The 96,030-nt window shown below is 55.9% G+C and carries 78 protein-coding genes (1 of these 78 running past the window's edge); 59 read left to right on the forward strand and 19 right to left on the reverse strand.

Features of this window, described 5'->3' with window-relative positions; translation table 11 throughout:
- A protein-coding gene (locus DFP98_RS19250; RefSeq protein WP_116062227.1) for a polysaccharide deacetylase family protein crosses the window boundary here: on the forward strand, positions 1-147 show its 3' portion. It extends 630 nt beyond the left edge of the window; only the last 147 of its 777 coding nucleotides appear in the window; its start codon lies off the left edge, out of view; it ends in the stop codon at positions 145-147.
- Between the two features lie 65 nt (positions 148-212).
- On the opposite strand, the gene DFP98_RS19255 is transcribed toward DFP98_RS19250, so the two are convergent.
- Positions 213-1,130, reverse strand: a complete 918-nt coding sequence (locus DFP98_RS19255) for a LysR family transcriptional regulator (protein ID WP_116062228.1) — start codon at positions 1,128-1,130, stop codon at positions 213-215.
- A 182-nt stretch (positions 1,131-1,312) separates the two neighbouring features.
- On the opposite strand from DFP98_RS19255, the gene DFP98_RS19260 reads away from it, so the two are divergent.
- From DFP98_RS19260 to sdhB, 3 genes are read left to right on the forward strand one after another with little or no spacing between them, the layout of a single operon-like run.
- Complete coding sequence (locus tag DFP98_RS19260; RefSeq protein WP_116062229.1) at positions 1,313-1,984, forward strand: succinate dehydrogenase cytochrome b558 subunit; 672 nt, start codon at positions 1,313-1,315, stop codon at positions 1,982-1,984.
- Positions 1,985-2,000: 16 nt separating this feature from the next.
- Entirely contained in the window at positions 2,001-3,758 is a 1,758-nt protein-coding gene (sdhA, locus tag DFP98_RS19265) for a succinate dehydrogenase flavoprotein subunit (RefSeq protein WP_116062230.1), read from the forward strand.
- Positions 3,759-3,761: 3 nt separating this feature from the next.
- The gene (gene sdhB / locus DFP98_RS19270) at positions 3,762-4,541 is read left to right on the forward strand and encodes a succinate dehydrogenase iron-sulfur subunit (RefSeq protein WP_116062231.1); all 780 of its coding nucleotides are present in this window, start codon (positions 3,762-3,764) and stop codon (positions 4,539-4,541) included.
- 65 nt (positions 4,542-4,606) lie between these two features.
- On the opposite strand, the gene DFP98_RS19275 is transcribed toward sdhB, so the two are convergent.
- Positions 4,607-5,542: a M15 family metallopeptidase gene (locus DFP98_RS19275; protein WP_220377134.1), complete on the reverse strand. Its 936-nt coding sequence runs from the start codon at positions 5,540-5,542 to the stop codon at positions 4,607-4,609.
- Between the two features lie 196 nt (positions 5,543-5,738).
- On the opposite strand from DFP98_RS19275, the gene DFP98_RS19280 reads away from it, so the two are divergent.
- Both DFP98_RS19280 and DFP98_RS19285 read left to right on the forward strand, forming a co-directional pair.
- On the forward strand, positions 5,739-7,727 hold the full coding sequence (locus DFP98_RS19280) for a methyl-accepting chemotaxis protein (protein ID WP_116062232.1): 1,989 nt from the start codon (positions 5,739-5,741) through the stop codon (positions 7,725-7,727).
- A 102-nt stretch (positions 7,728-7,829) separates the two neighbouring features.
- Positions 7,830-8,486, forward strand: coding sequence for a sensor domain-containing protein (locus tag DFP98_RS19285; RefSeq protein ID WP_181917795.1), 657 nt, complete (start codon positions 7,830-7,832; stop codon positions 8,484-8,486).
- 46 nt (positions 8,487-8,532) lie between these two features.
- Here DFP98_RS19285 and DFP98_RS19290 read toward each other — a convergent pair whose 3' ends face one another.
- From DFP98_RS19290 to DFP98_RS19300, 3 genes are all read right to left on the reverse strand, one after another.
- On the reverse strand, positions 8,533-8,841 hold the full coding sequence (locus DFP98_RS19290) for a winged helix-turn-helix transcriptional regulator (protein WP_116062234.1): 309 nt from the start codon (positions 8,839-8,841) through the stop codon (positions 8,533-8,535).
- A gap of 494 nt (positions 8,842-9,335) precedes the next feature.
- A complete protein-coding gene (locus DFP98_RS19295) occupies positions 9,336-10,148 on the reverse strand; it encodes a histidinol-phosphatase (RefSeq protein ID WP_116062235.1) in 813 nt (270 codons plus the stop codon).
- Positions 10,149-10,324: 176 nt separating this feature from the next.
- Positions 10,325-11,227 (reverse strand): LysR family transcriptional regulator, encoded by a 903-nt coding sequence (locus DFP98_RS19300; RefSeq protein ID WP_116062236.1) that lies wholly within the window; start codon positions 11,225-11,227, stop codon positions 10,325-10,327.
- Between the two features lie 192 nt (positions 11,228-11,419).
- Between DFP98_RS19300 and DFP98_RS19305 the strand changes: the two genes are divergently transcribed.
- The 3 genes from DFP98_RS19305 to DFP98_RS19315 all read left to right on the forward strand — a co-directional run bounded on the left by DFP98_RS19305 (position 11,420) and on the right by DFP98_RS19315 (position 14,866).
- Entirely contained in the window at positions 11,420-12,967 is a 1,548-nt protein-coding gene (locus tag DFP98_RS19305) for an MDR family MFS transporter (RefSeq protein ID WP_116062237.1), read from the forward strand.
- A 4-nt stretch (positions 12,968-12,971) separates the two neighbouring features.
- Positions 12,972-13,538: a PadR family transcriptional regulator gene (locus DFP98_RS19310; protein ID WP_116062238.1), complete on the forward strand. Its 567-nt coding sequence runs from the start codon at positions 12,972-12,974 to the stop codon at positions 13,536-13,538.
- Between the two features lie 77 nt (positions 13,539-13,615).
- Entirely contained in the window at positions 13,616-14,866 is a 1,251-nt protein-coding gene (locus DFP98_RS19315; RefSeq protein WP_116062239.1) for an MFS transporter, read from the forward strand.
- Positions 14,867-15,141: 275 nt separating this feature from the next.
- Here DFP98_RS19315 and DFP98_RS19320 read toward each other — a convergent pair whose 3' ends face one another.
- Positions 15,142-16,098, reverse strand: coding sequence for a zinc dependent phospholipase C family protein (locus DFP98_RS19320; protein ID WP_181917796.1), 957 nt, complete (start codon positions 16,096-16,098; stop codon positions 15,142-15,144).
- A 114-nt stretch (positions 16,099-16,212) separates the two neighbouring features.
- On the opposite strand from DFP98_RS19320, the gene DFP98_RS19325 reads away from it, so the two are divergent.
- The 3 genes from DFP98_RS19325 to DFP98_RS19335 all read left to right on the forward strand — a co-directional run bounded on the left by DFP98_RS19325 (position 16,213) and on the right by DFP98_RS19335 (position 19,114).
- Positions 16,213-16,671, forward strand: a complete 459-nt coding sequence (locus tag DFP98_RS19325) for a chemotaxis protein CheX (RefSeq protein WP_116062241.1) — start codon at positions 16,213-16,215, stop codon at positions 16,669-16,671.
- Positions 16,672-16,759: 88 nt separating this feature from the next.
- Complete coding sequence (locus DFP98_RS19330) at positions 16,760-17,536, forward strand: SDR family NAD(P)-dependent oxidoreductase (RefSeq protein ID WP_116062302.1); 777 nt, start codon at positions 16,760-16,762, stop codon at positions 17,534-17,536.
- A gap of 27 nt (positions 17,537-17,563) precedes the next feature.
- On the forward strand, positions 17,564-19,114 hold the full coding sequence (locus DFP98_RS19335; protein ID WP_116062242.1) for a DEAD/DEAH box helicase: 1,551 nt from the start codon (positions 17,564-17,566) through the stop codon (positions 19,112-19,114).
- A gap of 74 nt (positions 19,115-19,188) precedes the next feature.
- Here the strand turns inward: DFP98_RS19335 and pdaA are convergent, their stop codons facing one another.
- Positions 19,189-19,974, reverse strand: coding sequence for a delta-lactam-biosynthetic de-N-acetylase (gene pdaA, locus DFP98_RS19340; RefSeq protein WP_116062243.1), 786 nt, complete (start codon positions 19,972-19,974; stop codon positions 19,189-19,191).
- Between the two features lie 212 nt (positions 19,975-20,186).
- Here pdaA and DFP98_RS19345 point away from each other — a divergent pair, with 212 nt between their 5' ends.
- A complete protein-coding gene (locus tag DFP98_RS19345; RefSeq protein ID WP_246016593.1) occupies positions 20,187-21,386 on the forward strand; it encodes an S-layer homology domain-containing protein in 1,200 nt (399 codons plus the stop codon).
- Positions 21,387-21,558: 172 nt separating this feature from the next.
- On the opposite strand, the gene DFP98_RS19350 is transcribed toward DFP98_RS19345, so the two are convergent.
- Positions 21,559-21,771, reverse strand: coding sequence for a hypothetical protein (locus DFP98_RS19350; RefSeq protein WP_116062244.1), 213 nt, complete (start codon positions 21,769-21,771; stop codon positions 21,559-21,561).
- 105 nt (positions 21,772-21,876) lie between these two features.
- On the opposite strand from DFP98_RS19350, the gene DFP98_RS19355 reads away from it, so the two are divergent.
- The 5 genes from DFP98_RS19355 (at position 21,877) to DFP98_RS19375 (ending at position 27,713) form a co-directional block, all read left to right on the forward strand.
- Positions 21,877-22,980, forward strand: a complete 1,104-nt coding sequence (locus DFP98_RS19355; protein ID WP_116062245.1) for a GerAB/ArcD/ProY family transporter — start codon at positions 21,877-21,879, stop codon at positions 22,978-22,980.
- Complete coding sequence (locus tag DFP98_RS19360) at positions 22,977-24,416, forward strand: spore germination protein (RefSeq protein WP_181917797.1); 1,440 nt, start codon at positions 22,977-22,979, stop codon at positions 24,414-24,416. The genes DFP98_RS19355 and DFP98_RS19360 overlap by 4 nt, the downstream gene beginning before the upstream one ends.
- A complete protein-coding gene (locus DFP98_RS19365) occupies positions 24,413-25,555 on the forward strand; it encodes a Ger(x)C family spore germination protein (protein WP_116062247.1) in 1,143 nt (380 codons plus the stop codon). Before DFP98_RS19360 ends, DFP98_RS19365 begins: the two co-directional genes overlap by 4 nt.
- Positions 25,556-25,684: 129 nt before the next feature.
- Positions 25,685-26,431 (forward strand): ABC transporter ATP-binding protein, encoded by a 747-nt coding sequence (locus DFP98_RS19370; RefSeq protein ID WP_116062304.1) that lies wholly within the window; start codon positions 25,685-25,687, stop codon positions 26,429-26,431.
- Positions 26,424-27,713, forward strand: a complete 1,290-nt coding sequence (locus tag DFP98_RS19375) for an ABC transporter permease (protein WP_181917798.1) — start codon at positions 26,424-26,426, stop codon at positions 27,711-27,713. The genes DFP98_RS19370 and DFP98_RS19375 overlap by 8 nt, the downstream gene beginning before the upstream one ends.
- A gap of 102 nt (positions 27,714-27,815) precedes the next feature.
- Here the strand turns inward: DFP98_RS19375 and DFP98_RS19380 are convergent, their stop codons facing one another.
- Positions 27,816-29,117 carry an aminotransferase class I/II-fold pyridoxal phosphate-dependent enzyme gene (locus DFP98_RS19380; protein WP_116062249.1) on the reverse strand — a complete coding sequence of 434 codons (1,302 nt, stop codon included), beginning with the start codon at positions 29,115-29,117 and terminating at the stop codon, positions 27,816-27,818.
- A 322-nt stretch (positions 29,118-29,439) separates the two neighbouring features.
- On the opposite strand from DFP98_RS19380, the gene pdxR reads away from it, so the two are divergent.
- Entirely contained in the window at positions 29,440-30,999 is a 1,560-nt protein-coding gene (gene pdxR, locus DFP98_RS19385) for a MocR-like pyridoxine biosynthesis transcription factor PdxR (protein WP_181917799.1), read from the forward strand.
- The gene (locus tag DFP98_RS19390; protein ID WP_116062251.1) at positions 30,992-31,777 is read left to right on the forward strand and encodes a helix-turn-helix domain-containing protein; all 786 of its coding nucleotides are present in this window, start codon (positions 30,992-30,994) and stop codon (positions 31,775-31,777) included. The genes pdxR and DFP98_RS19390 overlap by 8 nt, the downstream gene beginning before the upstream one ends.
- Before the next feature lie 217 nt (positions 31,778-31,994).
- On the opposite strand, the gene asd is transcribed toward DFP98_RS19390, so the two are convergent.
- On the reverse strand, positions 31,995-32,786 hold the full coding sequence (gene asd, locus DFP98_RS19395; RefSeq protein ID WP_116062252.1) for an archaetidylserine decarboxylase: 792 nt from the start codon (positions 32,784-32,786) through the stop codon (positions 31,995-31,997).
- A 264-nt stretch (positions 32,787-33,050) separates the two neighbouring features.
- Here asd and DFP98_RS19400 point away from each other — a divergent pair, with 264 nt between their 5' ends.
- Complete coding sequence (locus tag DFP98_RS19400) at positions 33,051-34,199, forward strand: glycosyltransferase family 4 protein (RefSeq protein ID WP_116062253.1); 1,149 nt, start codon at positions 33,051-33,053, stop codon at positions 34,197-34,199.
- 59 nt (positions 34,200-34,258) lie between these two features.
- On the opposite strand, the gene DFP98_RS19405 is transcribed toward DFP98_RS19400, so the two are convergent.
- Positions 34,259-34,624 carry an ArsR/SmtB family transcription factor gene (locus DFP98_RS19405; RefSeq protein WP_116062254.1) on the reverse strand — a complete coding sequence of 122 codons (366 nt, stop codon included), beginning with the start codon at positions 34,622-34,624 and terminating at the stop codon, positions 34,259-34,261.
- Between the two features lie 221 nt (positions 34,625-34,845).
- Here DFP98_RS19405 and DFP98_RS19410 point away from each other — a divergent pair, with 221 nt between their 5' ends.
- From DFP98_RS19410 to DFP98_RS19515, 22 genes are all read left to right on the forward strand, one after another.
- A complete protein-coding gene (locus DFP98_RS19410; RefSeq protein WP_116062255.1) occupies positions 34,846-44,559 on the forward strand; it encodes a WIAG-tail domain in 9,714 nt (3,237 codons plus the stop codon).
- Positions 44,560-44,794: 235 nt separating this feature from the next.
- Entirely contained in the window at positions 44,795-45,661 is an 867-nt protein-coding gene (locus DFP98_RS19415; protein ID WP_391574653.1) for a glycosyltransferase family 2 protein, read from the forward strand.
- 133 nt (positions 45,662-45,794) lie between these two features.
- Positions 45,795-46,769, forward strand: a complete 975-nt coding sequence (locus DFP98_RS19420) for a hypothetical protein (RefSeq protein WP_116062257.1) — start codon at positions 45,795-45,797, stop codon at positions 46,767-46,769.
- Complete coding sequence (locus DFP98_RS19425) at positions 46,766-47,503, forward strand: glycosyltransferase family 2 protein (protein WP_116062258.1); 738 nt, start codon at positions 46,766-46,768, stop codon at positions 47,501-47,503. The genes DFP98_RS19420 and DFP98_RS19425 overlap by 4 nt, the downstream gene beginning before the upstream one ends.
- A gap of 44 nt (positions 47,504-47,547) precedes the next feature.
- Positions 47,548-48,273 carry a sugar phosphate nucleotidyltransferase gene (locus DFP98_RS19430; protein ID WP_116062259.1) on the forward strand — a complete coding sequence of 242 codons (726 nt, stop codon included), beginning with the start codon at positions 47,548-47,550 and terminating at the stop codon, positions 48,271-48,273.
- Positions 48,270-49,373: a high mobility group family protein gene (locus tag DFP98_RS19435; protein ID WP_116062260.1), complete on the forward strand. Its 1,104-nt coding sequence runs from the start codon at positions 48,270-48,272 to the stop codon at positions 49,371-49,373. The genes DFP98_RS19430 and DFP98_RS19435 overlap by 4 nt, the downstream gene beginning before the upstream one ends.
- 18 nt (positions 49,374-49,391) lie before the next feature.
- Positions 49,392-50,774 carry a glycosyltransferase family 2 protein gene (locus tag DFP98_RS19440; protein WP_116062261.1) on the forward strand — a complete coding sequence of 461 codons (1,383 nt, stop codon included), beginning with the start codon at positions 49,392-49,394 and terminating at the stop codon, positions 50,772-50,774.
- A 235-nt stretch (positions 50,775-51,009) separates the two neighbouring features.
- On the forward strand, positions 51,010-51,300 hold the full coding sequence (locus DFP98_RS19445; protein WP_116062262.1) for a nucleoside-diphosphate sugar epimerase: 291 nt from the start codon (positions 51,010-51,012) through the stop codon (positions 51,298-51,300).
- Between the two features lie 29 nt (positions 51,301-51,329).
- Positions 51,330-51,665 carry an alpha-helical endospore appendage domain-containing protein gene (locus DFP98_RS19450; protein ID WP_116062263.1) on the forward strand — a complete coding sequence of 112 codons (336 nt, stop codon included), beginning with the start codon at positions 51,330-51,332 and terminating at the stop codon, positions 51,663-51,665.
- The gene (locus DFP98_RS19455; RefSeq protein WP_116062264.1) at positions 51,662-51,964 is read left to right on the forward strand and encodes a hypothetical protein; all 303 of its coding nucleotides are present in this window, start codon (positions 51,662-51,664) and stop codon (positions 51,962-51,964) included. The genes DFP98_RS19450 and DFP98_RS19455 overlap by 4 nt, the downstream gene beginning before the upstream one ends.
- Positions 51,961-52,281, forward strand: a complete 321-nt coding sequence (locus DFP98_RS19460; RefSeq protein WP_116062265.1) for a FliH/SctL family protein — start codon at positions 51,961-51,963, stop codon at positions 52,279-52,281. Before DFP98_RS19455 ends, DFP98_RS19460 begins: the two co-directional genes overlap by 4 nt.
- Before the next feature lie 201 nt (positions 52,282-52,482).
- Positions 52,483-53,208 (forward strand): S-layer homology domain-containing protein, encoded by a 726-nt coding sequence (locus DFP98_RS19465; protein ID WP_116062266.1) that lies wholly within the window; start codon positions 52,483-52,485, stop codon positions 53,206-53,208.
- Positions 53,205-54,320: an S-layer homology domain-containing protein gene (locus DFP98_RS19470; RefSeq protein WP_116062267.1), complete on the forward strand. Its 1,116-nt coding sequence runs from the start codon at positions 53,205-53,207 to the stop codon at positions 54,318-54,320. The genes DFP98_RS19465 and DFP98_RS19470 overlap by 4 nt, the downstream gene beginning before the upstream one ends.
- A gap of 851 nt (positions 54,321-55,171) precedes the next feature.
- The gene (locus DFP98_RS19475; RefSeq protein WP_147310240.1) at positions 55,172-60,802 is read left to right on the forward strand and encodes a PKD domain-containing protein; all 5,631 of its coding nucleotides are present in this window, start codon (positions 55,172-55,174) and stop codon (positions 60,800-60,802) included.
- A 148-nt stretch (positions 60,803-60,950) separates the two neighbouring features.
- A complete protein-coding gene (locus tag DFP98_RS19480) occupies positions 60,951-62,051 on the forward strand; it encodes a CgeB family protein (RefSeq protein ID WP_246016595.1) in 1,101 nt (366 codons plus the stop codon).
- A gap of 52 nt (positions 62,052-62,103) precedes the next feature.
- Entirely contained in the window at positions 62,104-63,219 is a 1,116-nt protein-coding gene (locus tag DFP98_RS19485; protein ID WP_246016602.1) for a CgeB family protein, read from the forward strand.
- A 176-nt stretch (positions 63,220-63,395) separates the two neighbouring features.
- Positions 63,396-64,913: a glycosyltransferase family 4 protein gene (locus tag DFP98_RS19490; RefSeq protein ID WP_116062269.1), complete on the forward strand. Its 1,518-nt coding sequence runs from the start codon at positions 63,396-63,398 to the stop codon at positions 64,911-64,913.
- A 4-nt stretch (positions 64,914-64,917) separates the two neighbouring features.
- Entirely contained in the window at positions 64,918-66,009 is a 1,092-nt protein-coding gene (wecB, locus tag DFP98_RS19495) for a non-hydrolyzing UDP-N-acetylglucosamine 2-epimerase (RefSeq protein ID WP_116062270.1), read from the forward strand.
- Positions 66,002-66,985, forward strand: coding sequence for a polysaccharide biosynthesis protein (locus DFP98_RS19500; protein WP_116062271.1), 984 nt, complete (start codon positions 66,002-66,004; stop codon positions 66,983-66,985). The genes wecB and DFP98_RS19500 overlap by 8 nt, the downstream gene beginning before the upstream one ends.
- Positions 66,982-67,842, forward strand: coding sequence for a dTDP-4-dehydrorhamnose reductase family protein (locus DFP98_RS19505; RefSeq protein WP_116062272.1), 861 nt, complete (start codon positions 66,982-66,984; stop codon positions 67,840-67,842). The genes DFP98_RS19500 and DFP98_RS19505 overlap by 4 nt, the downstream gene beginning before the upstream one ends.
- Positions 67,824-68,780 (forward strand): NAD-dependent epimerase/dehydratase family protein, encoded by a 957-nt coding sequence (locus tag DFP98_RS19510; RefSeq protein ID WP_246016596.1) that lies wholly within the window; start codon positions 67,824-67,826, stop codon positions 68,778-68,780. Before DFP98_RS19505 ends, DFP98_RS19510 begins: the two co-directional genes overlap by 19 nt.
- Before the next feature lie 14 nt (positions 68,781-68,794).
- Positions 68,795-69,505 carry a glycosyltransferase family 2 protein gene (locus DFP98_RS19515; protein WP_281275143.1) on the forward strand — a complete coding sequence of 237 codons (711 nt, stop codon included), beginning with the start codon at positions 68,795-68,797 and terminating at the stop codon, positions 69,503-69,505.
- A gap of 63 nt (positions 69,506-69,568) precedes the next feature.
- On the opposite strand, the gene DFP98_RS19520 is transcribed toward DFP98_RS19515, so the two are convergent.
- The 3 genes from DFP98_RS19520 to DFP98_RS19530 are packed head-to-tail and all read right to left on the reverse strand — an operon-like array spanning position 69,569 to position 72,814.
- Positions 69,569-70,954, reverse strand: coding sequence for a glycosyltransferase family 2 protein (locus tag DFP98_RS19520; RefSeq protein ID WP_116062273.1), 1,386 nt, complete (start codon positions 70,952-70,954; stop codon positions 69,569-69,571).
- On the reverse strand, positions 70,948-72,042 hold the full coding sequence (locus tag DFP98_RS19525; protein WP_116062274.1) for a glycosyltransferase family 4 protein: 1,095 nt from the start codon (positions 72,040-72,042) through the stop codon (positions 70,948-70,950). The genes DFP98_RS19520 and DFP98_RS19525 overlap by 7 nt, the downstream gene beginning before the upstream one ends.
- 49 nt (positions 72,043-72,091) lie before the next feature.
- Positions 72,092-72,814 carry a glycosyltransferase family 2 protein gene (locus DFP98_RS19530; protein WP_116062275.1) on the reverse strand — a complete coding sequence of 241 codons (723 nt, stop codon included), beginning with the start codon at positions 72,812-72,814 and terminating at the stop codon, positions 72,092-72,094.
- A gap of 173 nt (positions 72,815-72,987) precedes the next feature.
- Here DFP98_RS19530 and DFP98_RS19535 point away from each other — a divergent pair, with 173 nt between their 5' ends.
- Complete coding sequence (locus DFP98_RS19535; protein ID WP_116062276.1) at positions 72,988-73,899, forward strand: NAD-dependent epimerase/dehydratase family protein; 912 nt, start codon at positions 72,988-72,990, stop codon at positions 73,897-73,899.
- 24 nt (positions 73,900-73,923) lie between these two features.
- Here DFP98_RS19535 and DFP98_RS19540 read toward each other — a convergent pair whose 3' ends face one another.
- Entirely contained in the window at positions 73,924-74,892 is a 969-nt protein-coding gene (locus tag DFP98_RS19540; protein ID WP_116062277.1) for a ketoacyl-ACP synthase III, read from the reverse strand.
- Between the two features lie 185 nt (positions 74,893-75,077).
- Between DFP98_RS19540 and DFP98_RS19545 the strand changes: the two genes are divergently transcribed.
- From DFP98_RS19545 to DFP98_RS19585, 9 genes are all read left to right on the forward strand, one after another.
- The gene (locus tag DFP98_RS19545; RefSeq protein ID WP_116062278.1) at positions 75,078-75,704 is read left to right on the forward strand and encodes a YhcN/YlaJ family sporulation lipoprotein; all 627 of its coding nucleotides are present in this window, start codon (positions 75,078-75,080) and stop codon (positions 75,702-75,704) included.
- Positions 75,705-76,057: 353 nt separating this feature from the next.
- Complete coding sequence (locus DFP98_RS19550) at positions 76,058-77,692, forward strand: response regulator transcription factor (protein ID WP_116062279.1); 1,635 nt, start codon at positions 76,058-76,060, stop codon at positions 77,690-77,692.
- A gap of 32 nt (positions 77,693-77,724) precedes the next feature.
- Positions 77,725-79,452: a sensor histidine kinase gene (locus tag DFP98_RS19555; protein ID WP_147310241.1), complete on the forward strand. Its 1,728-nt coding sequence runs from the start codon at positions 77,725-77,727 to the stop codon at positions 79,450-79,452.
- A gap of 226 nt (positions 79,453-79,678) precedes the next feature.
- Complete coding sequence (locus DFP98_RS19560; RefSeq protein WP_246016597.1) at positions 79,679-80,611, forward strand: ABC transporter permease; 933 nt, start codon at positions 79,679-79,681, stop codon at positions 80,609-80,611.
- 22 nt (positions 80,612-80,633) lie between these two features.
- Positions 80,634-81,545 (forward strand): carbohydrate ABC transporter permease, encoded by a 912-nt coding sequence (locus tag DFP98_RS19565; protein WP_116062281.1) that lies wholly within the window; start codon positions 80,634-80,636, stop codon positions 81,543-81,545.
- 86 nt (positions 81,546-81,631) lie between these two features.
- The gene (locus tag DFP98_RS19570) at positions 81,632-83,233 is read left to right on the forward strand and encodes an ABC transporter substrate-binding protein (protein ID WP_116062282.1); all 1,602 of its coding nucleotides are present in this window, start codon (positions 81,632-81,634) and stop codon (positions 83,231-83,233) included.
- An 85-nt stretch (positions 83,234-83,318) separates the two neighbouring features.
- On the forward strand, positions 83,319-84,668 hold the full coding sequence (locus DFP98_RS19575) for a polysaccharide deacetylase family protein (protein ID WP_116062283.1): 1,350 nt from the start codon (positions 83,319-83,321) through the stop codon (positions 84,666-84,668).
- A gap of 16 nt (positions 84,669-84,684) precedes the next feature.
- Entirely contained in the window at positions 84,685-85,338 is a 654-nt protein-coding gene (locus DFP98_RS19580) for an SGNH/GDSL hydrolase family protein (protein WP_116062310.1), read from the forward strand.
- 287 nt (positions 85,339-85,625) lie between these two features.
- Positions 85,626-85,850 (forward strand): helix-turn-helix domain-containing protein, encoded by a 225-nt coding sequence (locus tag DFP98_RS19585; protein ID WP_019422432.1) that lies wholly within the window; start codon positions 85,626-85,628, stop codon positions 85,848-85,850.
- A 104-nt stretch (positions 85,851-85,954) separates the two neighbouring features.
- Here DFP98_RS19585 and DFP98_RS19590 read toward each other — a convergent pair whose 3' ends face one another.
- Genes DFP98_RS19590 through DFP98_RS19600 form a run of 3 tightly spaced genes read right to left on the reverse strand, consistent with a single transcriptional unit; the run spans position 85,955 to position 89,741 of the window.
- Positions 85,955-87,070, reverse strand: coding sequence for a Ger(x)C family spore germination protein (locus DFP98_RS19590; protein WP_246016598.1), 1,116 nt, complete (start codon positions 87,068-87,070; stop codon positions 85,955-85,957).
- Entirely contained in the window at positions 87,067-88,167 is a 1,101-nt protein-coding gene (locus DFP98_RS19595; protein ID WP_181917802.1) for a GerAB/ArcD/ProY family transporter, read from the reverse strand. Before DFP98_RS19595 ends, DFP98_RS19590 begins: the two co-directional genes overlap by 4 nt.
- Entirely contained in the window at positions 88,167-89,741 is a 1,575-nt protein-coding gene (locus DFP98_RS19600; RefSeq protein WP_116062285.1) for a spore germination protein, read from the reverse strand. The genes DFP98_RS19595 and DFP98_RS19600 overlap by 1 nt, the downstream gene beginning before the upstream one ends.
- 159 nt (positions 89,742-89,900) lie before the next feature.
- Between DFP98_RS19600 and DFP98_RS19605 the strand changes: the two genes are divergently transcribed.
- From DFP98_RS19605 to DFP98_RS19630, 6 genes are all read left to right on the forward strand, one after another.
- Positions 89,901-90,272, forward strand: a complete 372-nt coding sequence (locus DFP98_RS19605; RefSeq protein WP_116062286.1) for a hypothetical protein — start codon at positions 89,901-89,903, stop codon at positions 90,270-90,272.
- A 114-nt stretch (positions 90,273-90,386) separates the two neighbouring features.
- Complete coding sequence (locus DFP98_RS19610; protein WP_116062287.1) at positions 90,387-90,782, forward strand: cupredoxin domain-containing protein; 396 nt, start codon at positions 90,387-90,389, stop codon at positions 90,780-90,782.
- A gap of 203 nt (positions 90,783-90,985) precedes the next feature.
- Positions 90,986-91,147 (forward strand): cytochrome c oxidase subunit 2A, encoded by a 162-nt coding sequence (locus DFP98_RS19615; protein ID WP_116062288.1) that lies wholly within the window; start codon positions 90,986-90,988, stop codon positions 91,145-91,147.
- A gap of 19 nt (positions 91,148-91,166) precedes the next feature.
- Positions 91,167-91,637, forward strand: coding sequence for a cytochrome c oxidase subunit II (locus tag DFP98_RS19620; RefSeq protein ID WP_116062289.1), 471 nt, complete (start codon positions 91,167-91,169; stop codon positions 91,635-91,637).
- A 13-nt stretch (positions 91,638-91,650) separates the two neighbouring features.
- A complete protein-coding gene (locus DFP98_RS19625; RefSeq protein WP_116062290.1) occupies positions 91,651-93,303 on the forward strand; it encodes a b(o/a)3-type cytochrome-c oxidase subunit 1 in 1,653 nt (550 codons plus the stop codon).
- Between the two features lie 347 nt (positions 93,304-93,650).
- The gene (locus DFP98_RS19630) at positions 93,651-94,361 is read left to right on the forward strand and encodes a hypothetical protein (RefSeq protein ID WP_116062291.1); all 711 of its coding nucleotides are present in this window, start codon (positions 93,651-93,653) and stop codon (positions 94,359-94,361) included.
- A gap of 23 nt (positions 94,362-94,384) precedes the next feature.
- On the opposite strand, the gene DFP98_RS19635 is transcribed toward DFP98_RS19630, so the two are convergent.
- Entirely contained in the window at positions 94,385-95,743 is a 1,359-nt protein-coding gene (locus tag DFP98_RS19635) for a sensor histidine kinase (protein WP_181917803.1), read from the reverse strand.
- Positions 95,744-96,030: the final 287 nt, after the last annotated feature.

Below are 96,030 nucleotides of genomic sequence, written 5' to 3' on the forward strand. Positions count from 1 at the left end.
CTGATGCACGCAGGCGGAGGAAATGGACAGCGGCTGGCCGGCACGGTCGAAGCGCTCCCGAGAATTATCGACTGGCTGCGCGAGCACGATTACGAGCCGGTTGCGCTGACCGAGCTGCTTCGTCTGCCGGAGAAGCGGGGGCGTTAACGAAAATTCGGCGAGTAGGCTTCCTGTGATGCAGCGCAATCAAAGCCGTCCGTTCTAACCTCGCTTTAAGTGCTTTTGTAGCGCACGGATTCCCTTTGAAAGTACGCAGTCGTCTCTTCGATCAGAAAACGCGTCGAAGGAGCGAGCCAAGCCGGATCGCCGTGAATCAGAAACGTCGTCCGCCTGGTCTCCTCCAGCTCCTGAATCGGGGCAAGATACAAATCGTTGTCGACCAGTACCTGCTCCCTCAGATAAGATCGCGGAAGCAGCGAGCCGGCCCGACAAGCGGAGAGCAGCCGAATAATGGCCTCGAACGAATCGATTTCCATTCGCACGTCCGGCTTTAGGTTATATTTTTTCAGGAGCTCGTCGGTCATCGTCCGGTACCAGGTACCGGGAGAGAACAAAATCATCGGCAGGTTTTGCAGGTCGGCCATTTCGATGTGCGTTCTTTCTAATATAATGTGATTTCTCGGAAGCACCAGGATAAGATGGTCGTCAAATAAGGGCAGGCTGGTAATGGCGGGATCGTCGATAACCGAAGAGGCGACGATGCCGAAGTCGACTTTGCGCTCCTTGACCAGCTCCGCAATTTCGTGCGACTTGCCGGTGACGACCTTGATTTCCAGATTAGGATGCTTCTCGGTCATCGTCTTCACGAGATCGGGAAGCGTCGTCTGCAGCGTCGTCAGACTGGCGCCAATCGTGGCGTCGTGGGCCTCGGACGATTTGTAAGCGTTCAGTTTCTGTAAATAGCTGCCGTGAAAACGTCGCAGCTCCAGCGCGAATTCGTAGGTCACCTGACCGGCCGGGGTCAGCTCCAAACGCTTGCCGACCCGTCGGAATAAGTCGACCTCCAGCTCCGCTTCCAGCCGCGCCAGCCGCCGCGAAAGAGCGGGCTGGGACAGGTTTAATCTTTCCGCCGCTTTATTTAAGCTGGTCTGCTCCACGATCGTCGCGAACAACCGCATGTCTTCGAGCATGATGGGGCCCTCCTCTCATATGCAGAAAAGTTATAACTGATAATATAAAATAAGCAGTTCCATTATAAGCGAAAATAGAGTAACCTTAAAAGCGGTGACAAAATGGTGACGAATGCCAGCTGCGCAACAAGCATCGTCATCCGTTGTCGAAGCACGGATGCGAAAGGAGATTAAACTCACACATGAAAGGTAATTCTTATTTACCGCGCAAGCTTCATTCGCTGCTCGGCGTAATTCCGCTCGGCTTGTTCATCGTCGAGCATGCGCTGACGAACTACTCGGCTTTCGAGGGCGGCAAGGAGGGCTTTACGGACGCGATCGATCTGCTCAACAGCCTTCCGCTCATTTTCTTCATGGAAATGTTCATTATCTGGCTGCCGATTTTGTTCCACGGGGTGTACGGGTTGTACATCGCCTATCAGTCGGACATCAATACGGGACGGTTCAGCTACGGACGCAACTGGGCGTTCGCGTGGCAAAGAATTACGGGGGTCATCACCTTTATTTTTGTCGCGTGGCATTTCTACGATACCCGTATCCAGCTCGCGCTGGGGAATGTATCCCATGAGGAACTGGGTCAGCACATGAGCAACATTTTCAGCAACCCGCTGGCCGTAACGGCTTACGTCATCGGAGTCTTGGCAGCGACGTTCCACTTCGCGAACGGCCTGTGGGCTTTCCTCGTCAGCTGGGGCATTACGGTCGGACCTCGCGCTCAGAAGGTTTCTTCGCGAATTTGCATGGGCATCTTCGTCATCCTGGCGGCTCTGTTCTTGCTGTCCATTTTCGCTTTCCGCAGCGACGAGTTCGCTTCGGCGGCGACAGCGGCGCTAAGCGCAGTTTCGGTAGGTTAAGGGAGGAGTACAACATATGGCAACTCAAAAAGTCATCGTCGTCGGGGGCGGCCTTGCCGGTCTGATGGCGACGATCAAAGCGGCGGAAGCGGGCGTGCGCGTCGATCTGTTCTCGCTCGTTCCGGTCAAAAGATCTCACTCCGTATGCGCCCAGGGCGGCATCAACGGAGCGGTTAACACCAAGGGCGAAGGAGACTCCCCATGGGAGCACTTTGACGATACGATATACGGGGGCGACTTCCTGGCGAACCAGCCGCCGGTAAAAGCGATGTGCGAAGCCGCGCCGGGCATCATTCACCTGATGGACCGGATGGGCGTTATGTTCAGCCGGACTCCCGAGGGCTTGCTGGACTTCCGCCGCTTCGGCGGAACGCAGTATCACCGTACCGCATTTGCAGGCGCGACGACAGGTCAGCAATTGCTGTACGCGTTGGACGAGCAGGTTCGCCGCTGGGAAGCGGCCGGACTCGTACAGAAATACGAGCACTGGGAGTTCACCGGAGCGGTCATCGACGACGACGGCATTTGCCGCGGCATTTCCGCGCAGGATCTGCGCACGATGGAGTCGGTCACTTTCCGCGGAGATGCGGTCATTCTGGCTACGGGCGGACCGGGCATCATTTTCGGGAAGACGACGAACTCCGTCATCAATACCGGAACTGCGGCCAGCGCCGTGTACCAGCAAGGCGTCTATTACGCGAACGGTGAATTCATCCAAATTCACCCGACGGCGATTCCGGGCGACGACAAAAACCGGCTTATGAGCGAATCGGCTCGCGGAGAAGGCGGACGCATCTGGACTTACAAGGACGGCAAACCGTGGTACTTCCTTGAAGAAAAATATCCGGCGTACGGCAACCTCGTGCCGCGGGATATCGCGACTCGGGAAATTTTCGACGTGTGCGTCAACCAGAAGCTCGGCATTAACGGCGAGAACAGAGTATATCTCGATCTGTCTCACAAGGATCCGAAGGAGCTCGACGTCAAGCTCGGCGGCATCATCGAGATTTACGAGAAGTTTACCGGCGACGATCCGCGCAAAATTCCGATGCAGATTTTCCCGGCCGTTCACTATTCGATGGGCGGTCTGTGGGTCGACTACAATCAGATGACGAACATTCCGGGGCTGTTCGCTTGCGGAGAGTGCGATTACCAGTATCACGGCGCGAACCGTCTCGGCGCGAACTCGCTGCTGTCGGCGATTTTCGGCGGCATGGTAACCGGACCGAAAGCGATCGAGTACGTTAAGGGCTTGAAGAAATCCGCCGAGGATATCTCGGAGAGCGTGTTTGAGCGCGAGCGCAATAAGCAAGCGACCAAGTACGAATCGATCACCAAGATGGACGGCAAAGAGAACGCGTACGTGCTGGCCAAAGAGTTGGGCGAATGGATGACGAACAATATGACCGTCGTTCGCTACAACAAAAAGCTTGAAGAAACGGTCGGCAAGATCAAAGAGCTTAAACAGCGCTACAAAAATATCAATATTAACGATTCGGCGCAATGGAACAACTCGGGCGCGGCGTTTACGCGTCAGCTCTGGAACATGCTCGAACTGGCCGAGTCGATGACCGTGAGCGCGCTGCTGCGCAACGAAAGCCGCGGCGCGCACTATAAGCCTGAGTTTACGGAGCGCGACGACGACAACTTCCTCAAGACGACGAAGGCGAAGTGGACAGCGGAAGGTCCTGAGATTTCGTACGAAGAGGTCGACGTATCGCTGATCACACCGCGGAAGCGCGACTATTCCACCAACAAGAAGAAGGAGGGCTAATCCATGGCGGAAGCAACTGCAGCGCCGTCGACTGCGGCGGGACGCAAAGTCAAATTTATTATTACTCGTCGGGAGCGTCCGGATGCCTCCCCATTCACGGAGGAATTCGAGGTTCCGTATCGTCCGAATATGAACGTTATCAGCGCGCTGATGGAAATTCAGCGCAATCCGATTAACACCAAGGGCGAGAAAACCGTTCCGGTATGTTGGGAATCCAACTGTCTGGAGGAAGTCTGCGGCGCTTGCTCGATGGTGATCAACGGCAAGCCGCGCCAAGCGTGCAGCGCGCTCATCGATAAGCTCGAGCAGCCGATCCGGCTGGAGCCGATGGCGACGTTCCCGGTCGTGCGCGACCTCGTTATCAATCGCGAGCGGATGTTCAACGCGCTTAAGAAAGTTAAAGCCTGGATTCCGATCGACGGAACGTACGATCTCGGACCGGGGCCGCGGATGGCGGAATCGAAGCGCCAATGGGCGTACGAGCTGTCCAAGTGTATGACGTGCGGCGTCTGCCTCGAGGCGTGCCCGAACGTCAACGACCGCAATAGCTTCATCGGACCGGCTTCGATCTCGCAAGTGCGCCTGTTCAACGCTCACCCTACGGGCGAGATGAACGCGCACGAGCGTCTCGAAGCGCTGATGGAGGAGGGCGGCATCGAGGGCTGCGGCAACTCGCAAAACTGCGTGCGCTCTTGCCCGAAAGGCATTCCGCTGACGACTTCGATCGCGGCGATGAACAAAGATACGACCAAGCATCTGTTTAAGCAATGGCTCGGTCTGTAAAATAAACAAGGGTTGTTCCAAGGCCGCGAAGGCGACCGGGAACAACCCTTTGTTTATTCGACGAATCAGGCCTTGGGACGAATAACCTCTTCCGCCGCCTCGAAATACTGCTCCAGCGTCACTTCTTTCCTCGTGACGTCTTTGGCGACGATCTTTCCGACGTAGCGAACATGCCAAGGCTCGTAGGAATAGCCGGTGATGCCTTCCTTGCCCTTCGGATAACGGATAATAAATCCGTATTCCGAGGCGTACTTAGCCAGCCATTGGCCTTCTTTCGTATCGCCGAAACTTTCCTCCAGACCGTAAGACACGCTAGCGCTTGAAATATCCATGGCCAGTCCGGTTTGATGCTCGCTTTGGCCCGGGCGGGCGCTTGTCCGATTGGCGACCTTCTCTCCCTTGCGCTTGACGTTGCTCTCGAAGATCGATTTCTGCGTTGAATAGGAGCGATAGCCGGAGACGGCCTTCAGCTTGATGCCGTCCTCCGACGCGGCCTTAAACAGCTTTTCCAGCGCCGAGGCGGCTTCCTTGCGCATTTGCTTCTTCGGAGAGTTTCCCGAGAAGGAGAACGGAACGTCGGGCACGACAAGATCCTTCGGTTCGTAATCGGAGGGCAGATTCCGCTGCTTATTGACGAGAACGTACAGGCTGGACGTGTTTGTAACGATTGCAGCGCCTTTCTTATCCTGTTTTACGGTGAGGCTCGGCAGGCTATCCGCCAACAAGGCGAAAGCCGGTGAAACCTTGACGGGCGGTTTGACGAGCTCGATCGGAGTTTCGGTTGGCGATTCGGTTGGAGCCTTGGTTGGCGATTCGGTTTGCGGTTCAGTCGGAGTTTCAGTTGGCGGTTCGGTCGGAGTATCAGTCGGAAGCGAGGTCTCGCTATTGGACGGCCCGACGATCGGCGCCGACGAGTTTTTCGAAGAATGCGCATCTTGATACAGCAGTCCGCCGGCAATGGCAAACCCGAGTGCAACGACGACGACGGTTCTCTTTTTCATCTAGTAATCTCCTTGGTGAATTGTCGTAGTTTATAAGAATGATAGACTTATCGAGCGCAAATGTAAACCCGAAGTAGGTGGAAAGATCTATTTAACAAGCGCCATACGTCCATATATCCGTCGAAAGAAGGAGGAATATGGAAGTCCGTGTCAAATACATATTAGTTGGACCGCTTTAAATCGGGAGGATACGTGCATGGCTGAACGTAGGCGTTTTTGGAGCTATTTGCGAGTACAAGTGATTTTGCTGATGATTGTCGTTCTGATGCTGCCTTTAGGCGGAGTCGGCTGGTTTTATTACAAAACATTAAGCTCGGATCTGGGGGAGATTGAACGCGCGCACGCGTTGGAGGTCAGCGCATCCGCGCATCGGCTGTTCGTGCAATTGGGGGAGCAGCTGTCGGGTTCCGTCATTACGAACGCCAAATGGAAGGACTACGTCGATGCTATTAACGGCGAAGATCTCGGATGGATTGAGGAAAATATAAACGTATCGCCTGACATTGTGCCGAACGTCAGCTTTGTCGCAACGTTCGATTACGAAGGCAAGGTGTTGTCGCAGGCCGGAGATATTCCGGAATTTACCGGGCAGTTGGCGGATAGGTCAATCGTCGAGAAAGTGAAAGCGATTCCCGACGCGTACGGCATGATCCAAACGTCGGAAGGGCTGGCGGTGATCGCCGTGTCGCAAATTACCGACGAGCAGGGCGTGGCGAAGTCTCCGGCCGCGCTGCTGTTCGGTCGGCTGTTGGACGACGAAGCGGTAAAGGGAATCGGAGCGATTCTGAATGCGGGCATTTCCGTTCGATCGTCTACGGATCAGAGGCTGAGCAGCCTGCCCGATGCAGAGAGGGATCGCGCAGAAGCGGCGCTCCCAGGCGTCGACGAGCAACCGCGTTTCGCGACGACAGAGTCGGAGGGGAAGAGAAACAGCGTTGTCGTTTCCGGCTATCCCGGCATGTCGGGAGAGGCGATCGCCGAGTTGTCCGTCATTGTGCCCGCGGAAGCCAGCGGAACGGTACATAAGGAAATGGTGAGAATGAGCTTGATTGTTGCGGTGCTGGCCGGCTTGCTGATCGCGCTTATCGCTTATTTGCTGCGTTGGCGAATGATCCTTCCGCTCGTTGCCTTCGAAGCTTTCCTTAAGGAGGTGTCTTCAGGGCGGCTGTCCGTCTCCGTATCCGACAAAACGAGGAGACGGGAGGATGAGATCGGCTCGATCGGCCGCTCCTTGCAGGAGATGGCTGAGCATTTGAAGACGCTCGCTGCGGGTATCCGGTCGACGGCTTCCGCCACTTCATCGGCGGTGGGTCAACTTACAGGAGAGGCGGAGGGAGCTGCGGAAGGCGCGAACCGGATCGCCCAGGCCATGCGGGAAGTGGCGGCGGGAGCGGACTCCCAGATGCAAGGCATGAAGCGGGGGGCCGACGTGGCGCTGGAGATCGTCGCAGGAATGGGCACGATCGGGGAGCGTTCTTCCGCCGTTGCAGCGGTAGCCGAGGAGGCTTCCAGGCAGGCGGCGGAAGGAAGCGATACGGTCGTCGACGCTGTCGAGCAGATGGATAAAATATCGGCGACAGTGGAGTCTTCCGTTCGCGACGCCCGCGAGCTTCATTCCAAATCGGAGCGGATCGAACGGATGGCCGAAGCGATATCGGCGATCGCCTACCGCACGAACCTGCTAGCGCTTAACGCGAATATCGAAGCGAGCAGAGCGGGAGAGCATGGGCGAGGCTTTGCCGTCGTAGCGGGCGAAGTGAGGAAGCTGGCGCAGCAGGCGGATCAGACGGCCTCGGAGATTACAGCCATCATTGCCGAGGTGCAGGGAGGTATTTTGTCCGTCGTGCGCCATATCGAAGCGGGACAGACGGAGGTAAGCAGCGGCGCGGTCAAGGTGAGGGAAGCCGATCAGACGTTCCGGGGGATCGCCGTCGGCATTCGCGGCATGGAGGACGAATTGCAGGGCATCGCCGCGGCCGGACAGCAAATCGGAGCGCAGCTAGAGGAGTTGTCCGCGCTGATCGAACAGACGGAAGCGATATCGGCTTCAAGCGCGGAGCGCGCACAAGACGTCGCGGATATCGCCGAATCGCAGATGAATTCGGTACGCAAGGTCGCCGACGAGACGAATGCGCTGGCAAGCCGGATTCGCGAGCTGGAGCAGGCGGTTAACCGTTTTCGATAAACTGGACTAAAGTCGAGGGAGAGTCCAGTGCATCGGTCAAGGGAAATCGTTGGAAGGATACGGTAGAATGATCGTATCATGAGGAGAACAGGGAGAGTAGGTATGAAGATAAAAGGATTATCGCCGACGATCGCAGCATGGAAGTTGTTACTGAGCAGCTTTCCTCGCGGAGTCGTTGCATTCGTCATCGCGGTAGCGGGTTTAAGCGTCGGGTTGCCGCTTGCTCTATTCGTGATCGGTTTACCGATTCTGGTCGGAATGCTTGCCGCATGCGAAAAAATATTGGGCGTGGATCGGCGCATGGTGGCCGCTTGGGAGTCTTGCGGGGAATATCCGTCCGGATCTCCCCGAATCGGCCTGCCCGATAGCCGGGCCGAACTGGTTCAGGGGGGCTTGAAAAGTTGGGTCAGCTCGCTCGGAAACGTTCAGCGATATCGAAATTTGGCGTACGGAATCGGCCAATTCCCGGTTTCCATTCTGGCTTTCGTGCTGGCAATCGTCATTCCGGCGACGGCGTTGGCCTTATTGCTGTCGCCTGTCGCGGAACTTATTAGCTCGCGTATCTTCTCGTTTAACCTATTCGAGCAGGATTTGATCATGAAGTGGCTTTTCCCCGATTGGTCAAGCTTTCAACGGTCTTGGTTCAACACCGGCCTAGGCGTGATTCTATTAATGGCTACGCCATTTTTGTTTCGAAAGCTGGGTCAATGTTACGCGGCCTGGATTCGCTGGATTTCAGGAACGCCATCCCATACGTAAGAGAGCGGACCGGCGTCGGTCCGCTCTCTCTGCGTATGGCTCCGAGTTACATCCACGTCTCGCCCCAGTGCTGAATGGACTGAATGACTTCCTCCAACTGGTGGCCTTTCTCGGTCAGTTCGTATTCGATGCGAACCGGCATTTCCGGATAGACCGTTCGGGTTAGAATGCCCGCCGCTTCCAGTTCCTTCATGCGGTCCGTCAGCATTTTATCGCTCATTTCCGGAATTTGCTCTTTAATGTCCTTAAATCGTTTAGGACCTCCGAGAAGCACGCGGATGATCAGTCCGGTCCATTTTTTGCCCAGTAGCTCTGCAGCCGATTCGTACTTGGGGCACATTTTGGAATAATCCATACCGATTCCCCCTCTTTTTCTATTTTAGCACACTCACTTCAAAAAAGTAAGTGTCAGCTTATTGCCAGCCATTGCCGTAAAAGGGTTCGCAGTCTCGTCCGCTCCGGAGTACGGAACGGAACAACGATCATGTAGAGCTGTGTAGCCGCGCCTGGTTCTGAGTGTGCGCAAAGCACTGAAAGTAACGTTATACAAGAAAGCCTGCCGTTGATCGTTGATCGGCAGGCTTTCTTGTATATAGTGTAGCCCAAGGGGGCTACAATAGAGCGGAAAACCCGTGCTAATTTCGCCGGAAAGGGAAAAATCGCAGAAATAGAGCGGAAACTCCGTCTTAATTTCTCCAAAAGAGGAAAATTTCAGAAATAAAGCGGAAGATCCGCCCTAATTTCGCCAAAAGAGGCGAATCCGCGAGAATAGAGTGGAAAATCCGTTTTAAATTCAACAAGGTGTTTCCCGGGTAGAGCGGTACTTAAGCGCATAGAAGCACAAGCGACTTACAAAGGAACGGCGATTTTTTCCTTCTGGCGAAAGAACACCCAACGGGTAAAACCGATCTCGCGCAGGCGGGAGCGGACAGCCTCCCATTCGTCTCCGACGCGGGCCGGCAGATGGGCGTCCGAGCCGAAAGTGACGTCGGCGCCGAAGTGCAGCGCGCGTTCGAGAACGGCGTCCGACGGATACCAGCCGCCGCAATCCTTTGTTTTCCCGCTCGTATTGATTTCGATCGACAGATCGTTCGCGGCGACCGCCTTTAGCGCTTCGTCGATGTCGGCTTCCGCTCCGGCAATGTCGGCAAAACCCGGATAATAACCTTTCATCGCGTCAATGTGGCCAAGCACCTGGAATAGTCCGCTTTCCGCAGAGCGGCGGATCAGTTCGTAATAATACTTTTTCTCGTCCAGCTGCTGCGCCTCGTCCTTGTCCTTCCAACGGTTGCGGTTAAAGATGCTGACGCCTCTCGTCTGATGCACGGAACCGATAATGTAATCGAACGGGTAGGGGGCGTAAGCCGACCGGTACAGCTCAATCTGGTCGATATAGAAATCGGATTCGACGCCAAGCAGCACCTCGATCCGGTCCTTGTATTGTTCTTTGAGCCGGAGCACCTCCGCCACATAATTCGGAAATTCGCTGCGGGCCATCGCGATGCCAGGCTGAGGATGATCGTGCTCGTGGGCAAAATAAGGCGAATGGTCGGAGATGCCGATAACGTCCAAACCGGCGCCAATCGCCGCTTCGATGTAATCCCGAATGCTGTCCGATGCATGTCCGCATCTGATGTGGTGCGTGTGCAAATCGAATTTCATTTCGTTCACTCCTAGGGCGTGTCTGCATACTCCGAGGGCAGCAGATTTTGCCGAATTTTCGTTCCATGCAAGGAACTTTTGTGAAGGCGTACCGGGGGTACGTCAAGCAAAAGTGACGCAGCAGGGGAGGTGAAAGACGCCCCCGAGCGGGTTTGCAGACACGCCCTCGCGTATCGTTATTCGCTTCCGATGAATTGATCCTCGGGCATCCCCTTCAGATCGTTCAAAAACTGCCTCATCGCGCTGTTGACGTATCTCCCCGACTTGGTCATCACGCCGACGGGGTGGCTGACCTCCAGTTCGGTTACAGGGATCATTTTGAGCGTTCCGCGCCGGACCTCCTCGGCTATGGACAGCTTGGAGACGACCGCGGCTCCCAGATTCAGCTCTACCATCCGCTTGACTTCCTCGCTGCTTCCCAACTCCATGGCGATATTCGGCTCAATTCCGTGCTCGCGCAGCACCCGATCCGTGAACCGTCTGCCCAAGGTGTCCGGCGACAGCAAAATCAAAGGAACGTCCTTCAGCATATCGATCGTGACCCGCTTGGCTCCGGCGAGCGGATGCTGCGGAGCGACGACGAATTCGAACGTATCGTAGTAGAGGATGGACGTTTCCACTTGCAGGCTGCGGTCGGTCAAGTAGCCGATGCCGATATCGACGGCGCCGTTCTCGACGCTGGAAAGCACTTGGGTCGAAGACATGGAGAGGATGCTGGTCTTAATGAGCGGATACTGGTTCTGAAAATAGGACAGGACGCGGGGCAAAATCTGAATCGCGATGGAGGAGGTCGTTCCGAGCACGATATGGCCTTGGGGCACTTGGTTCAGATCGGTCAGCTTCTGCTTAAGCTGCTCCACGATGGTAAGTATTTGCTCGGCATGGTCGAGAAAGACTTGTCCTCTGTCCGTTAAGGCGACGGGGTGATTGCGGTCGACGAGAATCGCTTTGAACTCGTCTTCGAGACTTTTGATTTGCGCCGATACGGCGGGCTGCGTCAAGTTGAGCACTTCGCCGGCTTTGCGGAAGCTTAGCGTTTTGGATATCGTGACTAACGTCTCCAGTTGGCTGATGTTCACCTGTACGCCTCCTTATATATTGAATTAATTTATCAACAGTCCCGATGGATATAAACAGGATTTGTCATAACTCTATTATAGGGGAAATGTTTTTTCATCGCAAAGGGTTTACAAGTACTCAAAATTGAGTATAATTACGATGTTGTACTCAAATTTGAGTATTTTAATCCGTCTAGAGAGGAAGTTCACCGTATGGATGTTAATAAGAGCAACACCAAGCTCGTCGTGGCCGGTCTTTTGCTGGGCTTGTTTATGTCGGCGCTTGATCAGACGATCGTCTCCACGGCGATGACGACAATTATTAAGAAGCTGGGAGGACTCGAAAGCTTTATTTGGGTGTATTCCGCTTATATGATTGCGATGGTCGTCGCGACCCCGATTTTCGGCAAGCTGTCGGATATGTACGGACGCAAGCGGTTTTTCCTGATGGGCTTGATTCTGTTCCTGCTTGGCTCGATTTTGTGCGGCACGGCGCAGAACATGGATCAGCTGATCATCTACCGCGCGATTCAAGGCATTGGCGGCGGCGCTTTGATGCCGATCGTCTTTACGATTATTTTCGATCTGTTTCCGGGAGAGAAGCGGGGGAAAATGATGGGGCTGTTCGGCGCGGTATTCGGCGTGTCCAGCGTTTTCGGACCGATCTTGGGCGGGGCGATTACCGATTATATGAGCTGGCGCTGGATTTTTTACATTAACGTGCCGATCGGGCTGCTGTCCATCTACTTCATTGCAACGGCGTACCGCGAATCGAGAAATACCCGCAAGCAAGTGATCGACTGGGCCGGAGCGGTGCTGCTGACCGGCGCGATTCTGTGCTTGATGTTCGGGCTGGAGCTGGGCGGTTCCGAAGGCTGGGCTTGGGATTCCGTTAAAACAGTCTCCTTGTTCGCCGGTTCCGCGGTGCTGCTCGCGCTGTTCCTGTGGGCGGAGAGCGTCGCGAAGGACCCGATCATCAAGCTGTCGTTGTTCCGTACGCGTCTCTTCACGAGCAGCATGGCGATTAGCCTGCTCTACGGCGGCGTAATGATCGCCAGCGCGACTTATATTCCGATTTTTATTCAAGGCGTATTCCATAAAACGGCGACGGAAACGAGCACGGTGCTAACCCCGATGATGCTAGGCGTCGTGCTGAGCAGTCAAATCGGAGGCAGAGTCGCCAGCCGCTTCAGATACCGGGACGTGATGCTCGTGTCCGCGGTAACGCTGCTGATCGGCTCCTATTTGCTCGGATTTGTGATGAATACCGACACAAGCCGTCTCGTCATCACCCTGTTCATGATCGTGATCGGACTCGGCATGGGTGTATCCTTCTCGCTGCTGAACATCTCGACGCTCGGCTCCGTTCCTCCGCAATACAAAGGCTCGGCCTCGTCGCTGATCACCTTTTTCCGGACCATCGGTTCGGCGCTCGGCGTAACGGTGTTCGGAACGCTGCAGAAGCATCATTTTCAAGAGGGAATTCGGGAAGTGCCGAATATGAGTCCCGAAATGGCGGGACAGATCAAGGGCGGCCAAGCGCTGCTCGATCCGACCATTCAAGAGAAGATGGGACTGTCTCCCGACATCGTGAACGGTCTGCTCTCCAAGCTGGCCGGCTCGATCACTTACATTTTTCAGTGGTCGGTGCTATTGCCCGCCTTGGCGCTCGTGTTCGTGCTGCTGATGGGACGCGCCAGAATGGAGAAAACCGTTCCGGCGCCGCAGGGCAAGCCGGAGGTTTCCTACAACAGAGGTTAGCGCCATGTCGATCCGATTAATCATTCTTGGACTGTTGATGGAGAACAATCGGCATCCGTACGAGATTCGGCAGACGATCAAGAAGAGAAATTGGCATTTGACGTTCCGGATTCGAGACGGCTCGCTTTATTACGCGGTCGATCAGATGCGGGGCGAAGGGCTGATCGAGGTAGCGGAGACGATTGCAGTTCAGGGCGACAACCGTCCGGATAAAATCGTATACCGCATTACGGACAAAGGGAAAGAAGCGTTCACGCGGATGATCTACGAGGAGTTTGGCAAAGACTTCTATCCGCAGCACCCGATGTTTGCCCCGCTCGCTTTCTCGCGGCACGCCGATAACGAGGCAATGGAGGCGCTCATCGCCGAGCGGCTTGACGGCTGTCTGGAAAGAATTCGGAACGTACAAGACGTATTGGAGATTAAAGCAGGCTGGCTGCCGCATGGCGCCAAAAGGATGATCGAGGGCATACTGCGGTTCAGCGAGACGGAGCGCGACTGGCTCACGGAGATGCTGGAGGATGCGCAAAAAGGCTTGTTGAACTCGGCTGACCGGCAACCGGATCACTGACCGGAAAAGGAGATCGCCGAACGTTTGTCGAATTAGTCCGTCAAATCCGCGCGTAAAGCGAGAGAGGCGACATTCCGATGGACGACAAAAAACAGATTAACGCCTGGGTGATGTACGATTGGGCGAATTCGGCTTTCGCCACGACGATTATGGCAGCGGTCATGCCGATTTACTTTATCAGCGTCGCCGGCGGAACCGACGGAAGCTGGAGCTTCACGCAGACGGCCGCGGCGATCGTCGTGGCGCTGCTGTCGCCGCTGCTTGGCGCAATCGCCGACCATGCGGGACGGAAAAAAACGTTTCTCCGCGTCTTCACCGTGATCGGAGCGTCCGCCAGCGCGGCGATGGCCTTGATCGGCCCGGGCGATATGTGGCTTGCTTCCGTGCTTGTCGTTATCGGCATGGTCGGCTTCGGAGCCGGCAATACGTTCTACGACGCGCTGCTTGGCGATGTGACCTCCCCCGCGCAGCGGGAACGCGTCAGCGCCAGAGGCTACGCGATGGGCTATTTGGGCGGCGGGGTGCTGCTGGCCGTCAATCTCGGACTCATACTCGGCTGGGAGACAATCGGACTGCCGGACAGCACCGCCGCGTCGCAAATTTCGTTCGTGACGGTCGGAGTCTGGTGGTTCGTTTTCTCGCTGCCTTTGTTTCGTCGGGTTCAGGAAACGAGGCTGGCGACGGAAGGAACGGCGATGGCACACATCAGGACGGGAGCGCGGCGACTTAAGGAAACATTTAGCCGGATCAAGCGTTATCCCGAACTGATGAAGTTTATGCTGGCTTACTGGTTTTTCTTCGACGGCATCAATACGATCATCGTTATGGCCGCCAGCTACGGCACGACGATCGGCATCGAATCTACCCATCTGATCGCCGCCCTGCTCATTACGCAATTCGTCGGATTCCCGGCGTCGCTCCTGTTCGGCAAGCTGGCCGACAAGCTGGGCAGCAAGAAGATGCTGTACAGCTCGCTCGTCATCTATCTGATCATCGTCCTGTTGGGTTACTTCATGACCAGCGCATTGCATTTCTACTTGCTGGCCTGCATGGTCGGGCTTGTGCAAGGAGGCTCGCAGGCGACGTCGCGATCGATCTTCAGCAAAATGATTCCTCCCGGCCGGAACGCGGAGTTTTTCGGCTTCCTCAGCTTTACGAGCCGTTTCTTCTCGTTCGGCGGCCCGCTCGTATTCGGCATTGTTAAGCTGCTCAGCGATTCGAGTCGGTCCGCGCTGCTGGCCGTTGCCTTCTTCTTCGTCGCGGGCCTTATCCTGCTGACATTCGTCGATTTGGCGAAGGGAGAGAAGGAAGCCGGACAGACGATTTGAGCGCATGAGTACCGGAAGACCCGGCTGAATTCAAGGTTCGACGTCGAATCCGCCCCCTGAAACGCTTCGTGATCAAAAGCGGACTTTTTGACCTACCGCTCAAATGAAGGGTCAAAAAGTTCGCTTTTCAGCACCGAGAAAATTGGATGAAGACCGGTGATGAGGAACGGAGTGTAGGCAAACCTACATGAGTACCGGAAGACCCGGCTGAATTCAAGGTTCGACGTCGAATCCGCCCCCTGAAACGCTTCGTGATCAAAAGCGGACTTTTTGACCTACCGCTCCGGAATGACCGAGTCGGCGTAGACGATGTCCGCGCTTCCGCATGGCCGACCGGTTTCGTAGGAGACGTTGCCGAGCAGCTCGCCGAAACGCGCTCGCAGCGGCTCCGCTTCCGCATCTGCCGTCCCTGTCTCCAGCCAGCGCAGCGCCGCAGTCATCGTCTCCTGCGCGTCCTTCAGCGCCCGATCCCACAGCTCCAGCGCGCTGGAGCTGTGAACCGTCGTGCGATCGGTCGGATCGATCCACCTTTGGCGGGACTCGTTCAGCACGTCCCAATCCGGAGTCCGGCGCGGCGGGGAGAACGGCTGCAGCATGCCGAAGACGAGTCGGCCTTTCCAGCCGCTCGGATCGTAGAACAGCCGCTGCGCCTGCTGCATCTGCCGGACGGCGTTATCGAGCTCCTCGGGCGTCATGCGTTCCGCCGGAACCGGATAATGGAGCCGAGCGGCGCGGAGGAAGCCGGAGGCGAAGTCGCCGGGCAGGCGCCCGTTCGTGTCGATCTCCGGAGAAACCGGAGTTTGGCCAGTATGAATATCGGCGCGCCGCAACATAATCGCGGAATCCATCGCCGTTTCATAGCGTTGATGATGCCATTTTTTAAAGCCGGAACGGCTGAATACGAACGGATGAAGATGGCGATCCAACAGATGATGCAGCAGAAACCCGAGGCTGTAGGCGGTTGCCGGCTCGTCCGGAGAGCGGCCTTTTGCTTCTTCCAGCAGCGACAGCAGGAAGGGGCCGCAGCTTTGCGAGTGCATCAACGAACCTAGCCTGTTCAAGTCTGTGTCCCCGCTCTGCCACGGCAAATAACGGTCGTAAAATAAAAAGTCCGGCCCCTGGCAGCCGAGCTGGAAGGCGGTTTTCCACTGGGGAATCTCCATAGGTCTTTCGGCCCGAACGAGGGCTAAAACCTCTTTGCCGAATTGAATATGAGCCCAAACATTCGGCATCATTCTGCCTCCTTTGGCAAAAATCAGTGTACTTGTACCTATGATTTAAGTATAATAGGGGAAAGTGATTACGGCTAGCGGTTCAATCCAAACAGACAAGGGGCGCGTTCAGGCATGAAGGCTGAGTACATCAACCCGTTTTTGGAATCCGCGCGGATGGTCATCGAACAAATGGTGCAGATTCGTCCTAGCACGGGGCAACTGTCGATTCGAGACATCAAATTCGCGGAAAACCATGTATGGATTCAAATTGGACTGACAGGTCATCTAACCGGCGATATCGTATTCGGGTTGAGCGAATCGGTCGCGTTGAGAATCGTATCTGCCATGATGGGCGGATACGCGATTACCGAGATTGACGATATGAGCAAGAGCGCGATTTCCGAGCTGGGCAACATGATCAGCGGCAACGCCAGCACGATGCTTTATAATCAAGGCGTTCACGTTGACATTACTCCTCCGAAAATTATGGAGTCTCATTTCGCATCGGCGACCGGAGCCAGCAGAGCGCTGGCGGTACCTCTTATTATGGATGGAATCGGCGAGATGGAAATTCAGGTTCTCATTGCGTAATAGATAGGAACGAACGCCCCGTCAGGGGCTTTTTTCATGGGACCATTCGGCCGGATGTGTAATTTGGCGGGGAGGGGTTATGATGAGAGTGGAGCTGCGCGGCAAAGTCGTGCTGATTACCGGGGCGTCTAGCGGCATCGGAGCGAAAGTTGCCGTTCTGCTGGCGGAGCGGGGCGCGATTCCGATTCTGACGGCGCGGTCCGTGGACAAAATGGAGCGATTGGCCGCATCCATCTCCGGCGAGCACGCAGTGTACGCGATGGACGTCCGTTCGGACGAGCAGGTTCGGGAGACGGTGGCGCGGGTCGTCGAGCGTTACGGCAAAATCGACGTACTTCTGAACAATGCGGGTTACGGAGAGTTCATTCGTTTCGCCGATGCTTCGATCGCTCATTTTCAGGACATGCTGGACGTCAATTATATGGGCTCGGTTCGCTGCACCCATGCGGTTCTGCCCGATATGATGCGTGCAGGACAGGGTCACATCGTTAATGTCGCTTCGATGGCCGGGAAGATGGCAACCGCAAAGTCGACCGCTTATGCCGCAACCAAGCATGCTGTGCTGGGCTTTACGAACGCTTTGCGCCGGGAACTGCAAGGCTCTGGCATCGCCGTCTCGGCGGTTAATCCGGGGCCGATCGATACGCCGTTCTTTGATCGCGCCGATCCGGACGGCCAATATTTGCGGAACCTGGGCGGGTTCATCCTGTCGCCGGACAAGGTTGCAAGGGCGATCGTATCGGTTATCGAGAAGCGCAGGCCGGAGTTGGACATGCCATGGGCGGCATCGGCCGGGACGAAATTTATGCTGTTGTTTCCGCGGCTCGGCAACGCGCTGTTCGGGAAATTATTAAACCGGAAATAGGTTTTCACGAGAAATGGGGTTGGCATTATGGATTTTGTTACATTGGGATTAAACGAGACGCTGGTCGACAAGCTGGCGGCCTCCGGAATTACGCAGCCTTCGGAAGTGCAGCGGCAGGCTTTGCCGGAGCTGTTGAGCGGAAGAGACGGCATTCTCATCTCGCCGACGGGAACGGGCAAAACGCTGGCGTACTTGCTGCCTCTGCTGCAGCGGATCGACGGCTCTAGCAAGGAGGTACAGGCGCTTATTCTCGCGCCGACGCAGGAGCTGGCGATGCAAATTATGCGCGAGGCGGAGGCTTACGGGCAGCCGCTCGGCGTTAAAGCTGCGGCGCTGATCGGAGGCGCTTCGCTGGCGCGGCAGCTCGAACGGATGAAGAGCAAGCCCGCGCTGATCGTCGGCACGCCGGGACGCGTGCGCGAGGTGGCGAGTACGCGCAAGCTGTCGCTGCATAGGGTTGGCTTTGTCGTCGTGGACGAGACGGACCGGATTTTCTCCCTCGGCGGCAAAAACGACGTCGAGAATTTGCTGAAAATGTGCTCCCGCGAGCGCCAGACCGTCTTCGTATCGGCGACCCGCTCGCAGGCGATGCGCGAAGCGGAGGCGAAGTGGCAGAGCAATCCGTGGGTAACCGACGTGACGGAGCAGGAAAATGAGAACGGGCTGTCCTCGACGCTTAAGCACTGGTATTTCCTTGGCGATCGGCGCGACAAAATCGATCTCGTGCAGAAGCTTGTCCGTCATCTAAAGCCGAGCTCCGCGCTGCTGTTCGTGAACGATACCGACAAAATCGGCGAGCTGATCGCCAAGCTGCGCTACGAAGGGCTGTCGGTCGAGGCTTTATACGGAGACACGAGAGGGCAGGAGCGCGGCGAGGTGATGCAGCGCTTCCGCAAGGGCCGCACGAAGCTGCTGATCGCGACGGATGTTGCCGCCAGAGGATTGGACCTTCCGGGGCTGCCGCTCGTCATTCAATTGGAGCCGGCGCTGGATGCGGATCATTACGTGCACCGGTCGGGCCGCACGGCGAGAATGGGACGCGACGGAACCTCCATTACGCTGATCGCTCCGGAAGAGCGTTTTATTCTCGATAAATTGGAAAAGCAGCTTAGTATCGCTTTCGAGCCGCAGATGCTCTACGAAGGACGGGTCGTACCGTACGAGGAAGGCATGAAGCGCAAAGGTCCGGGAGCCGGTCGCAGATCGCCCGCTGCCGACGAGAGGGGCGACCGCCCGTTATGGAAGTCGAAGGCGGATTATCTGGCTTCGCTGGAGACTCGCAAGCAGGCCGAAAGCAAGGGAACGCCTAGCGGCGAAGCGAGGCGCGAGCGGCCTCAGGCAGCGGGAGCTGGCGGGATGTCTGCAGGCAAGATGGCCGAGAAGTCCGTTGGCAAGTCAACAGGCAAAACGTCGGTTGCGGGCAAGCCTCAGTCGACGGCTCAAGCAGCGCCATCGCCGGCTGCTAAGCCCAAGCCGGGCAAATCAAAATCGGAGCGCGCGAGAGAGCAGAAGAACAAGGGCGCTCCGAAGTGGTTAAAGGCGAAACGGGAAGCCGGTTCTCCGCCCAAGTCAGATTAAATTGAATAAGCCGTCTCCTGTCATGCGATCTTGGGATCGGGACGGGAGACGGCTTATTTTCAATTCCGCGTCGTTTAGCGGTACGTTTTCATTTGCAGCTCGTTTAAGCTTTTGAACTCGTACCCCTGCGAGCGCGCCGCGTCAATGATGCGTCCGAGCGCTTCGACGTTGTCGCGGGAGACGGAGTGGAGCAAAATGACGGCTCCCGGGTGCAGTTGGCTCATCACGCTGTCGTAGGCGTATTGGCCGCCTCGCTGACTGTTAACGTCCCAGTCTTTGTACGCGACCGACCAGAAGACGCCGGTGTAGCCCAGCTCGCGGCAGACGGAGAGCATCCGATCGCTGAAAATGCCCCGGGGCGGGCGCATAAACTTCATCTCTTGCCCTCCGGTAAGCTCGGCGACCGCTTGCCTCACCTTGTCCATTTCTCCGCGAATTCGCTCCGCTCCGACTTGGCTCAAGTCCGGGTGGCTCCAGGAATGGTTGCCGATCAGATGACCTTCCTTGGCCATTCTTTGCACCAGCTCCGCCTGGTCCTTCACGAAATGCCCGGTTACGAAAAAGACGGCCGGAACCTGCTTATCCCGCAAAATGTCGAGAATGCGCGGCGTAAAGCCGTTCTCGTAGCCGTTGTCGAAGGTCAGATACAGTTCCTTGCTGTTCGTGTTGCCGAGAAAGATGGCTTGCTGCCTTTGCAGAATGTTCATGAAGCCTTCTTCGGCGATGGACGGCAAGCTTCCCTGCTTGCTTTTCTTGAATCCGAAATGGAAGGGAGACTGGGAATTGGCCGCCGCGGTTGCGGCAAAAATCAGGCAGGCGGCGGCAATGCCCGCCAACATGGGGATCAATCGGTTGCGCATGAATGTCGGCACTCTCCTTACGGACATGGTTCTTAATACCATGGTGCGAAAGAAGCGGAATTATTCACAGCGGGTTCCCGAAGTCGTCCCGAGATTTCCTACCTGAGCCTTATTTCCGACTTTGGGCCTTGCCAGGGAGCGCCTTTTCCTTGGATGCTATTAATGCGGGAACTATCCCGTGAATACGATTGCTGCAGAGGAGAGACTTCAGGATGAAACAGATGCAACCGGTTCTTAAAAAGACGGCAGCGGCTACGATCGCTTTGACACTGCTTGCGGGCAGCGCAGCGGCAACGATGGCTTCGGCGAAATCCGACCATGGCTCGAAACACGGAAACGAAGGAAAACGCGGCGGTAAAAGCGGCATTCATCTGGATTATAAAGATTTGAACGGGAAAGAGTGGAAGTGGGCTTACGAGCCGATTATCAGGCTGGCCGCCCAAGGCGTATTCAACGGCTATGAGGACGGCAGCTTCAAGCCTCGCAACAACATCAGCCGAATCGAGGCGCTTGTCGCGGCGGTTCGGCTCCTGGGCCTCAAGGAAGAGGCTGAAAAGCCGGAGAATAAGAACGCCAACCTGAACTTCAAGGATTACGACCAGCTGCAGAAAAAATACGGTTGGGCGGTCGGCTACGTCGCCGTGGCGCTGGAGAACGACTTGTTCTCCGAGACGGACACCAAGATTCAGCCGGATAAGCCGGCATCCCGGCTCTGGGCGTCCGTTCTGCTCGTCAAAGCGATGAAGCTGGAAGCCGAAGCGAAGACCAAGATGGATACGGTGCTGCCGTTCCGCGACGCTAAGGAGATTCCCGCGGGCTCTGTCGGTTATATCGCAGTGGCGCTGGAGAAAAATCTGATCAAAGGCTACAACGACAACACGTTCCAGCCCAACCGTCCCGTTACCCGCGCGGAGCTGGCGTCGCTGCTGGACCGCGTCGATCAGCAGCTTCCCGAAGAAGGCAGAGCGCAAGCGATCGTCGGCAAAGTCGAGACCGTCGCCAACAATGCCTTGACAGTGAGAAAGTCGGACGGAACGGCAGTAACGGTACCGGTAGACGCCAACGTGTTTATTTTCCGCGACAATGTTAAAGCTTCGCTCTCCGCATTAAAATCCGGAGACGAGGCGCTCGTGCGCACGTATGAGGGCAAAGCGGTGTTTATCGAGGTGACCCAAACAGCCGAAGCGAACACGCAGTTCGTCGACAGCGGCATGCTGACCTCCTTCACGCTGAATCCGGACGGCAAGCTGACTACAGTCTCCCTGAATAAAACGCTAAACGGCGTCACTCATGTGATTATTTACAACGTCGACGCGAACGTCTCGATCAGCGGCGGCGGTCTGACCTCGAACGTGAACGTCGTCGTTCGCGGGACGAACAGCCTGGTGCAAACGATCGAAATTCAATCTTAACCCGTCATAGCGATGTTTCGAACAAAAGGCTGTCCCACAAGCCAACCCAGTTGCTCTGAAAGAGAATCGATGATAAAGGTTCAAGAGGTATGTACCTCCCTTTCTTTGTCTATCGATGATCTCAAGCAACTCTGGCTTATGGGACAGCCTCGTTTTTTTTGCGCAGCTCTCATTATCCGTTTCGCGTACTCTTCCGGGAAGCTCTCGCGCTCAGCTCCGCCAAGAACAGCGACAGAAGGACGGGCAGCATAGTCATCGCTTCGACGGTGAGAAATCCCCACGTTCCGACGGAGAGCGCCTTATACCAATGGTAATCCGACAACCAGACGCACACAAGAACGAGCCAGACGCCTGACGCCGAATAAGCCAGTCCGTAAGCTTTCATCCGAGACACCTCCGATTCTACCATTCCTCGCGATAAGCCTCCCTATTCCGAGTAAAAAGGGGATCTCTTGCGCATACTGAAACGGCGTCGAAAGGATGGTACGATATGGAACGCCGGGAAGTGATCAGCAATTTTCAATTGATGTCCCTTATCGTCATATCGACCATCGGGACGTCCAGCTTGTACGCTCCGGCCACATTAGTCCGTTACGCCGAACGGAATTCGTGGTTTTTGGTGCTTGCGGGCGGTCTGGCCGGCCTGTTGAATCTGGCTATTTTAATGGCTTTAAACCGGATGTATCCGGACAAAAACTTGATCCGCATCTGCAAGCATGTGCTAGGACCTTGGATCGGGGGCTTGCTTGCTTTTGCGGTTATATTTTACTTTATCGACGTTACCGCGTGGATTGTTCGAGAGTTTGCACAGTTTTTCATCGTCGCGCTGAGTCCGGTCGTTCCCCAGTCCTGGTACTTGGCTACGGGTATCATTATGGGAGCTTACGCGGTCTATCGAGGTCTCGAAGCCTTCAGCCGCGTGTCGGAGATCGTGCTTTTCGTCATCGTGTTTACTTTTCTGGGCATTTACACCGTACTGAGCTGGCAATACCATCCGGAATATTTGCTTCCCGTTCTTGAGAACGGATTGCTTGCGCCGCTTTCCGGCATCATTCCCGTCGCTTCTTGGCTAGGCGATCTGATGTTCATCTCGATGATGCTGAATCACGTGCGCCGCACGAAAAAAACAGCGGCATACGCCGTCGGGGCTGTGGCGGTTACGACGGTGCTGCTCATGTTATCCGTGCTTTCTTGTACGCTGTTGTTCGGGGCTAAAGCATCCGAGTCTTTCACCTACCCTAGTATCAGCCTGATTCAGAACATCCGCCTGTTTCGGCATATCGAGCGGTTCGATGCGGCCCTCGTCGCCGTATGGGTGATGAGCTGCTTTATCAAGCTAACCGTTTATTTATGGTCCGCTCAGCAGGGGTTGGCCGACTTGCTGAAGCTGAAGAAGCCGCGCATGTTTCTTATTCCGGTCGCCGCCGGAATCTATGTTTGCGCCAAGTTCAAAGTATGGGGACTCATTGAGCTTGGCAGGTTTTACGATCAGCAAGCCTGGTATTTCTGTTTGTTCCAGTATGCCGTTCCGGGATTCCTTCTGTTGGTCGCATGGCTGCGAGGGGACGGCGGCAAATCGAAGGTGGGCGCATGAACGATACACAAACGGAATTCTCGGAGGATTTGGCTGAAAATGTCCGACGGATACGGGAATGCATGCAGCATACCGACGATTTGATCTTCGTCGACCGGGAGCTTGCGACGGGAAAGCCGATCAAGATCGCCTATTTGCAGGGCTTGACGGATGACCGTAGGCTGGAATATTTGCTGGCCCATGCCAGAGAGTTTGGGAACGGGGACTTTGCTTTCGGCGACGATGGCTGGCGCAAGTCGATTCAGCAAGGGGCGGAAAGTCTTGCCGCCGGACAAGCGCTGCTGCTGTTCGCGGATCCGCCGGGCGCCGCAGCCATCGACCTGTTGGGCGTTCAGCTTAGAAACGTAGAAGAACCGTCGAGCGAATCGACCGTCAAAGGACCGAGAAGCGGTTTTACGGAGTCTCTTACCAATAACCTGGCGCTGGTGCGTTACTACTGTCCTTCTCACCAGCTTAAAATCGAAAGCTGCAAAATCGGAAGGCTGAGCCCGACCCCGCTGGCGGTCTTGTCTGTTGGCGGCATCACGAACCCGTCCATTCTGAAAGAGGTTCATCGCAGAATCGACGAGATCACCGCCGACTTCATAGTGGGAAGCAACGCGATCGAGGAGTGGATCGCCGATCACCGGGGAACGATGTTTCCGATGGTGGAATCGACCGAACGGCCGGACCGCGTCGTCGGCGCGCTGATGGACGGGCGAATCGCGATCATCGTTCAGGGCACTCCGTTCGTCATTTTGCTGCCCTTCGTTTTTTTGCAGGCCTTTCAGGTAGGGGAGGACTACTTTTGGAATTTCTATATCGGTTCTCTTCTCCGCATGCTCCGGATTTTTTGCGGTTTGGTCGGGTTGCTGCTGCCCGGGTTCTACGTCGCTACGGTTACTTACCATCACGAGCTCGTGCCGACCGCGCTTCTTCAGAGCATTGCCGCCGCGAAGGAGCCGGTGCCGTTCCCGGCCGTCGTGGAAAGCTTCGCGATGATGTTTGCGTTCGAAATTATGCGCGAAGCGGGCATTCGCATGCCGAAGCAAATCGGGCAGGCGGTCAGCATCGTCGGTGCGCTTATTCTCGGTCAAGCCGCAGTGGAAGCCGGGATCGTGTCGCCAATCATGGTCATCGTCGCGGCGCTGACGGGCATATGCACGTTTACGCTGCCTCCGAACGCTATGAATTACGCCATTCGTCTCCTCCAATTCGGAATGACGTTTCTAGCTTCCCTGCTCGGCTATGTCGGGCTTGTGGCCGGGATCATCGGTTTGCTGGTTTATTTGGCTTCCTTGCGCTCATTCGGGATTCCGTACTTGGGACCTGCGGCGCCCCTGAATGCGCAGGAATTGACGGATGTTATCGTGCGGCGTCCGATTCCTTGGGACTCCAAGCGTCCGACTTTGTTTCGGGCGCTTAACCCTTATCGTTTCAGAGGCGGGGACAAATGAGAGCGGCAGGGCGGATCGCGTGGGTATTAGCCGTGTTTGCTTTGGTTGGTACGGGCTGCAGAGGCAGCCTGGAGCTGAACGAAATCCATATTGTCCATTCCGTCGCCCTGGACGCGGGAAAGAACGGAGGCGTGAAGCTGTCCGCGGAAATCGCGAGGCTTTCGGCCGGACAACAACAGCCGAAAGGCATGCAGAACAAGACGTTCATGTTGACCGGGGAAGGGAGCAACATTTTCGAAGCTGCCAGGTTGATGCGGGCCAAGTCGGACCGTACGCTGCTGTGGGGACAGACAACGGCGATCGTGATTAGCAAAGACATCGCGCTTGAGAGCTTGGACAAGCAGATCGAGACGCTTCGCCGTTTCCGGCAATTTCGCAATACGACGCTCGTCTACATGATCGACGGACAGGCTTCGAGAGTATTGGAAGTAGAGATGCCGAACGCTTCGATCAGCGCGCAGGCCTTGAGAGGATTGGCAGAAGGAGGGGAAACCACCGGCTTGACTTCGAGGACGTCCCTGCTGGACATCTATATGGACCGGATTAACGGCTACAAGGAGGTTTGCATTCCGGCGATCCGGGTGCTGAAGAGCAAGGACGGTGAGATGGACCGTCTGATTAAAGCCGCCGGTTTTTTCGCGTTCCGGGGCGAACAACTGGCAGGCTTCATGCCGGCGCGGATAAGCAAGGGCTATCTCAGAGCGTCCAATCGCATGAGGAGTACGATCGAAAAGCTGGCTTGCGACGGGAACCCCGGGAATACGATCGCATTCGAGAACACGAGAAGCAGCAGCCGGGTTGCAGCGTCGCTCGATAAGACCGGAACGCCGAGCGTTCGGATCGAAGTCGACGCGGATTTGAATCTGGTCGGACAGCCTTGCGAGGACCAGACGGTAACTCCCGAATTGATCGCCGAGTGGGAGAAACAGTTGAATTCGGAAATCGAGGACCAAATCAATGGGTTTATCGCATTTTCTCAGCAGCACGCGACAGATTTGCTGGGCATCGGCGAGCGCATTCATCGGAAGCAACCGCAGCAGTGGAAGCGGATCAAAGACGAATGGAGAGAAATTTACCCGACTTGCCGGTTCACAGTGAACGTTAACACCCGAATCGACCATACCAACTTTACGATTTGAAGCCGACTTTTTGTAAGCGGGTCTCCCGCCCGTTATAATAAGGTGAACAAGGCCATTTGTGCCGCTTATCGGGGAGGCTGGAGATTGGTGGTATCCGGGCAGGAAAAAACGAGCGCGCCCGCGCTTGCGATGAAGGAGCTTACAGGAGGTTACAGCCGGCGGCGTCCGGTGCTTCACGGCGTCTCAATGACGCTGCATAGCGGCGAGCTGTTGGGCTTGATCGGGTTGAACGGGGCCGGGAAGAGCACGGCGATCAAACACATTTTGGGGCTGATGGTTGCACATAGCGGGGAAGTTCGCGTCGCCGGAGCGACGCTGGAGGAGAATCGGGAGCTGTATCGCTCTTCCATCGCTTACGTGCCTGAGCAGCCGTCGCTGTTTCCTAATTTGACGGTGAAGGAGCACTTGCATTGGACGGCGCTCGCTTACGGTCTGGATCGGGAGGCGGCGGAGAAACGGGCGGAAGAATTGGCGACGACGTTCCGGATGACCGAGGCGATGAAAGCTTTGCCCGACACGCTCTCCAAAGGGATGAAACAGAAGGTCATGCTGATGAACGCCTTGCTCGTTCGCCCGGCTCTGCTCATTATTGACGAGCCGTTTCTCGGACTCGATCCCCTGGCGATTCGCGGATTGGTGGCCGCACTGGACGAAGCGCGCGATGAAGGGACGGCGATTCTACTTAGCTCGCATATTTTGCCCGCGTTGGAGCGCAAGGCGAATCGGCTCGTCGTGCTCCACAAGGGCCGTCTGATTGCCGAGGGCACGCCGAAGGAAGTGAAGGCGGCAGCCGGCTGCACCGGACCGGAAGCGACGCTGGACGATGCGTTCGAGGCGTTGGTGGAAGCTGCGGAAGGGGGCCGCAAGGGTGAGTAGAATCGCGCATGACGAACAGCGCGCCTTCTTGCACTCCCTGCGGAGAGAGCGCACCGCCGCCTTCCGAAAGGAGATCGTGCCGTATTTCCGCTATGTGTTCCAGAGCGGCTTCGGCTTGTTTGCATCGGCGATCTTTTTTACCTTGCTGATCGGGTACATGGATTTGATCAAGGCGGTACCCGCCGATTGGCCGGCGAGGTGGGTCGGCGCCGTCGTTCTCTCGCTTTCGGCCCTTCGCGCTCCGCTCCGCACGTACTTTCGACCCGCCGACTCGGTATTTCTGCTGGCGATGGAAAACCGCATGCTGGAGCAGTACGTCGCCGTAGCGCTGCGCAAAGCGGTTATTACGGGCGTATTGCGGACGCTTGCCGTATTTGCGCTGTTTGCGCCGATCTATATTCGTTCGCCTCAGACTGCGGCTCTTGCCGATGTGCATCCGCCGATCGTTCTAGCTTTGCTGTTTGCTGCGCTGACTGGGATTAACGTCTATGGGGGCTGGCGCGAACGAAGAGCCGCGGCGCGAACGTGGCGTATCGGGCTGAAAGCCGTTCGAATAATGCTGACTGCGGTCGCCGTAACGGCGCTTCTGCTGAAGCCGCTGGCGGTGGCGATTCCGTTTGCGGCAGTCGCTGTTGCGGTTTTGGCGCTGCTGTGGAGGCTGCCCGCACAGCATGCGCTGCCGTGGGACAGGCTGATTGAAGAAGAAGCGGCTGCCAGGCGCAGATGGATGGGCTTCCTGAGCTGGTTCGTGGACGTGCCGACCGAAACCGCGAAGCCGACGTACAGGCGCTGGATCGCCTGGGTTGGCGAGCTTATTCCGTGGAGCAGACGCAAGGCCTGGCATTATTTGTACGTTAAAGTGTTTTTGCGCGGGGAGACGTTCGGGGCCCTGTGGAGATGGATCATCGTGACGTGCTTGGTCGTCGCCGTATCGGGAAGCGCACTAGTCGATGCGCTTGTCTTCGGCGCATCCGTCGTCGTGTGCGGGCTGCAGCTCAGCGAGTTGAAGCGGGTTCGCTTCGTGGAAACGGCCGATACGCTGCCGATCGCTCCGCAAGGCAAGCTTGTCGCAGCGGCGGCGGTCGCGCGCGGGGCGGGCTTGGCGGCGGTCGCTCTGATCGGAGCGGCCGTGCCGGCGACGGCAGGCTTGGGAGCCAATCCGGGAGATGCGGAGGTTTTTCGATTCGACTACTGGCTGGCCGCAGCCGGATTCGGACTGCTCTGGTGCGGATGGTGGATGCCGCGCAAAATCGCAAGATTTACGGACGAGGACGATTTGTGAGAGGCGGGCTTGGGCGGAATATGATTTCGAAATAGAAAAAGGCTTCTCGTCCGGCCTGCCAGCCGGCAACGAGAAGCCTCTTTTTTGCTTGTAGTTATAAAATTAAGCTTTTCCTGCTTTGACATCCAGCACTGCTTGATAGATTCGATCGAACAGGTCTTCCAGGTCGTTCTCCTCGATGCAGGAGAAGGCGACGCGCAGATCGGTTTCGCCCAGGGCGATCGTGCCCACGCCGTAATCGCTCAGCAGTCGCTGACGTACGGTTTCCGCGTCTACAGTCAGGTTAAGACACATAAAGTAGCCGGAGTTGAACGGGTAATACGTCCAGACGTCGCCGTACTTGCCGCTGTCGAGCAGAGCTTTAACTTTGTTGGCGCGTCCTTTCATAATAACGAACTTCTCTTCCTTCTGGGCTTGGAAGCGATCGGACTTAAGCGCGCGCAAGATAAACGTTTGCGACGGATGAGGCCCGCTGGAAATCGTGGAGCGGATGTTGCCGATCGTCTTTTGCTCAAGCGCAGACAGGCTCGCTTCGCTCAGTCCGCCGTAGGTGATAAAGCCTACCCGGAAGCCCCAGACGTACTCTTCTTTGGTCGCGCCGTCGACTTTAATGGCGAGAACGCGCTCATGCAGACCGCAAAGCTGTCCGAACAGCGATTCCTGCAAGGAATCCTCGAAGAACAGGCCGAAGTAGGCGTCGTCGGTGACGGCCACGACGTTGATGCCGGCTTCCGCGGCTTCGCGAACGGCGTCGACGATGGCGCGTCCTTCCTCGGCTCCCGGCGTGTATCCGGTCGGGTTGATTGGGAAGTTAAGCAGCACGATGGCTTTGCCCTTGTCCTTGCGGGAAAGCAGAGCGTCGCGAAGCCCCGCGGAATTGAAGCGGTTGTCCGCGTCGTACAACGGATAGTACACCATATCCGCGCCGCGGCGAACGTGGTAGGTCAGCTCGTAGTTTTCCCAATTTTTGTCCGGGACAATAACCGCGTCGCCTTCGTCGGCGAACAAGTCTCCAACGATGCTGAGGCCATGCGTCAGCGCGTTCGTGACTACCGGAAGACTGATCGCCTTGCCGGCGACGGACGGGTTCTCGGCCAGCATTTTCTCGCGCCAGATCGTACGCAGCTCCGGCTTGCCTCCTGGAGGGGCATATTCGTAAAGATCCTTCGGATCGTAGGCGGTCAGCGTTTCCTGAATAACCTCCAAATGCATCGGCTTGCCGTTCTCGGTGGCGATGCCGATCGTGGCGTTGTAGGCACCCGCTTTCTGCTTTGCTTCGGCGGATTGGCTCAGAATGCCGAGCTTAGGCAGGTACATCTTCTTGCCAAGATCGGATAGCATTTCGGCAACGTGCGGATTGTCGCGGGCAAGCGTCTCGTTCAATTGCTGGGCAAGGGGATTCATCACTTTCATCCTTCCAATCGTCATTAGGTGATATTATACACCATTGGTCGATTAGCGTCATGGTATGAGAGCGTTTTCTTGTAAAAAAAGGATACCGATTTATCACTTTTCACCAATTCGTTTCATAGGCGGATCGCCCTTGTGAGCGAGCGTTCGCAAATGTGAATTGAGCGGAAGAAGCAGGTTGCGGGGCAAGCTAAATTAAGGATTGGAAAAGGGAAGCTTGCGCTAGATTGCGAAATCGTGTACGCCGCACATTGACAACAGAAAAGATACATTTTAGAGTAAAATGACTAGTCCATTGATCAGGAAAGGGAAGCCGATGACATCACCGTTTGCGTATTCCGCCAAGCTGGCCGATTGCGGCAGCAAACATCTGGCGATGTATTTGGCCATCCGGGAGGCGATTATGGAAGGGACGCTGTCTCCGGGGGAGAAGCTGCCGTCCACAAGACAGCTGGCCGCACTGTACGGGCTGTCCCGGGGAAGCGTAAGCTTGGCCTACGAGATGCTGTCGGCGGAAGGCTTCGTGGTGACTGGCGTCGGACAGGGGACGTTCGTGGCGGGAGCGGACTGGGAGTCGGCGACAAAGTCAGCCGTCTCCCTAAATGGAGCGGCGTGCGGAATCGATGCGACGATGGAGGACGCCCAATTGACGAAATGGGGCCGCCGTTTGCTCGATCTCCCTCAAGCGGCGCATCCGCCCATTCCGACGCTTGAGCCCGAACGGGAAGAAGCAATCTCGTTCGTTCCGTCGGGGCTTGGCCCGGAGCGGTTTCCATGGCAGGAATGGAAGGCGGAGGTCGCCCAGCAGTGGAAGAGTCTCGGAGTGTCCGGCCACGCCGACGGTCACGCGACCGAAGGGAGCCTGGAACTGCGCAAGGCGATCGCGGGCAGATTGCGTCGGGAACGGGGCATTCCGTGCCGCGAGGACGATATCGTCATTACCTCCGGCTCCATGCAGGCGATCGCTCTGCTGGCGCAGCTGCTGCTGGAGGAAGGCAAGTCCGCAGTGATCGAAAATCCTTGCTACGCCGGAATTCGCAACGCGGTGATGACAACGGGAGCTTCCGTTATTGCAGAGCGGACGGACGGCGGGGGCATCGTGCCTCGGGATTGGGAGGCGTCGGTGCTGTTCGTCACGCCGACCCGACATTTCCCGACGGGCGTCGTGCTTAGCTACGAGCGCAGACAGGCGCTGCTCGCATGGGCGTCCAGGCGCGGCGCCTGGATCGTCGAGGACGATTACGACAGCGACTTTCGCTGGGGCGGACGTCCGATCGAGCCGCTCAAGTCGCTGGACAGGGAAGGCCGAGTCGTCTATGTCGGCACGTTCTCGCGCTCGATGAGCGCCAGCATGAGAATCGGCTTCGCGGTCGTTCCGAAGGAGCTGATGCAGCCGTTCCTGTTGGCGAAGAAGCTTTACGATCCGTATCCGACGGGGATTGCGGAGCAGCAGGCGCTGGCGAGCTGGATGTCCTCCGGCGGCTACGACCGGCATATGCGCAAGACGCGCCGCATTCTCGGCAAGCTCGAGCATAAGCTGCGCTCCAGTCTGACTGCGGATTTGCAGCAGCTGTTCACGGCTGTTCCGTCCGATGCCGGATTGCATGTGTATGCAAAGTGGGAAGGGGCGGAAGAGGATTACCGCCGATTGGTCGAGGAGTGCGCGCGGAGCGGGGCGATATGGAGGGACGGATCGGCTTACGATATTCCGTTCGGAGGGTTGCTCGAAGAGAAGGCGCCGCCTTCGGCGTTGTTCGGGTTCGCCCATCTGAGCGAAAGGGAGATTGAAGAAGGCGTTCGCCGCATCCGTCAGGCGGCTCTGGCGCTGAATGAGCTAAGAGCAAAGCCGGAACAAGGAGGTTTCGTTCATGATTAATCTAGCGCCTGAGTCGTTTGTTTTACATTCCGCCTTTGCGAAAATTTCGTGCGAGCCGGGGTGGAAATGGCAGAAGCGGGAGAAGCCGCTTGCCAATTACGATATTTTCTACGTATGGAGCGGCGAAGGGGAGCTGTCTCTTAACGGGAAGATGTACGAACTGGGCAAGGGCAGCTGCTTTCTTTTTCGGAAAGGGGATCATACGTGGGCGACGCACAACCCGCAGAAGCCGCTTGTGCTCACGTACATTCACTTCGATACGGCCGAGCCGGCCCAGGAAGTTCCGGTGCCGTACCGCGTATTGGAGGATACGTTCGACTTCGAGCATTTGCTGTCCAAATACGTACGCCTGTTTCTGGTGAAAACCTATGCGGCCGAGATCGAAGCGCAGCTGATTCTCAAGCAGCTGATCATCCATCTGCTGCGCTGCGACAGGCAGGAGCCCGTCGAGCGGAAAGTTAGCAATCAGCTAAGCGAGAGCATTCGGGAAGTCGCGAACTACATTTTGCAGCATCCCGGCCAAGCTCATCGCGTCGAGGATCTGGGCAAGCGCGCGGGGCTGTCTTCGCGATATTTTTCGATCAAGTTTAAGGAACTGATCGGCATGTCTGTGCAAACCTACATGATCCGAGCAAGAATCGAACGCGCGCAGCACCTGCTGCTCCATGCGGGCATGAACGTGACCGAGGTCGCCGACGCGTTAGGCTACAGGGACATTTTTTTCTTCAGCCGGCAGTTTAAGCAGTATACGGGCAAAAGCCCTTCGGAAATCCGCTAGGGCGTGTATGCATACTCCGAGGATAGTAGATTATGCCGAATTTTCGTTCCATGCAAGGAACTTTTGTGAAGGCGTACCGGGGGTACGTCAAAAAGTGACGAAGCAGGGGATGAAAGATACCTCTGAGCGGGTTTGCATACACGCCCTAGCAGACAAAAAAACCGTCCGCGGCCCGCAATTAACGGGATCGGACGGTTTTTTCATGCGTATGGCCGGTTTAAGACTTCGGGACCAGCGTTCCGAGCCGTTCGCCCATGCGAACCCTGGAGCCTAGCTTCAAATCCGGGCGTGGGTTTAAGGTGCCGTCTTCCGTAAGCAGCACGATGGTAGAACCGAATTCGAAGTAGGCCAGCTCGTCCCCTCGGCGAAGCCGGCGCGGCTTCGGCTCGACGTAACGAATGCTGCTGACGTTCATCGCGCCTACTTTGACGACGGCGACTTCTCCCTGCTCGTGGCGGATGTAGGAGACTAGCCGCTCGTTGCGGGAAAGCACGCGGCGCATAGAGGTAAGGCCGAATTCGTTGACGGGATATACTTTGCCTGCAATGTGCTCGCTCTCGACGATATCTCCGTCGCATGGGGAATGGATGCGATGATAATCCGTCGGACTCAGGTAGAGCACCCAGAAGTATCCGCGCCGATATTGAGCGATTCTCGGAGAGCCGTTAAGCAGCTCCTCGACCGTATAATCTTGTCCTTTGATCTGCAGCATCATGCCGTCTTCGATCACTCCGCAGCCGGTAATGAGCGCGTCCACCGGGCTGGTCAGCGCGTCTGCGGCGGCGTCGACGGGCCGTCGGCCGGGCTTGAGTCTGCGCGTAAAAAAGTCGTTGAGCGAACGGTATTCTCCGATCGCTTTCTCCGCTTCCTCGACCGGAATGTTGTATATCGCCGCAAAGCGAGGAATGAGACGCCGGCTAAAGGAAGATTTGGCGAAGCGCCCCGTCATGCGGGATATGAACTTGCGCGACGACAGTTCCGTCATCATGCGCAGCAGCCAACGAGTCATGTGGCCGAGCACTCCTTTATCGATAGATTCATTCCCGAGAATTGTGACATAACGCCGCGTAAAGTGCAATAGCCCCTTTGTTACGATTCAGCAAGATTAGGTTTCTCGCATCTCCTTGTCTGAATCGTCTATGCAAAGCTTCTCCGGCGCCCATGCCGTCGAAGCTGTTTTTGCTTGGGCTGCGGGCAGGCGCCGTAACTTTTTTGCTCTCCTCCGTATATGCTGAAGCGACGGCCTAGGAGGCTGACGAGGGAGGCGGGAACGATGCTGAGAGCCGCATTTATTACTCCGGGAGCTTTCCCGGTTCCTTCCGCGATGGGAGGCTCCGTCGAACGCGTGGTCGAGAAGGTCGTTCCCGAGCTGTTGCCCCACGTCGACGCTACCATCTACGGCAGAAAAGGCAAAAGGCTGCCTGCACGGGGGAGTCTTCGCGGCATAAAGGTAGAGCGATTCCCCGGAGCGAACAAGAGCGACTATTTTAACAGGGTATGCGCCAGGCTAGCCCGTTCGAAACCGGACGTCATTCAGGTGGAGAACCGTCCGCTATGGGTTCCCAGGCTAAAGCGGCTGTTTCCGCGGAGCCGGATCTGGCTTAACTTGCATTCCACTACTTTTATCAACGCTCCTTATTTGAACCCTGTCCAAAGAAGAAGATGCTTGCAGGCAGCCGACCGCATCCAGGTGAACAGCGAGTTTCTTCGCACGTACGTTAGAACGTACGTGCCGAATGTGTCCGATAAAATCCGCGTAAACCCTCTTGGGGTGGATATTTCGAGATTTTACGGCAGATCGACGTTGGAAGGGGCGGCCGTCCGCGAGGAAATGCGTTCCCGTTACGGATGGGGGAATCGTCCGATCGCCATTTATGTCGGACGTCTCGTTCCCCAGAAAGGCGTTAAATATTTGCTTGCCGCCGTTCCGTCGATATTGGCGGCCGTGCCCGATGCGCTGATCGTGATCGTCGGCAGCGCGAGATACGGCTCGCATCGCGAGACGGGACATGTGCGGCGACTTCATCGTATGGCCGCCCGTCTGAAAAATCATGTTCATTTTCAACCGTATGTTTCTCATCACGATATTCCCCGCTGGTTCGCGATGGCGGATACGGCCGTGGTGCCCTCCGTCGGAAAGGAAGCTTTCGGGCTGGTCAATCTCGAGGCCATGGCTGCGGAGCTCCCCGTCGTCGCTACCCGGGCGGGCGGAATGAAGGAAATCGTGGTGGACGGACATACCGGGTTTCTCGTTTCCACCGAGCGCGAGAAGATTTCGGCGGAGCTGGCGGGAAAAATCGGTTTTCTGTTGACAAACGGCGAAATGCGTCGGGAAATGGGCTTTCGGGGAAGGGAACGGGTGCTGAGGGATTTCCAATGGCGGCATACTGCGGAACGATGGCTCAAATTCCAGTCGGAATAAAAAAACGCCAAAAAGAGGCGCATGAATCTCCCTTGCGAGGAGAATTGTGCGCCTTTTTCTCATGCGTGCTCCAGATGTTGAAGCGTCTGCAAAAAAATTTGTTCGATGTGCGAATCGTCGAGCGAGTAGAAGACGGTTTTGCCGCTTTTGCGTCGTTTGACCATGCGCATGTTGCGCAGATATCTGAGTTGGTGGGACACGGCGGACTGGCCCATGTCCAGCAGGGCGGCGAGGTCGTGCACGCACAGCTCCCGATGAAGCAGGGCGCCGATCAGCTTGATTCGCGTCGGATCCCCAAGAGCCTTGAACAGCTCGGCCAAACGGTTGGCGGAGTCTTCGGTGATCATGAGCTTTTTGACTTCTTGCAGCGGAAGATCGGAATGTGCGCAGCCTTCTTCCGACCTTATCAGCGCGATTTTATCCATGTTAATCTCCCTTGCGGATGGTTGCGATAGTTCTTTCATTATAACGCAACAAGAGAGCGACGGAAATAAGGCGGCAGCTCCAAGCCGCAAAACGGAGGCGAGGGGCGTTGCGGGCGACGGAGGAATGAACGAAAAAAATGGACGGACGCCTATCCGCGTGACGCGCCCATGGGTGAATGCATATGATACTGAAGATTTCGATGAACAGGAAGGAGAGGGACATGAAAAAGAAACGAGCGGGCAAATCTCCGAAATCGCGCAAACCGCTATACTACGTCGACGATCCGAATAAACTCGAGCTGAAATGGCTGGATGACATACAAAAATCGAAGCCGATGGCCGTACACGGATCGGCCGTCGATGCGCCGGAGAGACCAGCGGGAAATCCAGCCCATAGCGACATGACGAAGTCGGGCGTCTCCGAGGCCCCGGCTCCAGCGTCAACCGGAAGCGACGTCGGGTCGGCATTAACGGAAACGGTATCGACTCCCGAGGAGACGGAGGAGCTCGTTGCGATCGCTACGGGGGCGTTTCCCGCAGCCGAATTGCCCCAGAAGCTCATGGAGCCCGATATTGTGGCCGTTGTCGAAGCCCTGCGTTCGGAAAGCATCCAGTCGACGGATCAGTTGGCTGCGATGATGACCGGCGACGTTGCGGCGGAAGTCGAAGATCCGAAAGGCAGAAGCTTGAGAAGCGGAAGCTTGAAAGGATCGGTAGTTGGAGGATTGAAAAAAGCAGGCTTGAAAGGCGAAGGTTCGGAAAGGCGAGTTTTGCAAGGCGAGGTTTCGAAGAGTGCGGGGCCGGAAGGCGGAAGTTCGAGTTTGCAGGACGAAGGCTTGAAGGACGGAGTTGCGAGAGAAGAAGTCCAGCAGGAGCAGGACGAGGAGGATGCTGCGGAGCGGGAGGCGCGGCATGCCAAGCTTAAGGAGAAAAGAATGCCGTCGCGCCAGACTCCCGTCGTCTATACCGACGATATTGCGGACGAGGCGATTACAGGCGAGAAGCTGGCTCCGTTCGCGGTTAAGGCGATGCATTTGGCAGCCGATTCCGTACACACCGATTCGCTGGCGGATTTCTCTGTAACGGCGATCAAGCTGGCCGACGGTTCGGTGACGACCTCCAAGCTGGCCTCGGAATCGATCGTCGGGGACCATCTGGCCAAAAACGCGATCTCCGGCCAGAAAATCCGCGACCGCTCTATTACGGGAGAGAAGCTTCGCGACGGAAGCGTCTCGTCGGAGAAGCTGGCGGACCGAACGATCAGCTCGGATAAAATCGCCGAAGGTTCGATTCAGTCCAAGCACTTGAACGTGTCCGTCATTACGTCGGAATTGCTGCAGGACCAGAGCATAACATCGGAGAAAATCCGCAGCGGAGCGATCAGAAGCGAGAATCTGTCCAATGAAATCGTCGACACTTCGAAGCTGGCTGAAGGATCGGTAACGACCTCCAAGCTTCGCGACGGCACGGTGACGAAAGAAAAAGTGGCAAGGGGAGCGATTGAGTCCCAGCACTTGACCGAAGGTCTCATCGTTGCCGATCATGTGGCGTTGGGCGCACTGCAGGGAAAGCACTTGGCTCCGCGGGCCGTCGCGGCGGAGCATCTCGGGGACGGGGCCGTAGGGACAAGGGAACTGGCGGATCGTTCGGTGGCGGGAAACAAGCTCGCACTGGGGTCCGTTCAGGCAGAACACCTTCGGCCGGGAACGGTAAAGGCCGATCATCTCGCGGACGAAGTCGTTAAAACGAGGCATTTGCAGGACGAATCGATCACGGCTTCGAAGCTGGCGGACCAGTCGGTCACGACGCTGAAGCTCGTCGATCATGCGATCACGTCAACGAAGGTGGCGGATCAAAGCATCGTTTCCGCTAAAATCGGAGACGAAGCCGTGCATTCGCGGCATATTGCCAAAGGCAGCGTTCTGTCCGACAAGCTGGCCGAAGGAGCGGTAGAAGTACGCCACCTCGCCGAGCATTCGGTAAGCAGCCGTCATTTGGCTGCGCGTTCGGTCGCACGCGAGCATCTCGCGGACAGCTCGGTCGGTTCGGGGCAATTAGCGCCGGGCTCCGTTCAACCGACGCATGTCTCGGAGGGAGCAATCGGTCCAATGCAGTTGGCCGAAGGCTCCGTAACCTCCGCCAAATTGTCGGAACGCTCCGTAGGCAGCGCGCATCTGTTGGCTGCCTCCGTCAAAACGGAGCATTTGGCCGGGGAAAGCGTCTCGTCGGAGCAGCTGGCGGCAGGAGCGTTGAGGCCGCATCATTTCGGTCACGAGTCTGTCGTTGGGGGCGCGTTGGCCGCGGATGCGGTCGGCGGTAAGCACATCCGCGCCGGAGCGATAGAAGCCGCCCATCTTGCGAACGGGGCGGTAAGCGCGTCTTCGCTGCAAATTGAAGCCGTGATGGAGAAGAACATCGCGCCGGGGGCTGTCGGAGAGCGGCAAATCGGCATTCGGGCGGTTTACTCCCATCATCTTACAGATCATTTGATTACATCGCTTAAGCTTTCTCCCGAATGCGTCTCAACGGATAAGCTCGCTGATTTGGCGGTAACTTCGGCTAAACTGGCGGACGACAGCGTAGGCTCCGATAAGCTGTCGGAGAATGCGGTGTTCGACAAAGCCTTGCAGAGCGGGGCCGTAACGGGACGCGCTCTGGCTGAAGGGTCCGTCTCTTCAAAGCATTTGAAGCCCAAATCCGTTAAGCAGCTTCACTTAAGCGAAGGAGTCGTATCGTCCGCAAGCTTGGAAGATGGCGCGGTAACGTCGGATAAACTTTCGCATGGCTCGATTAAATCGCCGCATTTGGCCATGGGCTCGGTGGAAAGCCGGCATCTGGCGGAGCAATCCGTTCTGAGCGTGCATATGGCCGAGAAAAGCATTCGCGAGTTTCATCTGAACGACGGAATCGTCGGTCCGGGCAAGCTTGCGGCCAATAGCGTGGACGGCGGCAAAATCGCGCCGGGATCAGTGAAGGAGCAGCATATTCAGGAACAGTCGATTTCATCTGCGCACTTGAAGCGGGACTCGATTGAGTCGGCGCATATCGGCGCAGGAGCGGTGGGCGAACGGCATTTGGCTGCAGGAAGCGTGCAAGAGGCCGCGATTCAGCCTTCCGCGATTACGGCGGATAAGCTTGCCGACGGCATCGTAACCTCCAAAAAACTGGCCCAGCTCAGTGTCGGCTCGGAGCATCTTCAGATCGAAAGCGTCAGCGGCAAGCATCTGAGATCGGAGGCGGTGCACGGCTTTCATCTTCGCAAAGGCACAGTGTCCATCTCGCATCTTGCGCCCGATTTGCTTGCGCTGGCCAAAAACGGCGAGCGGCGCATCGATGCGGAGAGGCTGGAGCCAAACGCGGTCAGCTCGGTCCACGTCAAAGATCGGACGATAACGGAAGAGAAGCTGGCGGACGGGTCCGTTACGAGCTTGAAGCTGGCCGACGAGGGCGTAACGGGCGATAAGCTGTCAGCGGGCAGCGTCTCGACCGGCAAGCTGGCAGATTCGGCAATTACGTCGGATAAGCTGGCGGACGGCGCCGTGACCACAGAGAAGCTTGCCGGCGGGAGCGTGGGCGTCGAGCAGCTTGCCGAAGACGCAGTGACGACAGAGGCTCTGGCCGACGGTGCGGTAACCGGCGCGAAGCTGAAGGTCGGTGCGGTGACCGCGGACAAAATTGCTCCAGGTACAATCGGGGCGGATCAACTGGCCGACGGTTCGATTACCGGCGTTAAACTCGCGGACGGCAGCGTCGGAACGGCTCAGCTTGCGCCAGGCTCCGTGCAGGCGGATCAACTGGCGGAGGGTGCGGTTGGAGCGAGGCAGCTTGCGGAAGGCGCGATCGTCGAGCGATTGCTGGCGGATGGCAGCGTATCGAACGACAAAGTTCGTGACGGGACAATTACGGGGGATAAGCTGGCGGAAAGCGCGGTCGGCACGAAGCAGCTTGCGCTCGGCGCCGCAACGGCGGCGATTTTGGCCGACGGCAGCGTGACGAAGGAGAAACTGCTTCGCGGAGCTGTAACGGCCGACAAGCTTGCGAACGGCAGCGTCGGAACGGAGCAGTTGGCGGAAGGCGCGGTCACGGAGGACATTTTGGCAAGCGAAAGCGTGACGGCGGATAAGCTGGCCGGAGGCGCGGTAACGGCGGATAAGCTTGCTTACGACAGCGTGGGCACTTCGCATTTGTCGACAGAAGCAGTGACGACGGATATTCTGGCCGACGACAGCGTAACGACCGATAAGCTGCTGGATGGCGCTGTGACTACGGAGAAGCTGGCCTATGGGAGCGTGGGCTCCTGGCAGGTGGCCGTAGGCGCAATCACATCGGATCTGCTGGCCGAAGGCAGCGTAACGGAACGGAAGCTGGCGGACGGCGCGGTGACGGCCGCTAAATTGGCTTACGGCAGCGTGAGCACTTCGCATTTGTCGGCAGGAGCGGTCGTCTCGGATATTCTGGCCGAAGATTCGGTGACCGGGGAGAAGCTGGCGGACAGCACGGTGACGGCGGAGAAATTGGCCTATGGCAGCGTGAGCTCGTGGCATTTGGCTCCGGGAGCGGTCGTCACAGAGTCTGTAGCGGATGGCAGCATTACGAGCGAGAAGCTTCAGGACGGAATCGTGACGACCGACAAGCTTGCGGGCAGCAGCGTGGGCACGAGTCAACTGGTACTCAACTCGGTAACCGAAGATATTTTAAGCCCTGGAAGCGTCGCGTCCGCCAAGCTTAAAGACGGCGCGGTGACGGCTGCGAAGCTGGCTCTGGGGAGCGTTGGAACGCCGCAGCTGGCAGCCGGGGCAGTGCAGGCGGAGTCGCTTGCGGAAGGGTCTGTTGAGAACGGCAAGCTTGCGGATGGGGCGGTAACGGCCGAGAAAGTGGCGGATGGCAGCATCGGAGCAGCGCAGCTGGCGGACGGTGCCGTGCGCGCGGAGTCGTTGGCGGAAGGGTCTGTTGAATCCGGCAAGCTTGCGAACGGAGCAGTAACGGCCGAGAAGCTGGCGCAGCGGAGCGTCGGAACGGAGCAGCTTGCGGAAGGGGCTGTACAGACTGAGTCGCTTGCGGAAGGCGCGGTCGCAACCGGCAAGCTTGCGGACGGTGCGGTCACGGCGCGGAAGCTGGCTCTTGGCAGCGTAGCGGCCGGACATCTGGAGATTGGCGCAATAACGGAGAGCCGCTTGGCGAATGACAGCGTCACGACGGAGAAGCTGATCGACGGAGGCGTCACGACCGACAAGCTCGCGGGAGGAAGCGTCGGCGCAAGCCAACTGATGGATGGAGCGGTAGCATCCGAAAAGCTGGGCAGAGGCGCAGTAATTTCCGAGAAGTTGGGCGAGGGCGCAGTAACGAGCAATAAATTGGCGCCGCGCAGTGTCGAAACAAGCAAGTTAGCGGAAGGTGCGGTTGTCTCGAGCATTTTGGCGGACGGCGCGGTTGAAACGGCAAAGCTTGCGGACGGAGCGGTGACGACTGAGAAGTTGGCAGACGGCAGCATCGGGACGGAGCAGCTGGCGGACGGTGCGATCACGACGTTGAAGCTGGGCCAGGGAGCTGTCGCGGTAGAAAATCTGTCCTCGCCTTTGTTCGAATATTTGCGACTTGCCGGAGAGGACATTGCGACAAATCGAATCGTAGCGGGAGCCGTCACTTCGGAGAAATTGGCGGCAGGCGCGGTAGGGACGGAACAACTTGCCGACGGGTCCGTGACGAGCGGAAAATTGCGGGATGGCGACATCGGAACGGAGCAGCTGGCGGTTGGCGCAGTAAACGGGGAAAAGCTTGCTGCAAGAAGCGTAAGCTCGTCGCACATCATTCCGCGCTCCATTCTGGGTTATCATCTGGGCGAGCAGACGATTACGACGAGCCACTTCAAGCCGCAGTCCGTGACCGATGCGCAATTGGCCGACGGCAGCGTCAACGAGTCGAAGCTTGCTCCGGAAGTTCGCGAATGGCTCCACCAACTGCAACAGATGCAAACAACGGCAGTTGCCTTGGCCGAGAACGCCCCTCGTGCGTTGGAAGCACACAGCGTAACAGGCGAGCACTTGGCGGACGGCAGCGTGAGCGGGACTAAGCTGGAAGCGAGTAGCGTAACGAGTGAGCATCTTGCTGATGGCAGCGTGAGTGGGGCGAAGCTGGAAGCAGGCAGCGTAACCAGTGAGCATCTGGCAGACGGCAGCGTGAGTGGAGCGAAGCTGGAAGCAGGCAGCGTAACCAGTGAGCATCTGGCGGATGGCAGCGTGAGTGGGGCTAAGCTGGAAGCGGGAAGCGTGACGAGTGAGTATCTCGCTGATGGTAGCGTGAGTGGGGCTAAGCTGGAAGCGAGTAGCGTAACGAGTGAGCATCTGGCGGATGGCAGCGTGAGCGGAGCGAAGCTGGAAGCAGGTAGCGTGACGAGTGAGCATCTGGCCGATGGTAGCGTGAGCGGAGCGAAGCTGGAAGCAGGTAGCGTAACGGGTGAGCACCTGGCGAATGGCAGCGTGAGCGGAGCGAAGCTGGAAGCGGGAAGCGTGACGAGTGAGCATCTGGCCGATGGTAGCGTGAGCGGAGCGAAGCTGGAAGCGGGTAGCGTAACGAGCGAACATCTGGTTGACGGTAGCGTGAGCGGAGCGAAGCTGGAAGCAGGTAGCGTGACAAGCGATCATCTGGCGGATGGCAGCGTGAGCGGAGCGAAGCTGGAAGCGGGAAGCGTAACGAGCGAACATCTGGTTGACGGTAGCGTGAGCGGAGCGAAGCTGGAAGCGGGAAGCGTAACAAGCGAGCATCTGGCTGATGGCAGCATAAGCGGAGAGAAGCTGGAACTCGGAAGCGTGACGAGTGATCACCTGGCTGATGGCAGCGTGAGCGGAGCGAAGCTTGAAGCAGGTAGCGTAACGAGTGAGCTTCTGGCGGATGGTAGCGTGAGCGGAGTGAAGCTAGAAGCGGGTAGCGTAACGAGTGAGCATCTGGCAGACGGCAGCGTGAGCGGAGCGAAACTGGAAGCGGGAAGCGTAACAAGCGAGCATCTGGCTGATGGCAGCATAAGCGGAGAGAAGCTGGAACTCGGAAGCGTGACGAGTGATCACCTGGCAGACGGCAGCGTAAGCGGAGCGAAACTGGAAGCAGGTAGCGTAACAAGCGAGCATCTGGCTGATGGCAGCGTGAGCGGAGCGAAGCTTGAAGCAGGTAGCGTAACGAGTGAGCTTCTGGCGGATGGTAGCGTGAGCGGAGTGAAGCTGGAAGCGGGTAGCGTAACGAGTGAGCATCTGATGGATGGCAGCGTGAGCGGAGCGAAGCTGGAAGCAGGTAGCGTAACGAGTGAGCATCTAGCTGACGGAAGCGTGAGTGGAGCGAAGCTGGAAGCAGGTAGCGTGACGATTGAGCATCTGGCAGACGGCAGCGTGAGCGGAGCGAAGCTAGAAGCGGGTAGCGTAACGAGTGAGCATCTGGCTGATGGCAGCGTGAGCGGAGCGAAGCTAGAAGCGGGTAGCGTGACAAGCGAACATCTGGCTGATGGCAGCATAAACGGAGAGAAGCTGGAACTCGGAAGCGTGACGAGTGATCACCTGGCAGACGGCAGCATAAGCGGACTGAAGCTTGAAGCTGGCAGCGTAATGAGCGATCATCTAGCAGACGGCAGCGTGAACGGATCGAAGCTGGAAGCAGGGAGCGTAACGAGTGAACATCTGGCAGACGGCAGCGTAAGCAGAGCGAAGCTTGAGCTGGCTAGCGTGACGGGCGAGCATCTTGCCGATGGTAGCGTGAGCGGAGCGAAGCTGGAACTCGGAAGCGTAACGAGCGAGCATCTAGCTGACGGAAGCTTGAGTGGAGCGAAGCTGGAAGCGGGCAGCGTGACGAGTGAGCATCTGGCTGATGGCAGCGTGAGCGGAGCGAAGCTGGAACTCGGAAGCGTGACGAGTGATCACCTGGCTGATGGCAGCGTGAGCGGAGCGAAGCTTGAAGCAGGTAGCGTAACGAGTGAGCTTCTGGCGGATGGTAGCGTGAGCGGAGTGAAGCTAGAAGCGGGTAGCGTAACGAGTGAGCATCTGGCAGACGGCAGCGTGAGCGGAGCGAAACTGGAAGCGGGAAGCGTAACAAGCGAGCATCTGGCTGATGGCAGCGTGAGCGGAGCGAAGCTGGAAGCGGGAAGCGTAACGAGCGAGCATCTGGTGGATGGCAGCGTGAGCGGAGCGAAGCTGGAAGCGGGCAGCGTAACGAGCGATCATCTGGCAGACGGAAGTGTGACGAGCGAACATCTGGTGGATGGCAGCGTAAGCGGAGCGAAGCTGGAGCTCGGCAGCGTGACGATTGAGCATCTAGCTGACGGAAGCGTGAGTGGAGCGAAGCTGGAAGCAGGTAGCGTGACGATTGAGCATCTGGCAGACGGCAGCGTGAGCGGAGCGAAGCTAGAAGCGGGTAGCGTAACGAGTGAGCATCTGGCTGATGGCAGCGTGAGCGGAGCGAAGCTAGAAGCGGGTAGCGTGACAAGCGAACATCTGGCTGATGGCAGCATAAACGGAGAGAAGCTGGAACTCGGAAGCGTAATGAGCGATCATCTAGCAGACGGCAGCGTGAACGGATCGAAGCTGGAAGCAGGGAGCGTAACGAGTGAACATCTGGCAGACGGCAGCGTAAGCAGAGCGAAGCTTGAGCTGGCTAGCGTGACGGGCGAGCATCTTGCCGATGGTAGCGTGAGCGGAGCGAAGCTGGAACTCGGAAGCGTAACGAGCGAGCATCTAGCTGACGGAAGCTTGAGTGGAGCGAAGCTGGAAGCGGGCAGCGTGACGAGTGAGCATCTGGCTGATGGCAGCGTGAGCGGAGCGAAGCTGGAAGCGGGCAGCGTAACGAGCGATCATCTGGCAGACGGAAGCGTAAGCGGAGCGAAGCTGGAGCTCGGAAGCGTGACGAGCGAACATCTGGTGGATGGCAGCGTAAGTGGAGCGAAGCTGGAAGCGGGCAGCGTAACGAGCGAACACCTAGCTGACGGAAGCGTGACGAGCGATCACCTGGCAGATGGCAGCGTAAGCGGAGCGAAGCTGGAACTCGGAAGCGTGACGAACGATCATCTGGTGGATGGCAGCGTGAGCGGAGCGAAGCTGGAAGCGGGTAGCGTAACGAGCGAGCATCTGGTGGATGGCAGCGTGAGCGGAGCGAAGCTGGAAGCAGGTAGCGTAACGAGTGAACATCTGGCAGACGGCAGCGTAAGCGGAGCGAAGCTGGAAGCGGGCAGCGTAACGAGCGAGCATCTGGTGGATGGCAGCGTGAGCGGAGCGAAGCTGGAAGCGGGCAGCGTAACGAGCGATCATCTGGCAGACGGAAGTGTGACGAGCGATCATCTGGTGGATGGTAGCGTGAGCGGAGCGAAGCTGGAAGCGGGCAGCGTAACGAGCGAGCACCTGGCTGACGGCAGTGTAAGCGGAGCGAAGCTGGAGCTCGGAAGCGTGACGAACGATCATCTAGCTGACGGCAGCATAAGCGGACTGAAGCTTGAAGCATTCAGCGTAACGAGCGAGCACCTAGCTGACGACAGCGTAAGCGGAGCGAAGCTGGAAGCAGGCAGCGTAACGAGCAAGCATCTGGCAGACGGCAGCGTGAACGGATCGAAGCTGAAAACAGGCAGCGTAACGAGCGAGCATCTGGCGGATGGCAGCGTAAGCGAAGAAAAGCTGGTTTTCCCTCCAGTGGCAAGTCCTTGGCCTGGAGTGGGCATACTGTTCGGCAACCAATCCTACTCATTTCAAGGCGGAAACGAATCGATGAGATTAATTGTATCGTTTCCGGGAGCTTTTGCCGACAATTCTTATACATTGGTAGCAATGTCGGATCATCCAGCTTGCAACTGCATTCTTGCCGAGAAACGTCCTCATGAAGCAGAGTTGATTGTGTTTAGAACGCGGCTGGGCCCTGATCCTCAGGGGGCCATTCAATGGATTGCGATCGGCAGTAAAGCAAATTCATAGTTTCGCGTGATGTCGAACGGCCATTTCCTCAGCTCATCGTTGCGGGGGAGGTGGTCGTTCTGACGTTTAAATTAGCTTTTTCGGTACGGTAAGAAGCAGTGGACATAAGTGTTTCAGATGCTCGGAGTGGTACATCGAGGACAACGGCAGTACATGTGCCGTTGCGCAGGGACACGTCACACATACAATGTCTTGTATACCTTTGCCCGAACCTGAGGGGGTGAATGGATTGGCGATCAGCAGCGGGAAAAGCCATTCTCGCATTCGCAAACCGAAATTCGCGGGTAAAGGACGTAAACGGCCGATTCGACGCCGGGTTTCCGTGCAGGAGCAATCCAGGAAAATTAATCGCCCGTCCGGAGATTCTTGGCAGTCGCCGCGCGTCTCCGTGATCGTGCCGGTCATGAATGAGAGGAGGACGCTGCGCAAGGTCATACGGGAAGCCTTTCGGGTTCATCCGCATACGGAAGTGATCGTCGTTGTCAACGGCTCGACCGACGGTTCTCTGGATATTGCCAGAAGAAGCGGGGCCAAGGTAATCGTCTATGATCGGCCGCTCGGTCACGATATCGGCAGATCGATCGGAGCAAGAGAAGCGGTAGGGGATATTCTATTGTTCATCGATGCGGATATGCTGATTCCTGCCCCAAAGCTCAAAGTCTTCGTCGACTCGGTAGAGCGGGGAATTGACGTAGCGCTTAACGATTATTCCGGCCCGGTTGATCTTCCTGTCGTACACGGCGTCGTTCTGGCCAAACATGCTTTGAACACGCTGCTTGGACGGCCGGATTTGGCCGGGGCTTCGATGACGGCCATTCCTCATGCGATCAGTCGTCGGGCTTTGACGACGATCGGCTGTTCGCCGCTATCCGTTCCGCCGCTGGCGCATGCGATGGCGATTAGGCAGGGATTAAACGTGGTGCGAGTCGCCCCGATTAATGTAGGAAAACTCAATCCGGTGAGGTTGAAAAGGGAACGCAAAAACTCTCTGGAGCCGCTGATCGTTGGCGACCACCTGGAGGCGATCCATTGGTGGCTCAGGCATACGGACTTCAGAGGCGGCTACGAAGACGGTTTTCGCCAAAGAGGGATGGTGAGATAGCGAGATGAAGAAGCAACTCAGCTTAACCAGACATGCCGCCCGGTCTCGCGTTCGGCGCAGGCCGATCCGCTCGTCTTCTCCCCACAGCAGGAAGCTTCCCCGAAAAGCCGGCGCCGCAAAACGAAAGAGACCAATGAAGCGCTCCGGACCCTATTCCGATTTTGTAGCAGGAGCAAGCGCCGGATCGGCATGGCGAGGAAGCCATTCTGGAACGCCAGACCTGCTACGAGAAGCGATTAGCGAGAGCTGGCAACGGAGATTTCGGGAAACCTGCGGTAAAGGCCAGGTGGAATGGCGGCAAACGCTGCAGCGGGGAAAACAGTATGCAGCAGGGTTTATGCAGGGAGCGGGAATGAGCGTCGCCCTATGTCCGATTCCCCTTCAGACGAAAGCGTCGGCTGTCGTGTGCGCGGGAGAGGACGAGAATGCTCTCGTTCAGACGTTATCTCAATTAGAGCTTCTGCCGCTGCACGAAATCGTAGTCGTTGCAGGGCAGCCGACAGAGCGTCTTTTCTCTCAGGCCAGAGGATTAGGCAATGCGATTGTCGTCAGTTTGCCGGATCGGGTAGATCCCGACATCGGACGGGCTCTGGGCGTTAAACTAACCGGAGCGGACACAGTGCTGTTCGTCGATGGAGCGAATGTCGTCGGAGCCGAGCAGCTCGCGCGATTCCTATGGGAATGCGACGGGAAGCTGGACGTCGTTCTGAACGATCTCGGCGCGAGGATGAGGACGTTTCGCCATCGCAAAGGGGTTGAGCGGCTGCAGGAGTTTCTGAATGCAAGCTTGAAGCGAGAGGATCTGAAGATCAATTCGTTATCTGTGCTTCCTTTCGCATTATCCCGGAATGCGTTGGATACACTTGGCGCCGGCGCGTTGTCCGTACCGGTAAAGGCGCATGCACAAGCGATACTGAAAGGTCTGAAATTCGGAACGGGAGGATTCGTCGGAGCCGGAGGGCTGCCTGGCTTTGCCGATTCCGGATGGAAGAAGGCTGCCGGAGACCATGCCGAGGCTTGGAGAGAGGCGCTCAGCGTTAGAGGGGATCGAATGCATTTCGCAGATACGATGCGCAACCGCGGTATATTGGGAGAGTGGGCGACATGACCATAGCTTCCATTATCATTCCGACTTACAACGGCCTTGATTTGCTGCAAAGGTGCGTGCAATCGATTCGCCGGTACACCGAGCAAGCGCATGAAATCATCGTCGTAGATAACGGCTCACGGGACGAAACGGCGGCCTGGTGCTTGAGAGAAAGGATAACGCTCGTTTCCCTGCCGCGTAACGAAGGGTTTCCCGTCGCCTGCAACAAAGGGATGCGTTTTGCTTCCGGGGATACGATCGTTCTGCTGAACAACGATACGGTCGTCACGTCGAATTGGCTTCACAACCTGTCCACGGCACTGCTCAGTTCCCCGGACGTCGGTCTTGTCGGCCCGGTGACAAACTATGCCAGCGGCTCGCAGCAGGTCCACTATCCGTTCGAGGATTTGGAGGAGTTTCAAAGAATCGCAGAAGCCGTAAATTTACCGGATCCGGCAAAATGGAAGCGAGTCGAACGGATCGTCGGCTTGTGCTTCGTTTTCCGCAGGGAGCTGATGGAGAAAATCGGCATGCTGGACGAAAGATTTTCGCCGGGACACTATGAGGATGATGATTATTGCTTAAGAGCAAGACTTCACGGATTCGGACTGCTGGTCTGCCACGACGCTTTGATCTATCACGAGGGAAGCGCCAGCTTTAAGAGAGAAGGCTCCCAGGAGCAGGCTCATCTTGTCGAAAGGAACTATCGATTGTTTATGGATAAATGGCAGCTTGATCCTCGGGCTTTTGTCTAGAAAAACGGGCTTTCCAGGCTCATTAACATGAGGAGGTATCGCTGTTGAAGGCTGTCATATTGGCGGGCGGCACGGGAACTCGTCTGAAGCCGCTCACCTATTGGACGAATAAGCATCTGCTCCCTATCGGAACGTACCCGATGATCTGCCACGGCGTTACTAAGCTCAGAGAGGCCGGTATTCGAGATATCGTGCTTGTGACCAATCGGGGCTCTCTCGGCAGCTTTGCGGACATTTTGGGTAGCGGGAAGGATTGGGGCGTATCGATCGTGTACAGGGTCCAGGAGGAGGCCGGAGGGATCGCGCAGGCTTTGGAGCTTGCCCGTCCGGTGATGAAGGGAAAGGATAAATTCGTCGTGCTGCTAGGAGACAATTTGTTTGAGGAAAGTCTGAAGCCTTATTGCGAGCAATATGCCAAACAATCCGAAGGAGCCATGGTGCTGCTGAAAAAAGTAGCCGATCCGCACAGATACGGAGTCCCGCTGCTGGATGAGAAGAGCGGACGGATTGTGACGATCGAGGAAAAGCCGGAGCAGCCGAAGTCGGATTATTGCGTGACCGGCCTTTATTTTTACGATACGCAAGTGTTCGAAATGATTGACGGAGTTAAGCCCTCCCGCAGGGGAGAACTGGAAATCACAGACGTCAACAATGCTTACGCCTTATCCGGCAAGTTGACCTATCGCGAATTGACCGGCTGGTGGACGGATGCGGGTACGTTCGAGTCTTTGGAAGAAGCGGGAAGGAGATTGAAGGGGGCGATCACATGATGCAGTCAAGCTTGCGCAAGCCGGCGGTCGCCTCTGCCGCTCCCAGAGTGGAGAAACCGCAATCTCCGGCCAAGACAAGCGCCAAGCCAAAGCCCGCTAAACCAGTCGCCAGAGCGAAGCAGGGGAAGCTCCCGCTGAAGAAAAAAGTGCGTAAGCTTGCCCTGGGGAAAGGGAAAGCCCACTCGCGCCGAAGACGGGTCGGCAGCAAACGCAGAACTCCCATCGTGTCCAAACCTCAGCTTGAGCAAGGGGACGAATCGTTCCGGGAGCGGCAGCGCAGCTACGAGCAAGGATATCAGGAAGGGTTGATCGAGGGCGGGGAGCGCATGCTGGAGGAGCACTTGCCGCCGGATATGATTATCCCGGATATCACGGCAAGGGAGGCCGTCTCCGCCGGAGTCGAATCGCTAAAAAAAAGAGGCATTCCTTTGCTGAACAGCGCTACGGTCTACGACGAATTGGCAGCGGCTCTTAACGAGAGGCGATCCTACGCCTTCATTCGTCTGGGAGACGGAGAATTGCTGACATTGGCCCAAGAGAAGGTACTTTCTCTTGAGGAGGTCCGGCGCGAAGGAGATTTTCTTCCCTATGCGGGCGTAACGATCCCGAACCTGGCGGCTCGCGATGAGCTGGCGGAATGCATTAAGGTGGCTACGTTAATCGGGGTGCCGATGTCTCGTCATCCCCATTTTCAGCCACTTCTGTTCGCCACTCTTCGCGCCCATGGCATCGATTATAGACAGCTTCGCTTTACGACATCCACGATGAACTATTTGATGGAGGAGCAGGGGCTGCTGCTCCGGTTGTTCCAAGGACGCAAACTATTGATCATCGGGAATGTGGCGCTGCAGCTCCGGGAGGCGCTGCTTGAGAAGGGAATGGAAGTGGTCGGGGCGGTTACTCCGGTTAACGGCTACGCGGACGTTCCCAGAGTTGTGGCTGAAGCGATGCAATACGACTACGACATCGCTCTGGTAGCCGCGGGAATAGCGGCGATTCCGATAACGGTTCATTTGGCCGGAATGGGGGGCAAGGTGACGTTCGATTTCGGTCATCTGGCCGATCGAATGGCCGGTCTTGCTCAGCCTGAAAGGCAATAGGAGCATGGAGGCGAGAAAATGGCTGCGACAAAGACAAGGGTCAAGCGGGCAAAACGGCGCAGGTTTTCCCGCACCGGATCAAGGGCGGTCGGCGGACGGCTCCGCCGGCAGCGCGAAGCCCGGCAAACCCGCTACCAAGAGGGATTCGGGGACGGCTACCGCGAGGGCGTACAGTCCGGCTTGCAAAGCTACCCGATTTTATTCGAAGGAACGAGCATCGTTATTCCCACCTATAATCAATTAAACATGATTAGAATGTGCATTGAGAGCATTTTCGACAATACGGATCTGCCTTATGAAATTATTGTCGTAGATAATGCGTCGACCGACGGGACGGCGGATTACTTGCGGAATTTGGGCGGGCAGGTTCGGTTCCGGGCGTTGGACAAAAATCTCGGTTTTGCCGGAGCGATCAACATCGGGATGATGATGGCGAAAGGCAGTACGATCGTGCTGCTGAATAACGATACGCTGGTAACGGAAAATTGGCTCGATAACTTAATGGCGTGCCTCAACAGCGATGAAACGATAGGGATGGTCGGCCCTATGACGAACTATATCAGCGGCCAGCAGAAGATCGACGTTCCTTATACGGATATAGCCGATATGCCCGCTTTCGCCAGAGAATACAACCGTTCGGATCCGTCCCGGTGGCTCAGAACCGATCGACTGACGGGGTTCTGTTTGCTGTTTAGGCGCGAGCTGTTCGAAGGGATCGGCTATTTCGACGAAGGCTTTGAGATCGGCAATTTCGAAGATGACGATTACAATATTCGCGTTCGATTGTCGGGAAAAAGTCTGGTCATGGCCCAGGACACGTTTATTCATCATTTCGGCAGCGTCAGCATGAAGGCGCTGGGAGACAGGTTCCAGGAAGTCAACGATCGCAATCAGCAATATTTCATGGATAAATGGCACGACCCTTACGAATGGATCCAGCAAGTTCGCAGACAGCCTGTTTGGACTCAGGGGGCCGCGCATCATTCGGGCGCTTTTTACCCCGAAAGAATTGTGGTGCAAGGCGTTGGCGCGAACTACTACTGGGTGGAAAAGGGGCAGAGACGGCTTGTGGAGGGCTCGATTACTTTTCCCGCCGTTAGACTGTCGCAGATCGATCTGAAGCGCTGGCCGCTGGGCGATCCGATCCCCGTTCAGGAAGTGGAAGCGCGATGGCGCGGTTTGGACGGAGCTTCCGGCTGGGAATCCGGCGTCGCGCAGTTGGAGGATGGAACGCTGTTTTATGCGGAGAACGGCAAAGCCCGGAAAATCGTCAGCGCTTCAGTGATGAGATACTGGCAACTGCATCTCAAACCGTCGCGAACGATCACATTGGTCCAATTGTCGGAAGCGGAGGAAGGGCTGCCGATTATTGCCCCTCCCATGCTTAAGCAAGTGCTGTAAGGGGGACGGACGAGAATGCCCGGTGCCCCGCACGATGCGAATCGGCCAGGCTTATTGTCTGCTGTCTTTATGGGCGGACGATGGGCCTTTTTGGCGTTTCGCGGGGCGCAGAGGCGCGCCAATGTAGGCTTTTGCTCCTGTGGCAAGCGCTGATTGGCGGCATATGCTGTAGAGAACTGGACGTATGCGGCTGGTTGCGCGAGAATGCATTTTGCCTAGGGAGGGTATGGCTGTCATGCAGGAATTGTTGACTGAAATCGTCGTCCACCTCTCCAGATCCCATCAGCAAATGGCCAGAATATTGGATGCCAAAAGGCACGTAGCCGTACGGATGGCCCATCTCGTCCAAGCGCTGCCGGATGAGCATCCTCAGTTGAACGGATTAAGCGGGTTGCTGGATAGCTCGTCCAACGTAACGAAGAACGTAATTTCTTATTTGAACAGTCTTGCGGATTTGCAGGAAGCCGTCGCCGATAGTCTGACCAACGTCGTAAAGGCGATGGGAGATTCCAACGACGAGGAATAGCAGCGCGCGGTGAAAGGAGGGGAGATGAAATGAATCGGGAGGAAGCTTATCATCTCACGCTCGACGCCATTGCGAAGATGCAGTGGAACGTAGCCATGATTTTGGAGGCGAAAGCCGCGGAGGCCGAAAAGGTTCGCAATTGGCTCTGCACTCATATTACTAACGATACCTACGAAGCTCATAACGACCAACTATCGACCTGTATCCAGTGGAACGAACAGAACATCGAGGTGCTGGACGGATTAACGAAGCTGTGCAACGGGTTGAGCCGCAATATGAAAGCGATCCTTAACCCGGATACGGAGGAGTCCGAAGGCATGAACTCCATGTTCGGAGGCTACGACATGGGAGAGCGCGAGAGATGAATCGGTCGGATCGGGAGTGGGAAATCAAGCTTCAGCTCATGGGCGCGATCTCTAGAAGCCAGGAAGCATTAGCGAGAATACTGGAAAATGCAGCGGATGTGACGGAGCATGTCGGCGTCTCTCCTTCGACTCTACAGGAGCATGTGCGAGTGCTGAATGGAATGCAGGGGGCGCTGCTTAGAACGGTAACCGGACAAAGCTGGCGCCCGCCCGTCGCCGGAACGCCAGCCGCTCCTTGGTTATCCGAAGCGGTGAGGTGCAAGCAAGCTAGCTCAGAGACCGGGGGTGTTCCGAATTGAAAGGCAAATCGCGTTCCGCCCGCATTGGCGGAAGGAAGAAAGCCGTTGCTGGCAGAAGCGGCAAAAGGCCCTTACGCAGAGGGAAGATCAGATCGGGCAAAAGCAAGCTTCGTTCCCGTAAGGTGGTCGGCAGGCGCAGCGTTCGAAGGAATCCAGCGGGGAGAAGGCGCGTCGGAAGGGCTCGGAATGCCGGTACAGCAGGAGGAGGCTCCTCGTATCAAGCAGGCTTTAATCAAGCGTATAACGAGGGGTACAACGTCGGTTTTGCTAAAGGCTTCGAGGACGGTCACCAGTTAGGGTATGAGCAACAGGTCTAATCGGAACAAGCGCTGCGGGACGAAAACTGATAATTTGGCAAATTTCGCCTTGACAATATTGTAGTTCATGTAATAAATTAACTAAAAACAGTATATTTTACGCGAGGAAGCACCACGCCGACTAGGGGAGACATCCCTTTGTTTGCTGGTGCTTTTTTATCGCCATTTGGACGAATTTTCAATGGATAAGGGGGATCGGTGATGAGGAAAATGGGGGCTTTGTTCGTTGGGTTGAGCGTCGCTGCGTGCGGGGTATCGGGATTAGTCGGGGCTACCGCTGCAACTGCGGAGCCGTTGTTCAAGGATATCTCCAAGCGTCATTGGGCGCGGAGTCAGATCGAACGAGCCATATCTCAGGGATATGTGGAAGGCTACCCGGACGGGACTTTTAATGCCAAAGCCTCCGTTACTCGTGCGGAGTTTACGAAAATGCTCGTGGATGCGCTTCGTCTGCCGCATTCTCAGGGAGGGCTTCCCTGGTATCAGGGCTACATATCGTCCGCATTAGAGTTTGGGGTGCTGGACGAGACGGACTCGACGGATTACGGCAAGCCGATTAAGCGGATTGAGATGATCCGGATGCTTTCTCGGGCGTTGGCGCTTGAGGCTCCCTATCGGGAGTATCTGGAGACCTTCGGGTCGTTCAGAAAAGACGATATGCCTTTTGCCGATCGGCTGCAGTTTCAGAATCGGGACGTGCCTAGCATCGCGCTGGCTTACGGCTCGGGCGTTGTGAACGGCTACCCGGATCAGACGATGCAGATCCACCGCACCGCTACTCGATCGGAGACGGTCGTTATGATCGAGAGCTTTTTGGAGGTTAGAACTCTTGATCCGCTAACGCGGGAGCGACTGTTAACGTTCAGTTCTAACGGCAAAACATTTGCTGCAACGAAAATCGAAGCTTTGGAGGAGGAACAGGAATGAAAAAATTGATTGTTCTCGTATCCTTATTCTTGATTACATCTATTGTTTCAGTAGCTGCAGAAGGAGAGAAATCGGCGGGATTCAAAGATTTGCCGAACACGCATTGGGCGGCGGCTTCCGTCTACAAGGTTGCGGGGAAGGGCATTATCAACGGCAAACCCGGCAATCTCTTCGACCCGAACGCGAATGTCACCCGCGCCGAATTTATCAAGATGGTTGCGCTGGCAGCTGAAATGGAGATTCCCCAGCAGAGCGGAGGCAAATGGTTCGATCCTTATGTTTCCGTCGTTGCGAAAGAGAAGATTTACAATTCTTCCGATTTCAAAAGCTGGACCGAGCCGTCGACCAGGCTCGATATGGCGCGATTCATCGTCCGGGCGCTCGATCCCGAACTCCGCAACGCCAGTGACAAAGAGCTGATGTATGAAGCGACGAAGCGCGGCATCATTCGCGGATTGGACAAGGGCGAGCTTGGCGCGAACGAGAAATCGACCCGCGCGCAGGCCGCGGTCATAATCGACCGGATGCTGTCGGTGAAGGAAGGTAAGACGTTGGAAGCCGATAAGCGCGCTGCTTCCTATGCCGAGGTTGAAATGAGCGGCACGAATCTCCAGACGATGTGGGGGATGAAGGCGGTCCCTTTGCCGTTTAAGATCAACGCGGGAAGTAAGTTGAACGTCGAGATCGATCAAATGCTTGTTGTGGACTTAGGGGATAAGGAGGGGGCTTATCGGGAGTGGTTTCCGAAGGTTATGAAAGAGGATAAGTCAACAGCTACAGCAGATGATTATTTGATAGCACTTCATCTCAATATTGAGAATTCAATTAAGCAGGCAAGTTCTTCATGGAGTTTGCCATTCAAAATCTCTGCTTCAAAACCATATATTTTTGCGGGAATCGATCCAGAAGTTAAGGATCAATCCCCAATTAAATTCGTACCCACTATCAATACGAACAAAGTTCAGAAAGTGGACGGTTGGTATATGATGACCATCAAGAAAGAAGATGTTGAAAAACGTTCTAAAGTCGAATTCGGAAAGTTTGGCGTCGCATTCTACAATTACGTTACTAAAAATAAAATCTTTCTATCGGAGAAGGTTGATTCCCGATGAAAAAGAAATGGATGAGGCCACTATCGTTGCTCCTTTCGGTGGCTGTCCTTATCGGGGCGGTCACCTTTCCCGCTGAGCAGTCTTATGCCGCACAAAGCAAGACTTTTCAAGTGGATTTTGGCGGGAGTGTCGTGAACGGGAAGTCGCATCGCTCCGTGAAGGAAATTATCGGGCAGCAAGTTGACCTAAATGTTCCAGGGATGAAGGTCCATTCATGGGAGGTACAGGTCAACGGCGGGACACCCAAGAAAGAGTGGGGAAAGCTCAAGAACGGCGTTCTTGAACTGCCTAAAATAGAAGGTATTAAGCAGGATGTTATGAACCTTAATGATTATAATCCGGGGCATATCATTTACCGCGATTCAATGGGGAAAAAATGGCGGACCGGAAATGCCGACGGGCGCTTTGAATACACGCCGGAAACTTCCGGGTGTACAGGGACGCCTTCGGCTTGTCCAGGCTTAATCCCAGCTACGGGTTATAACATGGATAAAGGAAAAACAGGGCCGATTCCGTTTACCTTGCGGGATTCTAGTGGTAGAGCAGTGACGGACAAGAAAGACGTCCCTTCTCCTACATCCTACTATTTATCTCAGTCAGATATGGACGACTACCGAAAAAAAATTTTGAAAGAAGATGTGGAACGGACATCGATTCGCATTTCAAAAACCAAATCAACGCCTGAAACTCCGGGAGTCGTTATCATTGCTGCGGGTAAGGGGGAAGAGTCTGGTCTAGGTTATTTACAAGTTGGTAAGTTATTAACAATTCAAAACAGCGCGGAAGGCTTCGATTATACACTAATGGATCCCAGCGGTATGACCGGACATGCAGAAGGACGTAATTACCACATGAGGGTTAATGCCTACTGGGAAGCCATCACCTACGAATACGACGTAACCGTAAAAGTAAGTTATCTCGATCCGGGCGGGCTGAACGCCGCGTTAACGGCCACGGCTACGCCGGGAGCCATTGACAAAGGGAAGACGGCTACGGTGACTGTGCGGGCCGATGCTAGCGGATCGGTGACGAGCGGAACGAAGATCGACAGCTATCGGTTCTGGCTCAGCAAGACGCCGTTTAATCCGGCAGACGAGGGCAAGGAGGGGACGACCGGGACCAGCACCGGCAGCGCATCGAATTATTCACAGGCATTTCCGAACACCGCGCCCGGCACAACTTTCTATGCGAAGGTGAAGATTTATGACAGCAGCTTGGGCGCCAGCGATTACGCCTATGCCGAGGTCAAAGTCGTGGAGTCGGTCGCAAATGCTTGCGTCATCACCGGCGATTTCGAAATTTTGCCGTCTCAAAACTTGAAGTATCGCGATACCTTCACCTTGAAGCCTCGAAACATTCAAGTTACGGGCGGTAAATACTTGTATCACGAATATCTGTTTGAGACCAATGGCGAGAGATGGGTGAGCCCCAAATATAATAGCCCGACAATCGAAACGTCTTTTCCGGTATCGAAATATCCGCCCGTCCTCAGTGTCGGCTCGAACAGCATTTCAATCCGGATTACGGCGGATTGCGGCAACTCCGGCTGGCAAGGCCCGAAAAACCTGGAATTGCAAAGCCCGACAGACAACCGTCCACCTATATTCTCCGTCGGATTTTTCAAAGAGTCCAATCGAACGGGAACGATACCGGATCACCAAGTCGTCATCAATCGTCCGGTCAACTTGAGAATTATCTACAATAATATGACAAATCCTCCGGAGCCTTACGATCCGGACGGAGATCCGATCACCTATACGTTCTTGTTCGGCAGCAGTTCGAGTTCCTGGATTCGAAGCTTACCCGATGAATATGGGTTATGGGAGCACGATGAGGCGCACTACATGCTGAAGGCGACGGAGCTGGGGTCGCATTCCATAACGGTTATCGCGCGAGATTCGTTCGGGGCCGAGTCAAGGCGAACCGCTTCGATTATGGTCATACCGGAAAATCCGATTCCAGTCATTACCGGGCCGACGAAGGTAAAAGAAATGCGCCCGCTGCCGTCACCGTTTAGTGGCGAGAAAAGCTACAGCCCGATAGGTCGCTCGATTGCCGAGTACATTTGGGAAAACAAGAAGGACGTCTATACGACCCCCGGAATAGAGACGATTCGCCTGGAAGTGGTGGATAGTGCGGGGTTGAGGTCGGAATACGCGGCTTCGCATCAACTGACGGTTGTGCCCGATGATCCTCCGATCGGGTTGTTAGAGGTGCCTCCGCTAGGGATTCGCCCAAGCGATTTCAATATTTTTAACAAGTCCCGTAGCCCGGATGGCGACAAGATTGTCAGCATTGAGTACCGCTACAAATACGATGCCAACAACGACGGCCTATTTAACGAACCGTGGCTGCCGATGCCGGGCGGGGATTTGACCAAAGTTGTTTTAAGGCCGCAGAAGGTCGGCAAATTTCTGCTTGATGCGAAGGTGTGCGAGGACTGGGGAAAATGCGCCTGGGCATCCGATACGCAGCCCGAAAACTTGCGGACCATAGACGTCGTGAATCTTGCTCCGAGCGTTTCCTTCCTGATGGAGGGAGAGAACGAGATTCCGAAGCCGCCCGAAGAAAACGGTATTCCGGTTTCGCAGATTTTGGAATGGGATCTCTATGACACGAACACGACTCAAAAAATCGTGAATAGCCCGTTCATGTGGCAGAAAGATGGGAAGTCGCTGCTGGCTGGATTGGGAAGAGGAATGGAAACGCAGTCCAGAACGTCCGGATCGGTCGGATTTGGCGGGGGGTGGGACGCGCAATCGGGATTTTCGGCGATTAGCGACAACGGTTTAGGTCCGAACGGGCTGTCCGCTTATCGTTCCATCGCAGCGCGAGACGGAAGGTCGCAACCTTTGCTCGTCCCAGTTAAAAGCAGCGGCTGGTCCTCAACGACTTATACGACAGGAGAAGACTACTCGTCGCTGTTGCCGGCAAATTTTGTTTCAAAAATCAGATCCAACAAAACTAACATTTACTTTGACTATAATCGTCATATTTTTGCACTAAACAAAAATAAAATCCCTTCCTATCGTAAGGATTATGTTATGACTTGCGGCGGCTCAACGGACATGAGTCAATGTGATGGTTATAACTGGGAGCAGAACATAATGCACTTTTGGGATGGCCCGAATCCGTATGAATTTATTCTGAATCTGGATAATCTGCCGGCAAATCGATACTCGGTTCCCTACTTTTCCGAGAGTGACAAACAGAGGGATAGCAGCTGGGGGACTAAGGCGCAAAACGGGGATTTTTCAGGCGCATCAGGTTCGGCCGTCAATACGGAAAAACCAATCTTTTATGAAATTACCGGAAGCAGAATCTATGTCGTCTATCTTCGGATGACCTATGCATACTACTACCGGAATGATGAAGGTTCTAGAACGGATTTCGGCGGCAACTGGGATTTGGACGTACATGTCTATGATGGCTTCACTGGGGAGTTTATCGGCAGCTCCTACGAGAAGGGCGAAAGAATACCGTCTAGATCGGGTTTTACCGGTATCGGTTATTCAGATATTCTTGGCGACGATTTGATCCTGACGGCTCAAACAGGTCGGGTGCTGAGATACAATCGGCAAGGTCGCAATATTATGGATAAAACGATTTTCTTACCGACGACAGTCGAGCGGATCGAGAGGAAAGGCCGGGCCTGGAACGGCGCAATCTACACCGAGGAAGCTGCCGACTTTACCTGTTCATGGAGCTATGGCGCAAACCAATTCAAGGATGATGAAGGCAATAAATATGCGTATGTCATGAATACGTGTAGTCGTACGGTAAACGGCTCTAATGTGATCATCGACCCAGAGTTAAATCCGGAATCATCTGCAGGCTATTATCTTGTACAAATGAAGCCAGATTTTACGTACGGCATCAAAGCCAGACTGAAGGGGACTTATTTTGCTAACGGTTGGCCCGGTCCTTACGAGCTCAACTTGGAGACGAGCGCGGTTTTAGCGATCAATAATGTCACCAAGCAAGCGATAACGAGGACGGCTTCGGCTGTACAAGGATCAATGGGCACCAATTATTTCACGCAGCTGGTTGACTTAACGACAGGGGAAGTAAGCCCTTGGACCAGGGGAATGCCTACATCGTCTCCGCAGCGGTTCACCAACCCTTTCCATATTGCCTATACTGGCGAGTATAAGAGCGGTTGGCTATCACAAACCGTTGATGGCGTCGAATCAAGACCAAGCAGTTGGGCAGGCTTCGAGTATTACAAGCGGGCGTATAATCCGATTGTCACCGTTAACGCCGCGAGATACATGAGATACGGGGAATATATGGGCGACGGAGTCTATCTCTCTATGTGGGACACCGATTATCAGATGAGTATGGCCGGCGGAGGGCCGGCAGCTTCCGCGCATATCTTTCTGGACGTGGGAACGCCAACCGCTACATCTCTGTATAAAGGATTCCGGCTAGGGCAGTTCGTGTCTCCGGATGCTTATGAAAATGCGGAATATTTATTCTCCATGAAGATGGACGTTCCGACAGAGGATCAATCGCTGGCCGGCTTCTCGTTCCGGATGACCAATCCGAAATATCGGTATGCACTTGAGACGGAGGGCACGAAGCTGCTTTTATCCAAGTACGTCAACGGTACGCGCACGGTGCTGGACAGCATTGCTTATCCCTTCCAGTCGAGAACGTCTTACAGTTTCAAAATTGTAACGCAGAATGACAAAATCGAAGTTTTCCTGGATGGCGTTCCGTATTTCGAGGTCACGGACGGCACGTATCAATCCGGTAAGTTCGGCCCGTTCTCGGACAAGTCCTATGTTACGTTCACCGGGATAGAACAGAAGGATCTCAGCAATCCGGACGTCGAATGGATGGCCAGCTACGCTATTTGGGATGAAGGAAAAGCTACCGCCACGGTTCGATACAGCAACATCACGTATACGGACCCGGAGGATGATCCGACAGCGCAGAATAATCTGTGGTCGATTACGCATACGCCAAAGTTTTTGAATAATCAGGGACTATCGGCTTTGGACGGCCAGACGCTGACAAGCCCGGCTCTCGAATTCGATAAGGTCGGCAACTACCGCGTAACGCTGAAAGCTCAGGACGATCCGCACCCGAAATATTTGTATCCGGATATGACGTTCGGAAGCTATCGGAAGTGGTCGAACGAGTTCTGGCAGATTATTACGGTGCATCGCAGGCCGGTAGCCAAGTTTACAGTGTCGGTCGATCCACACGATCACACCGTGAAATGGAACGATCAGAGCTACGATCCCGACCGATGGCTCAGCCCGATGAACTACAGCACGGAGAACACCGGCATTGACTACAAAGAAACGCGCGGGGTTCTGGAGTGGCGTTATTATTACATCACGCCAGATGACCACCTCGTCAATCAGAAGCTGGTTACGCCGCAAATGAAAGGCCGCTATCGCGTCGGGATGCAGGTCAAGGACGAATACAGCGCATGGAGCTACTGGGCGGAGCAAACGATCGACATCGATACGCCGGTACTGCCGGACGAACCGCCGATACCTGGATTTACGATAACGCCTTCTTCGCACTATGTGAACGAGCCGTTCTCGATTACATCGCAAGCTTGGGATAAGGAGGATGGTCCGGCTGTGAATCTGAAGCATGCTTACTATGTACGCAACGTAACCGATAACGGCATGGAGACAATTCGTTCGATCGATCGCGGGACTTGGACGACACAGTTCAATTCGCTGGGGGTCATCGAGATCCGACAGGTCGTCACCGACTCTAAGGGGCAGTCTGCACAAGCGATACAGCGGGTGACCGTCATCAACCGCAAACCGGTTGCGGATTTCGATTGGCTGCCGAAGCCGGCCTACGAAGGGGATACGATTGCGCTGCTGGACCGCTCCTCCGATCCCGACGGCGATGCGCTATCCTATGTGTGGAAAATCATCGCTCCAGACGGCTTTAGCCTGACAGGATTTATGAAAGAGATGACGATTCCCGCAGAGCTGACGAATAGCAGAACGGGCGTATATACGGTAACCCTTAATGTCACGGATAAACACGGAGCGAAGGATGCAATCACCAAGCAGATTCCGGTGCTGCCGCTGACGATTGCGGGACAAGTCGCGCATACGCCTGAATGGGAGCAGAACCGTTTGCTCTGGAATGCCAAATATCCTAGCAGATCAAGAGAGAGCCATGTGTTCTGGGCTGGAGAGGCTTTTGTCCTGTCCGCGACGGTGACCGATACCGGCAGCTCAGCTACGAAGGCGGTGTCCGTCATGGCGCAGGCGACGCCCGATTTGGCTAAAGGCTTGACGGAATCGCCGCCCGGCTCCGTCCGCTGGACGGCTCTGCTGCGCGAAGCCGATACGTCCATCCGGTTCGTGGACATTCCGGACGGCAGCTATTCGTTCGTCTTTACGGTCGTATACAGCAACGGAGTGGTCAAAACATCCGTCGTACCGATCGAAATCCGCGGCATCGTCGACCAGTACGTTCAAGTTCACCGCGTACAATAGCTTAAACCGGATTGCAAGACGGCAAAAGCCCGTTTTCTCGTTCATCGCGAGAGAACGGGCTTTTTTTGCCCGCCTATTTGTCCTATGGACGGGTAAGTATCCAAGATCAACCCAACGGGGGCGCATATATTGATTGCGGGTGATGAGGATGCGGAGTTCATCTCGAATAAAAAATTACAATCGCGGCCGAATGGACGGCTATGCGAAGGGCAAGCTCGACGGTTGGAGGCTGGGCGTCTGTAGAGGGATCGACGAAACTATACGGCACGAATCGCTCCCGCCCAGCCGTGCGCGCATCCTCTATGTTCCGCAGGGCTTTGAAGCGATCGATCACGGGGTGATTGCCGCATTGCAAAGCGAAGTCGCCGAGGTGACCGTCGTTTCCGCGACGGAGATGCGGCTGCAGGCGGAACGTTGTCGGCCGGATGCGGTGCTTGTCATGAACGGGCTGCATGTGTTTCCGCCCGACCATCTGGAGCAGATCGACGCGATTCGCGCCATGGGAATCAGAACGGCGATCTGGTTCGTGGACGATCCGTACGTAACCGACACGACGGTGAAGGTCGCGCCGCATTACGATTATGTATTTACGCACGAGAGATCCTGTCTGGCTTTATACCTTGCGCAAGGCTGCAATCAGGTACATCATCTTCCGCTCTCCGCTTATGCCGACTGGTTTAAGCCCATGGCGGTCCCCCCGGAATACCGGTCGGACATTTGCTTTATCGGAATGGCCTTCTGGAACCGCGTCGAGCTGTTCGATGCGATCGCTCCCTATTTGAAAGACAAGAAAGTGCTAATCGGCGGCAAGCTCTGGGAGCGAATGAACAGCTTCTCCCAGCTGTCTCAATTCGTCAAGGACGGTTGGATCGAAGTGCCGGAAACGGTCAAGTACTACAACGGCGCCAAAATCGTCATCAATCTTCACCGCACGACGGAGGCGGGCAAAGACAATTTGAACGGCATTAACTGGCCGGCGGAATCGATCAACCCCCGTACGTTTGAAATGGCCTCGTGCGGCGTTATGCAGCTTACCGACGTCAGACAAGAGCTGCCCGAGCATTTTGCCGTAGGCTCGGAAATCGGGATTTTCCGCGATGCGAATCATCTCGTTCAACAGCTGGAGCACTACTTGACGAATGAGGAAGAACGGCAATGGGTCGCTGCTAGAGGCTATAGACGAGTGAAAAAGGATCATACGTTCCGCGATCGGATCCGGAGGCTGATCGGGACGATCGGACTTGCGTAGGCCTGGATGGATTGCAATCGGAAAAGACAAGGAGGGATGAGACTTGGCTAAGGTGAAGAGACGTCCCGCTGACCGTCCCCGCGCTGCGGCGTACCACAGAGGCTGGGCGGACGGATTGGCTTCGGGCAAAGCCGACGGGCACTGGCAGGGGCTGTGCGAATACATCGTACGGACAGCGACGCCCGTTCCGGTAAAGCGTCCCATTCATGTGCTATACGTCACTTCCGGCAAAGGCTTTCCCTATTCTCCGCTTGACGACGGCATTATTGCGACATTAAAGGAGATTGCCGCCAAAGTAACCGTAGCCGTTCCGCATGAGGATATCGCGGCTATCGCCGCAAGAGAGCGGCCGGACCTGCTGCTTGTGCTGGACGGTATGCATCTGGGGCTGGAGAAGGTTTGTGCGGTTAACGGGCTGGGCGTTCGCACGGCGATCTGGTTTACGGACGATCCTTACTACACGGACATTACGAGCGGAATCGCCCCCAACTACTATCATGTTTTTACGCTTGAACGCAACTGCGTTCCCTTTTACACGGAAAGAGGCTGCCCTCGTGTCTCCTACTTGCCGCTTGGCGTGCATCACAGTGCATACCGTCCGCGGAACACCGATCGCGCGATGCGCGGAGAAGTGTGCTTTATCGGTACGGCGTATTGGAACCGGGTCGCGATGTTTAATCAGCTTATGCCGTTAATCGCGCATAGGCGCTTGTACATTTCCGGAATGTGGTGGGATCGGCTCGCCGATTACGGACGCTGGAAGCATTTCATCGATCTGGGCAACTGGATGGGACCGCAGCCGACCTCGGAAAGGTATAACGCTCATAAGATCGTCATCAATTCGCACAGAGCCCACGACGACGATACGTTTAACCAGAACAGCGCGATGATTACGGCGTTGTCGCCGAATCCGCGCACGTTCGAAATTTCGGCATCGGCGACGCTGCAGCTTACCGATTGCCGCGAGGATATCGCCCAGCATTACGTGCCCGGCGTAGAGATCGTAACCTACGATTCTCCGGAAGACTTGGCGGCCAAAGCCGAATATTATCTGGAGCACGAGGAAGAACGGAAGGAAATCGCCCTGAAAGGTCTCTATCGAACGCTTAAGGATCATACGTACGTCTCCCGGCTGAGTCAATTGATAGATTTGACGATGAATGGTTAAGCGCCGCGCCGCGAATGCCGTTCGCCCCATACATTGTACAACTCAACTAATGAAGGCTCTGAATTCGATGTCGAGTCTGCTTCCTGTTAGGCTTCGCGATCAAAAGCGGACTTTGTGAACTACCTTTAGAAGGAGGTGACGGACATACCCGTGAGCATGAACAGGTATGCGGAATCGTGAACGGAGCAAAGCCGAAGCTGATGATCTTCTCGCATATTTGCAGCCCGATTTTCGTCACGGGAGCGGAGAAGCTGCTGTTGCTGTTCACCCGCGAGATGGTCCGTCGTTTTCAGTGCGTGATGGTCGTTCCGCAAATTGGAGCGATTGCAGAGAAGGCCAGGGAGCTGGGCGTCAAAATCGTCGTTCAGGATATCCCTCTATGTATTTCTTTATATACTGCAGCTCCTACCATTCATGAAGAGATCGCTGCAATGCAGCGATCTCCGGCATGGGGGAGAATTCATGCCATGCTGGCGGAGGAACGCCCTGACTTTGTGCTGGTCAACACAAGCGTTCACCCGCTGCCTGCGCTTGCAGCCAAAGCGATGGGAATTCCGACGATCTGGGTGCTGATGGAAACAGTGATGGACCGGCCGTCCAAGCATATGTCCGTCGGGCTTATCGTGTCCAACAGCGATATCGTCGCAGGCATTTCCCATTCGACGCTTCAGCCGATTCGCGATTTGGCGCCGCAGGCGCGAACGTTTATGCTGCCGCCTTATCTCATTAGGGAGGAACTGCTTCCCGGAAGCTGGCCGTATCACCGGATGAGGCTTCGCCAGCAGCACGGCTGGGGCGAGCACCACCGCGTGGCGGGCTTTATGGCTGCGACGATCTATGCAAACAAAGGGCTGGAGCAGTTTGTGAACGCGATGCTGCCGATTGCAGCGTCGGACGGTTGGGCGAGATTTCTCATTTTGGGCAAATCCGCAGATGACGCCTACTACCGTCATTGCCAGAAGCTGGTCTGGGATTCCGGTTACTCGGACAGATTCCTGTTCCTGCCGTTCGCGGACCAGATTCAACATGCGTATCCCGTCATGGATGTCATCGTCGTGCCCAGCCTGATCGCCGAAGGCTTCGGAATGACCGCGCTGGAAGGACTGATGTTCGGCAAGGGCGTTGTCGCTTCCGCCTCCGGCGGTCTGACGGAAATCATGAACGCGACGGGAAACGAGGAATATCTTGTACCGCCCGGCGACGTAGGGAAGCTAACCGAGCGCGTGAATGGACTGCTAAGCAATGGAACGCTGCTGCGCGCCGTCGGAGAACGCAACATGCAAACGGCGCAGCAGGTGTTCGGAGTCGAAGCGTTCCGGGAGCGGCTGGCGGAGCTGGTCGCTCAGCTGCCGCAGACCCCGGTGCTTATTCGCGGTTCTTTATGGCGGGGGAGCGCGCCTACCGTTTTTCTCATCGAGAATGGCATGAAGCGGCCGTTCGCTTCCGAAGCGGCATTCCTGCAAAGAGGATTCCGGTTTGAGGATGTGACGGAGGTGCCGGACGAGGATTTGCAGAGGCTTCCCGCCGGACCGACGCTGTTCGAACAGAAACGGAGAGCTTCCGGCAGGAGAAAAGTACGCAGGGGCAAAGGGCGGGGAATGAGGCGGAGGCATAGACGTAGCTCGGGCAGGCGGAGCGTCCGTTCGGGCAGAAGGAAGCGGTCGGGCTCCAAAGCCCGCCGCAGAAGAAGGTGAACCGATGCGTATCGTGACCATATTGGGAACTCGTCCGGAAATTATTCGTCTTAGCGTGCTGATCGGCAAGCTGGACCGCTTGGCGGAGCGCCACGTGCTCGTTCATACGGGGCAAAATTTTACTTCCAGCTTAAGCGGAGTTTTTTTCGAGCAGATGGGACTGCGGGCGCCCGATCTGTTGCTAGATGCCCGGAAACAAACGGTTGGCGGGCAGTTGGCGTCGATGTTCGGCGCCGTAGAGGAGCTGCTTAGGAAGGAGCGTCCCGACCGGGTGCTCGTGCTCGGCGATACGAACAGCGCCTTGTGCGCGCTTGTCGCAGAGAGAATGGGCATCCCGGTCGTTCACATGGAGGCGGGCAATCGCTGCTTCGACCTGAACGTACCGGAGGAAAAAAACCGGAGGGTCATCGATGCAGTTTCCACCTACAACCTTCCCTACACCGAGAACAGCAAAACGAATTTACTGCGCGAAGGTTTTCCGATCAACCGTATTTTTCGCTCGGGCAATCCGATTTACGAAGTGCTGCGCCATTACGGCGAGCAGATTGACGCCAGTCCCATACTGGGACGGCTCGGACTGACCGCCGGGCAATATCTAATCGCGACCATCCATCGGGCGGAAAACGTGGATTCTCCGGAGGCGTTGCGCGGAATTATGCAGGGCTTGAGCTTGACGGCCGAGGATTACGGACTGCCTGTCGTATGCAGCCTGCATCCGCGAACGCAATCCAGATTGTCGGAGGAGCTGCGCAATTCCATTCATCCGCTCGTCACTTTTCATGAGCCGTTCGGTTTTTTCGATTTTGTTCATTTGGAGAAAAACGCGCTGCTCGCTCTTACGGACAGCGGGACCGTTCAAGAGGAATGCTGCATTTTCGGCGTACCGACCGTAACGGTTCGTCAGACAACCGAGCGTCCGGAGACGATCGATTGCGGCAGCAACGTCGTGGCTGGCCTGCAGCCCGACGCGATCCGCAATGCGGCTCGGGTGATGCTTCATCTGCGAGATTCCTGGCAATGTCCCGAAGGTTATTTGGATCCGAACGTCTCGGATAAAGTGGCGAAATTTGTGCTTGGAGGGAAAAGGGATGTTTAAAGATCGACGTATCCTGGTTACCGGGGGAACCGGTTCCTGGGGGTACGAATTGATAAGGCAACTGCTGCCGATGGACCCGGCGGAGGTGATCGTGTTCTCCCGCAACGAGTCGAGTCAGGTGGCGATGAGCCGGGCGTTCGAGGACCCGCGATTGACGTTTCGGATCGGCGACGTTCGCGACCGGGAGGCACTGTCGAAGGCATGCAAGGGCGTAGATATTTTGTTCCATCTTGCCGCTCTTAAGCATGTGCCGGTATGCGAGGATCAGCCGTACGAGGCGCTGAAAACGAACGTTATCGGCACGCAGAATGTAATTGAAGCGGCAATCGAGAACAAGATTGAGCGAGTCATCAATATTTCTACAGACAAGGCGGCCAATCCGTCGAACTTCTACGGAATGACGAAAGCGATCGGGGAGAAGCTGATCGTTTACGCCAATCTGCTGGACAGCGAGACGAAATTCGTCTGCGTCCGCGGCGGCAATGTGCTGGGCACGAACGGTAGCGTCGTTCACCTGTTTATGAATCAAATCAAGCATAAGCAGCAGATCGGCTTGACGGATCGCCAAATGACAAGGTTTTTCATGACGCTGGAGGATGCGATCCGGCTGCTGTTCAAGGCGACGGCGCAGAGCATCGGCGGGGAAATTTTCGTGATGACGATGCCGACATGCCGTATCGTCGATCTGGCGGAGGTGCTGATGGACGCCCTTGGCAGGAAGGTGGAGATGGTCGAAACCGGCATTCGGCCCGGCGAGAAAATCCATGAAATTTTGCTGACCGAATACGAGAGTTTGAATACGATCGTGTACGACGACCAGTATCTTGTTATTTTGCCGACGTTGGACATTCCCGGGCTGCGCGCGCATTACAAAGCGTACGATCCGGTCGATTTCGCAAGCTTCTCTTCCAGCCAGTCTCTGATGGATCGGCAGCAGATTCGGGCCATGCTGCAGCGAGGAGGTTTTCTTACGTGAAAATCCTGCTTCTGGGCGGATACGGAATGGCGGGTCATATGACCGCTTCCTATTTACGGACCAGGCCGGGCTGCGAGTTGACCGTTACGGTCAGGCCCGAGACGATCGCGAATCGAACCTTGAAGGCGCTGGAAGGCCTTCAGGTTCGGGAACTCGATGTCCGATCCTTCGAAGCGGTGCAGGAACTCGTCCATAAAATCGTCCCCGACGTGATCGTGAACGCCGTTGGCATTCTAAATCATCATGCCGAGGATCGGCCGCTCGACGCGTACAAGGTGAACGGGCTGCTGCCGCATTGGCTCCGTCATCTTGGCGACCGCTGCGGCGCAAGGTTGATCCATATCAGCTCGGATTGCGTCTTTTCGGGGGAGCGGGGCGGTTACGTAGAGACGGACGAACCGGACGGAACGACCGTCTACGCCAAAACCAAGGCGCTTGGGGAGATGCGCAGCGGCAAGCATGTCACCGTTCGCACCTCCATTATCGGACCGGACGATAAGCCTTCAGGCATCGGGCTAATGAAATGGTTTCTAGCATGCGAGGGAGAAGTAAGAGGTTATCGCAACGTGCTGTGGAACGGCGTCACTACGCTTGAGCTAGCCAAGGCGATCGAGTGGCTCATCAGGCGGCCGGAAATCGGCGGGCTTGTGCATTTGACCGCCCCGGAAACGGTGTCCAAGCATGAGTTGCTGCTGATGATGCAGGAGAAGTTCGACAAGCGGAACGTAACGGTCGTCCCCGTGGACGAACCGGTCATTGACCGTACGCTTACGGCGACAAGGGACGATTTCGATTACCGCCCGCCCCGCTACGCGGAAATGCTTGAGGAGCTACGCGGGTGGACGTCGTCGTTATGACGGCCCGCAGAATACTTATTACCGGGGCGGCGGGGTTTACGGGGCTTCATGCCTGCCGCAAGTTCGCTTCATCCGGCTGGGAGGTCGTCGCCGCGGTATCTCCCCGCGGGGCGCTTCCCGTCGTTCCGCAGGCCGCGTATACGGAGCGCTGCGAGCTGACGGACGGCGCTGCGGTAGCCGAGATGATGCGGAGACTGAAGCCGGATGCGGTGCTCCATTTGGCCGGACGCAACGCGGTCGATGTCTCTTGGAAGACGCCGTCGTCGTCGTTGGCCGCCAATCTGATGTCGACCGCTTATGTGCTGGACGGCGCGCGCGCGATTGACGGCTGTAGAGTGCTCGTGGCCGGGTCGATGCTGCAGGCGAGCGAAGCCGCCTTGTCCGAAGCCGCGCATCCTTACGGGTTTAGCAAAACGCTGCAAACGGCGGCCGCCAAGGCCTGGCATCGCTGGTACGGGCTGCCGGTCATGATCGTCGAGCCTTCCAATCTGATCGGACCCGGTAACAGCGGCGGTTTATGCGGCAAAATCGTCCGATGGGCGGTGGCCGCCGAACAGTCGGAGGGGGGCGCGCCTCCGTTTCGGCTGTCTTCGCTGGATGAGTCGAGGGATTTTATGGACGTCCGGGATGCGGTGGCCGCTTACGAACTGCTGCTCGGCGAAGGCGAGCCGGGAAGGAGCTATGCGATCGAGTCCGGACGCTTTCGAACGTTGGCCGAAGTCAAGAGCGTGTTTGATGAACTGGCGACGAAGAAGCTGCCATGGGAGCTTGGCGAAGGAGCTGCATTGCCGTCTCCTCGGCCGAGAGACTGTTCGGCGATCCGAGCGCTAGGTTGGAGCCCGAAGCGGACGTTCCGCCAATCGATCCTCGATGCTTTGGAGGGCGAACGGGAACGAAACCGCATGGAAAGGGGAGGGTCCCCATTTTCCGGTCCGTAAATCCGCTTGTATCTATCGTTGTCCCCTTTTATAACGATCCGTACATTCGAGAGGCTTTAGAGAGCGCACTTGCGCAAACCTATAAGCCTCTTGAGATTATCGTCGTGAACGATGGCTCCGAGCGGGAAACGGACGTACTGTACCGGCTCGAAGGGGCCGGACGCATCCAAGTCGTTCATCAACCGAACCGGGGTACGGCCAGCGCGCTGAACGCCGGCTTTCGTCTTGCCAAGGGGCAATACGCGGCGTGGCTGAGCTCGGATGATCGGTTCCGTCCCGACAAGATCGAGAAGCAGGTGCGCTTTATGCAGCAAAGCGGTTGTTCGATCAGCCATACGGCGTTCCGACGAATCAACGGCGAAGGTGTGGCCGAGATGCGCCCCGTCGTGCTGGCAGAGGGAACGATGCTGCAGTTTTATCGGTCGCTGCTGCTCAGCAACACAGTTAACGGCTGCACGGTCATGCTAACCCGGACGCTGTTTGACCGGATGGACGGCTTTAACGAGCGTCTTCCCTATACGCACGACTACGAGCTGTGGCTCAGAATCATTCTGGCGGGTTATCCGATCGGCTATTTGCGCGAGCCGTTGACGGATTACCGCGTGCATTCCGCAATGGGAACCATCAAGCACGGCGCGGCGATTGAACAGGAACTGGAAAATATTAGGAATAAGTATCATCCGCAGTTGCAAAGGTTAGTAACTGTTCTGGAAGGAAGGGCGTAAGTTGAGAGGGGTTATCTTTCCGGGCCGCCGCATGACGACGCCGAGAAGATAACCCCTCTTGATTTAGTGAATCGGAAACCCGATCGGAGAACGATGAAACAGCTCGGGAGCGATGAATACGGCCCGGTCCATGTTCCAGCCGAAGCGAGTCAGCGTTTCCTCCCAGACGAGCGGCCGCAGCCGTTGGCCTTCGCTGTAATACAGGCCGCCGTTCGGCCCCCGGTACAGAGCGTAGTCGTGCAGCTCGAAGTTCTCCCAAACGTCGCCCCGCATCGGCCAGCCATCCCCGTAGCTCCAGATCTGCTCGTAGCCGAGCGGGATCGCGTCCTCCGGCCGCAGGCCGATGGCGAGCATCGTCGCTTCGCTCTCGATCGGATAGCGAACGCCATGGCAGACGCTGTACATTCCTCCTGCCGGGTCCCGCGCGATAAACACGTCGGGATAACCGTGAGGGAAGTTCCCGGCGTCGATCGGATGACCGGTCGGCAGGCTGTTCAGCAACGCGGAGCCGCATCGGCCGACACGGTCGAAGCTGAGATTGAGTCGGCAGAATGTATCGTACGAGTGAATCGGCCGCTTATGTCCGCGTTCGATGCGGTAGACGCAGCCGTCCTCTCCCATGCCGTACCAGCCGCTTGGCAGCTCGGGCGTTTGCGGTGCATGATGGGGGTGGGGCGAGGCGTAGCGATCGGGCAAAAACGCGGGATCGTGCACCAGAATAAGCCGTTCCGGATTAAAGCCCCATTTGCGGATAAACAGGCGGCGATTGGTTGCGGCTACGCCGTACATGTCGATTGCATTGGCATTAAAGCTCCGGTTGCCTTCATGATAAATGAAGACGTCGCCGGCAAGTCGCAGAAATAATCCCTCCCGCAGCGCTCGGTAACCAAGATCGATATCCTCGTAGCCTCCGACGCCAAACGCTTCGTCGAAGCCTCCCAACCGCTGCCAAGTACTGCGTCTGAGCAGCATACAGAAGCCGCTGAGCGCGGCCAAGTCCTGCCATTGAGCCGGATTGTGCCGATTGAAGTTTTGCGAGAACAGATGGTACTGTCCTTCGCTGCTGACATCTACAGCGATTTTCTGCAAAGGGAGGACGAAGTTCGATTTCGGCCCGACAATGCCGACCCGCTCGTCTGCGTGCAGGCATTGCAGCATGACGGTCAGCCAGTTATGCGAGACGATCGTATCGTTGTTGAGCAGCAGGATATGGTCTCCGCCGGCTGCCGCCGCGCCTTGATTGCAGGCGGCGGCGAATCCGCGGTTCACGCCGTTCGCGATCAGCTTGACGTCGGGCTGCTGAGCGAGCCAAGCCGTCGTGCCGTCGATCGAACCGTTGTCGACGAAGATCAATTCGTAAGGGCTGTTCGTGAAGACGCGAATGCTGTGCAAGCAGCGCATCGTCTGGTCAAGATTGTTCAGCGTAAGAATTACAATGCTCGTCAGCATGGTCTCGCACCAAGGGTCAAGAGCATGCCGGAGAACCGAGCCGCATAGTTTTCCATCGAAAATTCACTCCGAACATGTTTTTTTCCCGTTTCAACGAGAGAATTTCTCAGCTTGCGCTCCGTCATTAGCCGCATTACCCGATCCGCCGCTCCGCTTATATCTCCGTGGGAGTAATAGAGCCCCGTCGTTCCGTCGAGGATCGCCGAACTTACCCCGTCCGAGTTGGAGGTGACGATCGGACAGCCTGAGCTAAGAGCTTCCAGCGCCACGTAGGGCGCTCCTTCGGATTTGGAGGTCATGCAGAGGACGCCTCCGGAAGAAGCGACCAAATCGTAGTAATAGGGCATTAACGAGTTGGCGACGTTATGGTGATGAAAAATGTAATGGCCAAGTCCGAGCCCTTGCGTCCATATCGCAAGCTGTTCGGCCTCTCCCGGTTCGGCCAAAGCCGGGTCGCTGAACATCCATAGCCGCACGCCGGGTTTGCGCTTGATCACTTCTGCTCCGATAAGCAGAAAGTCGCGCCAGTTTTTGTTATCCTCCAACCTGCCGATCCACACCAGCGGAGAGTAATCGAGAGGGGGGGCCGGGGGATAAGCGAACGAGCTTCTGTCGAAGGCGCGAGGATCGAATGGGTTGGCGAACGAAAATTTAGGATTAAAAGGATACAACTCCTCCAGCAAGGCGCCGATGACCGGGGTTCCGGGATATAGGATCGCATCGGCGTATTCGTTCACGAAAGGGATCGCCTCCGACAGATTGCGCCGGGCCTGTTCGGGAGAGCCGAAGCCCTGGATTTCATAGATGATCGGTTTCGCGAAGCCGAGTTGGCGAAATAGCGCCATTTGCAGAAAAAAAGACGTGACCACGATGCAATCGAATGAATAATAGTCGAGTATGTGCCGGACGGCAGGCGGCTCCGAGGCGTAGAATACCGGAATGCCCGGAGCGAAATCGGAGGAGCCGCTGCCTTCCCGAAAGTAAAGAAAATGGCTGTAGATCCCTGCGGGGAGCAAAGCTTGATGCCTTAGCCGATTCAAGGTATTTACCCCGCCGCTAGGCACGATAAATACGAACAGAACCTTCAAGTGGATCCCTCCCCGGTGGCCAAAAATAACGGCGCAAACAGGCCGGTTGTTACAACACGTTCAGCAGGGCGTTCAACTGGGGGGCATAGCTATCGCGGACAAGATTAAACTCGTAATCTACGGCGGCTTTTTTCTGTACGGACCCCATTCCGTCATGCCAGCGATACAGAGTCAGCACCTCGTTGATAAAATAAAAGTCTATTCTGTTCAGATGGACTCTGAGCCAGTATTCGTAGTCTTGCGTACAAGCAAGCGATTCGTTAAAGTAACCGATCCGTTCAGGGATGGAACGATTCATCATGACGGTGGAGCCATTGATCGGGCAGAAGGTGAACAGCGCTTCGATCAGCTTCCTGAGGCTAGGAAATTTGACGGCAAGCGCGCTCATCGTAATATCGTTGTTGGCGTTGATCAGATGGAAGTCGGTGCAACTGATCGGAGCTTGATGCTCTTCCATGAATGCGACTTGGCGGGCGACTTTGTGCGGGTACATCAGATCGTCCGAGCTTAACCAGGCCATATATTTGCCGTTAGCGACGCCCATGCCGTAGTTCAATGCGCTGCCCGTGCCTCCGTTGGCTTTGCCGAAATAGCGGATGCGGGAGCGAAACGGATCGAGCTTATGCTGATGCATCGTCGAGCCGTCGTCAACGACGATAACCTCGATATTCGGATACGTCTGATTCAGCACGCTGGCGACAGATTGATCGATATAGGGACAGTTGTAAAACGGAATAATGACGCTAACGAGCGGAAAATGATCTTTCGTCATGGCAGCCTCCAATCTTTCAGATAGACAAAGCCGATGCTCCATCGTATGTGGACAGGGCGTCAGCCGCCACGACGCTTGAACCGGGTTCGAGCGCCTATTTTCCTGCGGCTGTCCAAGCGGGGAACGGTTTGTCTCCATAAAATGGAGGAAAACGGCAAAGGACTGAAAAGCCAATGCGTGTCATCGTGACTGGGGGAGCGGGATTTATCGGTAGTCGTCTGGTCCGTGCGCTATTGGAACGGGGAGATGAAGTGATTGTCCTCGACGATCTGAGCACGGGGGATCCAAGAAGATTGCCCTCCGGCGTCGATATCCGCCTGCTGCGTGCGGAAGAAGCGGATACGGCGGATTTCATTGCGGCGATTAGGCCTCAAATCGTGTTTCATCTGGCCGCACAAGTCGGGATGGGAAGCTCCGTCAAAAATCCTGCCGACGACGGAAGGAGCAATATTATCGGTACGCTGCGGGTGCTGGAAGGCTGCAGGGAAGCGGGTAGCAAGCTGGTTTTTTCCTCTACGTCAGGGGTATACGGGGAGGCCGTCGGCAACCGGCCGTTCCGGGAATCGAGCCTCAAGAGACCTAGCGCGCCATATGGGCTATCCAAGTGGGTTGCGGAGCAATACATCGATTACGGAGGAAAATGGTGGGGTGTCGCTTACACGATACTACGATATGCCAATGTGTATGGCCCCGGTCAGGCGGCAAGGGGCGAGGGCGGCGTCGTAGCGTGTTTTATGGATAGAATCGGGAGCGGGCTTCCACTTATCATTCATGGCGACGGCGAGCAAAGTCGGGATTTCGTCCATGTGGACGATGTCGTACGGGCAAACCTTGCGGCGATCGCCAAGGGAAACGGAGAGGCGTTCAATATTGGAACGGGAATCGCCACGTCGATCAACCTGCTGGCGGATCGCTGCGAGCGGTTGGCCGCCGCTTCGTTCGGCCGGATCTATGAGCCGGAGAGAAGCGGCGACGCCAGATGCAGCAGGCTGTCGTCGGGTAAGGCCGCAACCGTTCTTGGCTGGAAGCCGGCCATATCGCTGGACGACGGTCTGTCGCAGCTATTTAAGGTAACTAACCGGTAGACGTTCAAGGTTAACGCTTGAGGATCAGATCGTCCATCTAAGCAGCATGCCCGATTGAGTCAGGCCGGAGCCAAAGCCGTATAGAGCGACGAGGTGTCCAGACTGAAGTCGACCTTCCCTGCAGGCCGCGTCCAGCGCGAGCGGGATCGTGGCCGCCGATGTATTGCCGTTAAGGACGACGCTTTGCAGAGCTTTTTCCACTGGCAGCCCCAGTCTTTCGCAGATCGCCTCGATCATGCGCAGATTGGCGCTGTGCGGCACGAACCAATCGAGATTCCCGACGCTTAGGCCGGCCTGATCAAGCAAACCGCGTACGCCGTCGGGAACGGTAGACAGCGCCCATTTGTATACTTCGCGGCCGTTTTGAACGAGTTTTCCGTTCGGATGGCAGTAGACCTGCATGCCGCCGGAGCCGTCCGTTACCGCATTTGCCGCCAACAGGGCGCCCTCGTCCCGGGCTTCGACCAGCACTGCGCCCGCGCCATCGCCAAACAGGATACAGGTGGAACGATCGGTGTAATCGGTTATTTTCGTTAACGTCTCGGCGCCGATGACAAGCACGGAACGGTAGGCTCCGCTTAGGATAAGCCCGTTCGCCATTTGCAGGGCGGTAACGAAGCCCGCGCACGCGGCGCTAACGTCAACCGCAAGACAGCGTTCTGCGCCGATTGCCTGTTGAATTATGGAGGCAACGGAGGGACAAGGCATATCCGGCGTCGTCGTGGCGACGATAATTCCGTCAATCCGCGAGGGGTCAACCGCAGTGAAGCGACGGAGCAGGTCTTGCACGGCCGCAATGGCGAGATCGCTGGTCGTCTGATCGGCCGCAGCTCGGTGGCGCAGCTCAATCCCCGTTCTTCTGACGATCCATTTGTTATCCGTTTCCACCCATTGTTCCAAGTCCGCGTTCGTTATTTTGCCGTCCGGTACATAACTTCCGATTGCCGTAAGCTGGGCTTTGGAGTGAAAGCCTTGTGCAACAGGGGCAGTCATTACGCATTCCTCCATTTTTTTAGTATTAAGTATTAGTACCAGATCCTAATAATGCCATCATACTTGCGATTCCCATCGCTGTCAAGAAAACAGCCGACTCCGATCGAATAAATGCGAACCTCCGGATGCATCCTATGATTTGGCGGGAACGCTGAGCATTCGACCAAAAAGGGGGTCATATCGTCGTGCGTAAAGGCATTATGATTTCAACGACCGTATTATTATCATCCGCAATCGCATTGTCGGGATGCATGAACAAAACCGGGGACTTAGGCAACAAAAACATTCGCAACAACGCCGTTCGCGACAACAACGCCGCTCGCGGTTATGCAGTCGACGAATTCGGCATGCGTCCTCAAGCGAAACGCTTTGCCAACGATGCGGCCAACGAGCAAAATCGCATCAACGGCCATCAGCGCATGAACAACAACGTTGTCGGCATGCACGGCAATACGCGCATGGAAGCCAGCGATCGAATCGCCAACAAAATCTCGGCTATGCCGGGCATCGATTCGGCCTATGTGATGATGACAGATCGCAACGCATACGTTGCGGTTAAGGAAGACGATCGTGCGAACACCGGACATATGGCGCTTAACGACGCTGTGAAGGACAAAATCGCCGATCAAGTGAAGTCGCTATCCCCTTCGGTGGAAAACGTATATGTATCCGCGAACCCCGATTTCATCGGCCGCATGGAGGGCTACGCGAACGATGTCAGAGCCGGGCATCCGATTCAAGGCTTCCTGACCGAGTTCAACGCTCTCGTCGAGCGGGTTTTCCCGGAGCGTTCCGGTACGAGGGAGCGCTGAAGATTCGTCCGCTGCAACCCAAACAGGAAGCCGAGCGCGTTCGCTCGGCTTCCTGTTTTTTCGAGTGCTCAATTTACCCGATCTCAAGCGGGAGCATTTTTAGCTGACGGATAGACCTGTCTGCACGGGTGCGGTGACCGCGTCGGATGTCTTGTCGGTCGTCGTGAAGTAAGGCCGATACGTTCACGCTGCCCGCGGTTAACGTCGGCATGCGCAAATTCGGGTAGCCTCTGTCAGAACGGCTTGAATTGCATCACGATCTTATCGCGTTAGATCATCGACAAGGTTCGGGGACCACCTTATAATGGTAAAAATGTCTAAGAAACGCGCGGTCGCTCCGCGGAGGTGTATCCATGTACAAAATATTGGTCGTCGACGACGAACCTAGAGTAAGCATCGGGATTCGCAACTTCTTGCAGTCCTCGGACTTGAACATCTCGACCGTAGAGACGGCTTTGAACGGGTTCGAAGCTGTCGATTATTTGCGCATGGAACATTACGATCTCGTGCTGACTGACATTCAGATGAGCCGGATGAGCGGAATCGAGCTGATGGAAACCATCTATCTGGAGCAGCCGAGCCTTCCCGTTATCGTTATCTCCGCGCACGAGAAGTTCGAATTCGCCGCGAAGTCGCTTCGGCTGGGCGCGCGCGATTATTTGGTCAAGCCCGTGAAGAGGGAGGAACTGCTGCGGGTCGTTCGCAGCGTGCTCGTCGAGAAGGAAGAGGCCGGCAAGCTGGCGCTCGAGAAGTCTATGCGGAAGCGTTCAAGCGGAGGAATCGGGCCTGGGCGGCGTAACGAGATTCTGATGGAACTGGTGACGGAGAGAGGACTGTCGAAGAAGGATCATGACGAGTTGATCGCCGAGCTGGGCGATCAAGTCAAAGGTCCGAATTTCGGCATCGTCTCTGTTCTTCTCGATCTGAGCCGCGGAGGCTTCAGCAACAGGGAGATGATGCTGCAGGACAGGAAGCTGCTGAAGTACGCGGCGCTGAACTTATTCGAGGAGAGCTTGTCCGAATGGGACGGCTTAACGTTCAGCGGGTTCGGCAACGAGTTGATCGGAATCGTTCAATTGAACGATTCCGACGCGACGGGACAGCGTTATTCGCTTCAATCGCAGATGCATTTCATCGGCCAATTCGTTTTTAAGAACTTTAAGCAATATTTAAACATAGACGCGACGATCGGCATGAGCGGCTTGCGCGCGGACGTCTCCTTATTGGTCAAACTCATGGAAGAAGCCAATAGCGCTGCGGAGTGGAAGAAGCTCCATCCCGAACAGAACGTATTTCATTACGAGGATATCGCTGCGCACGAAAGCTTGCATATGGTCGGATGGATGGCGAAGGTGGAACAGTGCGTGCAGCTGTTGAAGTCGGGCGGCGACTCGGAGACGATGGTTCTCGGCTTGGTCCGATCTTTGCAGGAACTCGGGCATGCGGCGGATCTGGTCCATAGCTACTTCGGCATGCTGGTCTACCGGATCTACGGCTTGCTGCTGGAATACGGCAGCGGCAACAGCGCGTCGCTTCGACGATTCGATCCGGACGCCTATTTCCGGGACTTGCCCGTTACCGGCAAGACCGATCGTCTTGTGGCGTACATCGAAGAGGCCGGCCGGTCGTTAAGTGAGCTGACTCGCGAGCGGGAGATGACGATCTTGTCTCGCGTCATGGGCTATATCCGGAAAAATTATCGCAATCCGGAGCTTAAGATTCAAGATATCGCGGTCGAGGCGCACTTCAGTCCCGCCTACTTCGGCTATTGGTTCAAGAGGGAGACGAAGAAGAACGTCTGGGACTTCGTGACCGAGCTGCGCATCGAAGAAGCGAAGCAGCTTCTGGTCGCGACGGACAAGAAGCGGTACGAGATCGCCTACGAAGTCGGCTACGAGTCCCCGGAGCACTTCAGCCGCATGTTCAAGCGTTACGCGGGCGTCAGCCCCGCCGACTATCGCAAAGAGGGTCAGGGGGGATCGGACTGAAACTCAAATTCAAGGTCACGATCGCGTTCTTGTTGTTCATTGTCGGCCCGTTCCTGGTCGTCGGGTGGATCTCGGCCGATAAGGCGGCGGAATCCATGCAGGATGAAGTCGGAAGGACGATGCTTCAACTGACGAAGCAGAATCATGCCACGATCGAGAAGACGATGTCGGCGGTCAACGACAAGACGATTACGTTCCTGGACAACCATCTGCTCGATCCGACGGGCCCGAACGAGTTCTGGTATAACATCGAGACGCTGGGCGATATCAATCAAGCCGACGAAATCTTGAATCGCTGGTCTTCGGACGGCACGGGCTATACTTTGTACATGATGAATCGGGAAGAGAAGCGAACGCTGTTCGATCTGTCGAACAAGGATACGGGATTCATCTACTTCGATCGCGGCGAGGAGCTCCCCGCTTGGACCGCGCAGGCGATCGGGAAGCGGGGAGCGGGCGCGTTCCGTCTCATTCGCTCGCGGGACGGCTTAGCTACGGTAAGCTTCGCGAGAAGCATTCTGAATACTCAAAATTACAACGAGGTGCTGGGGTTCCTGGTCGTCTCCCGGTTAGAGGTATTGTTGAAGAGAGACCTCCTGTCCGTAGAGCTTCCGGAGCATGCCGGTATTTTTTTATTTAACGACCAGAACGAATTGCTCATGCAGGCCGGTACGACCGACATGCCGGCGGAGAGCGTGCCCGAATCCGCGAGGCAGGACCGGCCGGGATACTTCTTCGCCGGCGAAGGGGGCGATCGGTGGCTCTATGCGCATTCTTACGAACCGCTATACCGCACCAACCTGGTGTATCGCGTCCCGCTGGACTCGATAACGGGAGGCCTGAAGTCGTTCCAATGGGTCATCATGGCCTTGTCCGCGGCTTATTTGGCGCTCGTGCTGCTGTTCGTCCTGTATTTGCTGCGAATGATCGTCAAGCCGCTGCATCGGCTCGTCTCGATTACGAAAATATACGAGCCGGGCGTCCCGATGGACATGGGCGGAGGCGCTCTGCTGCGATCGGACGAGTTCGGCATTCTATACGGCTCGTTCATGAAGATGACGCGGAGACTCGATCGTTCGATCGAAGACAATTACTTGATGAAGCTTCGTCAGCAGGAAACAGAGCTGGCGACGCTCCATTCCCAGATTACCCCGCACCTGCTGTACAACACGCTGGATTCCATCTACTGGTACGCGCTCGATAACGGCAATACGGAAGTCGGGGAGATGGTCATGGACTTGTCGATCCTGCTAAGAATCGGGTTGAGCAAAGGGAAGACTCTGATCCCGATCGGAGAAGAAGCGGAGCACGTGCAGGCTTACAGTCGACTTCAGATGAAGCGATATCCGGATACGTTCGAGGTGCACTGGGACATCGAGGACGCGACGCTCGCGTACACGACGCCGAAGGTGATCCTGCAGCCGCTCGTCGAAAACGCGATTTTCCACGGGGTTAGCGGCATGGATGGGGAAGGCGAGATCTGGATTCGCATCCTTCGGGTAAACGGCACGATCGAGATGACGGTCGCGGATAACGGCTTCCAGAAGGTGGACGCCGAGCGGCTGAACGAAATCGTGCGGGGAGAGATCGAAGACGCGGGCTACGGCGTCCGCAACGTGCATAAGCGCATTCAATTGCATTTCGGCGAAGACTATGGCTTGCGTTACGAGCCAAGGGAGGGCGGAGGGGTCAAAGCGGTCATCAACCTCCCGCTGCACGAGCATGTGCCGAACGATAAGGACCGTAGGTCATCTCGTTAGAATATGGAATTGCCGGAGAGACTTCGGTTATCCTTCGTATGCTCCTGCTATCTGAGGCTGTTCCTTCGTCATCTTGCGTGGCGATTTCGAGGAACGGTCTCTTTATTTCGCGTAAGGCCGACCGGCCAGACACACCGAGTTATACGTCACGCGGTTATAGGATTAAATCATCGTATTGCAGGGGGGGCTAGCCTATACTGAGATCAATCGAGAGGAGTGGACGCAAGTGAAAGAGAGAACGGGGATCGCAGTATTCATCCATTCTCTATGGAAATTCAGATTTCTGACGTTAATGCTCGTTCCGACGATGGCCGTGTTGATCGTGAACAATTACCTGCCGATGTTCGGAGTATTCATCGCCTTCAAGAATATCAACTATATCGACGGTATCCTCGGAAGTCCTTGGGTCGGCTTCGATAACTTCGCCTTTCTGTTCAATTCCGGATCGATCTGGCGAATTACGCGCAACACGGTGGGGTATAGCTTGGCCTTCATGGTCTTCAATACGGTGCTGTCCGTCGCCATCGCCGTGGCGATCAACGAACTGCGCGGCCGATTGGCGAAGACGTATCAGACGTTCCTGATCATGCCGTACTTCTTGTCCATGATCGTCGTCGGCTACTTGGCATACGCCTTCTTGAACGCGGACAAGGGATTCTTGAACTCGGCGTTCCTCGGATGGTTCGGCATCGACCCGATCTCCTGGTACTCGGAGAAGGAATACTGGCCCTATATCCTCATTCTGGTTAACGCCTGGAAGAACGTGGGCATCGGCGCGGTCATCTATATCGCCGCGATCGCGGGCATCGACCATGAATATTACGAAGCCGCGTTGATCGACGGAGCCTCCAAGGCGAAGCAGATCCTGCATATCACGTTGCCTCTCATTCAGCCCATCATCGTCATTATGACCATTCTATCGATGGGCAGCGTGTTCAATACCGACTTCGGTTTGTTCTATCAAGTGCCGATGGATTCGGGAGCGCTATATCCCGTTACGGATACGGTCGATACGTATGTCTATCGCGTGCTGATGGAGCTGAACGACATCGGGATGTCTTCGGCGGCGGCATTGGCGCAATCCGTGCTAGGCTTCATCCTCGTGCTGCTTACCAACTCGGCGGTGCGAAGAATCAATCCCGAGCAAGCGCTATTCTAAAAGACGATACGAGGTGAGCACAATGAACGTTACATCGATTCGGCGGGAGAACACCGTCTCGCCGATCGCCAATGCGCTGCTGAACGCGATGTTCCTATTGCTCGCGCTGGCATGCGTCCTGCCGGTCCTTCTCGTCGTCATCGTTTCTTTCACGCATAACGACGCTTTGGTGAACGACGGCTATCGCTTCTTCCCGACGAAGCTATCCTGGATCGCCTACGAAAGCTTGTTCAAGGATTATTCGACCCTCGCGAGGGCTTACGTCATCAGCATCGGCATTACCGTCGTCGGGACGGGGTTAAGCGTCATTCTGATGGCTTTGTACGCCTATCCGATCTCGCGTCAGGATTATCCGTTCCGAAAGTTCTTCACTTTCTTCCTCTTCTTCACGATGCTGTTCAACGGAGGCGTTGTGAGCAAGTATATCGTCTTCACGCAAGCGCTCGGTCTGTTGGATTCCTACTCGGCGCTGCTGTTGCCGCTGCTCATCATTCCGTTCAACGTCATTATTATGCGGACGTTCTTCCAGGCGACCATTCACCCGGCGCTGATCGAATCCGCAAGAATCGACGGAGCGGGCGAATTCCGCATCTTCTTCCGGATCGTGCTGCCCTTGTCGCTTCCGGTCTTGGCGACGATGGCGCTGCTCGGCACGATCGTGTTCTGGAACGATTGGTTCAACTCGCTTTTGTTCATTCGCACCGAGGAGAAGTACCCGTTGCAATATTTGATGCTGCGCGTGTTGAACGACGTACAGTATTTACGGTCTAACGTACAGTTGGCGGCGCAAAATCCGGAGCTGATGAGCAATCTGCCCGACGAATCGCTTCAGATGGCTTTCGCCGTCGTCTGCATGGGCCCGATCCTGCTCGTCTACCCGTTCTTCCAGAAATATTTCGTCAAAGGATTGACCGTGGGCGCCGTTAAAGGCTGACCCGGCTGCGGTAGACCCGGCGCGCGGAACCATGGCCGCAAGCCGATCTATAGATATTATCCATCATACGGGAGGGTTACGAACGAATGAGACAAAGAAGGCCAATCGCGGTTGTTATGGCCGTCCTGCTTGCGGCTATGCTGGTCCTGCAAGCCTGCTCGTCGAATAACAATAACCAAGCCAACGAATCCCCGGCGAGCGGCAGTCCGAGCGCCAACGCTTCCGAATCGGCGAAGCCGTCGGAAACGGCCCCGCCGGCGTCCCAGCTTAAGCCTTACGAGGTATCCATCGTATACTTCGGCACGCCGGAAGCGGACGTTGCCTTGGTCGAGGAGAAGCTGAACGAGTTTTTCAAGGAAAAAATCAACGCTACCGTCAAGCTTCAGCCGATCTCGGCCAGCGACTACCAGAACCGGACCGAGCTCATGATGAATACAGGCGAGAAGATGGACCTGGTATTCACCGCTTCTTGGCTTAATTACTTCGGCAACGTGACCAAGGGCGCGTTCCTGGAACTGGACGAACTGCTCGATAAGCACGGCCAAGGCATTAAAGACACGATTCACCCGCTATACCTGGAAGCGCCGCGCCTGAAGGGCAAGCTGTATGCGGTTCCGACGAACAAAGAAATCACGCAAGGGCAATCGTTCACTTACCGGAAGGATATCGTCGACAAGTACGATATCCCGATCGAAACCATTAACAAGTGGGCGGATCTGGAGCCTTGGTTCGAGAAAATGAGCAAGGAAGAGCCCGGAATGACGAACCTGTTCCTGAGCGGAGGCTCGGGTAATTCCGGAGGCGGCATCTACATGATGTTCGAGACGAACTCCGATTACCGTCCGATCGGACCGATGCCGGGCAAGACGCAAATGTTCTTCGTCGACTACACGTCTTCGGACGTGAAGGTAAAAACGGTTCTGGATCCCGAGCTCGTCGATATCAACAAGAAGGAGTTGGAGCTGTTCCGCAGGTATTACGAAAAGGGCTACATTAACTCCGACGCGGCGACCAGCAAGACGAACGCTGCCGACTTGCGGCGTCAAGGCAAGCTCTGGATGTCGTCGGGCGTATGGAAGCCGGGGTCCGACATCGAAGTGAAGATCGCCGACAACAATTTGTACGACTACGTCTCCCATGTCGTGACGGAGCCGATCGTTACGACGGATCTGGCCACGGGTTCCATGATGTCCATCTCCAGAACATCCGAGGATCCGGAGCGGGCGATGATGGTGCTGAACTACCTGCATACCGATCCGTATGTCATCAACTTGATCGTGCACGGCATCGAAGGCAAGCACTACAAGAAAGTCGGAGATAACCGCATCGAACCGATCGCCGATTCCGGTTACGGCGCCTCGGCTCTGTTCTGGGTCATCGGCAGCCAAATGCTGAACTACTTGAAGCCGGGTCAACCGGACGATCTGTACGAGAGCTGGAAGAAATTCAACGACGAGGCGGTGCGCTTCCCGTTGATGGGCTTCGTCTTCGACGACACGAACGTGAAGAACGAGGTTGCGCAATTGACCGGGATCATTGCCGAATACAAGACGATCGCCACGGGAGCGCTTCCGAATCCGTCCAAGCTGCTCGATGAACGGAACGCAAAGCTGAAGTCCGCCGGTATCGAGAAAGTGCAGGCCGAGCTGCAAACGCAGATCGACGCATGGCTGGCGGATAACAAGTAAGATTGCATCGGCCAGGCTTCGGGGAGTCTCCTTCGGGAGACTCTTCTCCTTCGATCGAATTTGGCGCAAAGGAGATACAACTCTAGTGAAACCGGAAAATTTGATCTACACGTTCGTCAGCTTCGCGACGCAAGTCGACGCCAGTTGGGGGCGCGGCATCGCCCTAGAGGGCATCGACCGGACGGCTGCGATCGCCCACAAGCACGGCATACCGGTTACGTGGATCGTGAACGCCGGGTCGGCCCCGGTGCTCGCCGATCGCATTCGGTCATGGCATGACCGATACGGCGACGACGTCATTCTGCAGACGCCGTTCCATGCCGACGAATCGGAGACGTCCAAGGCGAGGCTGAAGGCGGTGCTCGCGGAAGGTTGGCGAGCGTTGCAGGAAACCTTCCCCTGGGCCAAAACCAAAGTCGTGATACGCGGCCGAATTTACAACGAATTTCTCGAGGCTGCAGAGGAGCTCGGGTTTCAGGGCGTATGGGGCTATTGCTGGGAGCAAACCTGGTGGGACGGCATTACGCACAGGGGTATTCCGTGGGGCTCCTGGTATATCGACGGCACTCGCTTCAAGGCGCCGCATCCCGGCAAGGGCAAGCTCGTGGCCGCGGAATGGACTGCCCGCGACTTGCACGCGACGTACCATTCGGGCAGTCCGTGCGTCTATTCGACCGATCCGAACGACGTGCTGCGGGCCGGTCTGTGCACGGGCGACGACATTGCATATTGGGAAAATCTGTTCCAGGGTTATCTCGCCAATACTGCCCATAACGAGCAGGTTTATTTTCTGCAGCAGCAGGAAAGCCACGAGATGGAATACACCGACCGGTTCGCGATTTACCCGGCTTCCCACGTCGAGGAGTGCGCGGGCATGCTCGATCGGTTTTTTGCCTATATCACGCAGTATCCGATTACGCTGACGACGCTTCCGCTCGCGATCGAAGACTATCATCGCCGCAACGAAGAGACGATTCCTTCGTATATGCTGACCCGGGATACGCTCGTTCGTCCCACGGTTAACGAATATACGATGACGCTTGGCGGCACCGCGTCCGGACCGTGGCCCGATACGTTCCACTACTATGACCGCGAATGCCAGATGGCGTTCGTCGAAGGGGCGTGCGCGCCGGACCGGCTGCGAAATTACGTCGGCAAAGGCGACATGAACGGCACGTTCGAGGAAGCCGTTCCGCCGGTGTTCGTGAGCGGCTACGAGAAGACGGCCGACCGGATCGGCATGACGTTCGAGATCGGACATTGGCCGCCGACGCCGTTCGGGCTCGTCTACTGGGACGATCTGACCGGATATGCCGTCCGTTCATGCTCCGCGGGAGTAGAAGCGAAACAGATTCAAGACCGGCTCGTCTTCCTGCGCTTCCGGTTGACGGGGGCGCCTGCGACCATCGAGCTTGAGTTGGAACGACGGGAATAGGAAAGGGGAGATGGACGTGACGACCAGGGGCAAAACGATCTTATTTCAAGGCGATTCCATTACGGATGCGGGACGGTCCAGAGAGGGGGACGCCAACCGCGGTCTCGGACAAGGCTACGCGAGCGTGATCGCAAGTCGGCTCGGGTATGCGTTCGCGGAAGCGGGGCACCGCTTCCTGAATAGAGGTCTATCCGGCAATCGCGTCTCCGACGTGTACGCGAGGTGGAACGAGGACGCGATTAGCCTGCGGCCGGACGTCATCAGCCTGTTGATCGGGGTGAACGACGCTTGGAGAACGGTGCACCGGTTACCGGAGGGGGCGTCCGACCGTTTCGCGCGGATCTATCGCCATTTGCTGGAGGAGACGAAGGAAACGATGCCGGAAGCGGTGCTTGTCTTATGCGAGCCGTTCGTCCTTCGGGTTGGCAGCGTCGCGGACGGATGGGAAGAGTGGCGCCGCATCGTGGACGGTTACGGTCAAGTCGTTCGTTCGCTTGCCGCGGAATACGACGCTGTATTCGTCGCGCTGCAGGAGCCGTTCAAGCGGGCGACGCAAAGAGCCGAAGCCGGCTATTGGCTGTCCGATGGCGTGCATCCGACCGCGGCCGGTCACGAGTTGATCGCCTCCGAATGGGAGAGCGCGGTGCTAGGCAGCCGGCTTGTCCTATAAATTAGGCGCTTTCGTCGACGAGTGGTTTGCCTCTGCCGGCGGGATTGCTTAGTTAGTCGCGCTCGCGGCGAATAGATGTGCTCACCATCCGTCGCTTACCTGCACGAGAAACGCCCGAGAGCCAAGCCCGCCGCTTGCACTCCCGGGCGTTTTTCGCGCGGCGATTTTCCCGGCGCCCATTTTGCCCGGTCCTCGCACCAGAGGAAATGCCTCTTCATATGATAAAGTTGACTGTATCCCTTTACCTTGTATTCACAACATTCCCGGGCAAGGAGGGGTGACAAACGTTGAAGGGCAGCGACCACAAAAGCAAATTCCTACTCACCAATCGGGAACGCGAAGTCTTTGAACTGCTAGTACAGGACAAGACGACCCGCGACATTGCGCAGCAGTTGTTTATCAGCGAGAAAACGGTGCGAAACCACATCTCCAATGTTATGCAGAAGCTGAATGTCAAAGGTCGTTCGCAAGCGGTTGTCGAGCTAATTAAGCTCGGGGAGCTAAAGATTTAAAGCAGCAGGTGCACCTTTTTTTGCCGCTGATCGATCGGCGCGGGGCCTTCTTTTTCGTTCCCTTACGAGGGACGAAGGAGGGGGCTTTTTGATTGCGGTGCCTTCTACCGAATAGAACCCATCGCCGCGATGAGCACGTCGACCTTCACATTAATGTCGGCGTCGGACAACGTTGCGGACCATTTGTTCTCGACCGGTTTCCATTCGTTGTATCTGTAAGCGCGGGCGAACCGTCCCAAGCCGATCGGATCGATTTTCGCCTGCTGAAATTTTTGAATAAGGCTGCGGAACTTGTCTTCGAGCTTCCGGGCGATTTCCGCTTCAAGCACGTCCCCGCTTTTAAGAACATCGAATGGAAACAGCTTCTCCAGAAGAGAGACTCTGATATGGAAGTGAAAGTCGAACGTAAAGTGATCCTGGGCATATCCGGTTTTCAGCCGTCTCGAATATTTCACAGCGCTGATGGTATAGAGATTTCGCGGAACGATCCCGTTGCCGGGGGCTGCTCCTTCATGCTCCAGCGTAAACTTGAACTCGCCGCTTTTTTCGCCTTGAAGCATGCGCAGCAGGCGGGTTTCTTCGTCCCCGATGGACAGCTTGTAAATGCCGTTCTCGCTAAGCAAGGCGCTTCCTTTAATAAAGATCTTGTCGTCGAAGCGCAATTCGGCAATGCTGGCGGTTATGCCCTTATCCAAATTAATGCTGTGGAGCTCCTGAAGAGTCGTGCGGGTGGCAAGATTAAGATGAGAGGCGGTATCGATCAGGTACGTTAAATAAATCGGCAGGCGAGGCTTGTCCAGCGGGTTATAATGAATGACTTCGGACACGGGGCCGTCGACGAGCACGATTCTCGCAGTCGTGGAATTTTTCGGATCGCGCAGAAGCGGATCCAGCAAGGCGAACCAATGCTTCTGCATCATCAGCTTTTTCCCGATCAGAAGAATCTGGGATTTTCCGCCGCTCGTGAAAGCTTTGAAGGTTTTGTCGAATTCGTCCTGGGAGGCTCGCATAGTGAGCGACTTGGCGGTGTAAACCTCGGTCTTGCGCTTGGCTTCCCGACTGAAGACCGGGCTGGAGATGGATACTTCCAGATTGTTGTTGTCGTCCAGATCAAGCCCGATAATTAAGGCTAAAGAGATATTTTCAATGTCCATCCGATCCATGCACCCAGCCGGCAGCAGCGCTAATAGCAGCGCGAGATAACATAGCCCGCGTTTCATCCCTGTGCCCTCCTTCCGAACAGAGCTTTGATCTGAACGAGCGCCAGCAAGACAACCGGAACGACAAACAGCATCCACTCGTTGAAAATCGTCATTCCATCTCCGAAGCGAACGGACTGGTTCCAGGTAGGCTGACTGACGAAGACGATAACCAAAATGGCCAGCAAATAAACGACAGTCATTCCGGTATGATTTTCACGGTTAAACAGCCGGCCGAGGGAATAAGCGGTAGCGAAGCCGTATACCGACCAGCTTCTGGAGACGACGAACAGGTATAGCGCAAAGAAGATCATATCGAATCGTTCCAGAAATCGGAATTCAATGATTTTCAGCAGATGCATTAACGGTTGGTTGATCTGAATGATTTCGTCCTGCGGAAATTGGATATAGCATAAAATCGTGACGAATGTATACAAAAGCATTGTCAGCGTATTGGCGATCACCATGCCATGGAAAGCATACTGTTTGCGCTTTAGATGAGGGTAGACGAAGAACAGAATTTCCATTCCCGTAAATGCGAACAGCGTCTCCCGAACGCTGCCTAACACAGGAGTCCAGCCATCCTTAAGGATCGGGAGCAAATTGGTCCAGTGTCCGTCCGACAGCGGAAACAGCAAAAAAACAGGCATCCAGGCCATGGCGTATAAAATGAACTCGGCATAGCGTCCGATCACCCGCATCCCGTTGCGCACGAGCATAAAAGTCGGAACCGCAAACAGGAGGATGATCAGAAATCCCGACGTTTTCGGCAAAAACCACGCTTTGATATAGAGCATCGAATTGACCATGACGATCCATCCGAAGCAGCCGAAATACACGATAAAGGGGAGCAGCGCCAGCTTGCCGAGACGGCGGCCGAAAATTTTGCCGAGCAGGGACGGAAGCGGATCGTCCGGAAACTTGCGCAGCAGCAGCAGCATGACGCACCCTGCGAGGGTAATGACGGCCCAGGCGATAAGAATGCTGATCCAGCCGTCCGCTCCCGCATTCAGAGCAATATCTTTCGGGAGGGAAAAGATCCCCGTCCCAACCTGCGCTCCATGGACGATGGCAATGTACTGTATCAGAGTGATTTCGTTTAAGCGGGTGACTTTCACTAGCCGTCTCCTCTCGGTCTGCCCCGGCCTGCTCGCTTGTCCTGAATGGGGCGGGCGCTTTTCGGACGTTGGACCATCGACCATAGCGGAAACCGAACGAACGTATCCTTCATATCCGACCATCTGACCGGAGCGAGCGGACTGCCGTACGGCGTTCCAAGCGATTCCAGCGACATGAGATGGATCAGAATGGTCATAAATCCAATGACGATGCCGACGAGGCCGAACAGGGAAGCCATGATCATCATCGGAAACCGCAGCAGCCGAACCGCCGTCCCCATATCGTAGCTGGGTAAAATGAAGGATGCGATGGCGGTCGAAGCGACGACGATAACCATAATGTTGCTGACGACGCCTGCCTGGACGGCTGCTTGACCGACAACGATGCCTCCGACTATGCCGATCGTCTGACCGACGGAGGCCGGCAGCCGGATTCCCGCCTCGCGCATCATCTCCAGCATGATCTCCATCAGCATCGCCTCAAGCAGAGGCGGAAACGGCACTCTCTCCCGGGATTCGGCGATCGATAGAAACAACTGCAAAGGAATAACCTCGTAGTTATAGGAAATGAAGGAGATGTAAACTGCCGGAAGCAGCAGAGCGATAAAAAAGGCGAGAAAGCGCAGCAGCCGAATGAACGAAGCGATCATCCAACGAGAACTATAATCGTCTACGCTTTGGAACAGTGAAATGAACGTGCTCGGGGCGATGATCACGCTGGGAGAACGGTCGACGATAACGACGTAACGCCCCTGCAGCAGTTGAGATGCCGCGGAGTCGGGCCGTTCCGTCAAAATAAACTGAGGAAAGGGAGAAAACGGATTGTCCTCGATATACTCTGCGACCTCGCCGGTGTTAATCACCGCATCGACATCGATTTTGTCGAGTCTTGATCGTAGTTCTTCCAATACGTCGGGATGCGCTACATCGGCCAAATAGAGAATAAACAGAGTGGTCTTCCCGCGTTTGCCGATGATCGTTTTATGAATCCTCAGTTCTTTGTTCGGCAAGTAGCGTCTGAGCAGCGCCAGATTTTGCGCCGCCGTCTCCACGAAGCCTTGGTGCGCGCCTTTGAGGGAGCTTTCCAGCTGTGGGTCCGTTATCGAGCGCTGCGGCCAGCCGGAGGTATTATAAACGACGGCATGCGCGCAGCCGTCGAGCAGCAGTACGCAGTCGCCTGTCATGATGGCGTATTCGAGCTTCTGCCAGTTGTGCGCCCTGCGCACGTCGCCGATCGTAGGCTCGGGAAACCTCGTTGGCGAATTCCCTTGCTGCGACGACATCATCGGCTGCAGAATGTTGTCGTTGATCGCCTTTTTATCCGTCAGTCCGTCCAGATAGAGCAAAGCGGCAGGGATCTGATCGGAGCCCGATACGAATCGGAACACGATGAAGTCCGGCCAATCCGGAAAGCGGCGAGCGACTTCCTCCAGATTGCGGGATAAGTCGGGATCCAGAGGGTGCTCCTCTCCCTCCGATTGTTCGGGCATAAACGGACGAACGCCTTTATTTCCAGCGTTTTGGCGTGCAGAGGAGTATCGTCTTTTTCCGGAAAATAGATTAAAGGGGAACATCGCACAAACTCCCGCCCTCGATTATCGTTGCTTATTCAGAGTTTGCCGAGGAATGGAAAATTATACTGTCCGAGTGCGGTTTCCGCTGATCGACGCGTCGGATCGTACAAGCACATCTTGTCCTCTCTCATATTGTGGGAGGGGAGGAGGTGTTAGGAGATGGCGAACAAGATCCAAGCTCAGCAGACGTATCCGAGATTAACCGTGTACAACGAAGAGAACTTCCAGGGACGCAGCGCGATCTATCGAGGCAATCTGGGGATTGCGAATTTGGATTCGAGACTCGGGGGAATCGAAAGCCTGAGATTTTTCTCCACGAGCAGCAACGCGACGTTAGTCTTGTTTACTCGTACAAATTTCAGAGGCAGATTCCTGGTGTTTCGCGGCAATAGAAGCATCGCCGATCTGGACGACATTATCGGCGGCGAAGACGCGGAATCGCTGATCTCGACCAATCAGCGCTTAACGCTCGCGCAAATTCGCGCGATTCGGGATAGCGGCAACTTGCCGGACGGCTATCGGAGGCTCTAAGCGTAAAGTGTGTCAATATTGTTACGGTGTGACCCATATCACATTCGACCCCTCCCTTCCGGTATTATGATGTGCTTGTAAACGAGACGATACCGTTGAAGGGAGCAATACAAAATGAAAAAATGGGTAGCTTTAAGCGCGCTGTTGTTAGCCGCGATGTTGGTCGCATCCGGCTGCGGGGGAGGAGATAAGAAAGAATCCAGCCCGTCCCCGTCGGCTTCTCAAGCTGCCGGTTCTTCCGCAGGCGAGGCGAAGGCGATCACGATCGACGCGACGAACTTCAAGTTCGATCCGGGCGAAATCACGGTCAAGCAAGGCGACGAAGTCAGCATTACGCTGAAAAACAGCCAAGGCAATCACGCCCTGAAAATCGAGGGCTACGACAAGGAAGTCAAAGGCAACGCCACGGTGAAATTCGTCGCCGACAAAGCGGGCGAGTTCAAGATCGTATGCTCGATCTTCTGCGGCAAAGGCCATGAAGATATGGTCAGCAAGCTGATCGTTCAATAATTTATTTCCAGGGGCAGTCCGTTGGCGTGAAACGATCCCGATCATTCGGGATCGCTTCACCGTCGACGGGCAGTCCCTTTTTCATGCGCAAAATCGGTGTAACAAATCGTCCACATTAGTCAATGTCCAAGTGACAATTATCACAGTTAGATCGCACCGGATGATCTTACAATGTAAATAACTTGAAATCAGGAGGAATCGGAATGCGCGATGATCAATCGGTGCCGAAAACGCAAGAAACCCGTTCGGAGCCGGAGCATAAGGAGCAATCGCTGAAGGGGGCCTTTGCTTCCGTTATGCTGCTTGGAGCGTTCTTGGCCATTACCTGGATTGGAGTTTTTATTCTGTTCGTCGCACGCGACTAAATAGGGGGAGCAAATCAATATGCATATGCATCGACTTGAGAAAATATGGCTAACGGTTGGGGTATCCATGCTGGTCGTATTTTTGCTCGTACTGGGGATTATGACCTTCGGAAGGGGAATCGCTCCTCCGAACGAGCATATTCATCGCATCGATCCGGCGAAGGTGAGCGAGACGCCGCCGTTCGACAAGCCGCAGATTACGAAGATCGGAGACAATGTGTACAAGGCCGTCATGGTCGCTTACGCGTTCGGCTACGATCCGATTCCGTTGGAGGTTCCGGCAGGCGCGACGGTTCACTTCGAAATCACCTCGTCGGATGTCGTGCACGGCTTCCAGATTCCCGGCACGAACGTCAACGTCATGGTCACGCCCGGGGAAGTCAGCCACGTGTCCCATACGTTCGACAAGCCCGGCGAATACTTGATTATCTGTAACGAGTATTGCGGGATCGCCCACGAAATGATGAAAACTACCCTGGTGGTAAAATAGGAGGCCGTATCCCATGAATGAAACTAAATCTTCGTCATTCGACCGCAACGACGGCCGGCTGGTCATCGCGCATGTCCTGTTCGCGTTCGCGGCGCTGCTGCTCGGCGGCATTGCCGGCATGCTGCAGGGGATGGTCAAGGGCGGCACGATCACGCTCCCGGCCAATATCGGATATTACGAGCTGCTGACTGCTCACGGCGTGCTGATGGCGCTCATTTTTACAACCTATTTTATAGTAGGATTTCTGTATTCCGGAGTCTCGCAGACGCTTGGAGGGCGGCTGCTGCCGCTGACGAAAAAGTTCGGCTGGATCGGTTATTGGCTGATGTCCATCGGTACGCTGATCGGCGTCGTCGTGATCTTGCTGGGCAAGGCAAGCGTTCTGTATACGTTCTACGCCCCGATGAAAGCTTCTCCGTTTTTCTATATCGCGCTTGCGCTGGTGGTCATCGGAAGCTGGTTAAGCGGATTCGGTATTTTCTATCAATACGTGCAATGGAAAAAAACGAACAAGGGCAAGCTGTCCCCGCTGTTCGCCTACATGTCCGTCATCACGATGCTGCTCTGGCAGATCGCAACGATCGGTGTGGCTGCTGAAGTCGTTCTACAGCTGATTCCGTGGTCGTTCGGTTGGGTGGAAACGGTTAACGTGGTGCTGAGTCGAACGCTGTTCTGGTTTTTCGGCCACCCGCTTGTTTACTTCTGGCTGCTTCCGGCTTATATTTGCTGGTACGTCATCATTCCGAAAATTATCGGCGGAAAAATATTCAGCGATGCGCTGGCCCGGATGTCGTTCGTGCTGTTCCTGCTGTTCTCGATTCCGGTCGGCTTCCACCATCAGCTCATGGAGCCGGGGATCAGCCACTTCTGGAAATATCTCCAGGTCGTGCTGACGTTTATGGTCGTGATTCCGTCGCTGATGACCGCGTTCTCGCTGTTTGCGACATTTGAGCTGAACGGCCGCTCCAAAGGAACGAAAGGGCTGTTCGGCTGGGTGAAAGTTCTGCCGTGGTCGGACGTGCGCTTCTTCGCTCCGTTCGTGGGCATGTTGGTCTTCATTCCGGCCGGAGCCGGCGGTCTGATCAACGCCAGTAACCAGATGAACGCCGTCGTCCATAATACGCTGTGGGTAACGGGTCACTTCCATCTGACTGTGGCGACCAGCGTTGCGCTGACCTTCTTCGGCATCGTCTACTGGCTCATCCCGGTCGTGACCGGCCGCGTCCTTACTCCGCGGCTGAACAAGCTGGGCATCATTCAGACGCTCATCTGGTGCATCGGCATGTTCTTCATGTCCGGCTCGATGCATACGGTGGGACTGCTCGGTTCGCCGAGACGCACCGCCTTTAACACCTACGACGACCACCCGGACGCGATTCTATGGATGCCGTATCATGTAGCGATGGCTGTCGGGGGCATCATTCTGTTCGTCGGCGTGCTGCTGATTATCTATAACATCGTTGCTCTCATGCGCGCTCCGAAAGGAGAGACCGAGTATCCGCTCGGCGAAGTGTCCGAGGCATCGGAGCCGACTCCGCGCTTCCTGGAGAACTGGAAGCTTTGGATCGCGCTGACGGTTATTCTGATCGTCATTGCGTATACGATTCCGGTTATCGATCAGATCACCAATCCGACCCCGGGATCGCCGGGATATGTAACCTGGTAATTCAAATTAGCAAAGAGGCCGTCCCATGAGCAGAGTTGCTTAAGATAATCGATAGACAAAGAAAGGGGTATGTACCTCCTGGAGACTGCCTCATACGCTCCTGAAATGACCCTGTAACGGGTTTCCCAATTCAGATTTCAGGAGCGTATAGCATCGGAAGGAGGTACATACCCCTTGCACCTTGTTCATCGATTATCTTTTATAGCAACTTGGTTGGCTCATGGGACGGCCTCTTATTGTCGTTGCTAATTTGAATTGCTGCGGATAGGGAGGATTATCGCGATTGCCGTCGAACAACTGTATCAAGGAAAAATATTCCTAAGTTGTTCCGAGGAGGAAAAAACGACATGTCCGACACGCATTCGAACGAGCCTGATCTGCGTAAGAAAGAGGCGAACGAACCGGCTGAAAGCCAGACTGCGGCCGCATCGGCCAATCCGGCGGCTCCTCCGACCGTTGGCACGACTTCTCCGCTGGCGGGAGTGGATGCGCAGAAGCTGCTGACGCTGCTCAGAAATCCGACCGCCTCGCAGAGTCTGCAGCCGCAGACGGAATGGATCTACGGGGCGATAGGGGCCGTTTCCGGCGTCATCGGCTTCGCGCTCTGGAGCTGGCTGTTCCGGGAAGCGATCAAATCGAAGCTCGGCATCTTTGATTCGATCGGCAGTCTAATGATGACCGGTGCGTTCGGCGGCGATTCGACAGGCAAAGCTCTGCTGCTTGGTCTATTCTCCATCGCGCTGCTGATCGGCTCGCTGACTTTGGTTGGCAACTGGCTGGGGACGCGCAAGCTGGATTGGAAGGAAGCCGTCGCCAACCTGGGCGGCACGCAATTGGCTTTCGGAGCGGCATGGCTCGTTACGGGTTTGCTGTCGTTTATCTCGCTGCAGTTGTCCATGCTGCTGTGCGCCTTTTTATTGCTTGTTAATCTCGTGCTGCTCGTCGGTTTGGCGGAGAACTTGCACGAGGTGCGACGGGAGCGCAAATTTTTCTTCATCGTATATTCGCTGGCCGCCTACTTGTTGCTAATGTATCTCGTTTCCGCCATCTTTGGCTAAAAAAGAAGAGAAGCCGATCGATGTCACACGCGGACACGGTCGGCTTCTCTCGCTTTATTGCGGGGCAACTCGACGACAATAGCGGTTGTTTCATTTTCCGGGCAGTAACGAATGCTCAGAGTGCCGCCATAGAAGCGAACCCTCTCCTGTACGATCGCCAGCCCAAGCCCCGAATGACCCGCTTTCTTGGTCGTGTAGCCGGGCACCGCCATCATCCGCAGCTCCTTGTCGGATAGAGGGCGGCCCCGGTTGCTGATTTCAAGCGCAAGCCTCTCGCCTTCGCTCCGAATCGCCATCCGCACGCTTCTGTTATGAGGCGGAATCGTCTCGCTCTCCTCGAAGGCGTTATCGACCAGGTTGCCTATAATTTTCACGAGATCGATCATTTTGATCGATTGCTCCAGCTCCGGATCCGCGGGAATATCGCAGTCGAACGGGATGTCCTTTGCCTTCGCCTGCTCCGTCTTGCCGGATATAAAAGCGGCTAGCGCAGGGGAAGAGTGGCTGACGACCGGAGCGACGGCGTGCGTTTCCTTGGCGAGATCGTCCATATAGCCCTTGAGCTGTTCGAGCTTGTTCATTTGCAGCATGGAGGACATGACCTGCATATGGTTCAAGAAATCGTGCCGGTGTCCGCGAATGGCAGTGAACATCTGACCGATCTCCTCCGCGTACACGTCCCGCGTCTGTGAGATTGCGTCTTCGCGAATGCGGACGAATAGCCGCAGCATGAAGTAGATCGCGCAGAAGGTTAGCAGCACGAGCGCGTATACGGTCCAGTTATAGGAGGTTTCGGTGCGCTTCTCGCTCTCCATTCCGATCGAGAACAGCAAGCCGACGACGAACAGCTGAACGATAATTAGCAGCATGACTTCCTTCATCCGGGATTGTTGGATATCGAGCAAATACTGATATAATCGGAGAAGGAAGGGATAGCTTCTTTTCTCCAGGTAGAGGGCCAATAGCCCTAGCGCGATTCCGAGCGGAACATACACGGAATGGAAGACAAGCGGATGATTGGCAATGATGTCCTTGCGGTCGGTCATTCCGTACAGTAGCTGGATCAACGCTCCTCCGGCGATATCGGCCAGGAAGCTGGTCGCGGTGTAAGCTACGAATAGCAGCAGTACGCTTCTGCTGCCGAATGTTCTGAACACTGCATACAAGGCGACGAAAGCGATGCTGGTTGCGGTTATGGCGTGAACCGGCGCAGGCACGAGCCAATAGTCGAAGTCCGCGACGGAGCTTACGACGGCGAACAGAATCAGCTTGCGGGCATGGCGTGTTGGCCTCAAGCCGGCTGCCGCGAAGACGAGCCAAATACGGACAAGAGTATGGGGGATGGATAGGCCGAGAATGAGCTGGACGTAAGAAAGCAGCATGTCGGCAGTAATCCTCCTTAAGCCGGTTGAATTAAGATGATATGTGTCCGTAAGCCTATTGTACTCACTAGTCATGCATCAAACCTGACATAATAGTCGAAGGGTGAGGCCTAATCCAATATTGTGATTTGGTTTCATATTTTCCCATTTGATTTTCTTCCCAGTAAGCCAAAAAATCAGAGCAGGAACAGAAGACGCGATTTTCCACAAAATTGGATATTCATTTATCTTTGCCTAACGTAGTATGACGCGCTGATTCTCCTCGACAAGCTTGACTCTATCCGTCT

Source organism: Cohnella phaseoli, from assembly GCF_003386235.1.
GTDB classification, from domain to species: Bacteria; Bacillota; Bacilli; order Paenibacillales; family Paenibacillaceae; genus Cohnella; species Cohnella phaseoli.

Coding starts and splice junctions, on each gene's coding strand:
- DFP98_RS19305 (WP_116062237.1), top strand. CDS start 11,420: ATGGATGTTAATAAGAGCAACACCAAGCTCGTCGTGGCCGGTCTTTTG.
- DFP98_RS19520 (WP_116062273.1), bottom strand. CDS start 70,954: ATGCTGACGAGCATTGTAATTCTTACGCTGAACAATCTTGACCAGACG.
- DFP98_RS19380 (WP_116062249.1), bottom strand. CDS start 29,117: ATGAATCCCCTTGCCCAGCAATTGAACGAGACGCTTGCCCGCGACAAT.
- DFP98_RS19405 (WP_116062254.1), bottom strand. CDS start 34,624: ATGGATAAAATCGCGCTGATAAGGTCGGAAGAAGGCTGCGCACATTCC.
- DFP98_RS19435 (WP_116062260.1), top strand. CDS start 48,270: ATGATGCAGTCAAGCTTGCGCAAGCCGGCGGTCGCCTCTGCCGCTCCC.
- DFP98_RS19455 (WP_116062264.1), top strand. CDS start 51,662: ATGAATCGGTCGGATCGGGAGTGGGAAATCAAGCTTCAGCTCATGGGC.
- DFP98_RS19540 (WP_116062277.1), bottom strand. CDS start 74,892: ATGACTGCCCCTGTTGCACAAGGCTTTCACTCCAAAGCCCAGCTTACG.
- DFP98_RS19630 (WP_116062291.1), top strand. CDS start 93,651: ATGTCCGACACGCATTCGAACGAGCCTGATCTGCGTAAGAAAGAGGCG.
- DFP98_RS19450 (WP_116062263.1), top strand. CDS start 51,330: ATGAATCGGGAGGAAGCTTATCATCTCACGCTCGACGCCATTGCGAAG.
- DFP98_RS19370 (WP_116062304.1), top strand. CDS start 25,685: ATGAAGGAGCTTACAGGAGGTTACAGCCGGCGGCGTCCGGTGCTTCAC.
- DFP98_RS19325 (WP_116062241.1), top strand. CDS start 16,213: ATGAAGGCTGAGTACATCAACCCGTTTTTGGAATCCGCGCGGATGGTC.
- DFP98_RS19475 (WP_147310240.1), top strand. CDS start 55,172: ATGAGGGTTAATGCCTACTGGGAAGCCATCACCTACGAATACGACGTA.
- DFP98_RS19285 (WP_181917795.1), top strand. CDS start 7,830: ATGAAGATAAAAGGATTATCGCCGACGATCGCAGCATGGAAGTTGTTA.
- DFP98_RS19600 (WP_116062285.1), bottom strand. CDS start 89,741: ATGTTCCCCTTTAATCTATTTTCCGGAAAAAGACGATACTCCTCTGCA.
- DFP98_RS19625 (WP_116062290.1), top strand. CDS start 91,651: ATGAATGAAACTAAATCTTCGTCATTCGACCGCAACGACGGCCGGCTG.
- DFP98_RS19530 (WP_116062275.1), bottom strand. CDS start 72,814: ATGACGAAAGATCATTTTCCGCTCGTTAGCGTCATTATTCCGTTTTAC.
- DFP98_RS19335 (WP_116062242.1), top strand. CDS start 17,564: ATGGATTTTGTTACATTGGGATTAAACGAGACGCTGGTCGACAAGCTG.
- DFP98_RS19355 (WP_116062245.1), top strand. CDS start 21,877: ATGGAACGCCGGGAAGTGATCAGCAATTTTCAATTGATGTCCCTTATC.
- DFP98_RS19445 (WP_116062262.1), top strand. CDS start 51,010: ATGCAGGAATTGTTGACTGAAATCGTCGTCCACCTCTCCAGATCCCAT.
- DFP98_RS19615 (WP_116062288.1), top strand. CDS start 90,986: ATGCGCGATGATCAATCGGTGCCGAAAACGCAAGAAACCCGTTCGGAG.
- DFP98_RS19290 (WP_116062234.1), bottom strand. CDS start 8,841: ATGGATTATTCCAAAATGTGCCCCAAGTACGAATCGGCTGCAGAGCTA.
- sdhB (WP_116062231.1), top strand. CDS start 3,762: ATGGCGGAAGCAACTGCAGCGCCGTCGACTGCGGCGGGACGCAAAGTC.
- DFP98_RS19390 (WP_116062251.1), top strand. CDS start 30,992: ATGATTAATCTAGCGCCTGAGTCGTTTGTTTTACATTCCGCCTTTGCG.
- DFP98_RS19565 (WP_116062281.1), top strand. CDS start 80,634: ATGAACGTTACATCGATTCGGCGGGAGAACACCGTCTCGCCGATCGCC.
- DFP98_RS19350 (WP_116062244.1), bottom strand. CDS start 21,771: ATGAAAGCTTACGGACTGGCTTATTCGGCGTCAGGCGTCTGGCTCGTT.
- DFP98_RS19345 (WP_246016593.1), top strand. CDS start 20,187: ATGAAACAGATGCAACCGGTTCTTAAAAAGACGGCAGCGGCTACGATC.
- DFP98_RS19320 (WP_181917796.1), bottom strand. CDS start 16,098: ATGCCGAATGTTTGGGCTCATATTCAATTCGGCAAAGAGGTTTTAGCC.
- DFP98_RS19310 (WP_116062238.1), top strand. CDS start 12,972: ATGTCGATCCGATTAATCATTCTTGGACTGTTGATGGAGAACAATCGG.
- DFP98_RS19465 (WP_116062266.1), top strand. CDS start 52,483: ATGAGGAAAATGGGGGCTTTGTTCGTTGGGTTGAGCGTCGCTGCGTGC.
- DFP98_RS19360 (WP_181917797.1), top strand. CDS start 22,977: ATGAACGATACACAAACGGAATTCTCGGAGGATTTGGCTGAAAATGTC.
- DFP98_RS19570 (WP_116062282.1), top strand. CDS start 81,632: ATGAGACAAAGAAGGCCAATCGCGGTTGTTATGGCCGTCCTGCTTGCG.
- DFP98_RS19590 (WP_246016598.1), bottom strand. CDS start 87,070: ATGAAACGCGGGCTATGTTATCTCGCGCTGCTATTAGCGCTGCTGCCG.
- DFP98_RS19425 (WP_116062258.1), top strand. CDS start 46,766: ATGACCATAGCTTCCATTATCATTCCGACTTACAACGGCCTTGATTTG.
- DFP98_RS19255 (WP_116062228.1), bottom strand. CDS start 1,130: ATGCTCGAAGACATGCGGTTGTTCGCGACGATCGTGGAGCAGACCAGC.
- DFP98_RS19420 (WP_116062257.1), top strand. CDS start 45,795: ATGAAGCGCTCCGGACCCTATTCCGATTTTGTAGCAGGAGCAAGCGCC.
- pdxR (WP_181917799.1), top strand. CDS start 29,440: ATGACATCACCGTTTGCGTATTCCGCCAAGCTGGCCGATTGCGGCAGC.
- DFP98_RS19410 (WP_116062255.1), top strand. CDS start 34,846: ATGAAAAAGAAACGAGCGGGCAAATCTCCGAAATCGCGCAAACCGCTA.
- DFP98_RS19535 (WP_116062276.1), top strand. CDS start 72,988: ATGCGTGTCATCGTGACTGGGGGAGCGGGATTTATCGGTAGTCGTCTG.
- DFP98_RS19620 (WP_116062289.1), top strand. CDS start 91,167: ATGCATATGCATCGACTTGAGAAAATATGGCTAACGGTTGGGGTATCC.
- DFP98_RS19440 (WP_116062261.1), top strand. CDS start 49,392: ATGGCTGCGACAAAGACAAGGGTCAAGCGGGCAAAACGGCGCAGGTTT.
- DFP98_RS19315 (WP_116062239.1), top strand. CDS start 13,616: ATGGACGACAAAAAACAGATTAACGCCTGGGTGATGTACGATTGGGCG.
- DFP98_RS19610 (WP_116062287.1), top strand. CDS start 90,387: ATGAAAAAATGGGTAGCTTTAAGCGCGCTGTTGTTAGCCGCGATGTTG.
- DFP98_RS19635 (WP_181917803.1), bottom strand. CDS start 95,743: ATGCTGCTTTCTTACGTCCAGCTCATTCTCGGCCTATCCATCCCCCAT.
- sdhA (WP_116062230.1), top strand. CDS start 2,001: ATGGCAACTCAAAAAGTCATCGTCGTCGGGGGCGGCCTTGCCGGTCTG.
- DFP98_RS19470 (WP_116062267.1), top strand. CDS start 53,205: ATGAAAAAATTGATTGTTCTCGTATCCTTATTCTTGATTACATCTATT.
- DFP98_RS19295 (WP_116062235.1), bottom strand. CDS start 10,148: ATGAAATTCGATTTGCACACGCACCACATCAGATGCGGACATGCATCG.
- asd (WP_116062252.1), bottom strand. CDS start 32,786: ATGACTCGTTGGCTGCTGCGCATGATGACGGAACTGTCGTCGCGCAAG.
- DFP98_RS19550 (WP_116062279.1), top strand. CDS start 76,058: ATGTACAAAATATTGGTCGTCGACGACGAACCTAGAGTAAGCATCGGG.
- DFP98_RS19480 (WP_246016595.1), top strand. CDS start 60,951: ATGCGGAGTTCATCTCGAATAAAAAATTACAATCGCGGCCGAATGGAC.
- wecB (WP_116062270.1), top strand. CDS start 64,918: ATGCGTATCGTGACCATATTGGGAACTCGTCCGGAAATTATTCGTCTT.
- DFP98_RS19400 (WP_116062253.1), top strand. CDS start 33,051: ATGCTGAGAGCCGCATTTATTACTCCGGGAGCTTTCCCGGTTCCTTCC.
- DFP98_RS19605 (WP_116062286.1), top strand. CDS start 89,901: ATGGCGAACAAGATCCAAGCTCAGCAGACGTATCCGAGATTAACCGTG.
- DFP98_RS19275 (WP_220377134.1), bottom strand. CDS start 5,542: ATGAAAAAGAGAACCGTCGTCGTCGTTGCACTCGGGTTTGCCATTGCC.
- DFP98_RS19260 (WP_116062229.1), top strand. CDS start 1,313: ATGAAAGGTAATTCTTATTTACCGCGCAAGCTTCATTCGCTGCTCGGC.
- DFP98_RS19365 (WP_116062247.1), top strand. CDS start 24,413: ATGAGAGCGGCAGGGCGGATCGCGTGGGTATTAGCCGTGTTTGCTTTG.
- DFP98_RS19500 (WP_116062271.1), top strand. CDS start 66,002: ATGTTTAAAGATCGACGTATCCTGGTTACCGGGGGAACCGGTTCCTGG.
- pdaA (WP_116062243.1), bottom strand. CDS start 19,974: ATGCGCAACCGATTGATCCCCATGTTGGCGGGCATTGCCGCCGCCTGC.
- DFP98_RS19280 (WP_116062232.1), top strand. CDS start 5,739: ATGGCTGAACGTAGGCGTTTTTGGAGCTATTTGCGAGTACAAGTGATT.